This is a genomic window from Paenibacillus andongensis (assembly GCF_025369935.1).
Classification (GTDB): domain Bacteria; phylum Bacillota; class Bacilli; order Paenibacillales; family NBRC-103111; genus Paenibacillus_E; species Paenibacillus_E andongensis.
The window spans coordinates 1,956,373-2,071,715 of record NZ_CP104467.1 but is presented as its reverse complement, the minus strand read 5'-3'; the positions used below and the strand labels follow the sequence as shown (position 1 = coordinate 2,071,715).

The 115,343-nt window shown below is 44.7% G+C and carries 99 protein-coding genes and 1 riboswitch (2 of these 100 only partly in view); of the genes, 23 read left to right on the top strand and 76 right to left on the bottom strand.

The window, feature by feature from the left end; all coding sequences use genetic code 11:
- Together NYR53_RS09535 and NYR53_RS09530 are read right to left on the bottom strand one after the other, a co-directional pair.
- Nucleotides 1-1,289, bottom strand: the 5' portion of a protein-coding gene (locus NYR53_RS09535) for an amidohydrolase (protein WP_261304945.1). The gene continues 544 nt to the left of window position 1, outside the view; only the first 1,289 of its 1,833 coding nucleotides appear in the window; its start codon is at nucleotides 1,287-1,289; its stop codon lies off the left edge, out of view.
- A 100-nt stretch (nucleotides 1,290-1,389) separates the two neighbouring features.
- Nucleotides 1,390-1,563 (bottom strand): XapX domain-containing protein, encoded by a 174-nt coding sequence (locus NYR53_RS09530; RefSeq protein ID WP_261304944.1) that lies wholly within the window; start codon nucleotides 1,561-1,563, stop codon nucleotides 1,390-1,392.
- 330 nt (nucleotides 1,564-1,893) lie between these two features.
- On the opposite strand from NYR53_RS09530, the gene NYR53_RS09525 reads away from it, so the two are divergent.
- Together NYR53_RS09525 and NYR53_RS09520 are read left to right on the top strand one after the other, a co-directional pair.
- On the top strand, nucleotides 1,894-2,532 hold the full coding sequence (locus NYR53_RS09525) for a hydrolase (protein ID WP_261304943.1): 639 nt from the start codon (nucleotides 1,894-1,896) through the stop codon (nucleotides 2,530-2,532).
- 81 nt (nucleotides 2,533-2,613) lie between these two features.
- A complete protein-coding gene (locus NYR53_RS09520) occupies nucleotides 2,614-3,450 on the top strand; it encodes an alpha/beta fold hydrolase (protein WP_261304942.1) in 837 nt (278 codons plus the stop codon).
- A 103-nt stretch (nucleotides 3,451-3,553) separates the two neighbouring features.
- Here NYR53_RS09520 and NYR53_RS09515 read toward each other — a convergent pair whose 3' ends face one another.
- From NYR53_RS09515 to NYR53_RS09460, 12 genes are all read right to left on the bottom strand, one after another.
- Entirely contained in the window at nucleotides 3,554-3,760 is a 207-nt protein-coding gene (locus NYR53_RS09515; protein ID WP_261304941.1) for a type 2 periplasmic-binding domain-containing protein, read from the bottom strand.
- On the bottom strand, nucleotides 3,747-4,979 hold the full coding sequence (locus NYR53_RS09510; protein ID WP_261304940.1) for an extracellular solute-binding protein: 1,233 nt from the start codon (nucleotides 4,977-4,979) through the stop codon (nucleotides 3,747-3,749). The genes NYR53_RS09515 and NYR53_RS09510 overlap by 14 nt, the downstream gene beginning before the upstream one ends.
- A gap of 170 nt (nucleotides 4,980-5,149) precedes the next feature.
- Nucleotides 5,150-6,337: a GntR family transcriptional regulator gene (locus tag NYR53_RS09505; RefSeq protein WP_261304939.1), complete on the bottom strand. Its 1,188-nt coding sequence runs from the start codon at nucleotides 6,335-6,337 to the stop codon at nucleotides 5,150-5,152.
- Nucleotides 6,338-6,425: 88 nt separating this feature from the next.
- Complete coding sequence (locus NYR53_RS09500) at nucleotides 6,426-8,024, bottom strand: response regulator (protein WP_261304938.1); 1,599 nt, start codon at nucleotides 8,022-8,024, stop codon at nucleotides 6,426-6,428.
- Nucleotides 8,017-9,858 carry a cache domain-containing sensor histidine kinase gene (locus tag NYR53_RS09495; protein WP_261304937.1) on the bottom strand — a complete coding sequence of 614 codons (1,842 nt, stop codon included), beginning with the start codon at nucleotides 9,856-9,858 and terminating at the stop codon, nucleotides 8,017-8,019. Before NYR53_RS09495 ends, NYR53_RS09500 begins: the two co-directional genes overlap by 8 nt.
- On the bottom strand, nucleotides 9,800-11,071 hold the full coding sequence (locus NYR53_RS09490; RefSeq protein ID WP_261304936.1) for an ABC transporter substrate-binding protein: 1,272 nt from the start codon (nucleotides 11,069-11,071) through the stop codon (nucleotides 9,800-9,802). The genes NYR53_RS09495 and NYR53_RS09490 overlap by 59 nt, the downstream gene beginning before the upstream one ends.
- A gap of 191 nt (nucleotides 11,072-11,262) precedes the next feature.
- Entirely contained in the window at nucleotides 11,263-12,309 is a 1,047-nt protein-coding gene (locus NYR53_RS09485; RefSeq protein ID WP_261304935.1) for a glycoside hydrolase family 43 protein, read from the bottom strand.
- Nucleotides 12,310-12,337: 28 nt separating this feature from the next.
- Complete coding sequence (locus NYR53_RS09480) at nucleotides 12,338-13,168, bottom strand: carbohydrate ABC transporter permease (protein WP_261304934.1); 831 nt, start codon at nucleotides 13,166-13,168, stop codon at nucleotides 12,338-12,340.
- Nucleotides 13,169-13,174: 6 nt separating this feature from the next.
- Nucleotides 13,175-14,071 (bottom strand): carbohydrate ABC transporter permease, encoded by an 897-nt coding sequence (locus tag NYR53_RS09475; protein WP_261304933.1) that lies wholly within the window; start codon nucleotides 14,069-14,071, stop codon nucleotides 13,175-13,177.
- A gap of 69 nt (nucleotides 14,072-14,140) precedes the next feature.
- Complete coding sequence (locus NYR53_RS09470) at nucleotides 14,141-15,463, bottom strand: ABC transporter substrate-binding protein (protein ID WP_261304932.1); 1,323 nt, start codon at nucleotides 15,461-15,463, stop codon at nucleotides 14,141-14,143.
- Nucleotides 15,464-15,684: 221 nt separating this feature from the next.
- Nucleotides 15,685-16,344 carry a FusB/FusC family EF-G-binding protein gene (locus tag NYR53_RS09465; protein WP_261304931.1) on the bottom strand — a complete coding sequence of 220 codons (660 nt, stop codon included), beginning with the start codon at nucleotides 16,342-16,344 and terminating at the stop codon, nucleotides 15,685-15,687.
- A 238-nt stretch (nucleotides 16,345-16,582) separates the two neighbouring features.
- Entirely contained in the window at nucleotides 16,583-17,317 is a 735-nt protein-coding gene (locus NYR53_RS09460; RefSeq protein ID WP_261304930.1) for an MBL fold metallo-hydrolase, read from the bottom strand.
- Nucleotides 17,318-17,400: 83 nt separating this feature from the next.
- Here NYR53_RS09460 and NYR53_RS09455 point away from each other — a divergent pair, with 83 nt between their 5' ends.
- From NYR53_RS09455 to NYR53_RS09445, 3 genes are all read left to right on the top strand, one after another.
- Nucleotides 17,401-19,143 carry a sensor histidine kinase gene (locus NYR53_RS09455; protein ID WP_261304929.1) on the top strand — a complete coding sequence of 581 codons (1,743 nt, stop codon included), beginning with the start codon at nucleotides 17,401-17,403 and terminating at the stop codon, nucleotides 19,141-19,143.
- Between the two features lie 73 nt (nucleotides 19,144-19,216).
- A riboswitch (purine riboswitch) is annotated at nucleotides 19,217-19,315 on the top strand.
- A gap of 58 nt (nucleotides 19,316-19,373) precedes the next feature.
- Nucleotides 19,374-20,798, top strand: a complete 1,425-nt coding sequence (locus NYR53_RS09450) for an NAD(P)/FAD-dependent oxidoreductase (RefSeq protein WP_261304928.1) — start codon at nucleotides 19,374-19,376, stop codon at nucleotides 20,796-20,798.
- A 182-nt stretch (nucleotides 20,799-20,980) separates the two neighbouring features.
- Nucleotides 20,981-21,349, top strand: coding sequence for a LytTR family transcriptional regulator DNA-binding domain-containing protein (locus NYR53_RS09445; protein WP_261304927.1), 369 nt, complete (start codon nucleotides 20,981-20,983; stop codon nucleotides 21,347-21,349).
- Between the two features lie 104 nt (nucleotides 21,350-21,453).
- Here the strand turns inward: NYR53_RS09445 and NYR53_RS09440 are convergent, their stop codons facing one another.
- From NYR53_RS09440 to NYR53_RS09400, 9 genes are all read right to left on the bottom strand, one after another.
- Nucleotides 21,454-21,852, bottom strand: a complete 399-nt coding sequence (locus NYR53_RS09440; protein ID WP_056836124.1) for a hypothetical protein — start codon at nucleotides 21,850-21,852, stop codon at nucleotides 21,454-21,456.
- A 114-nt stretch (nucleotides 21,853-21,966) separates the two neighbouring features.
- Entirely contained in the window at nucleotides 21,967-23,235 is a 1,269-nt protein-coding gene (locus NYR53_RS09435) for an MFS transporter (protein WP_261304926.1), read from the bottom strand.
- Nucleotides 23,232-23,681, bottom strand: coding sequence for a MarR family winged helix-turn-helix transcriptional regulator (locus NYR53_RS09430; RefSeq protein ID WP_261304925.1), 450 nt, complete (start codon nucleotides 23,679-23,681; stop codon nucleotides 23,232-23,234). Before NYR53_RS09430 ends, NYR53_RS09435 begins: the two co-directional genes overlap by 4 nt.
- 1,150 nt (nucleotides 23,682-24,831) lie before the next feature.
- Nucleotides 24,832-25,752 (bottom strand): IS3 family transposase, encoded by a 921-nt coding sequence (locus NYR53_RS09425; protein ID WP_261306233.1) that lies wholly within the window; start codon nucleotides 25,750-25,752, stop codon nucleotides 24,832-24,834.
- A gap of 11 nt (nucleotides 25,753-25,763) precedes the next feature.
- Nucleotides 25,764-26,084: a helix-turn-helix domain-containing protein gene (locus NYR53_RS09420; protein ID WP_261300830.1), complete on the bottom strand. Its 321-nt coding sequence runs from the start codon at nucleotides 26,082-26,084 to the stop codon at nucleotides 25,764-25,766.
- Nucleotides 26,085-26,436: 352 nt separating this feature from the next.
- Entirely contained in the window at nucleotides 26,437-27,522 is a 1,086-nt protein-coding gene (locus tag NYR53_RS09415; RefSeq protein WP_261304924.1) for a lactonase family protein, read from the bottom strand.
- 102 nt (nucleotides 27,523-27,624) lie between these two features.
- Complete coding sequence (locus tag NYR53_RS09410; RefSeq protein WP_261304923.1) at nucleotides 27,625-28,260, bottom strand: DUF2238 domain-containing protein; 636 nt, start codon at nucleotides 28,258-28,260, stop codon at nucleotides 27,625-27,627.
- 86 nt (nucleotides 28,261-28,346) lie between these two features.
- The gene (locus NYR53_RS09405; protein ID WP_261304922.1) at nucleotides 28,347-29,150 is read right to left on the bottom strand and encodes a VanW family protein; all 804 of its coding nucleotides are present in this window, start codon (nucleotides 29,148-29,150) and stop codon (nucleotides 28,347-28,349) included.
- 111 nt (nucleotides 29,151-29,261) lie between these two features.
- Complete coding sequence (locus NYR53_RS09400) at nucleotides 29,262-31,769, bottom strand: HAD family hydrolase (protein WP_261304921.1); 2,508 nt, start codon at nucleotides 31,767-31,769, stop codon at nucleotides 29,262-29,264.
- A 93-nt stretch (nucleotides 31,770-31,862) separates the two neighbouring features.
- Between NYR53_RS09400 and NYR53_RS09395 the strand changes: the two genes are divergently transcribed.
- A complete protein-coding gene (locus tag NYR53_RS09395) occupies nucleotides 31,863-32,678 on the top strand; it encodes a glycosyltransferase family 2 protein (RefSeq protein WP_261304920.1) in 816 nt (271 codons plus the stop codon).
- Here the strand turns inward: NYR53_RS09395 and NYR53_RS09390 are convergent.
- A complete protein-coding gene (locus NYR53_RS09390) occupies nucleotides 32,667-33,512 on the bottom strand; it encodes an AraC family transcriptional regulator (RefSeq protein ID WP_261304919.1) in 846 nt (281 codons plus the stop codon). The two genes, NYR53_RS09395 and NYR53_RS09390, sit on opposite strands and share 12 nt — an antisense overlap.
- Nucleotides 33,513-33,643: 131 nt before the next feature.
- On the opposite strand from NYR53_RS09390, the gene NYR53_RS09385 reads away from it, so the two are divergent.
- From NYR53_RS09385 to NYR53_RS09375, 3 genes are all read left to right on the top strand, one after another.
- Nucleotides 33,644-34,645 (top strand): Gfo/Idh/MocA family protein, encoded by a 1,002-nt coding sequence (locus NYR53_RS09385; RefSeq protein WP_261304918.1) that lies wholly within the window; start codon nucleotides 33,644-33,646, stop codon nucleotides 34,643-34,645.
- Nucleotides 34,646-34,677: 32 nt separating this feature from the next.
- Complete coding sequence (locus NYR53_RS09380; protein ID WP_261304917.1) at nucleotides 34,678-35,616, top strand: aldo/keto reductase; 939 nt, start codon at nucleotides 34,678-34,680, stop codon at nucleotides 35,614-35,616.
- Nucleotides 35,617-36,011: 395 nt separating this feature from the next.
- Nucleotides 36,012-36,767 (top strand): DeoR/GlpR family DNA-binding transcription regulator, encoded by a 756-nt coding sequence (locus NYR53_RS09375; RefSeq protein ID WP_261304916.1) that lies wholly within the window; start codon nucleotides 36,012-36,014, stop codon nucleotides 36,765-36,767.
- Between the two features lie 54 nt (nucleotides 36,768-36,821).
- Here the strand turns inward: NYR53_RS09375 and NYR53_RS09370 are convergent, their stop codons facing one another.
- From NYR53_RS09370 to NYR53_RS09305, 14 genes are all read right to left on the bottom strand, one after another.
- Nucleotides 36,822-37,016: a CstA-like transporter-associated (seleno)protein gene (locus NYR53_RS09370; protein ID WP_261304915.1), complete on the bottom strand. Its 195-nt coding sequence runs from the start codon at nucleotides 37,014-37,016 to the stop codon at nucleotides 36,822-36,824.
- Nucleotides 37,017-37,020: 4 nt separating this feature from the next.
- Nucleotides 37,021-39,081, bottom strand: coding sequence for a carbon starvation CstA family protein (locus tag NYR53_RS09365; RefSeq protein ID WP_261304914.1), 2,061 nt, complete (start codon nucleotides 39,079-39,081; stop codon nucleotides 37,021-37,023).
- Nucleotides 39,082-39,277: 196 nt separating this feature from the next.
- Entirely contained in the window at nucleotides 39,278-40,021 is a 744-nt protein-coding gene (locus tag NYR53_RS09360) for a LytR/AlgR family response regulator transcription factor (RefSeq protein ID WP_261304913.1), read from the bottom strand.
- Between the two features lie 6 nt (nucleotides 40,022-40,027).
- A complete protein-coding gene (locus NYR53_RS09355) occupies nucleotides 40,028-41,635 on the bottom strand; it encodes a LytS/YhcK type 5TM receptor domain-containing protein (RefSeq protein ID WP_261304912.1) in 1,608 nt (535 codons plus the stop codon).
- A 704-nt stretch (nucleotides 41,636-42,339) separates the two neighbouring features.
- Complete coding sequence (locus NYR53_RS09350; protein WP_261304911.1) at nucleotides 42,340-43,596, bottom strand: MFS transporter; 1,257 nt, start codon at nucleotides 43,594-43,596, stop codon at nucleotides 42,340-42,342.
- Nucleotides 43,597-43,759: 163 nt separating this feature from the next.
- Nucleotides 43,760-44,842 carry an ROK family protein gene (locus NYR53_RS09345; protein ID WP_261304910.1) on the bottom strand — a complete coding sequence of 361 codons (1,083 nt, stop codon included), beginning with the start codon at nucleotides 44,840-44,842 and terminating at the stop codon, nucleotides 43,760-43,762.
- A 21-nt stretch (nucleotides 44,843-44,863) separates the two neighbouring features.
- Entirely contained in the window at nucleotides 44,864-46,495 is a 1,632-nt protein-coding gene (nagZ, locus tag NYR53_RS09340) for a beta-N-acetylhexosaminidase (RefSeq protein ID WP_261304909.1), read from the bottom strand.
- A gap of 26 nt (nucleotides 46,496-46,521) precedes the next feature.
- Nucleotides 46,522-47,337, bottom strand: coding sequence for a carbohydrate ABC transporter permease (locus tag NYR53_RS09335; protein ID WP_261304908.1), 816 nt, complete (start codon nucleotides 47,335-47,337; stop codon nucleotides 46,522-46,524).
- Nucleotides 47,334-48,218, bottom strand: a complete 885-nt coding sequence (locus tag NYR53_RS09330) for a carbohydrate ABC transporter permease (RefSeq protein ID WP_261304907.1) — start codon at nucleotides 48,216-48,218, stop codon at nucleotides 47,334-47,336. Before NYR53_RS09330 ends, NYR53_RS09335 begins: the two co-directional genes overlap by 4 nt.
- An 11-nt stretch (nucleotides 48,219-48,229) precedes the next feature.
- Complete coding sequence (locus tag NYR53_RS09325) at nucleotides 48,230-49,585, bottom strand: extracellular solute-binding protein (RefSeq protein WP_261304906.1); 1,356 nt, start codon at nucleotides 49,583-49,585, stop codon at nucleotides 48,230-48,232.
- Nucleotides 49,586-49,679: 94 nt separating this feature from the next.
- Complete coding sequence (locus NYR53_RS09320; RefSeq protein ID WP_261304905.1) at nucleotides 49,680-51,278, bottom strand: response regulator transcription factor; 1,599 nt, start codon at nucleotides 51,276-51,278, stop codon at nucleotides 49,680-49,682.
- Entirely contained in the window at nucleotides 51,275-53,089 is a 1,815-nt protein-coding gene (locus NYR53_RS09315; RefSeq protein ID WP_261304904.1) for a sensor histidine kinase, read from the bottom strand. The genes NYR53_RS09320 and NYR53_RS09315 overlap by 4 nt, the downstream gene beginning before the upstream one ends.
- Before the next feature lie 137 nt (nucleotides 53,090-53,226).
- Nucleotides 53,227-53,670, bottom strand: coding sequence for an OsmC family protein (locus tag NYR53_RS09310; RefSeq protein ID WP_261304903.1), 444 nt, complete (start codon nucleotides 53,668-53,670; stop codon nucleotides 53,227-53,229).
- Nucleotides 53,671-53,690: 20 nt separating this feature from the next.
- Nucleotides 53,691-54,092 carry a DMT family transporter gene (locus NYR53_RS09305; RefSeq protein ID WP_261304902.1) on the bottom strand — a complete coding sequence of 134 codons (402 nt, stop codon included), beginning with the start codon at nucleotides 54,090-54,092 and terminating at the stop codon, nucleotides 53,691-53,693.
- A 791-nt stretch (nucleotides 54,093-54,883) separates the two neighbouring features.
- Between NYR53_RS09305 and NYR53_RS09300 the strand changes: the two genes are divergently transcribed.
- Nucleotides 54,884-55,582 carry a DUF559 domain-containing protein gene (locus tag NYR53_RS09300; RefSeq protein ID WP_261304901.1) on the top strand — a complete coding sequence of 233 codons (699 nt, stop codon included), beginning with the start codon at nucleotides 54,884-54,886 and terminating at the stop codon, nucleotides 55,580-55,582.
- Between the two features lie 854 nt (nucleotides 55,583-56,436).
- Here the strand turns inward: NYR53_RS09300 and NYR53_RS09295 are convergent.
- Nucleotides 56,437-58,158: a methyl-accepting chemotaxis protein gene (locus NYR53_RS09295; RefSeq protein ID WP_261304900.1), complete on the bottom strand. Its 1,722-nt coding sequence runs from the start codon at nucleotides 58,156-58,158 to the stop codon at nucleotides 56,437-56,439.
- A gap of 295 nt (nucleotides 58,159-58,453) precedes the next feature.
- On the opposite strand from NYR53_RS09295, the gene NYR53_RS09290 reads away from it, so the two are divergent.
- Nucleotides 58,454-59,389 carry a diacylglycerol/lipid kinase family protein gene (locus tag NYR53_RS09290; protein ID WP_261304899.1) on the top strand — a complete coding sequence of 312 codons (936 nt, stop codon included), beginning with the start codon at nucleotides 58,454-58,456 and terminating at the stop codon, nucleotides 59,387-59,389.
- A gap of 1 nt (nucleotide 59,390) precedes the next feature.
- On the opposite strand, the gene lplT is transcribed toward NYR53_RS09290, so the two are convergent.
- From lplT to NYR53_RS09270, 4 genes are all read right to left on the bottom strand, one after another.
- Entirely contained in the window at nucleotides 59,391-60,560 is a 1,170-nt protein-coding gene (lplT, locus tag NYR53_RS09285) for a lysophospholipid transporter LplT (RefSeq protein WP_261304898.1), read from the bottom strand.
- A gap of 15 nt (nucleotides 60,561-60,575) precedes the next feature.
- Entirely contained in the window at nucleotides 60,576-62,735 is a 2,160-nt protein-coding gene (locus NYR53_RS09280; protein WP_261304897.1) for an AMP-binding protein, read from the bottom strand.
- 706 nt (nucleotides 62,736-63,441) lie between these two features.
- Nucleotides 63,442-63,855 carry a VOC family protein gene (locus NYR53_RS09275; protein WP_261304896.1) on the bottom strand — a complete coding sequence of 138 codons (414 nt, stop codon included), beginning with the start codon at nucleotides 63,853-63,855 and terminating at the stop codon, nucleotides 63,442-63,444.
- A gap of 11 nt (nucleotides 63,856-63,866) precedes the next feature.
- Nucleotides 63,867-64,598 carry a glycerophosphodiester phosphodiesterase gene (locus tag NYR53_RS09270; RefSeq protein WP_261304895.1) on the bottom strand — a complete coding sequence of 244 codons (732 nt, stop codon included), beginning with the start codon at nucleotides 64,596-64,598 and terminating at the stop codon, nucleotides 63,867-63,869.
- Nucleotides 64,599-64,807: 209 nt separating this feature from the next.
- Here NYR53_RS09270 and NYR53_RS09265 point away from each other — a divergent pair, with 209 nt between their 5' ends.
- From NYR53_RS09265 to NYR53_RS09245, 5 genes are all read left to right on the top strand, one after another.
- Nucleotides 64,808-65,767 carry a carbohydrate ABC transporter permease gene (locus NYR53_RS09265; protein ID WP_261304894.1) on the top strand — a complete coding sequence of 320 codons (960 nt, stop codon included), beginning with the start codon at nucleotides 64,808-64,810 and terminating at the stop codon, nucleotides 65,765-65,767.
- Nucleotides 65,764-66,585, top strand: coding sequence for a carbohydrate ABC transporter permease (locus tag NYR53_RS09260; protein ID WP_261304893.1), 822 nt, complete (start codon nucleotides 65,764-65,766; stop codon nucleotides 66,583-66,585). Before NYR53_RS09265 ends, NYR53_RS09260 begins: the two co-directional genes overlap by 4 nt.
- A gap of 88 nt (nucleotides 66,586-66,673) precedes the next feature.
- Nucleotides 66,674-68,065 (top strand): ABC transporter substrate-binding protein, encoded by a 1,392-nt coding sequence (locus NYR53_RS09255; RefSeq protein WP_261304892.1) that lies wholly within the window; start codon nucleotides 66,674-66,676, stop codon nucleotides 68,063-68,065.
- A 962-nt stretch (nucleotides 68,066-69,027) separates the two neighbouring features.
- The gene (serC, locus tag NYR53_RS09250; RefSeq protein ID WP_261304891.1) at nucleotides 69,028-70,116 is read left to right on the top strand and encodes a 3-phosphoserine/phosphohydroxythreonine transaminase; all 1,089 of its coding nucleotides are present in this window, start codon (nucleotides 69,028-69,030) and stop codon (nucleotides 70,114-70,116) included.
- Between the two features lie 108 nt (nucleotides 70,117-70,224).
- Nucleotides 70,225-70,815 (top strand): YdeI/OmpD-associated family protein, encoded by a 591-nt coding sequence (locus NYR53_RS09245; RefSeq protein WP_261304890.1) that lies wholly within the window; start codon nucleotides 70,225-70,227, stop codon nucleotides 70,813-70,815.
- Between the two features lie 88 nt (nucleotides 70,816-70,903).
- On the opposite strand, the gene lpdA is transcribed toward NYR53_RS09245, so the two are convergent.
- The 4 genes from lpdA to pdhA form a co-directional block, all read right to left on the bottom strand.
- The gene (gene lpdA / locus NYR53_RS09240) at nucleotides 70,904-72,319 is read right to left on the bottom strand and encodes a dihydrolipoyl dehydrogenase (protein ID WP_261304889.1); all 1,416 of its coding nucleotides are present in this window, start codon (nucleotides 72,317-72,319) and stop codon (nucleotides 70,904-70,906) included.
- A gap of 4 nt (nucleotides 72,320-72,323) precedes the next feature.
- Nucleotides 72,324-73,637 carry a dihydrolipoamide acetyltransferase family protein gene (locus tag NYR53_RS09235; RefSeq protein ID WP_261304888.1) on the bottom strand — a complete coding sequence of 438 codons (1,314 nt, stop codon included), beginning with the start codon at nucleotides 73,635-73,637 and terminating at the stop codon, nucleotides 72,324-72,326.
- Between the two features lie 31 nt (nucleotides 73,638-73,668).
- Nucleotides 73,669-74,649: an alpha-ketoacid dehydrogenase subunit beta gene (locus tag NYR53_RS09230; RefSeq protein WP_261304887.1), complete on the bottom strand. Its 981-nt coding sequence runs from the start codon at nucleotides 74,647-74,649 to the stop codon at nucleotides 73,669-73,671.
- A 93-nt stretch (nucleotides 74,650-74,742) separates the two neighbouring features.
- Nucleotides 74,743-75,825 carry a pyruvate dehydrogenase (acetyl-transferring) E1 component subunit alpha gene (pdhA, locus tag NYR53_RS09225; protein WP_029197705.1) on the bottom strand — a complete coding sequence of 361 codons (1,083 nt, stop codon included), beginning with the start codon at nucleotides 75,823-75,825 and terminating at the stop codon, nucleotides 74,743-74,745.
- A 265-nt stretch (nucleotides 75,826-76,090) separates the two neighbouring features.
- Between pdhA and NYR53_RS09220 the strand changes: the two genes are divergently transcribed.
- The gene (locus tag NYR53_RS09220; RefSeq protein ID WP_261304886.1) at nucleotides 76,091-76,822 is read left to right on the top strand and encodes an alpha/beta hydrolase; all 732 of its coding nucleotides are present in this window, start codon (nucleotides 76,091-76,093) and stop codon (nucleotides 76,820-76,822) included.
- A 173-nt stretch (nucleotides 76,823-76,995) separates the two neighbouring features.
- Here NYR53_RS09220 and NYR53_RS09215 read toward each other — a convergent pair whose 3' ends face one another.
- Entirely contained in the window at nucleotides 76,996-77,820 is an 825-nt protein-coding gene (locus tag NYR53_RS09215) for a lipoate--protein ligase family protein (protein WP_261304885.1), read from the bottom strand.
- A gap of 241 nt (nucleotides 77,821-78,061) precedes the next feature.
- On the opposite strand from NYR53_RS09215, the gene NYR53_RS09210 reads away from it, so the two are divergent.
- Nucleotides 78,062-79,330 carry an ATP-binding protein gene (locus NYR53_RS09210; protein ID WP_261304884.1) on the top strand — a complete coding sequence of 423 codons (1,269 nt, stop codon included), beginning with the start codon at nucleotides 78,062-78,064 and terminating at the stop codon, nucleotides 79,328-79,330.
- Here the strand turns inward: NYR53_RS09210 and NYR53_RS09205 are convergent.
- From NYR53_RS09205 to cymR, 15 genes are all read right to left on the bottom strand, one after another.
- Nucleotides 79,316-81,130 (bottom strand): peptidoglycan D,D-transpeptidase FtsI family protein, encoded by a 1,815-nt coding sequence (locus NYR53_RS09205; RefSeq protein ID WP_261304883.1) that lies wholly within the window; start codon nucleotides 81,128-81,130, stop codon nucleotides 79,316-79,318. The genes NYR53_RS09210 and NYR53_RS09205 overlap by 15 nt on opposite strands.
- A gap of 138 nt (nucleotides 81,131-81,268) precedes the next feature.
- On the bottom strand, nucleotides 81,269-83,434 hold the full coding sequence (locus tag NYR53_RS09200) for a methyl-accepting chemotaxis protein (RefSeq protein ID WP_261304882.1): 2,166 nt from the start codon (nucleotides 83,432-83,434) through the stop codon (nucleotides 81,269-81,271).
- A 189-nt stretch (nucleotides 83,435-83,623) separates the two neighbouring features.
- A complete protein-coding gene (locus tag NYR53_RS09195; RefSeq protein WP_261304881.1) occupies nucleotides 83,624-84,907 on the bottom strand; it encodes a peptidase U32 family protein in 1,284 nt (427 codons plus the stop codon).
- 26 nt (nucleotides 84,908-84,933) lie between these two features.
- Nucleotides 84,934-85,869 carry a peptidase U32 family protein gene (locus tag NYR53_RS09190; RefSeq protein WP_261304880.1) on the bottom strand — a complete coding sequence of 312 codons (936 nt, stop codon included), beginning with the start codon at nucleotides 85,867-85,869 and terminating at the stop codon, nucleotides 84,934-84,936.
- A gap of 40 nt (nucleotides 85,870-85,909) precedes the next feature.
- Nucleotides 85,910-87,007 (bottom strand): endolytic transglycosylase MltG, encoded by a 1,098-nt coding sequence (gene mltG / locus NYR53_RS09185; protein WP_261306311.1) that lies wholly within the window; start codon nucleotides 87,005-87,007, stop codon nucleotides 85,910-85,912.
- 170 nt (nucleotides 87,008-87,177) lie between these two features.
- Nucleotides 87,178-87,474, bottom strand: coding sequence for a DUF1292 domain-containing protein (locus NYR53_RS09180; RefSeq protein WP_029196896.1), 297 nt, complete (start codon nucleotides 87,472-87,474; stop codon nucleotides 87,178-87,180).
- A complete protein-coding gene (locus NYR53_RS09175) occupies nucleotides 87,471-87,779 on the bottom strand; it encodes a DUF1292 domain-containing protein (RefSeq protein ID WP_047676265.1) in 309 nt (102 codons plus the stop codon). Before NYR53_RS09175 ends, NYR53_RS09180 begins: the two co-directional genes overlap by 4 nt.
- A 6-nt stretch (nucleotides 87,780-87,785) precedes the next feature.
- Nucleotides 87,786-88,202: a Holliday junction resolvase RuvX gene (gene ruvX, locus NYR53_RS09170; protein ID WP_029196898.1), complete on the bottom strand. Its 417-nt coding sequence runs from the start codon at nucleotides 88,200-88,202 to the stop codon at nucleotides 87,786-87,788.
- Between the two features lie 18 nt (nucleotides 88,203-88,220).
- Nucleotides 88,221-88,481, bottom strand: a complete 261-nt coding sequence (locus NYR53_RS09165) for an IreB family regulatory phosphoprotein (protein ID WP_028555746.1) — start codon at nucleotides 88,479-88,481, stop codon at nucleotides 88,221-88,223.
- A gap of 112 nt (nucleotides 88,482-88,593) precedes the next feature.
- The gene (gene alaS, locus NYR53_RS09160) at nucleotides 88,594-91,221 is read right to left on the bottom strand and encodes an alanine--tRNA ligase (RefSeq protein WP_290428991.1); all 2,628 of its coding nucleotides are present in this window, start codon (nucleotides 91,219-91,221) and stop codon (nucleotides 88,594-88,596) included.
- Between the two features lie 640 nt (nucleotides 91,222-91,861).
- The gene (locus NYR53_RS09155; RefSeq protein ID WP_261304878.1) at nucleotides 91,862-92,932 is read right to left on the bottom strand and encodes an AI-2E family transporter; all 1,071 of its coding nucleotides are present in this window, start codon (nucleotides 92,930-92,932) and stop codon (nucleotides 91,862-91,864) included.
- 163 nt (nucleotides 92,933-93,095) lie between these two features.
- Nucleotides 93,096-93,299 (bottom strand): YrzR-like zinc ribbon domain, encoded by a 204-nt coding sequence (locus NYR53_RS09150; protein WP_047676263.1) that lies wholly within the window; start codon nucleotides 93,297-93,299, stop codon nucleotides 93,096-93,098.
- A gap of 7 nt (nucleotides 93,300-93,306) precedes the next feature.
- Nucleotides 93,307-93,828 (bottom strand): PRC-barrel domain-containing protein, encoded by a 522-nt coding sequence (locus NYR53_RS09145; RefSeq protein WP_261304877.1) that lies wholly within the window; start codon nucleotides 93,826-93,828, stop codon nucleotides 93,307-93,309.
- Between the two features lie 28 nt (nucleotides 93,829-93,856).
- Nucleotides 93,857-95,005: a cysteine desulfurase family protein gene (locus NYR53_RS09140; protein WP_261304876.1), complete on the bottom strand. Its 1,149-nt coding sequence runs from the start codon at nucleotides 95,003-95,005 to the stop codon at nucleotides 93,857-93,859.
- 9 nt (nucleotides 95,006-95,014) lie between these two features.
- A complete protein-coding gene (gene cymR, locus NYR53_RS09135; protein WP_056836233.1) occupies nucleotides 95,015-95,434 on the bottom strand; it encodes a cysteine metabolism transcriptional regulator CymR in 420 nt (139 codons plus the stop codon).
- Nucleotides 95,435-95,744: 310 nt separating this feature from the next.
- On the opposite strand from cymR, the gene mnmA reads away from it, so the two are divergent.
- From mnmA to NYR53_RS09120, 3 genes are all read left to right on the top strand, one after another.
- Entirely contained in the window at nucleotides 95,745-96,833 is a 1,089-nt protein-coding gene (gene mnmA / locus NYR53_RS09130) for a tRNA 2-thiouridine(34) synthase MnmA (protein ID WP_261304875.1), read from the top strand.
- A gap of 30 nt (nucleotides 96,834-96,863) precedes the next feature.
- Nucleotides 96,864-97,565 (top strand): AlkZ-related protein, encoded by a 702-nt coding sequence (locus NYR53_RS09125; protein ID WP_261304874.1) that lies wholly within the window; start codon nucleotides 96,864-96,866, stop codon nucleotides 97,563-97,565.
- Between the two features lie 157 nt (nucleotides 97,566-97,722).
- Complete coding sequence (locus NYR53_RS09120; RefSeq protein ID WP_261304873.1) at nucleotides 97,723-98,133, top strand: DUF3889 domain-containing protein; 411 nt, start codon at nucleotides 97,723-97,725, stop codon at nucleotides 98,131-98,133.
- On the opposite strand, the gene NYR53_RS09115 is transcribed toward NYR53_RS09120, so the two are convergent.
- The 7 genes from NYR53_RS09115 to NYR53_RS09085 all read right to left on the bottom strand — a co-directional run bounded on the left by NYR53_RS09115 (nucleotide 98,128) and on the right by NYR53_RS09085 (nucleotide 106,704).
- Nucleotides 98,128-99,447: a replication-associated recombination protein A gene (locus NYR53_RS09115; protein WP_261304872.1), complete on the bottom strand. Its 1,320-nt coding sequence runs from the start codon at nucleotides 99,445-99,447 to the stop codon at nucleotides 98,128-98,130. The genes NYR53_RS09120 and NYR53_RS09115 overlap by 6 nt on opposite strands.
- Nucleotides 99,448-99,575: 128 nt before the next feature.
- Nucleotides 99,576-101,111, bottom strand: a complete 1,536-nt coding sequence (locus NYR53_RS09110) for an MFS transporter (protein ID WP_261304871.1) — start codon at nucleotides 101,109-101,111, stop codon at nucleotides 99,576-99,578.
- A gap of 7 nt (nucleotides 101,112-101,118) precedes the next feature.
- On the bottom strand, nucleotides 101,119-101,658 hold the full coding sequence (locus NYR53_RS09105; protein ID WP_261304870.1) for a PadR family transcriptional regulator: 540 nt from the start codon (nucleotides 101,656-101,658) through the stop codon (nucleotides 101,119-101,121).
- Nucleotides 101,659-102,017: 359 nt separating this feature from the next.
- Nucleotides 102,018-102,773: a tRNA threonylcarbamoyladenosine dehydratase gene (locus tag NYR53_RS09100; RefSeq protein WP_057306114.1), complete on the bottom strand. Its 756-nt coding sequence runs from the start codon at nucleotides 102,771-102,773 to the stop codon at nucleotides 102,018-102,020.
- A gap of 24 nt (nucleotides 102,774-102,797) precedes the next feature.
- A complete protein-coding gene (aspS, locus tag NYR53_RS09095; RefSeq protein ID WP_261304869.1) occupies nucleotides 102,798-104,579 on the bottom strand; it encodes an aspartate--tRNA ligase in 1,782 nt (593 codons plus the stop codon).
- Between the two features lie 107 nt (nucleotides 104,580-104,686).
- Nucleotides 104,687-105,952, bottom strand: a complete 1,266-nt coding sequence (gene hisS, locus NYR53_RS09090; protein ID WP_261304868.1) for a histidine--tRNA ligase — start codon at nucleotides 105,950-105,952, stop codon at nucleotides 104,687-104,689.
- Between the two features lie 446 nt (nucleotides 105,953-106,398).
- The gene (locus NYR53_RS09085; protein ID WP_029196913.1) at nucleotides 106,399-106,704 is read right to left on the bottom strand and encodes a winged helix-turn-helix transcriptional regulator; all 306 of its coding nucleotides are present in this window, start codon (nucleotides 106,702-106,704) and stop codon (nucleotides 106,399-106,401) included.
- 122 nt (nucleotides 106,705-106,826) lie between these two features.
- On the opposite strand from NYR53_RS09085, the gene NYR53_RS09080 reads away from it, so the two are divergent.
- Nucleotides 106,827-107,219 (top strand): DoxX family protein, encoded by a 393-nt coding sequence (locus NYR53_RS09080; protein ID WP_261304867.1) that lies wholly within the window; start codon nucleotides 106,827-106,829, stop codon nucleotides 107,217-107,219.
- Between the two features lie 292 nt (nucleotides 107,220-107,511).
- Complete coding sequence (locus tag NYR53_RS09075; protein WP_261304866.1) at nucleotides 107,512-107,802, top strand: hypothetical protein; 291 nt, start codon at nucleotides 107,512-107,514, stop codon at nucleotides 107,800-107,802.
- Between the two features lie 105 nt (nucleotides 107,803-107,907).
- On the opposite strand, the gene NYR53_RS09070 is transcribed toward NYR53_RS09075, so the two are convergent.
- From NYR53_RS09070 to recJ, 6 genes are all read right to left on the bottom strand, one after another.
- Nucleotides 107,908-109,863 carry an FAD-dependent oxidoreductase gene (locus tag NYR53_RS09070; RefSeq protein ID WP_261304865.1) on the bottom strand — a complete coding sequence of 652 codons (1,956 nt, stop codon included), beginning with the start codon at nucleotides 109,861-109,863 and terminating at the stop codon, nucleotides 107,908-107,910.
- Between the two features lie 205 nt (nucleotides 109,864-110,068).
- On the bottom strand, nucleotides 110,069-110,242 hold the full coding sequence (locus NYR53_RS09065) for a hypothetical protein (RefSeq protein WP_261304864.1): 174 nt from the start codon (nucleotides 110,240-110,242) through the stop codon (nucleotides 110,069-110,071).
- Nucleotides 110,243-110,316: 74 nt separating this feature from the next.
- Entirely contained in the window at nucleotides 110,317-110,757 is a 441-nt protein-coding gene (dtd, locus tag NYR53_RS09060; protein ID WP_261304863.1) for a D-aminoacyl-tRNA deacylase, read from the bottom strand.
- A 32-nt stretch (nucleotides 110,758-110,789) separates the two neighbouring features.
- Nucleotides 110,790-112,976 (bottom strand): RelA/SpoT family protein, encoded by a 2,187-nt coding sequence (locus NYR53_RS09055; RefSeq protein WP_261306310.1) that lies wholly within the window; start codon nucleotides 112,974-112,976, stop codon nucleotides 110,790-110,792.
- A 198-nt stretch (nucleotides 112,977-113,174) separates the two neighbouring features.
- The gene (locus tag NYR53_RS09050) at nucleotides 113,175-113,687 is read right to left on the bottom strand and encodes an adenine phosphoribosyltransferase (RefSeq protein WP_261304862.1); all 513 of its coding nucleotides are present in this window, start codon (nucleotides 113,685-113,687) and stop codon (nucleotides 113,175-113,177) included.
- Nucleotides 113,684-115,343: the 3' portion of a single-stranded-DNA-specific exonuclease RecJ gene (recJ, locus tag NYR53_RS09045; RefSeq protein ID WP_261304861.1), read on the bottom strand. The gene runs 788 nt beyond the window's last position; the window shows 1,660 of its 2,448 coding nt (coding positions 789-2,448); its start codon lies beyond the right edge, outside the window; its stop codon occupies nucleotides 113,684-113,686. Before recJ ends, NYR53_RS09050 begins: the two co-directional genes overlap by 4 nt.

The window sequence follows — 115,343 nt, the reverse complement described above, 5'->3', positions numbered from 1 at the left end:
ATCTTGGTGATCGGAGGCGCATTTTCCGCTGCTTCGGCCCCGTATCGATCGACGAAATATTCACCTTGAAAAGCCATTCGGCTTTGAACAGCGATCGAACCGCCTAATGCGACGACGCGTTCCAAATCCTTCTCCTGAATCGTTTCCGCATGGTCCAGAATCCAGCGCAAGTCTTTGAACGGAACCTCTTTATTCACGCGCTCAAATACATCGAGAAAACGCGATATCGATTCCCCATAAGTGGCATGAAGACGAAATGGCCAACGCTGCTCTACGAGGTGCTGGGTAACACCGAAGAGATCATCTTCCAGTACAGCGGGAAGTTCCGGACGGGGTTCAACAAAATCTTCGAAGTCTGCTGCGCTATAAACAAGCATTTCACCTGCACCATTATGACGATAGTAGGAACTACCTGTGTACGGCTGCGTCGTAGCAGTCCATGCTTTAAAATCACTCAATTCATTTTTGGGATGCTGAGTGAATAAATTATACGCCGTGCGAACCGTAATCTCTCCGCGTCTATCAAGTTCATCAAAAACCTGATAATCATCGGGATAGTTCTGAAAGCCTCCGCCAGCGTCAATCACGCTTGTGACTCCGAATCGATTCAATTCCCTCATGAACAATCGGGTTGAATTGATTTGATCCTCGTATGAAAGCTTCGGTCCTTTCGCTAAGGTCGCATACAAAATAGTAGCATTAGGTCTAGCGATGAGCATTCCTGTTGGATTCCCTTGGCTATCCCTTTGGATTTCTCCACCTGGCGGATTCGGCGTATCTTTCGTATATCCGATGACTCGCAAGGCCGCTTTATTCAAAAAAGCCTGACGGTAAAGATTGAGAATAAATACCGGTGTATGCGGAGCAATTCGATTGATTTCATCCAAAGTTGGCATTCGGCGTTCCACGAATTGGAATTCTGTCCAGCCGCCAACAACACGAACCCAGTGCGGTGCTGGCGTACGATCCACCTGCTTTTTCAGCATCCGCAAGGCATCCGCAACGGATGGCACGCCATCCCATCGAAGCTCGAGATTATAATTGAGACCGCCTCGAATAAGATGAATATGAGAATCGTTCAAGCCTGGAATTAACATTCGTTTGTTGGCGTTCACAACTTGCGTAGAAGGCCCAACATATTTCATGATTTCGGCATCATCCCCCACGGCCAGGAAATGGTCGTCGTTAACTGCAACTGCTGTGGCTGATGGATTAGCGTCGTCCATCGTCACGATATGGGCATTATGAATGACTAGGCTTGCTTCAACAATCGTTGGTTTCTCAGACATGATTTTGTTCTCCTTTGTCATTTATTAGGAACTAGGTTTGCTTCAACAATCGTCGTTTTCTCAGACATGCTTTTGTTTCTCCTTTGAAATTTATTAGGTGTTATTTGCGGCTTAACCAAAGTTGTATCCATGGTATCAACCGTTGTCCTAAAAACATGCCAAAGAGACCAAGCAATCCCAAAAAAGGCGGTGCCGGAGAGGGAATTTTAAGCGATTGAAAAACAACGCCAATGACAATACCAGCAGCTAAAGCGAGAAATATTGAACCCCACATACTAGTTTTCCTCCTTCAATTTGGTCAATGATGATGTTCCTACAAGTATTTACCCATATACTCCATTCGACTGATTGTTCAATCGTTTACCTTCTATATAAGTCTATAAGTCAGGATTCTTTCTATCAATAAGGCTTTCTCTATACCAGCCATAGGAATCACTTATATATTATTTTAATAATATTTTTAAAGTATATAGTTTTTGTCTATGGGTATTATAGAAAAATGAAGATTGTTCGTCTGTTTGCATTTCAATAGACTAATTACATGCAGCAGGTTTTCAAATTTGTGGATCTGTTGTAATCATATATAGAAAGTAGGGATTTTTGTATGTTTAACGGAAAGACCGATCTACTTACAGCTGACAACTCCGCTATTATTCTAGTAGACCATCAGCCCCAAATGCTTTTTGGCGTACAAAGCGCCGATCGCCAAACGATCATTAACAATACGGTTGGACTTGCTAAAGCAGCTAAAGTTTTCAATGCACCTATTATTCTTACAACGGTTGCTGCCGAATCGTTTTCTGGCCCTATTCATCCGCATATTCAAGCTGTATTTCCTGATCAAAAACCGATTGACCGAACAACAATGAACTCCTGGGAAGACGAAAACTTCGTGGAAGCAGTGAAGAAAACAGGTCGCAAGAAGCTGATTATGGCAGCTCTGTGGACAGAAGTTTGTCTTGCTTTCCCTGTAGTTTCAGCCATCAAAGATGGATATGAAGTATACATCGTAACGGATGCTTCAGGCGGGACGACGACAGAAGCGCATGACATGTCCGTTCAACGCATGATTCAAGCAGGAGCCATTCCCGTGACTTGGCTGTCTGTTCTTCTTGAGTATCAGCGCGATTGGGCGCGTCAAGAAACGTATGATGCCGTTCTGGAGATTGCTATGCAACACAGTGGCGCCTACGGTGCGGGTATTGTTTATGCGCAAACGATGTTTGGCGGCCACGGAGGATAAGCGATTTATCCCAAAAAAGACAGTCAATTAATTTTCACTCTCTCCGTTTGTGGAACACCAATTCGAAAGGAAGTATGAAACATGCCTAAATTAACAGTCGGAACAGAAAACGAACAACCCATTGAATTATATTTTGAGGATCTTGGCGTAGGCAAACCTGTCGTTTTGATCCATGGCTGGCCGCTGAGCGGGCGCTCGTGGGAGAGCCAAGTTCCAGCGCTCATCGATGCAGGTTACCGCGTAATTACATATGACCGCCGTGGATTCGGACAGTCCTCCCAACCGTGGAACGGTTACAACTATGATACGTTTGCGACGGATCTCCATAAGCTGATTGAATATCTGGACCTTAAGGACGTGACACTGGTCGGATTTTCGATGGGTGGCGGAGAGGTTGCCCGTTACGTTGGCACATACGGAACAAGCCGTGTCAAAAAAGCCGTGTTGGCTGCTGCAGTTCCGCCGTTCTTCTACAAATCCGATGAGCACCCGGAAGGTGGTCTGGATGAAGGCACCATTCAGGGCTTCCAAGACGGTTTGAAAAAAGACCGCATCGCCTTCCTTGACGGCTTCACTCACAATTTCTTTAAAGCAGGGGATAGAACCGACCTGGTCAGCGAGTCTTTCCGTGTTTACAACCTTGATATTGCTACTTACGCTTCGCCAAAGGGGACGCTGGATTGCGTTGATGCCTTTGGTCGGACGGATTTCCGTGGCGATTTGGCGAAATTTGATATTCCATTGCTTGTTATCCATGGCGATTCCGATGCGATTGTGTCGCTTGAAGTAAGCGGTCAACTTTCCAACGAAGCTGTTGCAGGCAGTCAACTCGTCGTAATTGAAGGTGGACCGCATGGCTTGAACGCGACTCACCCTGAACAATTCAATACCGCTTTGATTAACTTCCTTAAAAACTAAATTAATGTAAAGACACCGTGCATCACAAGCGTGTAGACTCTTGTGATGCACGGTGTCTTTTTTGGTGTTCCAGAGCAAGTTCTGTAACTGCCTTGCAGAAAGTTCACTCTCTAAACGTATTCGTAAATTCCAGAAAATAATCGATAAAGGTTTGAACCGAAGGATTGCTGAATTGCTGCTTTTGAAATATAAGCTTGAGCTCACGGGTTGGCGTTGGATCCATGAGATGAATAATTTTAAATCCCATGGAAGATAAGCATTCAAGCTTAGGAATAGGTAAAATTGCTACACCCTTTTTATGTAATACCATAAAGAGAAGAGTGGCTGCGGAGGTTTGTGATAGTACAAAACGATTTCCAGCAAAAAACCGGTAACTCTGTGATTGACTGAGTACCGGTTTTCTTTTTTTCATTCATATGTTGTTTGTTTACTTTCTTTGCATACTGCTCACTAAACTCTTCAATTACCTTATCGCCACCAGCCTTGCGCCACTGCTCTATGGCCTTCTGCCAACCGGCTTCATCCAGCTTCCCCACAACGAATTTTGTTCGCGCATCGACAATGATCTGCTTTAACTCGTCGCCTTTTGTCATTATCGTGTTGGATACCAAAGAATGGGTTGGGTTTTGCACAGCTATGGACTCGTTCTCCTTAAACATGTTGTTAAACTTGTCTATTAATGGCGTTTCTTTCCCTTTGGTTTTCGCTGAATAATTGGACACCTGCAATTGGAGATAACTGGAGCCAATTTCCGTGTTATACAGCTTTTGATCCAAGAATATTGGTTTTCCATCTTGTATTTGATAATGCCTGCCCTCCATACCCCAGCCTAGTAGATCGAGCATCGACGGATCGGACAGCTTGTCGAAAAAAGAAAGGATCTGTTTCAATTCAGCTTCTGTTTTTACACTTGCTTTCGGAAACATATACACACCGTTATAGCCTTGTCCAGCTGGTGTTCGCTCTCCCTTCGGCCCTTGGATACGGCTAACCACATCCACATCAGCTCCCGGGAACGTCTTCGCAAGTGTTGATTGATAGCCGGTAGAATCAAGCATGTTGGATATCACGACGCCAGCTTTGCCTTGGTTCATGTCATCCTTCTTCTGCTGGTTGTTAAGTACTGGGAAATCCTGCTTGATCAGCTTCTCTTCATACAGCTTCCTGTAAAACTTCATCGCTTCCAAGTATTCAGGCGACATGAAATCGGGGCTTAGCTTGCCCTCTTTGACTTCCCAGCCGTTCGGAGCCCCCATATAGGAAGCTACCGTAAGAAAGCCTTCCATGGTTTTCTCATCGGTTAAGCCTACTGTGTCCTGCTTGCCGTTCTTATCCGGATCGTTAAGAGTAAAGGCTTTCAACACTTCATAAAGCTCGTCCATCGTCTTGGGTGCGCTGAGACCTACATTCTTTAACCAGTCACTGCGGAAAATAATGCCGTATGTCGTTAGGTCACGCGCCCGATACAAACCGTAAACTTTACCATCTACCTTGATGTTATCGAATACCGACTTATTCATCTTGGACATGTTTGCTCTGGACTAGCGTCAGCATACCATATGTCCAGATTCCGTTCAATAATTCGCAAGGTATCCGTCTTTATTCATATATCATATATATCGTATAACTCAATTTAAAAAAAGCGCCTCTCTATGACCTTTCCGGTCTAAAAAGAGTTCGCTTTATGTCATTAATATGATTATCGTTTTAATAACGGTCCTGTCGATTGACCTACAACTAACTTCGGCTGCAGGATAATCTTGTGATATTTACCATCACTTTCACCATCACTATCCAACAAGCCAATCAATACTTCAGCCGCTTGTCTGCCTATCTCTGCCTCGGATTGAGCAACATGTGTAAAAGCTCTTGTTTCACCTTCCCCCGAGAATGGGTCATCAAAGGTGAGAATAGAAAGCTCATCAGGAACACTAAGCTCCAATCGCTTTGCAATGGCAGCAATATGAAGACCCAGCTTAGCATTTAATGTTATATATGCCGTGGCCAATTTATTACGGATATATCTATACAAAGGATGCTGATCATCGACGCCTTTTTTATAATCAATTCTGAATTCAGTTAAAATGAATGTTGGATTGATCAACGCATTTTTCTGCTTTAAAGCCTCCATATAACCTGCAATCCGCCCTTCAACTGTAGTTGTTGAAAGCGGAGAATCCGTAACGATGGCGATATCTCGATGACCCAAATCCCAAAGGTGAGAGACCGCTAATTGGGTACCCAGAAAATTATCTGAGCTTACCACATGCGTTTCTACGCCAGGTAAATTACGATCAATCAATACAAACGGGTAATTCCTTATCTTCAATGCGAGAATTTCTTCATTATATGTTTCGGCATCAATAGGAAAAATAATCAAGCCTTCTGCGCCTTTATGGATGAGCTCCTGAATCGCTTCTTTTTCTCTATCCTTGTTATCTTTCGTGAGTACAATAGCTAAATAATAACCGCTCTCGTCCAATATAGAATTAATGCCTTGAATCAGTCTTAGTGCAAAGTAATCCTCTAACGACGGAATCAAGAAGCCGATCATTCGGCGGCGGTTCGTTGAAAGCGATTGGTAGCTTTCCCCGGAAGCAACATTAGATTGAAGCTCACGCACCTCAGGATGATCTTGATATTGTGCAGCTGGTTGAGTTACAGACTTACCTTGGACGAAGCTTCCCCTTCCAGGTATTCTGTAAATCCAACCATCCTTGGCCAGCTGAGTGAGGGCATTAGCAACCGTGATTCGGCTAACCTGAAACTCTTCCATCAATTCTTTCTCTGTTGGAATTTTGTCATCAACTGCCAGCTGCCCAGTTGTAATCAATTTCTTAAAATGCTCCTGAATCACTATATATAATGGTTGTCTCTCATTATTCATTGTTCTATGCCCCATTTGCTAAATTCTCTTATAGCAATTATAGCAAATCGACCTACTTAGTCAATAGTGGGATTGGTCTGTAGAGTGCTCAGGTATTCTTACCCTCACGATATTCGGTAGGGGTTCGATTCGTAAGCGTTTTAAATACGCGATTGAAATGCCGAATATTCGCAAAGCCCGTAGAATCCGAGATCACTTGAATTTTCTCATCCGAGTAGCGCAGCATCGTTTTCGCTTTTTCAATTCGCTTTTCCGTAAGAAAATCGATGAAAGATTGACCTTGCTTGCTTTTAAACAAGCTGCTTAAATAGGACGGACTTAGATAAACGATTTCGGCCATCATGTTTAGGGTGATCGATTCTGCATAGTGTTCTTCAACATATCGCACAACCAATTCAACTGGACTGGTGACAAACTTTTTCTTACGATTCGCCATGCAAACACTTAAATCACCTAACAGCTTCTGGCAGCGTTCGATCAATTCTTTACTGGATGAAATGGAGTAAATATCCATCAACACCTGCTTCACATCGGTTGCCTGCAGCCACTGTTTAACTACAGCCAAGTTGACAGCCTGTTCGTAGAAATGCAGCAGCATTTTGCATATTTGCTGTTGAATGATTTCTGGGTCATGCCATTGCCCACAAAGCTTGGTTACGAATTGACTTGCTTGGTATTGGACATTAGCCAAATCGCCTTCTTGGACAAATTGATTAAGTAGGTTCCAATCGGAGGAATGCCATTCGAACTTCTCCATTTTCATTTCGGCTACGGTCTCGCTAGAAAACAAGCGGTCACCGCCAATTACCAATCGGTACAATAAAGCTAATCCCGCTTCCTTGTAGGATTTAGAAATCGATTCCAAGTCCTTGGCAGGACTGCCTAGTCCAAATGTGATTGTAAAATTGGATTGCCCGCGGATTTCCTTGCGGATTCGGTTCGTCAATTGCTCTATTTCTGAATACGAGGATTCCCCTTCCTCATGATTGATTAAAGCGACAACCTCGTTATCGTGTAAAATAAAGACATGCCCGACTAAGGATTTGTCGATGCTCTCCTGAATAAATTGCTGCAAGTAGACGGAAAACAAAGATGGATTCAATTGGTAATATCTTTCATCCGTTATGGAATCTCTGTCAAGCTTAGCAACCAAACAGCTAATATTAGGATGTGGAAATAGAATGCCTACATTCTCAAGCAGTTCTGTCTCCGCATGATGAATGCTCCCCGTTAGCAGACCAGCTAATACATGGGAACGCATTTGATTCTGCACTTGTCTATCTTTGGTAATATCTTTATTTTGTTGCTTTACTAGCGCCCATTCCTCCTGCAGCTTGCCAAGCAAATCATATAGCTCTTCTCTTTCGAACGGTTTCATTAAGTAGTCTTTTGCCCCTAATCTTAGGGATTCACGAGCGTATTGGAAATCGTTATATCCACTCATTACAACACAAGAAATTTGCGGATATCGTTCCTTTACAATATATTGCAGCTGGATACCGTCCATCCGTGGCATTTTGATGTCTGTAATAATCAAATCGGGCTGCATTTCCTCTATTTTTTCTATGGCTTCCACGCCATCCATGGCTTCCTCAATAACGATCCATTCAGACTTCATCTCTGCAATCATGAGCCGAATGCCTTTACGAAAAATCGTTTCGTCATCTACGATTAGGATACTAGGCATCCCTTTTACCCCCTTCAAGATGATCTTCTATGAGCGGTAAAGTAAGGAATATGGTTGTTCCTTGTTTAAGGCTGCTATCAATCTTAATGCCATACTGACTGCCATAGCGCAAAGCAATTCTTCGATGTACATTCATTAACCCATGACCGCCTGTGCCCTCCTCAGATGAGGCAAAATCGAACTTTTTATCAAGTAAATTTTGCAATTGAACCGCACTCATACCTGCTCCATCATCTTGAATGGTGATCAGCATATTATTTTCCTGTTTCTTTCCTGTAAGGATAATGTTGCCATACCCATTCCCCTTATCAATGCCGTGCACAATACTATTCTCAACGATCGGTTGTAAAATAAACCTAATTACGGAATAATAGAGCAGCTCCGGCTCAATATTTACATGGAACTGAATTTTATCCTCAAAACGGATTTGCTGTATAGCCATATAGCCTTTCACATGTTCTAGCTCTAAATTAAGCGGCACTTGGCTTTTGTGACTATTGATGCTGTAACGCAGCAGCTTGCTTAAATTATTGGTCATTTTAACCACTTCTCGGTTGCCTTGTATTTCTGCGTACATGCTAATCGAACCTAACGTATTATATAGAAAATGTGGGTTAATCTGGCTTTGCAAAGCAGATATTTGTGCATTCTTCTCTCTGATTTCCGATTCATAGAGACGATAACCTAGGTCACTGAGTTTTGACACCATGAGATTAAAAGATTGACTGAGCTGCCCAATCTCATCACGGCTGCTGATGGGAATCGATACATGCAAGTCTCCAACTACGACTTTTTTCATGAGATTGCGCAATTCACTAATCGGATTCGTAATACGCAGAGCCAAAATTGTGAAAATGATAACTGCAAGGAGCAAACAAACAGCTCCGATCAGGATGATATAGTTTCTAACATTAACTGTGTCCTGAAGCAGAGTGGAAAGCGGCACCATTTCGATCATCGTCCAGCCCGTAAAGGGTGAAGTGTAGTAGGATAAGAGCTCCGTATCGTTGGATTGCTTATAAACAACAGTCCCCGCACCTTTGTATGGCAGTATTTTATCGGAATCAATCCAATATTCCATACTTTTATAGATCATCGATCCCTCATTATCAACGATCATAATATTCTTCTTATCATTAGAAATAGCTTCAATTTTGTTTCGAATCACATTCTTAGCCACATCCAGCACCAAATAGCCTAAAACCTTCCCCGTGTCTACGCTGCGGATTTTTCTGGCAAAGGAATACACTTGGTTATTTGTATCTGAACCATTTTTGTTGAAAGTACCGATATAGACGACTTTTCCCGTCTTGGATACTTTTTCATACCAAGATTCATCTTCCACACGTTTTAGTGAATAATTAGCTTGCTCCTCCAACATGGCTGAGTAAGTACCGCCAGAAACTCGATAAAGGGTTACCCCTGAAATATCCACTCTTCCATTAGCAAATACACGCTTCGTGAAATCTTCGATCGTCACCCGTTCATTAAACGAAAGATTCGCAGCCGATTGCCCGCTCGCTTCCAGATATTTCAATATTTGCTGCGATTGGTAAGGCAACAAGGTTAACAAATTGAGTTCATTCATATACGTATCAATATTAGCTGTTAATTCCTTTACGACGTCCATTTGATATTTGCCGGTGTTTTTTTGAATGGATGCTGAATAGCTTGTATAAGTCAAATAACTGGCAATCCCCAGCGGAACGGCAATAAGTATAAAGCTAATAACAATAAGCTTAACGGCAATAGGCAGGTTTTTAATCCATTGCAGCCTATTTTGGAGCTGTATTCTGCTGAATCTGAAGATTGGTATTAATAATCTTTTGCGCATTATGCAGCACCTCTTGTGGTGTTGTCTGACCCACCATCATCTTTTCAAACTCACGCACAAGTTCATCATTAATCGTTCCCTGTCGCGGTTGATTCGGAAAATATTTCACATCATCCGCTGAGCTGGCATAGTCCGGACGATATTTAAGCTGCTGAAACTCTTTCGATTCTACAGCTTTCTTAACAGCCGGGATATGACCGGCTTTCGCCCAGCTTGCACCGTGAGCCGCTACCCAATTGGCAAATTTAATGGCTGCGATTTGCTTTTGCTTATCCGGCTTCTCATGATAGGGAAGAGAAAACGTGTGGGAGTCGCCCCAAACTGCTGGATGATCGTAGATCTGCGGTATTTTTGTAACACCAAAATTCAAGTCTGGCGCTTTTTCAAAAGTACCCGTTGCCCAAACGCCTGTAATTAATATGGCTGCGTTGCCTTTAGCAAAGTTTTGAACCGTATCGTTAATATTAGGATGTATGAGCTTACTGGTATAAAGGGAATCCACAAATCTCAAGGACTGCAGCGCAGAAGGATTATCAATAGCTGCCGCTTTTCCATCGTCGGTATAGAATCGTCCACCATCCATACTCATCTGATTGTAGAAGGAATACCATAACCAGAAGGAGTCAATTCGCACATTGGGCTCAGCTAGAGGAGATATATGTTCCGGTACACTCGCACGGATTTTTTGCAGAAATTGAATGAACCCTTCTTCGCCATTGGATAAGATAGGCTTTTCTTTCTCATCTAGAAGACCAGCCTGCTTCAGCCAAGTTTTGTTATAGTACATGACTTCAAGATGCGTATCTAGTGGAATTCCCAAATGCTTATCTTCGGCAACCGTACTTTTCAAAATCGTCGGATTAAAATCGTTCCAATTAACGCCAGCCTCGACGGCCAGTTCATTCAAATCTGTCAAGAAGCCCGCTGGCGCATATTGTGAATACTTGGCTGAGTGTACAATTGCGATATCAGGCGCTTCTTCTGTCACGATGGCCGTTGAGAGCTTCGGGTAATAATCACCTGAATTATTATTAATCTGTTCTATTTTAACGTGATCTTTATTCTCATTATTATATTGCTGAATTAATTCGGCCATAAATTGTCCATCACCCCCGCTAAACGGAGACCAAAAGGTGATTCTCAACTTATTCGAGCTGGCTTCTTCTGTATGGGTGTTCAGCTGTGGACTGCAGCCAATTGTAAAAGAACTCATTAGAATTAGGATTAATGTGGCGCTTAATCTTGATCGTTGCTTATCGCTCACTTGTATCCCCCGATCAATCATATAGTATCTCTTCATTATACAAAGTAGGGCAAATGAAACCAATGACTTAATTACTCCAGTAATGGACATATTTTTAGATTAGCAAAAAACACACCCCCATGAAGGAGATGTGCTTCGTATCATTCACCGCTAGGCACAGCAATGGGAACACCTTCTGCAATTGGAGTCCCAAAATTCGGCGTTCCATCTTCATTCCACTTAAATGGCTGCATACGGACGTTGCGATTCCAGCCAGCCCCTTGCGTTTTCGCGCCATGATACAGAATCCAATCCTCTTTCCCATCTGGTGATTTCGCAAAAGAGTTATGACCGGGTCCGAATACCTGATCTGTTTTTGAAAATACGGCTTTCTCATGCTTTTTCCATGAGGCAGGATTCAACAAGTCACTATTCATCTGGGTGCTCAGCATCCCTAGACAATAGTCATCCGTCCAGCTGCCGCTTGCCGAATAAATAACAAAAATTTGATCCTTATGCATCAATACCTGCGGACCTTCATTAATGGTAGGAGTCCCGACCAATTCCCAATCATAGGTGGGTCTTGAGATTTCTATTGGTTTTCCGCTAATCGTGTACGGATTACTCATCAGTGCAATGTACAAATGTTGACTTACATTGACCGTACCTTCCCAGCCCGACCAAATGAAATATAACGATCCATCCTCTCTTTGCAGCGTTGTTCCATCAATAGCCCACCTGCCAGAAGTGTCCATCATTCCCCTGTCTATATATTTCCCTAGCGGGTCCTCTGTCTCCGATTCCAGCACGAACATCCGATGGTTCTCATTCTGACCGTCATCTGCTGCATAGTAGATATACCATTTCCCTTTGAGAAAATGTAACTCAGGTGCCCAAATATTTGAAGTATTAGGTCCTGAAACAGGTGGAAACCAGACGTCCTTATATTCAGCATTTGAAAGCCCTGTTAACGTTTGCGATTTCCAAATTCGAATCGAATTTCCCGTTGTATGTGTATAATAATAGGTCCCATCCTTCGAAGTGACCCATGGATCAGCGCCATTGTCCAGTATGGGATTCGTAAATGTTTTCGCTTCCTTTGATGGCGTTACCGCGCTTTTGGTTTCTTTCACAGCTTCCTCTACAACTCCTTTCGAACATCCCGCCAGTATCAGCATACAACCTAATAAAGTAATCAACATGCGCATATGAAAAACCACCTTTGACACGTTCCTTTTACTGTTTAACCCCTGTGGCTGTAATGGATTGAATGAATTGTTTCTGTCCAATCAAAAATATAATTAGTGTGGGAACGGTTGATAAGGTGGCTAAAGCCATTAATTTACCATAGGACTGTACAAAGCTTCCTGTTGCCATGACCGCAATACCTGCTGTGAGCGTTCGCATCTCCAAGTCTGTCACTGTAAAAAACGGCCATACATAGTCATTGAAAACAGCCATAAACGTAAAAATAGCGAGCGTCGTAACAATCGAAACCGATGACGGAAGCATGACGGACCAGAACACATGCCATTTATTTGCCCCATCTATTCTAGCGGCTTCAATAATTTCATTCGGGAAGGATTGGAAAAATTGAATCAGCAAAAATACACCAAGTGCCCCGCCAGAGTAAGGCAAAATAAGTACATAGTACGTATTGATCAAATTAAAATTACTGAAATTCAAATATTGAGGAAGGAAAGAAATAATACCTGGAACCATTAATGAGCCTACAAACAAAGCAAATAATGTTTTTTTGAACGGAATGTCCAATTTTGTTAGCGCATAAGCAGCTAGAGTATCTAGCAGTATAACCAAGATTGTCGCAGCGAAGCCTACAAAAAAGGAGTTGAAAATCCACCGAAAAATGGGAACATCAACATCACCACCCACAAAAATCGTATGGAAGTTATCCCATGTAAACTCTAGAGGCAATAAATGAAACACAGGTGACATGACTTCGATATCTGTTTTAAAAGAATTTGAAAACATCCATAACATCGGTAATACAAAGATGACGGCAAGTAGAGAAGCCAATAACACATAAAAAATTTTCAACGGTTTCAACGTCCTCTACTCCTTTCTATTCGTGACTTTAAATTGAATAATGGAAACAAGCATGATCGTTAAGCCCATTAAGATGGCCATGGCAGAAGCAGAACCGATTTCTCTAGCCGTGTAGGCCGTTTGCAGAATACCCATCAATAAAACTTTCGTCTCATCCCCTGCATTGCTCATTAAATTGGGCTGAGCGAAGACATTATAAGAGGCAATGGTCGAAGTAATCAATACGAATATGATAACGGGTCTGATTGATGGAAGTGTGATGTTTTTCAGTCTGTCCCAGCTATTCGCTCCGTCTATTTTTGCTGCTTCATAAAGATCCTCCGGCACCCCATTTAGGGCATTTACAAAGATAATCATGTTGAACCCAATGGTCCACCAAAGCGTAGCTACAACCAAAGCGAACCATACGAAGGGTTTATCCAGCAGCCATGGAATCGGGTCAAACTCATGAATCCCAACCTTGGCTAAAAGTAAATTGATAAATCCCCCGGTAACATCGAACATTCGCTTCCAAATCACGGCCATAACAGTGGCTGATACGGCATAGGGAATAAAATAAATCGACCGAAACAGGGACCGAAGTTTTGCGGGAAGTGCATTTAGCAGCAAGGCAAAGCCTAAGCCCACGATTACTAAAAATGGAACCGAAAAGATGACGAACTTCAAAGTCGCTTTCATCCCGATGAAGAAGAGGTCATTTTCCTGCGTACCATTGGTAAATATGCTTTTATAATTGTCGAATCCAACAAACGGATGCACAGGATCAAGTAGATTATATTGCTTCAGACTAATGATAAAGCCATAAATGATCGGTATCAGCGTAAAGGCTAAAAAAGCTAGAAAATACGGTAATATGAATAAGCTTGAAGTCAGCTTTGATTTCCAATTTGATGTTGTAGGCAACTATTTCCCTCCTCATCTTTAAAATTGAAGACGGGTAAACGATACCCGCCTTCATTTGTTTCATATGAATTACTTCTTCATCGCTTGTGTAGATTTGGCTGCTGCATCATCAAGGGCAGCTTTAGGATCCTTTTTACCTTGCAAAGCATTAGCTAACTCACTCCAAATACTGTCGGAAATTGGACCCCAATTTAATACTTTAGGAGCAAATTGAACATAATCGAATTCCTTAGCAACTTCTGTTTGTTGCTGTGTCATAGCTTTGAACGCGGCGCTGTCACGTACGACTTTCGAAGCAACCGCTTGACCGGACTCTGCCCAATCAATCGAATTAGCTGATACGAATTTCAAGAAATCACCTACACCAGCAAGAACATTGGCATCTGTCGTTGCTTTTGGAATCACGAAGTTATGTGATCCGCCGAAAACGGCTTGTTTGACTGTTCCCAGTTGTGGAACGGGTGCTACACCATAGTTGATCTTGGCTTTATCGAAAGCATCCTTGGACCACGGACCATTGAAGTGCATGGCGCTCTTTCCTTGTTGGAACAAGTTAAAATCGCCATCTGCCGCTACAGTTGGAGGAGATACTTTCATTGTCGTCAAGCTTCTCATAAACGCAACAGCTTCTACACCTGCTGGTGAGTTGTAAGCAATATTCCCTTTATCATCTAAAAAGCTTCCGCCATTTTGGAATAGAATCGTTGGAAACAAGAAATTTTGAATCCAAAAAGTCGGCATTGCCGCTCCCCATATACCCTTGGAAGGATCGGTTAGCTTTTTAGCAGCATCCACGAATTCTTGACGATTGGTTGGAGGCGCTGTGATACCGGCTGCTGCGAACAAATCTTTATTGTAATACATAATTAATGGATGAATGTCCAAAGGAATGCTGTACCATTTGCCATCTTTTGTTGAGTAATCTACGGTTGCAGGAGGGAAGTTACTTTTCTCTACACCAACGGATTTTGCGATTTCATCCAATGGCTGCAGCAAATCTTTAGCAATATACGTAGGCGTTTGGTCAAGATGCATGATCGCTACATCCGGAACTCCTTTTTTCGTTGCGATCGCAGTATCAAGCAGCTTGTAGTAATCTCCATTGGGCTGAATCGTCATTTTCACGGTATATTTTTCTTGTGATTTATTATAATTGTCGACGATTTTCTTCATAAATGGACCATCATTACCTGAGAACGGCGTCCAGAAGTTCACGGTAACTTTTTCAAAGCTTTTTGCTGGCTCTGGTGCTTTGGTAGCTGCCGCTGAAGCTGCTGGTGTTGCCGCAGCCGGAGACGAAGTTGCTGTTTTCGTTGAAGAGCAACCTGATAGTACCATTGCCAAGGATAGCCCCGCAAAACCAATCATTTGAAACCTTTTCATCTTCCCCATCTTGTTAATCTCCCTTCAATTTGAAAACAGAATATAGCTCAATTGGTTACCACAACTTAACTATAATGACTTTGAGAAAGCGTTACCATGACGATATTCAAGGACCATTGGACATATTTTCAGGAAAGCAGCACATATAGAAAAGGAGCAGCCCCTTAGGTCTTGATGACCTTTGGGGCTGCTCCTTTATTGATTTCTTCCTCATATAGACATCGCGGCAATTACGGACCAATCAATACGCCCTGTATGAATTTCTCCAACACGGCAACATCGGTTATATTCTTGTTGCAAGCCTCGCTGTTCACACACAAGTAATTGCCGATTGCTCTGTAGTAATCAGGCGTAGCGCTTGCCGGCTTCCATTTGGTCACCGCCGTAAATAACGCAACCTCTTCATGCCGATTACACACAAAGCAAACGCCCTTCTTATTCGTCGGCGTATAATTCCCTTCTATTCCAACGAGTTTCCCGTTCAGATGATAGACGAGGAACAATTTATTCGTCGCGATATCGATCCAGCCGAGATACGTCACGTACCTATAGTCGATGGCCGTTAAATCGGGCACCTTCAATTTTTTGATTTTGGGAAAAAGCTTCTTCAGCTGATTTTCCGTCACGTGCGCAAATTCCGCCAAATAAGGCTCCAAGGAACGTAAATAGTGCTGAAACTCTCCTGCTGTCTGCAGCAGTGTTATATCCCCAAGAGCTTGCTTTTGGAGTTCATTCGCATTCGGGAATACCTCGTTTAGTTTAACTTGCGCGTTATATCGCACCGACTCCACCACTTTCCGATCGGAAACGGAGTTGCAGGTACTTTGCAGCAGACTGACCTGCTTCTTAATATCATTATATTGATGGTTTCTAATGAATGGTTGATTCATTGCTTTTCAGCCCCTTATTTTTGATAAAAACAAAATAAGTTGCAAAGCCCCATTACTAGAAACGATTTAAGCTTTTTTGGGCGATCACGACTTCCCAATCACCCCATGCAAAGATCGCCCTAATGAAAGGCTTTGCATGAGTCGTTACTTATTCCGGCAAATTGATTTGCCATATTTACCGCCTCCCTTGTAAGAACTATTATAAAGGAGGTCCTGTAATAGCTGCAAGATTTACAAGCTACGAATACTCTAGCAAAGGCTCAGCAAGTCGAAGTTTATACACCTGATGAAACTTTTCCCTAAGTTTCGGCTCCACATAATCATCTACATAATGCATAAGAATCATCTTCGCTTGAATGAATTCCGGCAGCGTCAGCAGTTCTTCAAGTGACGTATGCGACGGCAGCTGATCATCCTGCATATGACATTCGTGGTAAATCGTTTTCACCTCATTGGCGATACTCCGAATATAGTGTTCATCCAACCTGGTATCCCCGCTAAAGTAAAAGAAAGGCTTGCATAGAAGACCGTAACTCAGCATGTCTGGCACGTGCAAAGTAGGGACAAGTTCGAATTTCACACCCGATACCACAAACTCATTTTCCACACATTCGATGTCATAATAATCCTCAAACACGCGCTTTCCCCTCGTCGTCAGCTCCAATCCATGGCGCAAGATTTGCCACAAATCGTCTTTTAACCCGGTAGGCACATAAAGCTTCGGCTTCATTCTTCCCGGATACACCCGGTGAAACAAAGCGAGTTTCTGCAAGCCATTCACGTGATCCTCATGCAGATGCGTGATAAAAATATGCTCAATCTGATTGAGCTTCATTCCCAATTGATGCAGCCCAAGATGATTAGACTCAGGGAAATCTATGCATAGATTCGTATCCGCAAAGGTAAGTAGAGCACTATTATGCCCTTGCTCGACACTAAAACCATCCCCGCAGCCCAGAAATGTTACTTTCATAGATACCTCCATTTTCTGTGTGTGATTCTATGTATTTTTATACTATGATAGTTGATAGATATGGCCATTTTTAGGAGGATACCATGAATAGACCACATAAGCCAAAACCGAAAATCCACCTTCGCTCCTCGATCTTTATCCTGATGATTTCCTTAATTATTGTACTACTTACGGATAGCGTATTCTACTACTATACGAAGAGAATGCTAACATCTGAGCTTGAAACCAAGCTGCAGCTTATCGCCGATAACGTCGCCATCTCCATTAAACATTCCAAAACAGGTGAGAAATATGTTGAAAATCTAATCGGTCAAAATCTGCGTACAGCTTCCTTGGCGGCACAATACCGACTCGATCCCGACATTGAGAAAGTGAAGAATGAAGAGCTAACAATTCTCAGTAAAGAGTTAATGATCGATCATATTACGCTAATGAAACGAAGCGGTGATGATATTATTGGCTACAAATCCTCCGAGCCCAAGGAAATTAATATGAGCACCAAAACCTGGAGCAGAGATTGGTTTCAAGCGTTCAATCAGCTTCTTGACACCAAAGAAACGAGTGTAGAAAGCGGACAAACGCTGCCTCATTACTGGTCGGGACCTATGAATACATCGATGACTAACCCTCAGTTTGTTGACAAATGGGGCTATTATTACGATGGCCGTACGAATTATATTCTTGACCCTTATGTGCATGATACGTTCTTCCGCGACTATCAACGGGAAACGGGTGTGGATGCTGTTATTAATGAAATCATTCATGGCTATACTAACCATGGCGCCAAAGAAATTGCCGTGTTTAATACGCCAATTTTCCTCAAGCAGCAGGAACAGTATAAAAAGGAAGGCTATACTTGGTTCACAGACCGGGAGATTTTGTTCGGGTCCTATTCGATGAAAGATAGTCGGGATCAAGAAATGGTTCAAGCCGTTATGCAATCGAAGCAAACCAAGCAGCTTATCACCACGATCGACGGAAAAACCTATCTCAAAATGTTCTTTCCGCTTCAACTGGATTCCCCTGTTGTTATCGGTCTGACAGCCGATTATGAAACCGTACGAAAATCAATTCAACAACAGCAAGTGAACCTGCTCATTCTGATCGGATCAACCGCACTTATCGCATTCATTCTAGTCATCCTGAGCATCCGCTTTATCAATCGGAATCGTGAAGCAACCGCGGAAAGCATCCAAGAAGTTTATGTTGATCATATCGGATCATTGTTCCGTTCCATGAAAGAACAGCGCCATGATTTCAATAATCATGTGGCTACGATACATTCCCTCGTTCATTTGAAAGAATATACGGAATTAGATCGTTACACCACCGAGATTATTGGTGAAACGACCGCTTTGAATGACATTATTCAAATTAACGTGCCCGCTTTATGCGCGATTGTACAATCTAAGGTCATACAGGCCGTTGAACGCAAAATTACATTCTTCCATGAAGTCAGTAATTTAAATCAGATCAACCTTGGAGCTGTCAAAGCGACAGACTTGGTTCGAATTATCAGCAATTTAATCGATAACGCGTTTGATGCCGTTACAGTTTCCAAAAAGGCAGAGGAGAAAGAAGTCCGTTTAATCGGCATATTAGAAGGAAATTCACTTACATTCAAGGTCATCAACAACGGGGACCCTATCCCAAGTGATCGACTAGAAAGTATTTTCGAGCCTGGCTTCTCAACGAAACAAGCGTCCGGACTCCACGCCGGTTTAGGTTTAAGCATTGTCAAAAAGCTAGTGGACAAATATGACGGAACTGTTCATGTCAGCAGTTCAGATGCTGAAACCAGCTTTACGATTTCCATTGCGGTATAAATGAATTATACGAACATTATCTAATTGACATCGTTTAATGTTCGTATTATGATAGTCAAGGCAGTAAGTAATAGCCACATACGTATAAATCGTTCGTATATCCTTGAGGATTGGCTTAAGGGTCTCTAGAGGGAGCCATAACTTCCTAGCTACGACGGGTACTTGCTTTCGCATACCCGTGTGGCTGGGTTTTTTTGTGTCCAAAATTGAATGATCCAGAGGAGATTGCCATGAAAACATATGATTTTATCGTTGTTGGTGCAGGACCTGCCGGTATTTTTGCTTGTTATGAAATGACACAGCTTCACCCTACCGCTAAAGTATTGCTCGTAGACAAAGGCCATGATATTTATCATCGCAGTTGTCCGATCCTGGAAAGTAAAATCAAACTTTGTCCTCCTCCAGCAGGCAAAAAGGATTTCTCAGGTTGTCTTCCTGCCTGTTCCATTACAGCTGGCTTCGGAGGCGCCGGAGCCTATAGCGATGGCAAATTCAACATCACGACCGAATTCGGCGGCTGGATGACCGATTATTTGGCACCCGCCAAAGTAATCGATCTGATTCGTTATGTGGATGGCATTAATCTGCGACATGGGGCAACCGAGAATATTACAGACCCTACGACAGAAGCTGTAAAAGATATTGAACAGCGCTCCTATGCTGCAGGTCTAAAGCTGCTTCGCGCTCAGGTTAGACATCTGGGAACCGAACAAAACTTAATGATTTTGAAATCCATCTATGAACATTTGAAAACACGTATCGATATGCAGTTCAAAGCTGAAGTTGAAGATATCCTAACTTTCAAACGGGAAGATAAGCATGTCATCCAAGGCATTCGGATGAAGGACGGCACTGAAATTCATAGTAAACAAGTGATGTTAGCGCCAGGTAGAGACGGCTCTGCATGGTTAACTCAAGTGCTCAAAAAGCGCCGACTCAGAATGTACAACAATCAAGTCGATGTAGGCGTCCGCGTAGAAACCTCGGATGTCGTTATGCGCGAAATCAACGAGCATCTCTATGAAGGCAAGTTCATTTATAATACATCGGTAGGTACTCGAGTACGTACTTTCTGCAGCAATCCATCAGGTCATGTTGTCGTCGAGAACCACAGCGGCGTCATGGCAGCGAACGGCCACTCTTACAAGGATCCAGCCCTAGGTTCCAGTAATACGAACTTCGCTCTGCTCGTTTCTCATAAATTCACGGAGCCTTTCGATAAGCCGAATGAATATGCGCGAGAAATATGTAAACATGCGAATGACTTATCCAGCGGCGGTGTTATCGTGCAGAAATTTGGGGACATCATGCGCGGACGCAGATCAACAGCGGATCGGATTCGCGAAGGCTTTCTTGAACCGACTTTATCTGAAGCCGTTCCTGGTGATCTAGGACTTGTTCTTCCTTACAATACAATGAAAAGTTTAATTGAAATGATCCATGCGCTTGAAAAGGTAACGCCAGGTATCGCTTCTGAGCATACTCTTTTCTATGGTGTTGAAGCGAAATTCTATTCCGCTCGTCCTAAACTTAGTGAAAGTTTCGAAACCGAAATACAAGGCTTGTTCTGCGGCGGTGACGGGGCAGGAATTACAAGAGGCTTAGCCCAAGCTGGGGCTGCAGGCGTCTGGGTGGCTCGCAACGTGGTCGTCTAATTATTTCCGGGGAAATACGATTCCTTTCGTCAATATCTGCTATTAGCTATCGGACCTAACTTAATAGAGTTAGGTTCTTTGGTCATTTTTAAGATGAAAACTACTTTAAATCTCTTTTAAAATATGGTAAGATGAAAACGTTCTTAATGTAAGCGTTATCATTTTTAAAGGGGGATTACAAAATGAATGTAGCGCTCGAAATCGAAACAAGGAACACCTACGAAGACTTCGCACTTGAGAAGGATATCATGTACTTCCGTGTCGGAGAACATGGGCTCGTCTCTTTCCATGGGAAAAACTATCACATTAAAAAACGCATGACCACTGAGCAAATTCAAGAAATTACTACAAATAGTACCTTTTTCAAGGTCAACACGGATTGCTATGTGAACACAAGGAAAATTCTACAGATTCAGGATGGTAAAGTGTTTTTCGAAATCAAGGGTGCTGATTCCAAATTTGCATCGATAACGAAGCTTCGCCAATTCCGGCTGAAAGAAATCGTACAGCAGCACAAAGCGGAAGCAGCTACAGCTGATTCAACAAAATAATGAATCCTGCCCTTAAGGCGCAGTGTTACCAAACTACAGCGGCCACAAGGTTATACAGAAAAGGAGCTAACGAGAATCCTCGCTAGCTCCTTTTTGGTCGAATCCTATGAAATTTTTGCGAGTGTTTCTTGTTGGTGCTCACGGATAAGAAAGCGTATGTAGTCGACTGTTGTATCTTTCACCTTTTTGGCTTCTTCCAAAGTCGCGAAGCTGTACTCAGCATGATCTGTGCTTTCGTACTTCTTCAGCTCTTCATAGTTCATTCCAAGTGTGGAGAAGTTATAAACCAGTTCGTAGGGTGTCTTAATATCCACATTTTTCACGAAAATATCTTTGGAAAAGAATGAGCCTTGTTTCTCCACTTTAAAAATCACACGGAATGGCTTGTCTTTATCCGACACAAAGCACTTGATAACAACGTCGATCTCCATCGTTTTATAATCCACAGCGTTCGTAGGTTCCTGCTTTGGTGTATGCATCCATTTTTTCAAAAAGCCCAGCACAAGATTCCCTCCCCAATAACGACATGAATATAACTCATATTGTAGCGGATACACCAACAATTGACAATCCAAAAAATGGTTATTTTTGCTATAAAAAATAACATTTTCTTTCATTTATGAGGCATTTCCTGTCTCCTCTAGCGATTTATTAGCAGATTTCTTCCTATAATTCCAAATAATAATCAAACAAAGCACACCAGTTAATACGCCGCAACAGACGAAAGCCCCATTGGCACCATATCGATCAGCAACTAAACCAGCAAAAATGCTTCCTATCGGCGTAGAGCCCGCAAATACAAGTGAATATACACTCATTACGCGCGCACGATATTCCTCTTTGGCATGCATCTGAAGGGAAGAATTACTGTTTGTTGCAAATATGATGTTGAAAAATCCGGTAAGAGCCAGCAGTCCACCACAGACCCAAGCGGAAGAGCTTAGTCCATTTAAGACTAAACAAACGGCAACTACTAAACTAGCAACAATGCTTAATTTAAGCATTGGCCCTTGTTTACTGCGGAACGACATCGTAAGAGCCCCCGCGAAAGAACCCACACCTAGACAAGACATTAACGTGCCATACGTCGTCTCCCCCATGTGCAGCACATTTTTAGTAAAAACCGGAATGAGTACATTAAAGTTAAATGCAAGTGTGCCGATCACCGTGACGAGAAGCACAGTCTGTGCTAGCAAAGGATCTCTCGCAATGTAGACAATGCCGTCCTTAATTTCCTTCATTATGCCATCACGTGAGTTCTTCTTCCGAACATAAGGAGCTGCCTGAATATGAATCAATCCATACAGAACAGCCAGAAAGCTAACCCCATTGAGCAAGAAACACCAACCAGCACCCAGCCAAGCCATCATCACCGCACCAATCGCAGGACCAACAATTCTTGCCATATTAAATGTCGTTGAATTGAGAGCTATGGCATTCATAAGATCTTCTTTTCCCACGATTTCTATATTAAACGACTGTCGCGTTGGCATATCCAGCGTGTTATTAAGCCCTAGCAGCAGCGCTAGCACAATGATATAGCTGTACTTTATCGTATCCGTCAGGACAAGTATAGCCAATGTAAAGGCTAGAATCATCGCGACCGTTTGCGTAACAAGCAGGATGTTCTTCTTTGGAAACTTATCGACGATAATGCCTGCAAACAAAGAAAATATGAGAATTGGGAGGAACTGACATGCCGCAACAATGCCAAGTTTAAGAGGCGATCCGGTGATCGTCAGAACGAGCCAAGACTGCCCAATATTCTGCATCCATGTTCCAATGAGTGATACACACTGACCTAACCATAGATACCGATAATTACGATGCGTTAATGCATGAAAATGCTTATCGACAAATAGCGAACCTGCAAGCTTCATATTCATGGCTCCACCTGCTCCTCTGCGAAACGGGACGCATTATCCCCCATTTTCTCCAAAATAGTCAAAGCCAGTTGTTTCTCTTCATCCGTTAAACCGAACGTTAGACGTTCTCGCCAATTCGTCAGAACCTTCCGCACATCTCCCTTAATCAGCAGCGCCTTCTCCGTCAGATGAACCTCGTTGCACCTCTTATCTTTTTTACTAACCGTGCGAGTTATGTAGCCCTGCTCTTCTAACTTCTTAAGCGCTTTGGCAGTCGTCCCTTTATCAATCTTCAAATAATCCGCCAACTCTTCCTGCGTGAGACCATCTTCTTTATACAGCGCGTTGATGAAAATATGCTGCCCTCTGCCGATGTCATATTCCTTCAAATGCTCACCAATATACATCTGCCCGTAACGGTAAATGAGCGAGACCCACCTAGGTATCGAATTTCTGTTTTCGATCATAAACATGTCTCCTCTGTTGAGCAAAATTGTATAGAACTTCCGTATCGTTGCACATGCTTCTGTTTTATCATACGCCTGATTAGTTGCATATGCAACTAATTTTTGAGTCTATTTAAGTAGTGTATCGACTGAGGTTACGTGTGGGAGCAAGGGCAAGAGCAAGAGCGAGTGCAAGTGCAGGAGTAAGTGCAACACTCAACACTCAACACCCAAAACCCAACTTCCAAAACCCTACAACCAAAAACCTATACACAAAAACCTACACTCAAAACCCCACACCCAAAACCAAACTCCCAAAACCCTACAACCAAAAACCCTACATCCAAAAACCCTACATCCAAGACCCTACAACCAAAATCCTACAACCATGACCCTACACCTAAAACCTTACAACCAAAACCCTACAACCAAATCCCTACAACCAAAACCCTACAACCAAAACCCTACAACCAAAACCCTACAACCAAAACCCTACAACCAAAACCCTACAACCAAAACCCTACACCTAAAACCTTACACCCAAAACCCTACAACCAAAAACCTACAACCAAAAACCTAACTCCCAACACCCAAGCCCTAAACCTACAAAAATATAGCCTACTTTGTACGGCTTCTTACCAAATTTGCTGCTATATCAGTGAGTTTTAGTTTGAGTAGGAGCATTCGAGGCATTAAGCATGTTTTTCATCGCTAACGAGACGTGAATTTATTTTTCCATGCGTTTAACGATGAAAAACATCGTATCAGCATTCACTTGGGTCAAAATACGTTCAAACATCATCTTTAATGATGTTTGTCATCACTATAAGGGCAGACTGGGACTTCTACCTGACTTTAGCGATGAAAATCATCGTTAAAGTCAGGTAAATCAGTCCCAATCAGGGCCGCTCAACAATTTCCGAGGTTTGATTATGCATCTTTTGTCTGTTTGAATAACCTCATTCATGAAATGCCTGCGATTATGCATCTTTTGTCATGTTGGAATAACCTCAATCATGTAATGCCTGCAATTCTGCATGTATTTGAAGCCTCTGTCCTGATTACAGGATGGAAACTCTAAAATCCCTGCGCAATCGGCTAGGCCCCCTAAAACCGGAGTCTTGCCCACCAAAAATGATTCATGCGTAGAATATCGCGTTTTTTCAAGCTATTACATCGCTTTATGAAAGGCAGAAGTGTCATCCAGCGTCTTGACCCATGCTGAAAACATCTTCGGAGGTTTTCGGTTTAAACTACCATGCATCCTGCGGTTATTGTAGAAGTCCATGTAACGATCGAGTGCATCATAAGCCTCTTCAAAGGTCATGAAGTCTCTTATGCCGAACAAGTGACGTTCAAGTAGACTGTGAAACGACTCAATGTAAGCATTCATATTCGGCGTCCTTGGCGGAATGCGTTCATGGACGACGTCTAGGCACTCGCACATATCTCCAAACAGTTTGCTTACGAATTGCGGGCCGTTATCTGTACGGATTACAGGCATCTCTTCTCCAGGGTTTAGCCGGCTCTGTATCGCATAACAAAGCGTCTGGACCGCATGCTTGGCCTCACATACCGGACCTCTGTACTGTTTAACGACGACACGGTCAAACACATCAATGATGCTGAGCATATAAAAGAATCGCTCCTGTCCAATGACGTATCCGTACTTGATATCCATTTGCCATAATTGGTTGGAGCCTGTTACTACTCGGTTCTTCGGCAGCCTGCGCGGATGTGTCTGTATGCGCTGGCGTGGCTTTTGAAGAATGCCTAACTCTTTGCATAAGCGATACGATTTCTTTTTGTCCAGCCTCACGTTATATTGGTCACGAATACATTGTGCAAGAAGCTTGTAGCCATAGACATGTTCTTCGCCCTCTATGAGCTCAAGCAGCCACGCGTTGATTTGTTCGTCACACACTTGTTCACCCGTAAACGTATGTGAGTATCCAGGCACAGGGCGCCCTCTCCGGCTTTCTTTGGAACATTCAGATAGCGGGGTGGTAGCTCTCTTCTTACGATCGTAATAGGTGGACTCTGAAAGGCCAAGGATACGCAGAACCAACGCTACTGGTTCACCCCGCTTAATAAATGGTTCTGCTACTTCGAATTTCTCGGATAAGCGGGGTCTTTCTTTTTTAGCAATTCGCGCAGGATCTCAAGCTCTAGCTCTTTCTCGCCAAGTACTTTAACGGCTTTTTCATAGCGTTGTTCTACATCTTGTAGACGCTGCAATTCTTGCAGATGCTCGTCAGCCACTGGGATTTCTTCCGGAGGAATAGAGTCACGGTGATCTCTGATCCACAAACGGATGGTTTCAGGATGGATGTCATACATGCGGGCTAATACCCCCACCTTAATACCAGCCAATGCTTCCTTAACAATTTTAAGCCGTGCTTCTTCTTTCAGCCTTTTCCCCATACTGAATCATCTCCTTGTCCCTAGTTTAAATTATTGGGTGGGAGGACTCCAGTTTAATTAGGGGGCCTAGGAGCAATCGCAGGGATTTCTACTTTTCACACGATATCGTTGGAAATTCCTGCATTTTCGCAGGTATTCAGATCTGAAGGTTAAGTGAACCTCACGTCTTGCCATTTGGAATTCCAAGATTCCGATACATGTAAAGCGGAAAGCTTCAACACTAAAAATGGCTTATGGCTCCTAAGCCCCATTACGAGAACCCTAACAAGGCAGGAATTGCCCCCTGCCTAGAAAGAAAAAAAGAGCGAACACCCAAGCAGCTTACGCTGCGATGGTACTCGCTCTTTACGTCCTAAAGAAACTTGATGCAAACCGGCCGCGATACCGCAGCGGTTTGCCCCGTTTCACGCAGCATTCCAGTTTCCGCATTGATGCGGAATACTGTAATGCTGTTCGAGTCCTGGTTCGCCGCGAGGAGGAACTCCCCCTGCGGCGACAAGGCAAAGTTCCGCGGCGTCCGCCCGAGCGTCGCCTGCCAGCCCACGACCGACAGCGTGCCGCTTTGTCGGTCAACTTCATAAACCGCGATACTATCGTGTCCGCGGTTGGATGCATACACATAGCGGCCATCCCCAGAGAGATGGATGTCAGCGCATGTGCTCTCGCCGCTGAAGCCTTCCGGCAGCGTCGAAATGCTCTGCAGCGCGGTCAGAACTCCCGCGTCTGCCTCATAGCCCAGCACGGTAACCGTGCTGTCCAGCTCATTGATCGCGTACACGTACCGACTGTCCGCGCTATAAACCAAGTGCCGCGGGCCTGCGCCCGGCTTCATCGCCGCATCGCCATGCGGCTGAAGCAAGCCGCTCTCCGCGTCGATGCGGCTAACCACCAGCCGATCAAGGCCCAGATCGGCTGAAATCGCATATCGATTGTTCGATGCCGGAACAATCGAATGCGCATGCGGAGCCTCTTGGCGATCCGCACGCGGCCCCAATGGTCCTTCGTGCTTCACCAACTGCACATGATCACCAAGCTGCCCGTCCGCTTCTAACGGATATACGGTCACGCTGCCGCTTGAGTAATTCGCTACATACACCGTTCGGTTAGTCTGATCCAAGCTGATATAGCAAGGAGCAGATCCGTCCGTAGGCTGCTGATTCAATTTCTTCAGCCTACCGGTACCGGCTTCAATCGCATAAGCTGCCGCGGAGCCCCCAAAACGACCTTTATAAGTTTCGGTCTCGCTCACCGCATACAATATCGTCCGTGCAGCATTCAGCGCAAGGAAAGACGCATTTGGCAAATCGGAGTACGACTCCACCAGCCTCATTTCTCCGCTCAAAGGATTGAACGCATACAATGAAATCCCATTTGCATTGCGCTCATCTGTATAGGAACCCACATAGACATACAATTCTTTCTGTACTCCTACTGACATTGGCAACCAGCCTCCACGATAGCGATTTCTCCTATAAATTGTGTCACTTCTATTGGATTCATTCCCTGCTTATTCTCCTAATCATTTCCCTGCCTAAGCTCATTATCCTTTTTTCTTGACTTTTCTGCCCGCCCACACCTTACGCCAAATCGCAGTGACAACCATCGCAATCACCGCCCCATACAGAGCAAGCTCCATATCGTGGTGCGTGTCCCATGGATCACCTTGTGTTCCGAGGAACAACGTTCCAATCTCAGGAGCCACAAGCAGCGCCACCCACATTTCAATAAGCTCATAAAAAGCCCCCATCGCCAAAACGATGACACAAGTAATCACATAAAGCCATTTACTGCTTAGCCGCGTCCATGCACTCATCGCTTCCCGAATCGGATAGGCAAGGAGTAATCCAAAGCTAAAATGGACCAAACGGTCATAATTATCACGTTGTGAGTGAAAAATGAGCTTCATCCAAACATCCACCCAATTCTCATTGTACGAATAATGAGCCCCAATCGTATGCAGAACCAGGAACAAAGCAATCCATACATAAGACAGATTTGAAAATGAAAAAAACCTATACATACTTACAAGTCCTATTAGCGCTGCCCAAATGAGCAGATTTTCCAAAACCCAGTCATACCTGCTGTAAGGCGCCACTGCCAGCCAAATCCATATCCCAACATACATAACGATCATCATTTGCAAAAACCGGTTTTTAGAGAATGAAATGCTCTGCATGGTTAAGTCCCCCTTGTTATTACCTTTACACTCAGGTTACCTCGCCACTATCTTTTCCAAAAGTACTAACTTCAACTAGTACCTTCTTAAGACGTATTGAACAAGTCATATTTCACTTCGGAAAAGTTATGAATCATTTGCTCCTCCGCAGCTATGTTCCCAGTTCTTTTATCAATTACTTTGCGCCAGATCTCATTTTCACGATAGTTCCGGCCATCTTTTTCAAGAAAACGGTGGTTTTTCTCCTCGATATGATAGGCATGCGGTAAAAGCGCATCACAATGCACTGAGCCTTTCAAATGCTCATCAGTCAGCCACAACCGGAATTGGAACGTATGTTGGGTAGGATTATAAATGCGCAGGTCTATATAATTGTAAAATACACTCGCTCCGCTCCCAAAAGGCATAACCCGATGATCATCCGGAAATGGATCAAAGCTATGGTGATGCCGCTCGACGACTTGAAGTGGGGTATGCAAAGCCATCCAAAACAACAAATTGCCCAACTGGCATATCCCGCCTCCGACGCCTCGTTTCACACCGCCTTGCGATAACAGCAGGCCTTCAATGTAGCCTTTAGCCGACGTTGTTTTTCCAACTAATTTCCAGAAGGAAAAGGTTTCACCTGGTCGAATCATAATGCCATCCATACGTCCAACGCTGATCCGTAGATTTGTAATTTTGTTCTCTTGTAAAATAGGATCGGAAGAACCGAGCTTTCTTCGCAGTAAAGATTGGTGCTTTTTGCAAGTATAGGGAAGCGCATGAACAACTCTATGCTTGGCATAGATAATCGATGGATTCAAATTCAGGAAGTGCCGTTTCAGTCTCAACTGGGCAATTCGCAAGCGATAAAGTACGGGAAATAAGCTTAATAACTTTTGCTTCATCCCATTCACCTTCCTTTTTCAACCTAAAATAGGTTCATCCTCTAAGTTAATAAATCACTAATTAAGATGTTCCATCCATCGATTTGGTTCAATGAACTTAGGCGTATTTTCCTAAGGAAGCAGCTCGTAAAAGATCGGCGTTACCTCACTATCCTCATATACATGCAAAATGTGGTTCTTATATTCCTTCATCTCAGATAATGTCGCGATCAAGAAAGCGTGAGAGGCAGTTTCTTTCTCTTTCTCTTTCTCTTTCTCTTTCTCTTTCTCTTTCTCTGTCCCAGTCCTAGTCTCTTCCTCTGTTTCAGTCCCTCCATCCCTCACCTGCTCCAAAGTAACATAAGCAAACCGCCCCCACGGCGCAGTTTCCAATCCAACTTGCGGATCAATCCAGTAACGAATCTGAAGTCCATGAAACCAAGCCATTTTCAAGGCATGCTCGGCAAAAGGCCCCGTTCCATAAAGATGAATGGCACATAATCCATCCTCTTTCATCCTTTGGATCGTCTCAAACAGCATCACCTGGCTGCCGAACCCATCTTGAAGCCGCAAATAGTATGTATACAAATAATACGGAAATTGTCTTGTCACAAGGCCCTGCGGCCAATTCGCATTCAAAATCGACGGACCATAATTACAGGTATTCAAAAAGGCTTCCGGCCCTTGCTCGAACCATTCTTCGGCTACATCTTCACAAATCGGTGCTATGTACTCGGTACAGAAATTGTCCTGATGCGTCAGATTACCCAGCAATCGTGCTTCCACGGGACTAGGCATATCAAGAACACGGTGCAGCGGCTTGCTCCACTCCGCAGGCAGTATGGATGCTCGCTGCAATCGCCCCTCTTTTTGCTGCAGCAGATAGGCATAATAACCTTGGAACGCCAAGGCACCTTCTTGACATGCCCGTTTCATCGCATACTCTTCGTCCGTACGTTTCAGCTCTGCTGTAATCGGTCTGATTTGACCGAGCTCGCCTTTCGCATAACGCAGTGTCGAACCGAAATCGCCCATCATGAGCTCCTCCAAGAAAGCTGGCGTCCTTGCTATACGTTTCCCCTCTTCCGTTCCCCCGCTGCCCGAGCGCAGCATACTTCGGATATCCATACTGCGCATGCTCAGCTCATCCAGTCGATTAGCGCCAACCGCAAGAAAATGTGTCATTTGCGGCTTATATCCCGCTAGGCTTACGATCTTTTCCAGTGATTTCTGAATGGTTCCATGAAAACCAATATCGACCGTCACCAGACGTTCAGGCGAACCAAATTCTTGCTTCAAATAACTTACAAAGAGCTGCCGATGCTGCTGCACAGATCCCATAATTTTAGTTTGTATGGGGATACTTCGTAGAAAACTCCCAACTTGATCATAGATAGAGCTTCCATCTTCCCCTATGATATACTTGCAATTCTCAATTTTTTCCTGCAAAAATGTTTCAAAATGAAAGCCTTCCTCGCTGATATCTAGTACCTCGAACAGCTCTTCTAATTTCAAGCCGTGAATACCTAGCATTGATGCTAGCTCCTCGTCACCAAAGCTCTCCAGTCCTGCCAAAAGAGTAGCTTGTCTGGAAACATAGATCGGCTTAATCTGGAGATCAATACCTCGAATACGCGCTGCATTTTCAAGCATTGGAGCTAACAAATAAGCTTCTCTCATTAAAGGATGTACAGTCCGGATGCCCTCATCCACGCATTGATCAATGACCCACTCACACAGAGCTTGCAAGAAAGGTCCTATCACACTGGCACCCATCTTATAAAATACTCGGTTCAGCTCACCCATTCCAACCGTCATATCCGAGGCCTCAGCTAACTTCCGCAAGGACTTCCATTCCGGCAGTACATGTCCATGTCTAACATATTCCCAGTGATGCAAGCTCTCGAAATGTTCAGGAACGACATTGTAGTGTATGCTCTTTATCCCTTCTTTGGAGGCTCCTTCCACATCTGCGGCTATATTGTCGCCAATATGTACAATAGCTTGACTCGCGATCTGTGGGTAAAGCTCCTTCAACCGAGCGAATAAATGCCCCGACGACTTCCCTTCATGCTCTTCCGAAGAAACAAGCAGCGTATCCACACTTGATAAATCTAGACCTGCAGAGGCAAGAATCCAGCTCAGCTGCTCTGAGGATAAATACATATCCGATAGCAAGGCTACCTGAATCTGCCTGCTTTTACAAGCAGCTAACAATGACGTAACATGCGGATTCACATAGCAAACTTCCGCCTCGCTCTCGACTTCTATCTGAGACATCTTATCCCTGTTACAGGTCCCTTCCGGCATCTCAGCATAAATGAGTTCCAAAGTGACCTCGCCAAAGCCCGTTACGGCAGCTTGCCGATTACGCGCATTGTTCTCAGCACGAATCCGCATCTCTTTGAAAGCAGCTGGCGCTATGGATGCCTTCAGACAGCCCATCCGATGAGCTTTTTCCGCAACATGAACAAAAACGTCAGAGGGATTTGCACATGTACGAAATAATAGCGTATCGAAAATATCCAGACTAAGCAGCGCAACGGCATCGATATCATCAACCAAACCGCTTAGAAAGCGATCTTTTTTCCATAAATGAAGATCAGTAAAGCTTATATTTGTATGTGGTACCTCCAGCATTAGGAACCTCCTTAGAGTTTTCGAAGAATATTTGAGAAGTACACCGAAATTGAGGTAAGCTTACATTACCATAAACCGGAGGTGCGCTTTTTCATGTCCTATCAGCCATTAGTGTCCATCATTATCCCTACGTATAATCGCCAAATTGAACTCGCTGAGCTCGCAGAATCATTATATCGCCAAACGTACAAAAACCTGCAAATCATCATCGTCAACGATTGCGGCCCCTCCGTCGATTTCATCCAAGACTTATACCCCGAACTGGCTATTCAGATCGTGAATATGCCGCAAAACTTGAAGCACGTTCACGCACGCAACCGCGGATTGCAAGAAGTGAAAGGCGATTTCATCATGCTCTGTGATGACGACGATCTGCTGCTCCCAATCCATATTGAGCGCATGCTGCAAGAAATAGAAGGCTATGATCTCGTCTATCCAGACGTAGAAATTTTCGATTACGTATATGAAAATAGCGGCCGCTCCATCACAGACCGGTTCGTTTTTGCTTATGAATTCGATGTGCCTGCGATGCGCAGATTTTCGACCTTCTTTTCTTCCGGCTGCATATTTCGTCCCGAAGTTATCGAAGCTTTGGGCGCTTTTGACACGGACGTATTTCATTATTGGGACTGGGATTTCTTCTTACGGGCAGCCGAACAATTCCGCGTGAAACGTGCGCCAATTGCCAGTGTGCTCTATGCATTTTCGCAGCAAGGCAACAGCAACATGTCGGGTCAATTAGACAATATGCGGCCCTTTTTGGACATGCTCTCAGCAAAGCATCAACTAGGTGAATTGCCTACGAAAAACTTCTTCCTCCTGCTCGAAGAACCGGAAGTGAAAGCGCGCCAAGCTGTGACCGAACTCATCTGGGACGGACAACCGATTCGCTCTCGTCTATCCAAATAAGCTTTTGGCATAAAAGCTTCTAAACTCGCTTGGCGTCATTCCTTCATGTTCTTGAAACCGCTGGTTGAAATAACTCGCGCTGGCATAACCTGACTCTTTGGCTATGTCTTTGATCGGCAAGTTTTCCTTTTCAATTAAACGCTGTTTAGCAAATTGAATACGGCAAAGTGTAATGAAAGAGAGCGGGGTCATCGACATCGCTTTACGAAACAATTTGCAGAAATAGTAAGTGCTTACGCCTGTGAGCTCCGCCCATTCTTCCAAAATGAACGGTTCACAGGCTCTTTGCTGCATGGAGGGAAGTAAGGCGAGAATACGATCCACGGATTCCACACCGCGATTTCCCGTTAAAGGCGCCGCATAGCTCATGAATTCGCACAATATCTTATACGTCAGCGTAGAGAGATTCGTTGTCCGAAGAATGTTATTCGTCTCTGCCTCCATCAGCAGCTCATGAAACGCTTCTTCAAGCTCATTCCATCGTTTTAACGTCCACAAGGTACGAAGAAATCCACGTTCCAGCATATACTCCTTTATATGATTACCATCAAAATGAACCCACCGGACATCCCAAGGTTCTTCCTTCGAGCTGTAATATTTTTGTTCTTGGTACGGAAAGTACAGGAAAGCATCGCCTTTTTGAATGGGATACTGTTCCCCCTCTATCTCGACGTACCCTTTACCTGAAACGATGAAATGTAAGCTGAAGGTCTCACATAACCCTTCTGTCCGATAGACAGAATGATTCGGGAAATTACGGTACCAACCAACGGACTCTGGAAAAATGAAATAAGAAGATTGCTGCAGCCTCGGCAGCATGGCCTGTCTTTGCAACTTGAAGCCCTCCCACCTAATGACAATATTACGATATCTTATGCAATATATTATCATATTCATTTTAAATAACTCGTTTTATAATAACAATATACCGTTATCAACTATTTTACAAAAGGAGAAGTGCTGAAATGACAAAGCTTCGTTGGGGAATTTTAGGTTGCGCCAATATCGCCATTAGGGCTTGTATTCCTGGTATCAAGCAGTCTCAAACTGGCATTGTAAGCGCTATTGCCAGCCGCAATTTGCAGAAGTCACAGGAAACTGCGGCTAAGCTCGATATTCCTAAGGCTTATGGCAGTTATGAAGAATTGATCGAGGATCCAGATATTGATGCCCTATACATACCGCTTCCGAACCATCTGCACAAAGAGTGGACGATTCGTGCTGCCCAAGCTGGTAAGCATGTACTTTGCGAGAAGCCAGCTTCTCTTACGGCAGCTGATGTTCAAGAAATGGTCACGGCATGCGAACAAGCAGGGGTGCTGTTTGCCGAAGCATTCATGTATAGACACCATCCGCGTTACGAGCGGATCAAAGCCATTATGGACTCCGGTGAAATCGGTGATATTCGCGGAATTCATGGTGTTTTTACCTTCAGTAATCCGGGGGATAGCAAAAATGTTCGCTTCGTACGCGAATGGGGGGGCGGCGCGCTCTATGACGTGGGTTGTTACCCGCTCAGTGCAGCCAGAATGTTGTTAGATAGAGAGCCTGAGGCTGTAACTACCCATGCTTTCTTCTCACCTGAGCATGATGACGTTGATATGATGATGTCCGGCTTAGTTGAATTTAGCGGCAATGTCGCGCTAACATTCGATTGCGGAATGTGGGCCGCTTTCCGAAATAAGATTGAAGTGTTAGGCACGCTGGGACGCATTGAAGTCCCTTCGGCTTTTATAACGCCAACGGTAGAATCTGGTCACTTTAAAGTATTTGTTGGAAATGAACAACGTGATGAAGAGGTTCCGTTCCTGAACCAATATTCCCTGCAAGCGGACGATATGGCTTATGCTGCTTGGGGGGAGAAAGCACCTCGCTTCCCAGCGAGTGATGCAATTAGCAACATGAAAGTGATTGATGCGTGTCTGAAGTCAGCCAGAGAGCGCTCGCGAATTGTAATTAATCAATAATCATTCATAAAAAGAAAGCAGGGATGATTCATATGAAGCACATTCAGATTAAAGGATTAAATAAACCCGTTTCTAAACTGATTATGGGATCGGACTTTTTTAGACTGGACAATCGTCAAGAAGTCAGTGATATCCTGGGACATTATCTATCTATCGGCGGGAACACGATCGATACTGCCTTCATTTATTGTGGCGGCCAGAGCGAGCAAGCAATTGGGATTTGGCTGGATGAAATGGGCAATCGCGATGACATCAATATCTTTACCAAGGGTGCACATCATGATGCTAACGGACCCCGAGTGAATCCGGAAGCGATTCGCAGTGACCTGTTCACTAGTTTAGAGAGACTTCGTACTGACTATATAGATCTCTATGCACTTCATCGCGATGACCCGGCAACACCGGTCGGCGTTATCCTCGAAGCGCTGAATGAACATGTGGAAGCTGGAAGAATCCGCGCATTTGGCGGGTCCAACTGGACACATGAACGTTTGCAAGAAGCAGCAGATTATGCCGAGCAGCATGGTCTAATTGGCTTCAGCTTTAGCAGCCCTAACCTTAGCCTCGCCAAAGCGAACGAGCCATTCTGGGCCGGCTGCGTCTCAACCGATGAGGAAGCACTGCGTTGGCACGAAGCTAAGCAGTTTCCGCTGCTGTCCTGGTCTTCGCAAGCACGCGGATTTTTCACGGGACGGTTCACGCCGGAGAACCGCGAGAACGCCGACCTCGTCCGCGTCTTCTACAGCGACGAGAACTGGACGCGGCTGCGCCGCGCCGAACAGCTAGCGCAGGAAAAAGGCGTCAGCGCGATCCAAATCGCGCTCGCCTATGTGCTGAGCCAGCCGTTCCCGGCATGCGCGCTTATCGGCCCGCGCAGCGAAGCCGAAATGCACTCATGTCGTGACGGCGCGCAGCTTGTGCTGTCTCCGCAGGAGCTGGCATGGCTGGATCTGACCGCAGCGACTGTATAAGCGGCTGCTGCTTACCTTTGCGACACCTCTTGTGGTGCCGCTTGAAGCCCTCCCCCCGGCATATATTTAGCCGGGGGGCTTTGTGTGTTTTGTGTCTGTACCTACATAATGGATATCAGCGGCTCCCTCCTCCAGACTCTCAAACTACTAACTTTCCACTACCGCCTACCCACTGTCAGCTACTTTAACGCTATAAATCATCGCTACCGCTGCAAATTTCGCACTCCCACCCACTTTAGCGATGTAATAGGAGTCTCTAGCAACCCTTATTTATCGGATGCACTCCGCGTCTCCAACTTCCGACACCATCCGATGGACGGCTTATCCGTTGACATGATAAGATATAAGAAAGCGTTACCTACAGGAAGAATAAGGATCTGCTTTTAGGAGGTACCATGGGAAAGACAGACATTCGCCGCGATGCGATTATGCAAGCCATTAAAGATAAAGGCTCCATTGCCTTGACCGATATCGTTAAGCAGTTTGCCGTATCGGAAGCAACGGCAAGACGGGACCTTGAAATACTAGAACAAGAAAAGCGCTGCATCCGCACTTTTGGAGGCGCCGTGCTTGAAAGCTTGAAGGTCGAAGTTCCATTTTTCAACAAAATGGACCTTTACACGGACGAGAAGAAAGAAATCGCCGACAAAGCGCTGCGCTATATTGAAGATGGCGATATCATCGGTTTAACCGGCGGTACGACGACGACTTTTATCGCTAAAAAACTTAACCAATTTAAGAACCTTACGGTTATCACGAACGCGGTAAATATCGCTTATGAACTAATTGGTACGCCGGGGCTGCAGCTCATTCTAACGGGTGGAGTAATTCGTACCCAAACCTTCGAACTGTCGGGACCACTTGCCAATGCAACATTAGATAATCTCAGCATTCGCAAAACATTCATGGGTGTGGACGGCGTTTCCTTATCTCGCGGCATGATGATTTATAATGAGCTGGAAGCCGAAACCAATCGACGCATGATGAAACAGTCGATGGAAACTTACCTCGTTGCCGATCATTCCAAGTTCAGCCGGAGCTCCTTGTTTGTCATAGGAGAAGTCCAGGAAACCATCGGAATTATCAGCGATTCATCCATAACACCGGAAATGAAGCATGCTTTCAAGGAAGCTGGAGCCCCATTTCTATAAAAAAATAAAACGGAGCATCTCGGGTACATTCCTCCCGTGATGCTCCGTTTCTCTTTAGCAGCAGCGATTAATTTTGCCGCTTTCATAACGTTCGTGAAGGGACAGCATGTAAAACTCCTTTTCCGTCAAAGGTGTATCATTGGGATGGTGATCCTGTTGATGCTTCAAGTATCTTTCATAGTCTGGGATATTGAATATAACCTTGATTGTCGCGTTAACCTTCCTTGTAAAACTTGCAATTGTTTTCATGGCATCAGGCTCCAAATGTGGATTGTACAAAAGGTGCTTCATTTAATCTAGGTTTTTGTTTTTGAATGATGATCGTATACCAAACCCGTAGAGAGATGATGATCATCAGAATGACTACGATGCCGAAGAAGATCGTCAGGCCCGCATCGATATAGTTATTTGTCACAATCTGATGCATGACATCCATATTTTTTGCAGGCGCAATGACTTGACCTTTGTCAATTCCTGCTTGGTATTTCTTCGCTGCCGCCAAAAATCCTATCGCTGCATTATTCGAGAATGCCTTTTGAAAGCCTGCGGTCAATGTCGTCACTGAGAGGAACACAAACGGAAGGATACCTACCCAAGCATAGCGAGCTTTCCCCATTTTAATCATAATCGTTACCGCTACAGCTAAAGCGATGGCAGCTAGCATTTGATTCGCTATTCCGAATAGTGACCATAAGGAATTGATCCCCCCGAACGGATCAACCGCTCCTTGATACAAGAAGTATCCCCATGCCGAACAAACGAGCAGCGAAGCAATGAAATTGTATTTCAAATCTTTGGTTTTGCCAAATGGCTTGTAGAAGTTACCAATCAGATCCTGCAGCATAAAACGTCCAACGCGTGTACCTGCATCCACAGCTGTTAAGATAAAGACAGCTTCAAATAATATGGCAAAATGGTACCAGAATGCCTTAGCTCCATTTAGGAACGTTGAAAAAATCTCAGCCATACCTACGGCAAGCGTTGGTGCCCCGCCAGTTCTCGAAAGGATCGTCTTTTCACCGATTGCTTTGGCCGTGCTAGTAATCTGATCAGGTGTCAGCGTGAAGCCCCAGGATGAGATTTTCGCAGCGACAGCCACAGGATCGGTTCCAATCACTGCCGGTGAGGCGTTCATCGCGAAATAAATGCCGGGTTCTAAAGCACACGCTGCGATCAATGCCATTACAGCGACGAAGGATTCTGCGGCCATACCGGCATAACCGATAAAAGGCGCATGACTTTCTCGATCGATCATTTTCGGGGTCGTCCCCGACGAAATTAAGGAATGAAATCCGGAACACGCGCCGCAAGCAATCGTAATGAATAAGAATGGGAATAAATTTCCGGAAAATACTGGTCCGGTTCCATCAATAAACTTCGTCACCGCCGGCATTTTCAGATCCGGTAAAAGGACCATGATGCCGCCAGCAAGTAAGATGATAACGCCGATTTTCAAAAAAGAGCTCAAATAGTCACGCGGTGCAAGAAGTACCCAAACCGGCAAAATGGAGGCAATGAGGCCATAGACTACCATTAAAATGGCGATTTGCGGAGCGGTGAAGGTGAACATATGAGACAATATCGGACTTTCTGCTACGTACTGTCCTGACCATAAAGCAATCATCAATAAGACGAAACCAATGATAGAACCCTCGATCACTTTACCTGGGCGAATATAGCGCATATAAAAGCCCATGAATATGGCAATCGGCATGGTCATGGCGATCGTAAATAAGCCCCATGGAGATTCTGCTAACGCTTTTACAACGACGAGACCGAGAACAGCAACGATAATAATCAGAATCGCTAATGTTGCAATGGATGCTAACGTACCGCTGAATCGACCGACTTCATCCTTGGCCATTTGCCCGAGCGACTTACCGTCCCGTCGCATGGATCCGACAAGCGTCACAAAGTCTTGCACACAGCCGGCGAGAACGGCCCCGATAATAATCCAGAGAATGCTCGGTAAATACCCCATTTGTGCAGCTAGTATCGGACCAACAAGCGGTCCTGCTCCGGCGATGGCCGCGAAGTGATGACCAAAGAGAACATATTTATTGGTCGGAACATAATCCTTGGAATCATTATGAACATGAGCTGGGGTTGCCCGTTTGTCATTTAACTCATATATTTTCTTAGCAATAAAACGACTATAAAAACGGTAACCAAATGCATACGTACAAATCGCCGCAATGATTAACCAAACGGCCGAAATTTTCTCGCCATTCGAAAGAGCGAGCATTGCAAAACCAGCTGCACCTAACGCGGCAATCGCACCCCAGACCACATACGAAGTTAATTTGTTTTTCATATCTATCACTCCCAGTAAGTGTTTACATTCTCGTTTGAACACAAAAATGAGCCCATACATCCATAAGCGCCACTGGTCATCCCCTTGATTCCCCTCCATTTGACTCATGATTGTTAGCGCTTACAAGAAGTATAGCTTGTTTGGTTTCCGAGCGAAATATCTGGAGCGCATCATGCCAGATTTGGGCCTTATGATGTTAAATTTCGAGTTTCAAACGCAGCAGCTTCACATAATTTCGGCTAACGGGTATGCTGCTTCGACTGGCGTCATCCATGACCAGATTGTATGCTCCGTTGACCCAGGTCTTCATCTCGATAATGGATGCCAGATTGACTAGATAGCTTTTGTGACAGCGAAAAAATCCAAATGGCTCCAATTTTTGTTCCAGTTCTACTAATGTATAGGATACGTTATAAGCTTTATCATGAAGATGAACCTGTACATGTTTGATTTCTTTGCTGATATACATGATGTCCTTGGGTGACACGTAGGTAATGCCTTCCTCCAATTCTAGGGCTAATTTCACACTTGTTATTCCGGAGGAAGGATGGATTATAGCGACCGATCCGTTCTGCATTCGAATTTTACGCAGCTCTCGAAAGACGATTGCTAAATCTTCTTCGTCATAGGGCTTAAGCATATAATGAAAAGCACGCAGCTTAAAGGCATGGACGGCATATTGATCGTACGCAGTGGAGAATACAATCTTCACCTGCGGATTGATCTCAAGGACGATTTCCGCCACTTGAAGCCCGTTTAAATCCGGCATGTCCATATCGAGAAATAAGACATCCGGAGCTTGCTCTTTTACCTTCTTTATCGCATCCATACCGCCGGTCGCCGGGGTCACCTTGTCCACATCTTCAAACTGCTCCAAGAGATAAGCTAATTCCTCCCTTGCCGGAGCTTCATCATCAGCAATCACGATATTCCAGCCCACCGACCATCACCTCACCCAGAATCTAATTTTTGTACCTTCTCCTGGCTTGCTCTCAATTTCAAGAGGATGCTCTCTTCCGTAATGATAGTTTAGACGCTGCTCGATATTCCGTAAGGCCATGCCGGCGTGTTCCCCATGACTGTTAAGCTTTTCAGTTTCTAGACCAACTCCATTGTCCTCGACGGTAATCCGCGCATGCAGCTTTCCGTCGTCAAGCTCCTCCTTCACCGTAAGCCTGATCACACCGATGCCTTTTTTATTTTTGATCCCATGAACAATGGCGTTCTCGACAAGAGGCTGAATCGTAAATGGAGGGATCTGATGATCCAGCAAGCTTTCATCAATTTCAGCAAAAAAATCCATTTGATCCCCCAGACGTGATTTAATCAAACTGAGATAAGACATAACCAATTCATATTCATCACGTATGGTGATCATGCGTTGGTTATTATGGCTCATGTTTTTGCGTAAAAATTTAGACAGATGCATCACCATCTGACGGGCCTCTTCCGGTTTGGTGCGAATAAATGATTTGACAGTGTTCAGCACATTAAAGAGGAAATGGGGATTCATCTGCGCTTGGAGTGAACGAATCTCTGCATCGGCCAGCAGCTGTGCCTGCCTCTCGGATTCGACAAACGCATACTGCTGAGAAAGCAGGCCGGCTAGTGAAGTGAGCATTCGTCTACGAGACGGGTTATCATCCTGCTCTCGTTCAAAATACAAACGAAATTGCCCGATCGAAGGATGATTCGGAATATAAATGAACAAGTCGATCCAATGCTTCGTTTTTCTTCCTTCCGCTATCCATGCCGAGCCATTCTTGCTGAAAAAGGCCCCAACTGCCTTCATTTCCTTATTCAAAACCTTCGCGATTTCACGTACCGCCTTATCGAACTCCAGCCGCCAAAGCGGCATCGTCATATCCGCGATTTGCAGCGCTTTGTGAGCATGCTCCGCGCCGATGCGCTCCTCTTCGCGCTCCATCGTGTTGTAAAGCACGAAATAAAGCGCCACACCGATGCTGTTAGCAAGAGTTTGAGGCAAACCTATGAGTGAAACCAGGTCTACAGCATCTCCCCAAGGCTTAGCGAGGGCAAGAATAAGGACCATTTGCAGAGCTTCAGCCATGAAGCCAACAAGAAAGGCGAGTTGAATAGATGCCACCTTGCGGAAGCGTTTCTTTAACGCATTGCGGCAGAGTCCAGCCAAGATACCTTGTAGAATAGGCGCAATCATACAAGCCACGGCAACGAATCCACCCAAGCTGTAACGATGCAGTCCGGCCGCGATACCAACGATGAGCCCGCTTTTCACACCGCCAAGCAGGCCGGCAATGACGACTCCAACGGTTCGAGCATTGGCTATGGCCGCTGTTGGCGCAACTTCACCGATCCAGGGTGCCGGTCGATACGTGTACTCCGAAACCGTCACACCCGAGTAGGTAGCGAGAATCGCATAAGCCGTGAAAAAGAAAAGAAATCGCCATTGATAGGTCCTGGTACCTTGATAGCTCATAATACTGCGCATCCAACGACTTCGAGAAAAGGCAAATGCGAGCGCAATCAGGAATCCAACCCGCTCAATCATATCGACGAACAACTGAAGCATCATTCACACACCTTTTAAACATTCTTTTATAATAATCCTAGCAGAAATCGGGTGATCTTGCACAAAAGGGGCTGTCCCAACTAACATGGCCTGACGGACACCACCATTCATTTTCGTATAAAAATGGTTATATAAACCTTGGGGGGGGCAGCGTTGATCTTAACGGAACGACAAGCCGCTAAATTGGTTAAAATGAGCTAAAAATTGAATCGGCGGAACGAGAAGGCGTTATTTGATGAAATTTGAGCTATTTGAAGCTAAAAACAACGAAATAACGTCACTACGTTCCTCGTTTGCTTGAATTAGAGCTATTTTCGCGTAAATAACGTCACTACGTTCCCTTTAGTGAAGCTAACATTGGTAAACGGATGCATGTATCCATGAAGAAGACTCGACGCAGACGAACTTAGTGGTAGATGTAGACACTGATCTCCTTTGCTAACGCTCCGCTCGCGCGGGCGAATCCTTCGGGGTTCTCTCCCCAAGAAGCCAAAAGAAACCAATCCTCGGTAAAATGGAAGTGTCGTGCAACCATCAATGGAAGAAAGCAGTTGTATACAAAAAAATAAGGACAGTTGGCCGGTATAGCCTTACTGTCCGCTATTTTTTTGAGAATAAGTCTAATTTAAAGAGAACAGGACTGTCCTCAAGTAGATCTACTTTCGAGACAGCCCCTTTATTCACCGACATTCGAGAGGGTTTATGAATCACTCACTGCTCGGCTGCGAAACCACATGTTGCTTATATTTCAAAGAAGGCACCATAATGAAGACCCCAACTAGAAACAAAGCTGCACAAGTTATATAAATCGTTTCAAGCGAGAAGGCAGCCTTGATACTTCCAGCCAAACTCATTGTGATGACCATGGCTCCCATGAACAATGGATTCAGAATACCATTCACACGACCCACGAACGATTCCTCCGTGTTGCCAAGAATCATGGTATTGATACCAATTTGGATCGCAGGCATGACCAGACCGGACATAAATTGCATCAAAAGTGCGACCCATAGCAGATGTGTCATACCAATGACTGCAAACGCAACAACACTTACGGACATCCCAAGAATAAGGAGCGCTTGCGACGACATTTTTTTGGAAAACCCCATCGTCAAGCCTCCGCCGATAATCATCGCGACGCCATTCGTGGCCATAAACCATTGCAAGTTCTCTTTAGGCAAGCCTAGATTTTCCGTAACAAGGAAGATACCAAGCGGACTGATTAGACCAATAGCAAGACCGGCAACGGCAAAGCAGCCTCCCAAAGTGACAAGCATTTTATTTTTCAGCACATACCGGAAACCTTCGCCCATTTCAGCAAAAATATGTGTGGATGGTCCTGCTGATCCTTTTTCAGCTTTACGGTCAGATGGTAGAAACGTTAGTACAACAGCTGAAAGCACGAAGCAAATTCCCATGATTGCAATAGCGACTTCGATTCCAAAAGTATAGTACACGAAAGTCCCCATAATTGGACCCAAAATCATAAAGATGGCCATCATGGATTGAAACAGCGACATCCCCATTTGCATTTGGGATTCATGCACATGAACCTTGAACAGCTTCATCCCGGACGGTTGAGAGAATTGGGATAGGATGGACGACACTAATGTAGCAAAAAAGATCGCCTTCCATGAACCATAATACAGGGTAATCATAATGATAAACACCGAGGCTGCGCTGAGAATATCGCACCAAACCATCGTGAGCTTCGGTCTCCATCGATCCGCAAAAGCACCGCCAATGAAAGAGAAAATAAATATTGGCGCAAACTCGGCAACGGAAATCAAGGAAACCGAGTAAGGATCATTATTCGTCATGTCGGTTACATAGAGGAGAATTGCGAAGTTACGAATCCAAATCCCGATTTGGAGAAAAAGACCCGATAACATAATGGACTGCACGAAACGATTGGCAAAAAAAGAACGCATCGTTGGCGCAGCATTAGATACGGCTTGTGACATAGAAAAAAAACACCCCTTCGTTAATAGATTGGTCCATAAAACGTCAACTTCATTCCGACGTAATCGGAACCAAGAAAGTTTCATAAACCTCATCTAATGTAACGAAAAAGGTGTCTAACGTCTAGTGCAATTTGTCATATGACCAGTCATAAAATGAAATGACTCAGCGCCCATCCCTCGACATGAGCAGTGCTGCGCCTACAGCTCCTGCGGAGGAACCAAGAGCGGATGTGACGAATCGGACCGGACTTAGAATCGAAGGCAGACAGCGATCTTCGATGATCTCACGCATCGGACCTAGGAGCGGCTCGCCGATATGCGAAGCGCCGCCGCCAAGAATGACCACCTGTGGATTGAGCAGGTGGAGGATGCTCACGAGCCCGATGCCGAGGGCTCGTCCCGCTTCGCGCAGGATGCCGCTTGCATCGGCATCCCCTTCCGCGGCTGCGGCCGCGACCAACCGCGCATCGACGCGGTCTGGGTCGCCTCCCGCGAGCCTCGTCAGGGCGCCGGCTGCATCGCCGTCGCCTCCAACAACGCGGCGCACATGCTCGGCGCCGCGACGGCCAATTGCAGTGCCTGACGCGTAGAGCTCCAGGCACCCCACATTCCCGCAGAGGCAGCGCGGCCCATTTCCATCAATGGAAATGTGACCGAGCTCCCCTGCGTTATGGTTGACTCCGGCGATCAAGCGGCCGCCGGAGATGATGCCCCCGCCGATCCCCGTGGAGATCGTCACGAATATACAATCCGGCGCGCCCTCGCCCGCGCCGGCCAGCCATTCGCCGGCCGCAGCAGCGGTGGCGTCGTTCTCGAGCCGGACCTCGCAAGCGAAGCGGTCCGACAACACGGCGGCGACGGCGACGTCGCGCCAGCCGAGGTTCGTGGCGAAGGTGACGACACCGTTCGCCGTATCGAGCGTACCTGCGGTGGCGACGCCAATACCGCGGAGAGCGCTGCGGCTGCCGGGCACAGCCGCTAGAATCCCCTCGATCATGTTGCCCAGCCGATCGAGTACGGCTACCTCCCCCTGCTGCGCAAGGGTGGGAATCTCTTCCCGTGCGATGATGCTGCCATCGTACGCAACCAAGGCGGCCAACATCTTCGTGCCTCCCAGATCTACCCCAACAAAGTACTCCCGAACGAAAACATCTTGTTCTTCCCCGATGTTTTTCGCACCTTTTTCTTGCTCCATGCTGTTATCCTTTACGAAAACATCCTGCTTATTGTCTTGCTCCAGTGTCATCTCTTCTTTCCCCTCTCCCCATCAATCCAGCCTCCAACCAATCGGATACGCCTCCGACAATGTCACAGGCAGCCTTCCAACCGCTTTCTCATTCCCTAGCAGCACATTTGCGAGAGAAACCATCGCAAGCGGCCGGTTTTCATAACAAGCATAATAAGTCTTTACCTCTGGAAATTCAAGTAAATCATAAGGATTTCTCCCGGCAGCCACGACAACATACAGCTCTTCCCTTTGAACTAATTCTTTAACCAACCTGATTTGTCCTGCTGAGAATGTTGCATTGTATGTGACAATGACAATTTGTTTGTTACCCTCACAAGCTGCCAGAACTGAATCTACTTCCGAGTCCGATGGATATAATCCTAAGTAAATCTCCTGAATAGGCTTTCCGGATATCTCAGACAAGGCACTGCCTAGTGTCCCGCTCCGATCCACAACTTCATCAATCTCAGTTCCCGCTTGTACTTCCGTCCAAATGACCACTGTCGGCTCGTCCAGGTTCAGCACTTTACTTACTTCATCCTTAACCCGTGTAATACTTTTACGGCTCAGTTCTTTGGCAAGCTGTTGATGCTCTGGTGTTGAGATCGGCTCTGTCGGAATGGGTGCTAGCCTATCATATCGAATCTCTCTTTTATATTTATAGGTCATAATTCGCAGCACAGACTCATCAATTCGCGACTCTGGAATCCGTCCACTTTCCACCGCAGCAATAACCGCTTCAATGGCAGATACTTGGCGATCCAGTAAATGACTAACCAGAATAAGATCCGATCCAGCCTCAATGGCACGAACGGCTCCTTCCGCCACACCAATCCCTTCTGAAATCGCCTTCATCTCCAGGCAGTCGGTTACAATTAACCCTTTGAAACGTAGCTTCTCACGAAGTAATTCCGTTAAAATACGATACGACAACGTCGATGGAACATCATTCTCTTCCAGTGCCGCGAAGACGACATGTGCCGTCATAATCGCATCTACACCGCCTTCAATCGCTTTAATGAATGGGGCTAGCTCTAATTCCATCAATCGTTCCATGCTATGCGGCACAACGGGAAGGTCATGATGAGAATCCTCTGATGTATCACCGTGCCCCGGGAAATGCTTGACTGTGGCAATAACGCCCATATCCTGCAAGCCTTTCACCGCATGTGTGCCCATATCACTCACTAGCTCAGCAGTTTCACCATAAGAGCGCACGCCGATAACAGGGTTTAATCGATTATTATTGATATCCAAACAAGGGGCGAAGTTCATGTTCACGCCCATTTGGCGTAATTCTTTCCCCATCACTTTGGAACTGGCATAAACACCAGCGGGCGCAAAAGCAGCCCCTAAAGCCATGTTCCCTGGCAGCAGAGTTGCTCCCTTTTCAATACGCGAAACCATACCTCCTTCTTGATCTACTGCAATGAATAACGGCTGTCCGCCGCTGCGGAGACTCATCGCTTGCAATTCGGCCGACAAATGAGCTAATTGATGAGCATCCTTTACATTTCGACGAAAATAGATGACACCGCCAAGTCCGTACTCCTCAATTAATTGGGTAATGGACGCGTTGGGTTCTAAAGATTCAAAACCGCAAATAAACATTTGACCCACTTTTTGACGCAAAGTTAAAGGGTGTTGGTTATTAGGCGATGAAGATGACATGATGACACGCTCCTTGAATGAGTGAGTTAAGATTTAATGCTTTCAATGATACGTTTCTGCAAAATAAAATAGAGCAGTACGACCGGAATCACGCTGAACATGATGGCCGCACAGAGCGAACCGTAGTTCATATTCAATTGGTCGTAAAAGGCGACCATGCTCACAGGAAGCGTCCTAAACTTTTCCTTCGCCAGAAATAGATTGGCCATCATAAATTCATTCCAATTGCTAAGAAAATTGAGCATAAAAACGGTAACGAGTGAAGGTATCGTAATCGGCATAATGATTCGCCACAAAAGTCCATAGATCGATAATCCATCCATGATCCCCGCTTCTTCTAACTCGCTCGGTATGGATTTCAAAAAAGCACTAAAAATAAACACAGTCAAAGGTAAACCCATCGTTACATATGGCAGGATCAAGGCTAGCGGTGTGTTGTATAAGTTCAAGCTGCGAAGCAGTATATATAAAGGGACAAGCAAGGATCCCGCGGGAACTAACAACGCTAGCATTAATATACGTTTTAAGAGCTTGCTCAATCGTGGAAAGTCCATTCGCGATAAGGCGTACGCGGTTGCCGTACCAAGAAGCAGCGTTGCCAACGCGGATATCACAGAAATCACCAAACTGTTCGTAAAATAGTGACCCACATGGGCTCCCGTCCATGCATTCACATAATTCGATAAAGAAAGTCGCTCTGGAAGGGACCACGGCGAGGAGATGATTTCTTTATTTGTTTTAAAAGAGGAGTCCAATACCCAAAGAATTGGAAACAAAATAATGCCTATGTACATCATGAGTAGAGCATGCAGGGAGGCACGGCGATAAGGAATTCTTTTCAATATCGCACCTCCTCCTGCTTCCTTGTAAACCAGCCAAACAAGCATGTTAACATGCCGGTTACTAGGAGAATAAGTACGGCAATTCCGTTTGCATACCCATACTCGCCAATGCGATAAGCTTTCTTGTACATATACGTAGCCATCACTTCTGTAATCCCATACGGATTGCCGCCTGTCATCACAAAGACGATGTCTAAGGCTTTCATTGCTCCTGTAATCGATAACAAAATCATCACCATGATAACGGGACGCAGCAGCGGAAGCGTAATCGACCAAGCCTCTCGCAGGCTTGTCGCCCCATCCAACTCAGCCGCTTCTAATATATTTTGGGGGATCGCATAGATCGCCGATATCACCAGCACGACATAGAATCCCATCCACTGCCATGCGTTGGTAACAAGCACAGAGAGCATCGCTGTTGCTTCCTCTGCTAACCAGACATGCTGCCAAGTCATTAACCCTACCGCTTCTAAAGCTTGATTGAGCAGTCCAGCCTGAGGATGATAGATGAATCCCCACAATACGCCAACCACAGCTGTAGAAAGAATCGTCGGGAGGAAAATCATCGTTTTGTAAAAGCTAGTCCATCGCTTAACTTTGCTCACCAGAAGCGCTAAACCGAGTATGAAAGGGATTTGTAAGCCGACAGAAAAACCAATGAAATACAAGTTATTCCGAACAGCAATCCAGAAATATTTGTCTCGAAAAGCAGTAATGAAATTATTCAAACCATTAAATCTCGCCGGCGATACTCCGTTCCACTCCGTGAATCCATAGCGCAGTGACATGATCATGGGATATAAGAAAAAGATCACGAACAACAGCAGCGTCGGCAATGTAAAAAGCGCATAAGCATATGGGTTTCTTCCTATCTTATTCATATCTCATCCTACTATTGGGTATGGGTTTCTTCCTTATTCGATGCCTCTTGCTGCTTCTGTATGTCCGCCATTAAGGAGACAGGGTCGGTTCTTCCGCCTATTAATTCTTGCATACCGCGCTCCAATTTTTCTCGAACTTTCGTTTGAATACGTGAGTCAAATGCAGGGAAAGCACCTTTACTACTAGCAAACACATTTAAAATTTCCGTTATAAGAGGATTCACATTGCTCGTATCCTGCAGCTTCATGGCGGGCGGCATACCTTCCTCGACAAGCTGTCTTTTTTGCATGGATTCGTTATACATTTGCTTAATAAACTCCTTAATGGCCACCAACTGATCTGGTGTCACTCTATTCGAGAAGCCATAAGCATTAGACCATCCTCCATTGATATAACCATCTCCTGGACCTCCCATGGCTGGGAAATTCATGAAGCCTACATCCTTTACAATGGATGACTTCTCAGGGTCAAGCAGCGGCGTATTCGCCCAACTGCCATCGAACATGAAAGCTGCTTCACCGCTGCTAAATTTATTTTGCTGCTCGGCATAGGCCAGTGCTAAGCTGCCTTCCTGGAGATACCCCTTTTGAATCAACGTATGATATTTCTCAAATGCATTCACAACATCCGGATCCGTCCATCGTTTACTTCCATCCAATAAGCCCTGAACAGCATCTGGCCCGGCTGTGCGTACCCACATGGTATTGCTCATCATGTTAATGACCCATGAATCTTTGGCCGCCATTGCAAATGGTGTTATTTTCTGGGCCTTTAAACTCGCGGCAGCAGCGAGCAGTTCCTCCCACGTTTGAGGCGGTTTTATTTGATGATCCGCCAAAATCCTTTTGTTATAGTACAAGCCCTCGACGTACCCTGCCATCGGAATGCCATAAATTTTACCGTTAACCGTAAACTCCTCGAAGCTATAAAACTTATTGATTAATCCAAGCTCATTCAATATGGGCGTAAGATCAAGCAGCCTATTCGCTTTGACATAATCCTTCGTATCCGTTCCGCCAAACAAATCGAATATTTCCGGTGGATTCCCTGCGGCCATCTCTGCTCTCAGCTTCTCGAAGCGATTGACCTTATCCTCCACCCCATCTAACGTAATGGACAAACCAGGCACCTTCGACTCCGTAGCTTTCACGACATCCTGCAGCATCGCGAAGCGCTTCTTCTGCGTATCTTTCACTTGCGTATGACGAATTGTAAGCAGAATTGGCTCTCTTTTTACCCCTGTGGGGCCTTGAGTCTCGCCAGCATGAAGGTTTTGATCCTTGTTTGAAGTAAAGCTGTTGCAAGCAGACACGATGAACGTCATAGCCACTACCGCTGCTACCGAAATCAACGTTCCTTTTCTCATCTCTATTGATCTCCTTTTTGCTTGCCATCTAAGTATAAAATATCAATTGTATGTCCTAAAGACCTACAAATTCCTTATAAAGGGGCAAAATTCTCTACTTCGCTTCTTTGCGCTTTTCTCGAAACTCCGATGGAATCTCGCCAGTAAACTTTTGAAATACTTTGGTAAAATATCGCCGTTCGATGTATCCCACTGATTTTCCGATGTCCGTAATACTTTTATCACTGTGGAGCAGCATCGACTTCGCCAATTCCATCCGATGTTTCGTAACATATTCAACAAAGGTTTCTCCAAAATGCTGCTTAAACAATAAACTAAAATAGCTGGAGCTAATGCCTAAGGAGCTCGCTATATCCTCAATCCCAAAATCATTCGAATAATGCGTTCTTATGTATTCCTTCGCCGCTGTCATGAGCAGCTCGCTGTTTTTCTTCTTATTCGTCCCTTCCAGTCCAAGTGCTACAAGCTGTACCATAACCTGAAGCAATTGTTGAATGCTTTCGCTCTTATCCAGTTGACACCAGATCTGTTCTTCCTCCTGAAAATCAAGGGAGTTCATTTCTCGCAGTTCGCGGAGCAGATGAAGAATGAGGAAATGCAGCATTTGATAGGCCCTGGCAAAAGAGCTGTCAGACAGACCTTCAAGCAGTAATTTCAAGCGCTTTAAGGCATCCTCCGTTTTGAGACGGTTCAGCTGTTTAAGTCCGGTTACAATTTCCTCCACCAAATACCATAAGGAGCTGTTCGCATCAGCCTGCTCTTTGGATTCTTTATACAACAGCACGGATTCCTGCTTTCCCAGATTAAGCTGCATGAATCGCTGAAGCTTACGATAAGCGTCAGAGAGTTGACGCAGTCTCACTGCTGACGGGAAGATGCCGACACTGATGCCTAATTTAACCGATTGTGATACGTTATGCTGCAGTTGAGCAGCAATTTCATTTAACTTCACCAATGCCTTACTTTCTTCGGTTTCATCCCACTGTATGATGACACACCATTCGCCTTCGCGGATCTGGAGTACTATGAACTTCAATTTCTCGTCTGTTAACGAGTCTTGCAATACATTTCGTACCGCGAAATTCCAAAGCTTCCGCTCCTGCTCTGTCCAAGGCAATGATTTCTGTGAGTAATCATCCACATCGATGATCGTAAATAAATAGGTCAACGTTTCCGAGTCCATATCATCAATCGGAAGCAGCGTATTCGGCGTAATTTCCGTATAATTCATCAAAACGTCCTGCAAAATCTTCTCATAGGCCAAATTTTTCATTTTGCCCCACTTTTGCTGCTCCTCTTGCTCACTAAGCTTCTTAACTCTGATTTCATTCGCCAATTTGCGTATAGAATTCTCTAACTCTTCATAGTTAATAGGCTTCAAAATGTAGTCGCTCACGCCTACTCGCATCAACGAACGTACATATTCGAAATCCTGATACCCCGTCACCATAAGCACCGTACAATTCTCATTGATATCACGCAGCTTCTGAACGAACGTAATCCCATCCATTAGCGGCATACGAATATCACTCATAACTAGATCCGGCACATGCTGACTGCTAAGTTCCAGTGCTTCCACACCATTTTTGGCCGTTCCTACGATATCAATCCCCAGTTCATCCCAAGGAATAACCGCCTGCAAATTACGCAAAATGTTAGGCTCATCATCTGCCAATATCGCTTTTAGCCTCATAAGCCTTCCCCCTTATTTTTTGGGATCACGATCTTCATCGTCGTACCGTGACCTTCTTGACTGCAGATGAACATTCCATAATGTTCGCCATATTGGATCCGTATACGGTCAGCTACGTTGCTGACACCAAGACCTCTTCGCTCTTCATTCACGCCCAATATTTCGTGAAATGGCGTCTCTAGCTCTGTTTTATAATGGAATTTAGCTAATTTCTCCGCACTTATACCGATGCCGTTATCCGTCACATAAAGAGCAATCCGTTCTCCTTCATCCACAACCTTTATGGAGATCATGCCCATATAATCAATGGGTTCAAAACCGTGCTGCAAACTATTCTCTACCAGTGGTTGAAGCGTTAACTTGAGTATGCAATAATCCAACAGCTCAGGCGGCGCTTGAATGTCATATTGAAACTGATCTTCAAAGCGGAATTCCTGAATTTCGAGGTAGCTTTTTAGATGCTCGAGCTCTTGCTTTAGTGAAATCTCTTCCCTGTTTTCCATGCCAATGCGCAGCAGATTCCCAAGTCGATATACCATTTGGCTGACTTTTTTTCCTTGATTTTGGATCGCTAACACATTGATGGATTCGAGTGTATTAAAAAGAAAATGCGGCTTGATCTGGGCTTGCAACAGCATGAGCTCGGCTTTATTTTTACGGTCTTGCTGACGTTTGACTTCTTCTAGAAGGTCTTCCACACGCACAACCAAGCTGTTGAATCCTCTAGCGAGAGCGGATGTTTCATCCTTACCGCTTTCCACCATGCGGGTCGTCAAATCGCCGCGCTCAACCTTTTTCATGGATGACAGCATTCGCAGAATCAACTGAATAATTTTCCTTACGAAAACTAGATTGTACACGAGTGCAAAAAATAAACAGACGAACGTAATCCCAGCGACTAGCTTCATAATCGTCTCAATTTCCCCGGCCACATATTTCCATGAGGTGATCGACACGACGCTCCAATCCTGAACACCCATCTGATTAATATTTAAATGGTAGAGTGAAACTAAGCTTTTTTCATTCTGAAAATTCGCCTGGAAACTGTTATTATTTAGCTGCAGATCCAATTTTCCAGGCAGCAGCTGCAGCACATTGGCACCTTCTAAATTTTGCTTATTATCATAAAAAATAAGTCCGCTTTTATTGACGAGCAAATAACGCTTCGAGCTTTCCTCATTCGTATTGAATGATTTGAATATTTGATCAAGCTCATTGAATTTGAACTTCAGCAGCATGAACCCCCGGTTGTCCATCGTCCAGAAATCTTTGACCATTCTCGCTTGATAAAATTCTCCGCGGCCTGTCCCGAATTCCTTATATTCGGAAGGTCCAATCCAGAGTGGACTTCCGTTCAACTCCTGAATGTGCTGGAATGCGGCACTTTGCATCAGCGCTGTCCACGGCAAAGCGCTTCCACCCCCGCGCCCCGCACTAAACGATTTGCCGGCATTATTATAAATCGCTACAGATTGAACAGGTGAATAGGTCAAGATGGAGCCGCGCAGCAGCGTATCAAAGGTATTCAAGTCATAGGACGAGAGCGTTTCTTCATTCGGCTTCACTTCATCGATCGTTCGGTAGATCCCCTGAATGCTCTCTTTAACCATCCAAAAGTCCGAAAAGTAATTAGCTTCCTTGAACATGTAATAAATATTACGGGAAATCGCCTGCAGCGTGACCTCGGTCAAATCGCCGTACTTCTTCTCAATTAGCTGCTGAGATACCGTATAAACAGCGGAGCCCAATACGAACAATGGGATAATAATGAACATTAAAAAACCGATAAACACTTTTTTGTTCAAATTCATCGACGATGGCAGACTCCTTCCAAACAAAATCAGGCACCATCCTAGAGTTGGCGCCTTTCACTGCTTACTATTGATTATAAATGACCCGCAATTTATGATCCTAGGGATAGGATTGGATGCTGTAGGGATAAAATCCTCTACTCCATCAATTGATGAATCTCAGGTTCCACGATGACCTCAACATTCCCTTTTAAAGCCTTACTGATCATACAAGCCTGCTCAGCTCGATAGGCCGCTTTGCTTATTTTATCCGTAAACTCTTGGGAAGTATGAATTGGGATACCGATTCGGGGTCGGTGAATGATTTTATCTACCTTCATCGCCGGACTGCTATGGACGTATATCTCTGAGTTCAGCTCGATCGATTCAATATCTAGACGCTTCAGCAGCATACTAAGTGTGATTAAATAGCACGTCGCTGCCGCTCCAAGCAGCAACTCCTCCGGATTCGTACCGACTCCAGGACCATCTAATTGGCTTGGAACAGAGATTGCGGTAACTAGGTTACCTGTTCGAATGTGACCTGTGCCGTCCAAGCCTCCAGACCACTCCGCTTTTAGTTCAAAACGATGTTCGCTCATTTATGGCTCCTCACTTCCATCTATTTTTTCGTTTCCGAGTTTATTGCCGTTGAAGAATTTTGCGCCTGCGCGGCATTCGATTGGCCTTCGTCCCCGCTGCTGCTTATATGTAGACCAATAACCCCTAAGATGATAAGAACAATGGAAATTACTTTCAGTGTGGAAACCGATTCATTGAACCACCAGATACCGATGATCGTGATAAGTGCTGTCCCTACACCCGACCATATCGCGTAAGCCAAACTGACATCGAGCTGCTTTAGAGCCAGCGTCAGTAAAGTGAAACACAAAATATAGCAGATGCCCATAACAATAGCCGGACCTAATCTTGTAAAGCCTGAAGACATCTTCATGGCCGTCGTTCCCACTGTTTCAAATAATATAGCCAGCAGGAGGAATGTCCAATTCATATTCCAAATCATAGCAACCATCCTTTACATATCGCTGTTAATTTTTATTGTAAAGGAATGCGCCTGGTTTCACCAGTAAGCAAAAAATCGTTCTCACTCCTGGTGTCAGGGCGGGAACGATTTTTGTTTTGTTGCCATAGAAAAAGGCCATCCTTATCCCAAAAATAGATAAAAACAGCCTTATACTTGCTATTATTGATATCTATGAAATTGCAAAATTGATGTGTTGGAATCAAAACAATGAAAGCCCTACCTCTCTTCCATCCTTGCGGCTCCAATGACCGCGCCAGTACGAATTGCTTAACAAACACCTGCTGCCGAAACACTTGACGTTGCCTCGGGTTTACCATAAATGAGCTGAATTGTGCTGCGCATTGGGAGAAAAACAAACAAGGAGAGGGGGTTACTTTCTTCTCGCTAATCGTTCGTGTGGGGTAAATGAGGTTTGGTTTTAAGTGTTTATATGGTTCATTTCAATCAATTTATTTATTATATACGAGATTGTGCGGAATGTCAATGTATAAATATAGTTTACACTATGTATTTTAGTATTTTTTCTTAGCTATCCCCCTACGCCTTTGTTACCTACCATCGGTCAACGTAAATTCTAAAGGTAGGGCTGCTACTATCACTTTTAAGGTTGTTATGGTAATATCTGTTTAGACAGTAGACATCGAGTACATAAGGTACATAGGCTCAAACAAACATATTAAAATACGGCAGTGAAGCACACGCCGCTTTTCTAGTTCAGCACTTTGCTGAGCTCGAGAAGCGGCTTATTTATTCTTAGGGAGGTTAAGCAAATGAACGATCTTATGTACACTGCACACGAAAATTACCTATCTCAGCATCTAGCTATCAGAAAAGGGGAACGAGCGCGAAGGCTCAAAGAAGGCCATGGCCATGCTGAGAAAGCATTTCTTCATCAGGTTTGGTGGCCAGCATTCGGTAACTTCAACGACCTGCACCCCGAATATGAGGTGAAAGACTTCCGCGATGGCACCCGATTCCTCGATTTCGCTTTTCTACGTCATTCCCTCAAATTAGCCATCGAAATTGATGGTTACGGTGCGCACTCTTCCCAAATAAGCAGGAGTCAATTTGCCGACCAATGCAATCGCCAAAATCACCTCATTATCGATGGATGGAAGATTCTACGCTTCTCCTACGATGATGTCAAAGATCGCCCCCGCATGTGTGAACAAACTCTACAGCAGTTTATGGGGCGTTACCTTGGCGGAACATCTTTATCAGAATTTAAAATCGATTACGTAGAAAAGGAAATCATTCGAATGGCTTTAACAATTGGAAGAGCTCTTAAGCCAAGTGACGTAAGCAAGTTGCTGCATTTCAATTCAAGAAAAGCCTGCCGCATTCTTAAATCGATGTCTGAAAGATCACTCCTTAAGCCAGCTGGAGAGGGGACCAAATGCGTTAGAGCTTACAAAGTTCACGAGAATACACAGGCAATTTGGGAAGCAAATAACCAAGTTAAATATTAACTCTTAAACTTTATAATACCGTTCAAATCAAAAATCTTACTGCTCAAACTGCAAACCTGCTAACTTACCTTCTCTCAGCAGCTGAGAAGTCCTTTTCAGACGTCTCACGCCGCTTTCGTTAAACTCAGGCCTCCGAGACAACCTTTTCTGCCTTCTCAGGACGTAAAACATGCTAGATCGCCTGCTATCAGCAGCTGAGAAGTCCTTTTCAGACGTCTCGCGCCGCTTTCGCTCCATTCAGGCCTTCGAGACGGCCTTTTCTGCCTTCTCAGTAAGTAAAACATGCTAGATCGCCTGCTATCAATAGCCGAGAAGTCCTTTTCAGACCTCTCACGCGACTTTGGCTCCATTCTGGCCTCCGAGACGGCCATTTCTGCCTTCTCAGGCTGCAAACACGCTTACTCGCCTTCTATCAGCAGCTGAGAAGTCCTTTTTAGACGTCTCGCTCCTTTTTCGCTCCATTCGAGCCTCCGAGACGGCTTTTTCTGCCTTCTCAGGCTGCAAAACGCGCTTACTCGCCTGCTCTTAGCAGCTGAGAAGTCTTTTCTAGACGTCTCACGCCGCTTTCACTCCATCCAGGCCTCCGAAACGGCCTTCTCTGCCTTCTCAGGTTGCAACCCCCGCAAACTCGTCTGCTCTCAGCAGCTGAGAAGCCTTTTCCAAACCTCTCAGGACGTAACATGTTCCTTTTCTCGCCTCAGCAGACATTACGGAGGTTCCCGACGGATCATCCAATTTTAAGCGTGTTTATCTCACAATCAAGTCACTTTCATGCGCTCCCTTCGCGATAATACATTCGTATCCGCGGCAGCCTAAACAAAAAGACCGCAGGCAAACCGCCCGCGGTCATCATTCTACACCGTAAATTTCTGCAAGGAAATTTGTAATTCCTCGGCCAATCCTGCCAAGGATTTGGCCGAATTCTCGATTTCCTCGGTCGTCGACATCTGCTGCTGACTAGCAGCTGATGTCTCTTGACTGACGGAAATCCCTGTTTCCGAAACAGCACTCACGATACCCATTACTTGTTCTATGCGTAAATTAGCATCAACAAGATGTTGAATATTCAAATTCACATTTTCCACTTTCGCATTCACTTTCTCAACGGATGATTCGATGTGGACGAAGGATTCTTGCGCCTTCCCCGAAATCGATAATCCCACTTCCACTTTGCCTGCTCCAGCATGCATGGAGCTTACAGCATGATTGATCTGTCTTTGAATCGTGGAGACAAGATCCGTAATGTTGCGTGCAGACGAAGAAGATTGCTCAGCAAGCTTTCGCACTTCTCCTGCTACAACAGCGAATCCTCGACCCGCTTCTCCAGCACGAGCTGCTTCAATAGCAGCATTCAAGGAGAGAAGATTCGTTTGTGTGGAAATTTCGTTGATCACATTGACAATCTCACCAATTTTGTAAGCATTTTTACCTAATGCTTCAATCACATCGTTGACTTCGCGAACAGCATCGGAGATTTCCGTCATTTGACCGGCAATTGACACCACGGATTGTTTGCCGTTTTGTGCCGCTTGGGTTGCTTGTTCTGCGAGTTCGGCTACCTCTTGGGCTGACTCATCAATGAGCTTCGTACTTGTCAGCATTTGCTGAACAGCCTCGTTCGCTTGATTGACACCAGCAAACTGCTTATCGAAATCTTCGGATAACTTCTGGCTGGATGTCGCAACCTGCTTCGCTGCTAGGGAGCTTTGCTCCGAACTCGCTAGAAGTTCTTCGGAACTGGCCGAGAGTGTCAGCGCATTATCAGCGATCTGTTTCACTAAGCTGCGCAGACTTTCGGTCATGACATTAAAGGAGCCTGTCAATTTACCGACCTCATCCCCGTAAGGGTAGTCACCTTTTACAGAAAGATCACCTCTCGCCGCTTTCTCCATATGCTCCTGCAACCTGCGAATTGGCGTTGTAATAATCATATTTAAAGCTAGTGCATTTGCCGTCATTACGATGATTGCGATCACAATGGTAAGGATAATGACCCAATGTGACGTTGCAGAATCTGCTGTGCTTGTATGCTGAAATTGTTCAGCAGCAAACTCTTTGAGCAGAACCAATTTGTCCAACGCTTCAATCGTTTTATCACCTTGTGGTGATACCTCATTATTATACACTTGGTAGGCTACTTGATTATTTTGGGTCGCATGTTCTATCGCACTGACTATAACTTCACGGTACTTCAGATTCAGTTCCTCAAAGCTTTTAAAAGCGTCAGTTTCCTCTTTGCTTAAAGCAATTCCCGCTATTTTAGTGACCAGCTCTTTATTCTTGGCGCTGTTTTCATCTAATTTAACTTTTAATTTAACTTTGTATTTCACATCGGTCGAAAGCATCATCTCTAGCAGGTTAGCTTCGGTTTCATTAAAATTTGATTTCAATTGATTAATCCATTTGACAGATAGCAGACTTTCCTCGTACATTCTAGTAGAATTACTAGACATCTTATCCATGTAGAAATAGCCCGTAATACCTACAATAAGTAGGAACAAAATAGCGATAGCGTTCATAAGCAGCAGTTTAAATCGTAGTTTAAGATTTCGAAGGATGGACAGGTTTGCTCTCATATTTCTTACGTTCTTCAAATTACTCAAATGCAATTTCGTTTTGAATTTCAAAGTCTCCCGTTCTCCTCCCGAGTAATAAATCTTGTACCTGATCTTACTTGTCCAGTACGCAACTAAACCATTCATTTTGAATGATGTGACAAAACCTTACATTGAGGTCTTGTAATTAACCTACGGTTTATTCTACAAAACAGTGTTATCGATGTAAAGACAAAATTAGGTAATAAGTCACATAAATCACAGAAATCATGCATACAATTTATTCCATTTGCAGGTTAGATCGGAGCTAAATAAAATGAAGTTGATCGGAATTATCGTGAATCCTCTTTCGGGGGATGGTAGAGGAGCTAGTATTTGGAGAGAAATAGAGACTTATCTACAGTTAAACGATATCGCTTACATAGTAAAAGTAACGACAAAAGCAGGAGAAGCCACTGAGCACGCCATCGCACTAGTTAAAGAGTACCAAGTCGATAAACTGATCGTAATCGGTGGGGATGGAACGATTCATGAGGCTGCCGGAGGGTTATCGCACCTGCAAAATACTGGACTAAACTGCCCACTTGCGGTCATTCCAGCTGGAACAGGTAACGATTTTGCCAAGGCTTATGGCATTCCTACCCATTCTATACAAGCTCTAGAAGCTGCGTTATCGGAGACGAAGAATGTTCAAATTGATCTTCTGCGTACAAAGGGCGGAATGATTGCTGTGAATAGCATTGGGGCAGGTTTCGATGGTATGGTGGCCAAATTGACAAACGAGGCTGGCTACAAAAAATTTCTCAATCGCATTGGACTCGGTAAGTTATCTTACTTTATCTCGATCCTAAGAGTGTTCGCCACTTATCAACCCTGCACAGCATGGTTAGAAGTTGACGGCACAGTTCATGAACTACCTGACATGTGGCTGGCAGCTGTCGCCAATATTCCCTTTTACGGAGGCTCCATACAAATATGCCCTGCTGCCTCTCCTCACGACGGCGCAGCCGATGTTATCGTGATTCAAAGCAGAGGGCGATTCCGATTGCTGCCTATTCTTTTCACCGTTTATCAAGGCAAGCATATTCATCATCCCGCAGTTTCTTTCTATAAAGGGAAATCGATTTCACTTCGTACACAAATTCCTTTACTTATCCAAGCAGACGGGGAATTCGCCGGATCAACACCGCTCCAAATCGAGATTGTACCTTCTGCCTTAACCGTTATCGGGTCATCTCTGAAGGAAGGTTAACTTATACGACTATTTTCAAGCGTTGACGTTGTATAATCAGGTAACCTACGAAGCCAGCGAGTATAACAGCGATTCCCGTAATCGAGATGTCAGGCGATAAACCATCCTTGGATATTTGTGTATAGATGCCTACACCTGCGAGCATCATGGAATTTTCGAGGAAATTTTGAACAGCAATTGTTTTGCCAGCTCCCACCATTCCCTGTCCTTTATCTTGAAGCACGGTATTCATTGGTACGATAAAAACGCCGCCGCTGAAGCCTACGAGAAGCAGAAGACCTATGGTCACATATAAGTTAGTAATAAGCGGGAACAGCAATATGCTGATAATCATGACAATCCCAAATACATAGGAATTATAATATTTGCGTGCTGGAATCAATTTAGGCGTCATGAGTGCACCAACCATAATACCTACGCCCGTAACCGCAACGAGCATCGAAATCTGATCGACAGACTGTATGCCTAAATGTGCCGGCACCCATGCAATAATTGCAAGCCGGACAACGGAAGAAGTCATCCAGAATGAACCCGTACCTACAAGAGAAAAGCGAGTCGTGCGATCTTTTAACAAGAGCTTCATATCCGTTAGGAATGACCTAGCCTCTTTGACATAGCGAATGCTCGAATTGCCTGAAATTCTTGGAATTTGCAGCGTTAAAAGTAGTGAAATAAAGTATAGCGCGAAGCAGGCAACAATAGACCCAGTTAGCGAGATTTTGGCCAATACTCCGCCACACACAGAACCAATGAGAATAGCCATAATCGTATAGCCCTCAATACGTGCATTGGCACTCAGCAGCTCGCTTTCCGAATGCGTAAGAGAAGGCAGAATGCCATATTTGGCTGGTGAATACACCGCGGCACCTAACCCGACAATTCCGTAGCTGACAGCAGGATCAAGATGCAGGAACAGGGCTATAATTCCAATGGCTTTGATGGCGTTTCCGATGAGAAGGACCTGGGATTTCGCATTTTTATCTGCAAAGGCCCCAACGAACGGTGCGAAAATAACGAAAGCTACAAGAAAGCAAGCTTGCACAACGCCAATATAGTAATCAGGGAATGCATTTTGTTTAATGATGGCCAGGGTAATGAAGAGAATCATATTATCGGCAAAAGCGGAAAGAAATTGCGTCACATACAGTGTCTGAAGTGGATTCATTTTCATAACATTTCGCTCCCTTTAGGTTTCATGATCATCCTTCAGCGCCAATCGCTTGATCGTCACATAGTCTACTTTCCCGCTTCCTAGAAGAGGAAGTTTTTCCACATAACGAATCTCCGAAGGCATGTAGAAGGAGGGATGGCCCTGCTGTTTCATCGACTCTCTGATTTGTTGAAGCTGGACATCGGGGATATTGTGATAGACAACAATCCGTTCCCCTTTACGCATATCTGGCACACTAACCGCTGCGCATATCGCCTGAGGCGGCAAGCTTGCAGTCACAAGTTCCTCCACCATCGGCAGTGACACTTTCTCCCCTCCAATTTTGGCAAAAGACTGCAGCCTTGCTTGAATCGAGATATACCCATGATCATCTATTTGAACAACATCCCCGCAGCTATACCACTCTGGGCAAGGTACGAATCCTTGACCATGAATGAGATACCCTTTCATCACATTAGGTCCCTTCACCAACAAGTTACCGCCAAACTCAATTCCTTCCACCTTTTCCAAACGGTATTCCATACCTGGCAGCACTCTCCCCACTGTACCCTTCTTTGCGTACATAGGTGTGTTAAGCGAAATGACAGGCGCTGTCTCTGTTGTGCCATATCCCTCAAGAATCCGAATCCCAAATTTATCCGACCAGGTTTGACGGACCTCCTCCTTCAATTTCTCAGCACCTGCCACGACATATTTGAGTGAATGGGCAAAATCATACGCATGTGCGGTTCTCGCATAAGCCGATAGAAAAGTTGAAGTCCCAAACAGAATCGTAATATTACGATCGTAGACTAGCTCCGGAATGACTTTATAGTGTAAGGGATTAGGGTAAAGAACCACTTTCATACCGGAAAGAATGGGCAGCATCGTTCCTGCCGTCAAGCCAAAGGAATGAAACATCGGCATCGCGCCAAGCACAATATCTGATCCATTAAAGGCAATTACAGCCTTGGCCTGCTGAATATTTGCAAACACATTGCGGTGTGTAAGGACGACCCCCTTCGGTTTACTTTCACTGCCTGATGTAAAAAGAACAACCTCGTTCTTTCCTGAGCCCACTGGTCCGTGAACTTTCCTTATATATTGAAAAATACCGGCACATTTATGTTTAAAAGTGATACTTTGTTTAACATCTTCGAGATAAACAATCTTGAAAGCACCGCTAGCGGTATGGATAAAATCGGCGAGTCCCGCTTTGTCGATGAACGCTTTGGACGTAATAATCGTCTCCACAGCGGCTGTTTCGCAAGCATCCAACATCGTCTGCTTACCAGCCGAATAATTCAATACCGCCGGTGTTACTCCTAATCGGAATAATGTAAATAAGGTGACTACATGTGCAGCAGCATTAGGCAATAAAACGGCAGCTCGGTTCTGTTCTTTAAGAATCTGCTTTAGGAGCCCTGCCATCGTATACGTTGTGAGCAGTAATTTGCGGTATGTTAAAGCGGAGTCACTTATGATATCTTCACAAATTACCGTAGAATTGCCAAGAAGTTTAGCAGCTATTAGCATCTCGTTGAATAAATTAAGCTCAGGCTTCATTCGGCTTTCCAGCAAATGATTCAGCATGCGGCTGCGAATGATATCTGTTGCCCGCTCCTTCTGAATTCGCTTCGAGATCTGTTCACTCATGGGCACTTGAAAAGCTTCGCCAAACGTGATGCTCACTGCCGGAAACCAGAACTGCTTCAATTTGCCGCGAAGATAAGATAGCTTCGAATGCTCAAGGCCATTAATCGCAACCGGCACCATACGAGCCTGAGATCTCAGGGCAATGTAGCCAATCCCACCATAAACCTTCATCATGCCACCGGTAGTTGTGATTCGTCCTTCTGGAAAAACAACAAGCGGGGTTCCGCTTTGCACTGTTCTGAGCATAGTCCGTACCGAGTAGGGATTCAAAGGATCTACCGCGATATTCGTCCGAAAAAGGAGCAACCAAGCAAACCGCTTTGCAATCTTGGTGTTTACAACAAATGCCACTTCTTTTGGCAGTATCAGAGCTAAAAACACAGCATCCAGTAAAGATACGTGATTAGGAATAAGCACCGTTTTCTCTGTCAAATCGAGCTGCTCCATCCCTCTAACTTTGACCTTAAAGCTTGTCATCAAAACTGGACGCAATAGGGGAAGTAACATCTTTATCAGAGCAACAAACAACCATTTGATCATTGGGACTCCTCCTAAGAGCTTTGCTTTTAGCAAAGCTATCTTCGTAAGCATCGGCTGAGCTTTGCTTTAGCTAAACTGGGGTCGTACGCATAAGCTATTGGGCTTCTCTTAATACCTGATCATAATTCCATTGTATGCATTTGCCTGGAATCTGATAGTACTAACTTTGCGTAGTACCCGCTCTTGGAGGATTTATTTTCTATGACGCTAACGTCTTGAAGATGAGGCGTTATTTGCTTATTTCCAAGCAAACTTCCTTTCTTTGAAGGGATCGATGGTTTATTTTAGATCTATTTGCTTATTATGCGGAACGTCAGTTCGCTATTTGTGAATAATTAGCCGTTTTCCGGCTCGAAGAGGAACGACAATCCGCTATTTCCCCTTTTTCCACTTGATTGAAAAGGTTTTGAGTAAAATAGCGAACTGACGTTCCGCAACTTGGTTGTTTTCGTCAAAAACATCAAAATAGCGACCTCTCGTTCCTCTAATTGTTGCGAATATCGCTTCTCAGCTCACATCCTCCAACCTCACCGCCGCTCCCGTTTACTTTATCCTCAGATTCCGTGCTTAGCTTAACCACCTCTAGCCGAAAGCACGGTTTCCGAGTCTATCGCTAAAATTCGAACGTACGTTCCAAAAAAAATGAACTATTTCAACAAAAAGAGACCCATGCATCCAACTGCATAAGTCTCTCTCTAAAAACATTTTAATTTCCAGTAGGGACTTCACTGGTAATCGCCAAAGTATTTCCCTCTGTATCCCGGAAAAAAGCCATCCAAATATCGAAGCTGCCCATATTAGCTACCACATGCGGTTCACTAATAAAGGACACACCTCGTTCGAGAAAAGCCTCATAGACCTGCTTAATGTCCTCAACCTTATAATAAATAACAGAGCCAGGATGATTAAATTCAGGTTTTTCAGGTAGGCCAATCATCAATCGAATGCCATTGCATTCAAAAAAAGCCATTTGAGAAGCTTGAAACAAAAACTTCATGCCTAATGTGTCGCGGTAAAAAGCAACGGCTCTAGGAATGTCAACTGCATTTACTGAGATTTGCCCAATTTGAGTTAAGCTGATCTCGCTCATACGATTCCCCTTCCAAACTATGATACCCATATTCTACCATACTATAGGTTCAATAGCTCCCTAAGCCTAGCTGGGTAATCAGTAATTATTCCGGAAACACCGGAGGCGATCATTCTACGATAATCGGCCAAGTCATTCACCGTATAAGGATAAACAGCAAGCCCAGAGGCTACTGCCGCTGCAACATCATCTTGTTCTATGCAATGGTGATGAGGATGCAGCGAAAACACGTCCACAGCCATTTGCGCAGCATATGCTGAATGATCAATAAGGTTTGCAGCGTACAACAACCCTACCTTCACCTCAGGTTCAGCCTGCTTAATACGACGAATCACCTTATGATCGAAGGATGAGATGACCACGTCTTCTAATCTGCCACTTTCACGCAAAAATGCTAGCAACGCCTTCTCCATTCGCCCTTCATAAGCATGCTTCACTTCCACATTGATGAAGAACCCCCGCGGCAATAAATCGAATACTTCACGCAGAAGTGGTAACCGTTCCCCCCTGAACGCCTCTGAAAACCAAGCCCCAGCATCCAACGACCTCAATTCACTCCAATTGTGTTCGCAAATAAGTCCGGAACCATTCGTCGTTCGGTCCAGCGTAGCATCATGACAGACGACAATCTCTCCATCTTTCGTAATATGTACATCTAATTCGATACCTTCTGCCCCTTGCTCTACAGCTAATGCAAAAGAAGCTAGCGTATTTTCCGGCGCTTCCCCAGCCGCTCCGCGATGTCCAATTACGATCGGTTTATTTTTGTTCATTATTTAACACTCCCAACTTAGTAAGCTTCTACTATTCTCAAATTATAGATGAAATGACTCGTTCTTGCCCACTATTCAATCGTAAAGGTTAAGTAAACGAGTGGAAAAAATCCACAAATTATTATTCTCTATTTAACACGGGTCAAATAAAGCATCGTTAAGCTAGAAAACAAAGCACTAGTCTAATAACGTTCGTGAAGGAGCACCGAATGAATACGATAGAAAGAGATTTGCCGCTTTCAACAACAACCAAACCAACAGCAAAAGTGGGGCAACCTCCCCGTGCGCTTATCAACCAGAAATGGGCCGAAACGCTGCTTGGTTATGTTTTCTTATTGCCTTCGCTCTTGCTGTTTGCGATTTTTCTATTTTACCCCCTGATTCAAACCTTTTATCTGAGCTTTCATGAGACTGATCCGAGAGGCAGAGTTGCTTCATACGTTGGTTTAGATAACTTCATTGCTATCTTCACTTCCGAGCGATTCTATAAAAGTTTGGAAGTCACAGGTCTTTTCACACTTCTTACCGTGCCAACCGGCATCGTTCTTGCACTTTTACTCGCCGCACTTACACATAATCACTTGAAGGGCATGAGAATCTTCCAATTCATCTTTTCGCTGCCTGTTGTTCTTTCCGTAGGAACCTCTGCGGTGATTTGGATGATGCTATTTCACCCGAGTGTCGGGATGTTGAATTACTTACTTAGCGTTGTTGGTTTAGAGCCAGTGGCTTGGTTAACAGATCCAAGATGGGCACTGCTTTCCGTTTCTATGATGACGGTTTGGATGAATCTCGGCTTTAACTACATTGTACTTTTAAGTGGTTTACAAGGAATTCCAGAAGAGATCTATGATAGTGCCAAAATCGACGGATCAGGTCCCTTACGTACCTTTATCCAAATCATATTCCCCTTGCTATCACCGACGGTGTTCTTCGTCACCATTGTGTCGATCATAGGTGCATTTCAGTCCTTCGGACAGATTCACATTTTGACCAAAGGCGGTCCTGTTAATTCCACAGATGTCCTTGTATACAGCCTTTATCAGGATGCCTTTATCAACTTCCGATTCGGGACGGGTAGTGCTCAAGCCCTTGTCTTGTTTACGATCATCCTTATTTTCACCGCCCTGCAATTTAAAGTTTTTGAAAGGAATGTGCACTATCAATGACCCATCGATTACAAAATAGCTTTGTTTATGTACTGCTGATCATTTTAGCTGCACTTGTGCTGTACCCTATTTTTTATACGTTTACCGCAGCATTCATGACACCTGAGGAAGCATCGGCCTATCCGCCCCGCTTCTGGCCGAGCAGCTTTTATATCGGCAGTATCGTTGCTGTTTTCAAATTAGTTCCTATCGGTAAATTTATTGCCAACAGTTTAATCGTCTCGATCATCATTACGGCTGGACAGCTCATTACATCCAGTATGGCCGCTTATGCTTTTGCTAATATTCGATTCAAGGGAAAAGCTGCTATCTTCGCGATATTTATGGCCACCATGATGATTCCATGGGAAGTCACCATCATTCCAAACTATTTGACGGTCAAAAAATGGGACTGGCTCGATAGCATTCAGGGCTTAACCGTTCCATTCCTAGCGACTGCTTTTGGCACCTTCCTCCTGCGCCAATTTTTCTTACAGCTGCCTAAAGAGCTGTTCGAAGCAGCGCGGATTGATGGCTGCGGACATTTCCGCTGCTTTTTTCGAATTGTGCTTCCCCTAGGTCGCCCAGCACTTGCTACACTTGCCGTTTATGCATTCCTTAGCTCGTGGAACAGTTACTTATGGCCGCTACTCATCACGAACAGCGAGGCCATGCGAACAGTTCAAATTGGCATCGCCATGCTCCAATTCGAAGAATTAACCGTTTGGAACTTAGTCTTAGCAGGAGTAACTATAATCTTGCTGCCTTCCCTATTGCTTTTAGTACTCGGATTAAAGCAGCTCGTTCGAGGTCTTACAGCTGGTGCTGTGAAAGGCTAATCCCATGCAAGATGGCTGCTCTGTTCAGCAATAAGCTGACCCAGATTTCCATAAATTATAGAAATGATAAGGGAGAGAAACGAAAACAATGAAGACATTGAAAATGAGAAGTTCTGCGATCGCACTAACAGCACTCATGGTGCTATTGACTAGTGCATGCGGCAAAGCTGAAACAACGACATCAGGCAGTACTACAGATACTAAATCATCCGCTTCTCCTACAGCCGCAGACACAAAAAAATCGGCTGAACCGGTTAAAGTTATATGGTGGCACTCCATGAGCGGTGAGCTTGGCAAAGCCGTTGATAAGCTTGTTGCTGACTTCAACTCTTCCCAAAAAGATGTTCAAGTTGAAGCTGTTTTTCAAGGTACTTACGATGAAAGCTTAAATAAAATGAAAGCTTCTATGGATACCAAAAGCGGTCCTTCCCTTATTCAAGTATACGAAATCGGCTCCCGTTTCATGATCGACTCCAAGGCTATTACACCCGTACAAAAGTATGTCGACGCTGATAAATTTGACCTCTCCCAGCTGGAAGATAACATTCTGAATTACTATAAATTCGATGGCAAACTGTATTCCATGCCTTTCAACACATCGAATCCGATCCTCTATTACAACAAAGACATGTTTAAAGCTGCCGGACTTGATCCTGAAAAGCCGCCAACGACCTTTGAAGACGTCGCCAAGGTTTCTCAAGCATTAAGCAAAGACGGTAAAGCAGGCGCTTCCTTCGCCATCTATGGTTGGTTCATGGAGCAATTCTTTGCTGGACAAGGTGCTGAATACCTTAACAATGGTAACGGTCGTACGGCTGCTGCTACGGAGTCCTTGGTGGGCAGTGAAGCAGGCGTGAAGACATTGACATGGTGGAAGCAAATGGTCGACAACAAAACAGCTACTAACCTTGGACGCAAGACGGATGATACGAAGAAAGCGTTCTTGGCTGGCCAAGTCGCTATGACATTGGATTCCACAGCTTCACTACGCGGGATCGTGAGCGGCGCTGACGGTAAATTCCAAGTCGGAACCAGCACTCTGCCTAAACCAGCTGATGCGAAGGATGGCGGTGTTGTTGTCGGTGGCGCAAGTCTCTACATCTTAAACAACAAATCCGAAGCTGAGCAAAAAGGCGCATGGGAGTTCATTAAATTCCTGACAACTCCACAAACACAAGCTTGGTGGCACGTCAACACGGGCTACTTCCCAATTACAAAGAAAGCCTACGACGAGCAGCTGGTTAAGGATAACCTTGCCAAATATCCGCAATTCCAAACCGCAATTGATCAACTGCACAATACAAAAGCTAATAAAGCCACACAAGGTGCTGTCATGGGTGTATTCCCAGAAGCGCGCCAGCTAGTAGAAACAGCGGTTGAAGAAGCTTTGACAGGTAAGAAGGCGCCGAAGGAAGCGCTTGATGCTGCTGCGAAGAGCATTACGGAGAAAATTGGCACTTATAATAAGACAGTGAAGTAATTGGAAACAATCAGCTGAAAAGCACTTAGGGAGCTAACTGGCGTCGGTACTACACCGACGCCGGTTTTTCACTTTCTATGTGGACGATCTGTTATTCGTACAAGAAAAAACCTCAGCTCTGCCTCAGGTCCTTGGTGTAACCCATTCTTTCGTGTATAGGAAGGGATGTGGGTTCCAAGCGCTGTTGAAGTTGTTTATTTCAATTTATTAGGCTTTAACTACACGATTAGTATTTGCAGGTTCCTTTGTAAGGGACTACTTGCTGTTCGTTGGTGTACATGGGGCTTTAGTGTTAAGCAGTTGATCCCCTTAGGGCTTCACCAACGTACGAGGAGAACGATTATTCAGCGGCTCACAATAACTGCGAAAGTGCAGATATTTTTGCTAAAATCGTTTGAAAAGAGGAAAAGTCTGCTATTATGCTGGAATTTTAGCTTTTCCATCCTGAAATTAAAAAAAGACAGCAAAAGCCTGCGCAATTGCAGGAATGTGCGAATAGGAGCTATTCAAAGAAAAAAAGCATGTACAATTGCAGGTTTACCACAACCACAGTCGCTTCTTCTGGTTAAAGCTAGCTCAAACTCCAAACATACAAATATAAGAAAAACGGCTTACGGCTTACATCCGTCACATTCACCAAAACTCTCCAAAAACGATTGACCTTTTCTACAAATAGGCTTATACTTCTAGTCAATATCCATACCTGATCGTGCCTATGAAGAGATTCCAACTCGGAGGCGTTTTCGCCAAGAACAACCCTTTGCGCCCAGCAAAGTCAGTCATTCTAAGTTAACCGGCACCGCCCGTTACCGCGGAACCAAGTGGAGAAGCATTCACCAGAATGTTTCTTAAATTGGGTGGCACCGCGAGCAAACGCTCCTCGTCCCAATCGGATGAGGGCGTTTTTTGTTATTTTCAGGGCCACAGCCGTTTTACCACATTCATACGGGAGGTAATTAGAAATGACGAAACGACGGTACAATTTTAACCCAGGACCCGCTGCACTGCCTTTGGAAGTACTTGAAGAGGCACAAGAGCAATTTGTGGACTATCAAGGGACGGGTATTTCACTTCTTGAAATGTCTCATCGAAGCCGCACGGTTGAAGATCTGAATCAGGAAACCCAACAGCTTCTTCTGAATCTGCTCGGCCTGCCTAGCAGTTATGAAGTGCTTTTTATGGGTGGTGGGGCGAGCACACAGTTCGCTCTACTTCCGTTAAACTTTTTAAACATGAATCAAACGGCCAATTATGTATTGACGGGGAGCTTTTCGGAAAAAGCTTACAATGAAGCTTCTTATGTCGGGCTCACACATATCGCGGCAAGCTCCAAAGACCAGCAATGGCGCAGTATCCCTGAGTTATCAGCAGACCAACTAGCACCTGATTCGGCATACATTCACATCACCATGAACAACACGATTGAAGGTTCCCGTTACAACAAAATTCCGGAAGTAGGGAGCACGCCTCTTGTAGCCGATATGACGAGTGAGATACTAAGTAGAAAGCTTGATCTGCAAAAGTTTTCCATGATTTATGCTGGCGCTCAGAAAAATCTCGGTCCCGCCGGGGTTACAGTTGCCATCATCCGCGAAGACTGGCTGGAGAAAGCGTCCAAGACGATCCCTGAGATCATGCGCTATGAAACGTTCGCCAAAAACAAGTCGCTGTTCAACACGCCGCCTGTTCACGCCATTTACATGATGAATTTGGTGCTAAAATGGGTAGTGAATAAAGGCGGCGTAGAGCAATTAGAAGAGCTTAATCGCATAAAGTCCGCCCTAATTTATGATGTTATTGATCATAGCGAAGGATTCTACAAGGGAATCATTGAAGTTAACAATCGTTCGCATATGAATATCACTTGGCGGTTGGCCAATGAAGGAATCGAGCGTCAGTTTATCGAAGAATCAGAGGCAAACGGCTTTGAAGGTTTGGCCGGTCATCGAAGCGTCGGAGGTCTGCGTGCTTCGGCATACAATGCCGTTCCATTCGAAGCCTGTCAGGCTTTGGCTGATTTTATGATAGATTTTGCAAGAAGAATTGGTTAAATCATAAAGAAATGAGGAAGTTCCGTGGAAAACGCGCTCGCTAAGAAGCTACGTTTAGGAAGTTGTAAACGAGCACTCATTATGAACGCGCCAGAGGGGTATCTCGACATGCTGAAACCCTATCCTGAAGGCGTTCTGGTGACGGATCAAATAGAATCTACTATGGCTTATGATTTTGTCCAGGTATTCGTCCACACGCTTACTGAGGTCCAGCAGTTGGCTCCCAAAGCCATTAAGGCCGTAACACCTGAGGGCATGCTGTGGATCAACTATCCCAAAGGAACCTCAAAATTAAAAACGGACATCAATCGCGACTCTGGCTGGCAAACGGTCACCGATTTGCAGTTTGAAGGCGTGAGTCTTGTGTCCATCGACGAGACGTGGTCAGCTATGCGGTTTCGCCCTATCGGCCTCGTGAAGACGCCGCGCAGCGAGCGATTAGCTAACCGGGCTACTACTAGTACTAATGCGGAATCAGCAACTGGTGAGAAAGTTGTTATTGTCCCGGATGATCTCGCAGAAGCTTTTCGCGTGAATCCCATAGCAGCTGATTTCTTTGCAACGCTTTCCTACAGCAACCGCAAGGAATACGTGCAGTGGATTACAGAAGCCAAACGTGAGGAAACACGCAGTGCACGAATCGTCAAGACGGTGGAGAAGCTGCTGCAAGGTATCAAAAATCCCAGATTCAAAGAATAAAAACAAAAAGAGTCCCGTAGAGCGGCTAATGCCAAACTCTCGGGACTTTTTATCTAAAGGTAAGAGAAACTATAGGAATAAAAGCTAATTATTTACCGAGTTGGTGAATCGGGTGACCAAGCGCACCTTCCGCGGCATCCATGATCATTTCTGTCAAAGTTGGATGTGCATGAATCGTAAGTGCGATGTCCTCCAAGTTAGCGCCCATCTCAACCGCAAGAGCAAGCTCACCGATCAAGTTAGATGCTTCTGGACCAACGATTTGACCACCAAGCAGTTGGCCTGTTTCTTTGTCTCCGACAAGCTTCACGAAGCCTTGACCCGCGTTCAAAGAGTTAGCTCGACCGTTTGCTGCATAAGGGAATTTACCAATTGTTACATTGATGCCTTGTGCTTTCGCTTCAGTTTCACTCAAACCTACACCAGCAATTTCCGGATCTGAGAATACAACAGCAGGCATTGCTTTGTAATCTACGATACTGGAGTGACCCGCGATTGCTTCCGCAGCCACTTTAGCTTCATAGGAAGCTTTGTGCGCCAATGAAAGACCAGGTACAACATCACCAATTGCGAAAATATGCGGAATGCTCGTTCTGCCTTGGTTATCGACTTCGATTAAACCGCGATCTGTCATTTTCAAGTTAATAAGGTCAAGACCAAGCTCGCCATCTGTGTTTGGACGACGACCGACAGTTACTAATACGTAATCCGCTGTCACTTGCTTTTCTTCGCCTTTTACTGTGAACGTGACGGTAACGTCGTTCTCCGTTTTCGTGCAGGATTGTGCCAGAGCTTCGGTATGAACCTCTACGCCGACTTTATCCAGACTGCGTGCAACAAGTTTCGTAAATTCTTTTTCAAAGCCTGGAAGCACATGATCGGAGCCTTCAAGCACAGTCACTTTTGTACCGAACTTCGCGTAGGTTTGACCTAGCTCGATTCCGATATAGCCACCGCCGATAACGACCATGCTTTTCGGAATTTCAGGCAAGTTCAGCGCTTCTGTGGAAGAAATGATTCTTCCGCCATATGGGAATGCTTTCAGCTCGATCGGACGGGAACCCGTCGCGATAATGCAGTGCTTGAAGCGGTAGCGAGGGGCTTCTGCATCGTTGAACACACGTGCTTCATGTTCATTGATGAACATCACTTCGCCTTGGAACGTTTGGATCTTGTTGCCTTTGAGCAGCGCGCCAACGCCGCCCGTTTGTTTCGCAACAATGCTGTTTTTCCATGCTTGTACTTTTGCAAAGTCTACTTTCACGTTCTCCACAGAGATACCCATGCTATCAGCGTGCTGTGCATGCTCATAGGTGTGAGCTGCAGAGATCAAAGCTTTGGATGGGATACAGCCGCGGTTTAAGCACACGCCGCCCCATTCCGCTTTATCAACAATCAGAACACTTTGCCCAAGCTGAGCAGCACGGATCGCAGCTACGTAACCGCCGGGACCTGCACCAATGACCAACAAATCAATATCTAAAGAAGCATCTCCTACTACCATGCTGTTACACCTCCAAGACGAGAAGCTCTGGATCAGCCAGAAGCTGTTTGATGTAGTTCAGGAAGCTTTGTGCTGTCGCTCCATCCACGATACGGTGGTCGAAGCTCAAGGAAAGCGCCATAACCGATGCTGCAACGATTTGTCCGTTTTTCACAACTGGTTTCTCCGTGATACGGCCTGCACCCAGGATCGCAACTTCAGGGAAGTTGATAACTGGCGTGAAGAACATACCGCCTACGGAGCCAATGTTTGTAATGGAGATCGTGCCGCCTTTCATTTCGTTCGGAGCCAATTTGCCTTCGCGACCGCGAACGGCAAGGTCTTTAATCGAAGAAGCGATCGACCATATATTTTTGCGGTCTGCATCATGAATAACAGGAACAAGCAATCCGTTATCTGTATCTGTTGCAATCCCGATGTTGTAGTACTTTTTGTAGACGATCTCTTGTTTCTCTTCGTCGATCATTGCGTTAAGCGCTGGGAATTGACGGCAAGCCGCGACCAATGCTTTCACGATGAAAGGCAGGTAAGTCAACTTCACGCCTTTTTTCTCGGCGAGCGGCTTCGTGCGCTCACGCAGTGCGACTAGTGCTGATACGTCGATTTCGTCCATCAATGTCACGTGCGGAGCCGTGTACACGGATTTAACCATAGCGTTCGCGATAACTTTCCGGATTCCTTTGAACGGAACCCGCTCCTCAACGCGATCGCCTGTGACAACCTGCTGCGCAGCCGCAGGTGTCGTGCCGCCAGCTGCTACTGATGACGCAGCTGGCTCAACTGCGGCCGGAGCTGCCGCCGCAGCTCCGTTAAAGCCAAGCACGTCCTCGCGTGTTACGCGGCCGTGCTTACCTGTAGGCGTCACCTCTGCGAGTGTGATGCCTTGCTCTCTTGCCAGCTTGCGCACGCTAGGCGTCGCAAGCACTTCGCGGCCTGCGCCAGCGCTTGGCACTGATGACGGTGCTGGAGCAGCCGCCGCAGGCGCTGCTGCAGGTGCTGGTGCTACCGCAACAGCTGTAGCAGCTGGCGCAGCGTGGCTGTCGCTCTTGTGATGCATCGACTCAGCAGGCAGCTCGCCTGTCACTTCAATCGTCATAACGAGCTCGCCAATATTACAAATTTGTCCTTCTTTAACGGCTACAGAAACAACTTTACCTTCAACCGGACATGGAACTTCAACGACCGCTTTATCGTTCTGTACTTCCATAAGAATCGTTTCGTCTGTTACGGTGTCACCCGCTTTAACCAACAGCTTTACGATCTCGCCTTCATGAATGCCCTCACCAAGCTCTGGGAACTTGTATTCAAACAAAGCCACGTGCACAACCTCCTATTACCTTCGACTGTGATTAGAATTCGAGTACTTGATTAATGCCTGCAATGACACTTGCTGGACTAGGCAACCAAGCGTCTTCGATTTGTGCGAACGGATAAACTGTATCTGGAGGAGCAATACGCAAAACAGGAGCTTCCAGATGCAGAATCGCTTTTTCATTAATCTGTGCAATTACTTCTGCGGCTACACCGGATGTTTTTTGCGCTTCTTGTACGATAATCGCACGGTTTGTTTTCTTAATTGAATTTACAATCGTTTCAATATCCAGCGGAATTAACGTACGAAGATCGATGACTTCAACTTTTACGCCTTGTGTTTTCTCGATCTCTTCAGCGGCTTTCACAGAAGTGTGAACCATAGCCCCGTAAGTAATTACCGTCACATCGGAGCCTTCACGAACAACGTTCGCTTTACCAAGCTCAATGGTATATTCGCCTTCCGGTACTTCTGCACGGAATGCGCGGTATAAGTTCAGATGCTCCATGAAGAAGACAGGGTCATTATCGCGAATCGCGGAAATGAGCAGTCCCTTCGCATCATAAGGGTTGGAAGGAACGACAACTTTAATACCTGGCGTTTGAACAAGTAGGCCTTCGAGTGCATCCGTATGCAGCTCAGCCGCTTTTACCCCGCCGCCAAAAGGCGTACGGAATACGATTGGTGAATTGTAACGGCCGCCGGAACGGTAACGCATACGGGCTGCTTGCACGCAAATTTGGTCAAGCGCTTCATAAATAAAGCCTACGAATTGAATTTCAGCGATCGGACGGAAGCCTTGAACACCAAGACCAACAGCAAGTCCGCCGATAGCAGATTCAGCCAGAGGCGTATCGAATACGCGATCTTCGCCGAATTCTTTTTGTAATCCTTCCGTAGCACGGAATACGCCACCAACATGGCCAACGTCTTCGCCGAACAAAATTACATTAGGATCTCTTTCCAGTTCAACGCGCATTGCGTCTTTTATCGCTTGAATCATCGTCATTTGTGCCATGACTTCTTCGTGCCTCCTAATTGTTTTCGTGAGAAAACTTGCTTCGTAAGCTTAAGCTGAGTTTTTCGCCAGAAAAACTGGCATCGTAATCATCTATTTATACGCTTGCTTCTGTTCTTCAAGATGAGCCGGTGTTACTTCGAACATAGAGTCAATTAGGCCTGGAACCGTCATTTTCTCTGTTTCTTCGGCTTTTTTGATATGCTCAGCAACGGTTGCTTTCGCTTCTTCTTTCACTTGAGCTTCTTCTTCTTCACTCCAGAGACCTTTTTTAGTCAAGAACAGACGCATACGCGTTAGCGGATCTTTAGGCTCCCAGTCGCTCTCTTCATCTTTGGTCCGGTATTTCGTCGTATCATCCGCCAAGGAATGCGGACGGTAACGGTAAGTTAATGCTTCAATCAACGTAGCGCCTTCGCCTCTGCGTCCTCTTTCAGCAGCTTCAGTAACAGCTTGAACTACAGCCAATACATCCATTCCGTCAACTTGAACGCCTTTGATACCGGCAGCAAGTGCTTTATGCGCAACAGAAAGTGCTCCTGTTTGCTTTGAATAAGGAGTCGTAATTGCGTAACCGTTGTTTTGTACAAAATAAATGACAGGCAGCTTGAATGCTCCTGCAAAGTTCATGCCTTCATAGAAATCGCCCTCGGAGCTTCCTCCATCGCCTGTGTACGTAATCGCTACACGCGGTTGGTTACGTTTCTTGAATGCCATAGCCACACCGGTAGCATGTAAAATTTGAGCACCGATGATGATCTGCGGCATTAATACGTGTACATCCTGCGGAATTTGTCCGCCATGCTGATGACCACGGGAATACAAAAATGCTTGATAAAGCGGGAGTCCGTGCCAAACAAGCTGCGGCATATCACGGTAACCCGGACAAATGAAATCGTCTTTATTTAATGCAAATTCACTACCGATCATCGAAGCTTCTTGTCCGGAAACCGGAGCATAGAAACCAAGACGTCCTTGGCGACCAAGATTTACTGCTCTTTCGTCCCAAACGCGGGTGAATACCATTCTTCTCATTAATTCTTTTAATTGGTCGTCACTAAGTTTAGGCATTTTGTCGGAATTAACAATGGTGCCATCTGGAGCTAGAACCTGTAATGGCTCAACCTTCTCTGTGGTCACTTCATAATTCGCTTGGCTGACAAGTGGCTTACTCATACCATTTCACCTCTTATATGATTTTGATGCCTGCTAGCTACACTTCTGTTATAGTATTATTATAAACCTGTTTTTGTGAATTGTACACCAGCATCCCTATGCAATATGACCTTTTTTCATAGGAGTGAATAGTACAGTTCCCGAAAATGTATAATACAGTTAACATAAAATTTACAACTGCTATAATACACATTACCCTCTAAACGACAAGCTTACACTACTACACCAAATTAGGTCTAAAGAAGAAAGTTAAAGGAGCACAACCATGTCGGATGACTCTCGCTTTTATAAAAGAACGATTGTGAAAGATGAACTCACCTCTGTCCTTCTCGGAGAAAATCGCTCCTTGCGCATTTATCTCCCTCCAGGTTACAACGAACTACTCTCCTATCCGGTCATTTATTGCCAAGATGGTGAACAATTCTTTAATTTCGGCCGAATTGCGACTACAATCACACGCTGTATTCTAGATGAAGGCTTGGAGCCTGCCATTGTCGTCGGTGTCGATGTCAATAATAGTAACCGCACTTCGGAATATGCACCTGAGGGTGAACGTCATGATGCGTACTGCCGCTTCTTTGCAGAGGAACTCCTCCCTTATGTAGAAAGCCGTTATCCGATTCGATCTGAACGGAACGAACGCATTGTGGCGGGGGATTCCCTTGGGGGGACCGTGTCCTTGCATCTCGCCTTAGATTATCCTAGCCTTTTTTGCCGTGTTATATCCTTATCGGGCGCATTTTTCGACATTACCAGAGAACGTATCAAAGCGGAGGACGACTTGTCCTGGCTTGAGCTGTATATGTTGATTGGCTTGGATGAAACAGATGTAAAAACAGAACGAGGGACTTTTGATTTCGTCAGAGAAAACCGACTGGCTAAAGCCGAGATGGAAAATAAAAATGTTGCGCTGCATTATATCGAGAAGCCCGGGAAACATTTATGGGGATTTTGGCAAGGAGAGTTGGACGCGGCTCTTCATTATTTTCTAGCATGATGAGTAAATAGTAGCGGCAAATAAAACTCCAAAATTCGTTTTAGAGTTGTTAAGCTGCTTCGTGAAGGTAACTAGGCTCCAGCGTTTATCAATGTTGTAATTACTGCAACAATTCACACGCAAAAAAGCGGTCCACTTTCCGTCACCTGACGCGAAGTTGGGCCGCTTTTTATTTATTGTTTAATCGCATAACGCTGCTTCAAAAGCTCCATCATGCTCTGTATCTCTTCATCACTCGGATAGCCCGGAATATCCCTAGGGCTCTGCACTTTCACACCTTTGGCGGCCATCACCTGTACCAAATTGTCTGTAAAACGCTTCGCGCTTAACTCTATTTGTAAGCATTCCGATAAACTTGCCATACTCCCTGGCGCCACCAGCGGATAGTCGTTTGGCGATGCTGAACCCGCCGCGCGCTCGTAAAAACCTCTGGCCAAAGATGCTTTTGCTTCACCCAGACCTTCCACAATAATGAACGCTTGAACCGATAGGGCATGTTGTTGTCTGCGCTGTGCAATGCCGCAAAATTTACGTCCGCCGACACTTAAATCGAATTCCCCCGGACAAAATGAACCCATCACCTCGCCCTGATCGATACGGTTGGTAATTGTGCTCATGACGTCTCTAATCAAGGCTACCATTAGATCGAAATCCTTGCGATGCTCCATGTCACCAGCGCTTTTGGGTAACAACAGAGATACATTCACGACGCCCAAATCGAGAGGCACCGCTGCCCCACCAGAGTTTCTCACCGCTGTATCATAGCCTTGACTTAGCAACCATTCATTACCCTCAGCCGCATCTGGAAGTCGACTGTCTCTAAGTCCCATCACAAAGGCTCGAGGATGCCTCCATATGTGTAGAATCGGTGGTGCTGTTTTACCTATTGCTCGGCATAAAAGTTCTTCCAGGGCAAAGGCATATAAGATAGGTTGCGTTGCGGTTTCACCGGACCGATCATGAATGACCATTGAAGAAGGTAGTTCTAAAGTCGCCATTTGCTTAATCTCCTGAGCCTACAATTTATATCCATGTATAGAATTGTAAGCGATACAAGCCTATGCTGCAATAAAGAGCATGTATAGGAAAAGGAACATTTTGCATGAAAAATGGATAAACAGCAAGTTTCCGTCAGAAGTTGTCAAAAAACATCAAAATTTTGGAAAGAAATCAAAGGAATTTCAGGTTTTCTGTCGAAATAAAAATAAACACAAATTTTTAATTAAGTAGGCGAGATCCTTGAATGTAATTGACGATTTACTACTCAATATATTAGCTTTAACACTCCCCATTCTGCTATGTCATATTTTAGTGCTGGATCGACCCGGTCCCATCAGCTTCAATCCTTCAAATCGATCATTTGTCGCGATCATTTGTTCATTGGCAGCCATTTTTTGTATGTCTCATCCCTTTTTCACGATAACTGGCAACAACTTTGATTTGCGCACGATACCTGTACTAATTGCTTTCCTGTACAGTGGCATACTTTCTGGGCTTACTGTCTCCGCAGCTATACTAGCCTATACCTACTACATGGATGGTTCCAATTTTTTATGGATTGTTTCCTTGTCGGCTCTGCTCGTACCCTTCATCCTGGCTTTCATTGCCCTAAGCAATTGGAAGTACCGAACCCCCAAAGTGATGTTTCCCAGTCTTCTGGCCTTTATTAGCGCTCTAGCTACTTTCTGCATGACGATGCTGTATCGCATCGATTCGAATGTATCTGTTGATAGAAGCTTTCTGCTATATGGTTTACTGTTCTGTATTGTTCACATGCTGACGATGTGGCTGTTAACTTATTTAATTGTTCGTATCCGAGAAAATATAGCGATGCGCCAAGAAGTCCAGCGTTCCGAGAAACTGAATGTTTTAAGCGAATTAGCTGCTTCTGTCGCCCATGAAATTCGCAACCCGATGACGGTTGCCCGCGGCTTTATGCAAATACTCAGCCAGTCCGAAGTGACTGAAGAGAAAAAACGTATTTATACGACTATGGTTATTGAAGAAATTGACCGGGCACAAAGCATTATTACGGATTACTTATCCTTCGCTAAGCCGCAAGCCGAGAAGCTCGAAGAAGTGGATGTGTCCACGTTATCTCTCAAATTAATCAATCTCATTAATCCCTACGCTTCAATGCGTGGTGTAGAAATTCAAATCGATATGGAGTCTTCTCTTCTTGTAAAAGCCAACAGCGAAAAAATGATTCAATGCTTAGTTAATTTAACGAAAAACGGCATCGAGGCTATGCCCAGTGGTGGCACTCTACAAATAACCGGCTTCAAGAAAAGCTCCAAGGTTATTTTACAAATTAAAGATAACGGTATAGGTATGACTGCTGAGCAAGTGGATCGTCTCGGAACACCCTTTTACTCAACGAAAAATAAAGGCACCGGTCTTGGCATGATGGTCTCCTATCGAATCATCAAAACTTTTGGCGGACACATCGAAGTAACTAGCCAGCCAGACCAAGGAACTTGCTTTACGATTTCATTACCTACCGTTTAAATCACTTGCTAGGATATCCATAATCCCTTTGAATAAAGGGATAGCCTTATTGCTCCCGGTTGGATCCATGTTCTTAATGACAACTGAAACGGCATATTTCGGTGAATCGACGGGTCCATAACCAATAAACCACTGATTCACCTTTTCTTGCTTTCCTGTCTCTAATTGTGCCGTACCAGATTTCCCAGCCAGCTTCCATTTGGCATCCTTTAAGCCTTGCCCCGTTCCATCGGTTACCACTTCTCTCATCCAGTTTACTAATGTGCGACTGGTCGCTGCAGAAACCCGCCCCGCCTCAGAATTTATTATTTGAACAGGAAATTTCTCCATCACACGATCCGTCTTATAGCGAATTTCTTGTACAACTCTTGGTGAATAACCCTTTCCGCCATGCAGCAAGGTAACAATCATATTAGACGCCTGCAAAGGGGTCATCCTGACATCTCTTTGACCAATGGCTGTTTGCATAAGCACTCCCTCATCATTATGCGGGGTATGGGCCCCAAATAGCTGTCCTTGCTCCTCCGTATCCAATTGATGAAGGATTTGCTCACTATCCGTCTTCCCCGTCCAGCCCACTTCATCCAATACACCAAGCTTATGCGCATAGCTCTCCAACTCAGCAGGTGTCAACCGCTGCATAACTTTGGCAAACACAATATTACAGGACTGCGCATAGCCCTGCTCTAACGTTAAAGGACCATGTCCGTCTCTTCTCCAACACGTAAAGCCATATTTCCCAAGGGCACCTTCACAATTGAAAGTTTCTTTGGGATCAACGACCCCCTTATCCAAGGCTGCTGCAGCTACAATTGTTTTGAAAATCGAGCCAGGCGCCGTCGCCTTGAGCGCATAATTGCTCCAGTTATTGCTAGCCAGATCAACTTCTGTCTGATCAAAGTTGGGTCTGCTCGCCATCGCGACGATATCGCCTTGTGCCACTTCCTGAACAACAGCAGCACCTTCGCGAATATTTAGCTTATCCATGAGAATTTCAATTCGCTGCTGCACACTTAAATCCAGAGTCGTCACTAATTTGACTGGATAGAAGGTATTGTCAGGTGCAATCATTCGGGCATCTAGGCCAGCTAACGGTCTTTTTCCTGCGTCTGTAAAATAAGAAATCGACGTCTCCCCAATGCCTCGAAGCCAAAGATCAAACGTTTTCTCCAGTCCAGCACCTCCGATTTTCGAGGTTAGCGCAACTTTTCCTTTCTCCAGATCAGCACCGTAGATACTCATCACTCTATCCGGATTTTGTCCAATAAACCCGATCAATTGACGCGCCGTCATGCCTGACGGATAACGATCCTCCATCTTCACTACTTTCAAAAAGGGCAAACCGAGGGCATTGATCTGCTCCTCCTGTTGATCGCTTAACATGACCGGTTTCCCCCCCTCAGCAGTACGCCATACTTGCGGCTCTTTCAAATCACGTGAGAAAGCAAGCCACCCAGCTGTATTCGTCCGCAAAATACTAGCCAACTGGTTTATTTGCTGAGGATTACCTTGGTAGTAGCTATTAATAGGAAACGCCACGAGGGCTTTAATGATTTTTCCTGTCATCGGCTTGAGATCTCGATCTAAGATCTCCCCACGCCCACTTTCCAGCACAAGGGCACGCTGCCTCTGTACGACCGAGTTTTTGACCAAATTAACTCCTCGAGAAGAGTAACTTTCCGTCGTCGCAATTTGTATCCAAAAAAGCTTGCCAACGATCCCTATAAACAAGAGTAAGATCGTGAGGAGAACAAGAAAAATTCGACGTTTTTCAAAAGAAGATAATTGTTTAATCCTCATGGTATTGACTCCTTTTAACTACCATAACTACTGATGCTTTCAGTATCGACATTCCAGTTGCTGTACAAACAATAAGGATCAACACAATAAAAAAATCCACCCTCCTAAACGGAGAGTGGATTACGAATTTTATGATAATTATACTTCGAATTTGGATAAAGTGTCGTTAAGCGATTTGGACAGCTGATCCAGCTTGTCCGACAATTTAACTAAGCCATCGCTGATGCTAAGCTGTTCAGAACTCAACGAAGCAACTTCCTCCGATGTAGCTAGTGATTCTTCTGCTACCGCGCTGACATTCGTCATTGCATCGGAAAGAACAACTTGTGATTGCTCGAGTGTAGAGATCGAATCACTTACCGTACTTAGCTGTGTAATGAATCCACCCATGTGGTTCGTTACTTGTTTGAAGATGGTGTCCGCTTCTTTTACAGCTAATATTTGTTCTTGGAAAATGGGTGTTGCCGTCGAAAGCACTTTCACCGTTTCATCGATTTCTTTCGTGATAGTTTCTGTAATTTGACCTACGACATCAATAGATTGTCTGGATTGATCCGCTAGTTTACGAATCTCATCTGCTACCACCATGAAGCCTTTACCAGCTGCACCGGCACGTGCCGCCTCAATTGTCGCATTCAAAGACAAAATATTCGTTTGTTTCGTCATATTATTAAGAACATCAAGGATCTTACGAATGGAACGGGTACTGTCTTTCAAGTTATCAACTTTATCAACCATCGAGCGGATCATTTCTTCCGTCAGGTTCGTTTTTGAAATAAGTTCAGTCATATACTTCGTTCCTTGCTCACTCGAGCTTTGAACATCCGCAGCAGCCGTTCCCATCTCGAGGTTGGCTCCGATTACCTGCTTCATTTGTTCGCCTATATGATAAGTCAACTCATTGCCTCTCTCAGACTCCGTCGCCAATCCTCCGGCACCATTGGAAATCTCATCCGTCGCCACAGCGATTTCTCTTGCAGCTGTAGCTGTTACCTTCGAGGAATTCGTTAACTCTTGTGCAGTTTCGAAAACAGCTTGTGCAGAAGTGCTTGTTTGTTGAACCAAGGTTGTAATCTGCTGCATCATCACATCGAAGCTGGCGCCCAGTTGTCCAATTTCATCTTGTGATTTGTAGTTCGCACGCACGGTAAGCTTTCCTTTAGCACCTTGCTGCATCAGGTTACGTAGATTAATCAGAGGACGTCCGATCATTCTAGCTACGAATAATCCGATAAGTACGGCAGCAATAGCCGCGAACAAGGCGATTAGAAGCGTATAATTAAAGATTTTCTTTGCATCCTTCACAAGCGAGCTCACAGGAATATCGCCTACGAGATTCCAACCGGATACAGCCGATTTATAATAGGCAACCAAGTGATCATCTTTCGTTATAAAGGAACCGTGTTCCTCATCTAACTGTTCTTTCGTCAGTTTGATGTCAGAATCTTTTTCTAATTCCGAAATTTCTTTATTAGCTATGTATTTGTTTCCTGCATTCGTAATAACAACCTTACTATCATCACCTAAAGACATCCCAGTGAGCTCTTTCGTCAGTAGATCTGTATTAAGCTCGATCAGAAGAATGGCTGATGTGGAATTCGTAAGTGTATTTCTCATCACACGACCAATGGCAAATGTATTGGACGAACTGCTGGAATACCCTTTGACTTTACTATCTAACCAAGCCACTTTCCCACCGTTCTCAACAATCCTCTTAAACCATTCATTCGAACTTGAATTCTCGCTAAATGCAGTTCCCCCAGAACCTGTAATGACAATTAGTTTACCATCAGGTCTGTAAAGATGAAGCGTTTTAATTGCTTTGTTCGAGAATGTCACCACATTCAATTTCTCCGTCAATTGACGAGTAACGTCAAGAGCTTCGTATGAAGATGGGTCTAAGGTAGGAATTGACGCAAGCAAATCCTGCAAGTCCTTGTTAAGCATAATTTGTAGAGATACTTCATCAAACGTTTGATAAAGGAAATCTAGCTTTTGCCCCGCTTGTGTTACAGTTTGAAGACTGGATGCAGACACTTTGTTCTTAATCACGCTTTTCGATACCGAGTAAGAAATCATACCCACAGTGAGGACGAAAAAAAGAATACTTACAAAAAACATTAAAAACAGCTTCATACCTACGGATTTCACAGGGTTTTCTACCTTGACTTGCCTCATTTCTTTAAAAGCAATCGAACCCATTTGCTTAGATTTCTTGCTTGCCACGCCAACAATACGACCCCATGGAACATTACGAATTGCTTGAACTGCTTTGTCTAAAATACTTTGAAGTTTCTCTTTCATTTTGTCACCGCCATTAGTTTCTACTTCCTGTCTATACCTTACTTTTGGACTAGATTGTAAAGGGTTCACTTTACGTTTTTTAATAATTTCGACAACCTTTACCATTATCCTTCAAAATCCGATCTAAAATTAAAATAAAAAAAGAAACTTTATCCAATATACTCGAATTTGGATAAAGTTTCCATAGTTTTATTTTCCTGTTTTTTTGCGCATCATATCCCATTTCTTTACAGGTTTGTCGGTTTGCAATCTGACCAATTGAAGTGGATGTCTAGCTGCATCTAATTCTTGACCATCTTCATTCAGTATGCGTCCAACCTTTTGCTTAAAATGCGTACCATCCGGCCCGAAAAATTCAATTTCTTGGCCAGGCTTGAAATGATTCCTTTGCTGTATGAGCGCTGTGCCCGTTTCAGCATCATACCCCATAACCAGACCAACAAAATCAAATCCAACAACTTTATCCTCTGGCTCAAAAATATGATCTTCATGTCCAGGTGCGTCATAGAAGAAACCAGTGTTCAAAGGTCGGTTTGCCGCTTTATATATTTCATCCTGCCATACAGGGTTGACCTCGAAATGCTCTGGATCGGCAAAGTAGGCATCAATGGCTTGGCGGTATGCATTAACAACCGTAGCCACATAATGAATGCTCTTCATTCTGCCTTCAATCTTGAAGCTATCCACGCCAGATTCGATCATCTCCGCAATATGTTCAATCATGCTCAGATCCTTCGAACCCATCGTGAACGCATCATCTTCTTCGCCAAACATAGGTAAATCCGTGGCCAAAGGAGCAGAAAGAGGTTGATCCTTGGCAAATAAATCGTACTTCCAACGGCATGATTGCGAGCAGCCGCCACGATTGGAATCGCGATCTGTGAAATGATTAGAAAGCACGCATCGGCCCGAGTACGAGCTGCACATTGCCCCATGTATGAAGGCTTCAATCTCAACATCGACATGAGCTTTAATCTCATCAATTTCTTCCATGCTGACTTCGCGGGCTAGAACAACTCGCTCAATACCCTGGTCTTTCCAAAACTTCACGGTTTGCCAGTTCATAACGGATTGCTGGGTGCTCACATGGACTTCCAACTTAGGAGCTACTCTTCTGCACGTTTCCATAATAATGGGATCAGCTGCAATAATCGCAGAAATCCCAACCTCTTGAAGTCCTCTCAAATAATCATCAAGGCCTTCTATATCCTCATTATGAGCATAAATATTCGTTGCTACGAATACTTTTGCCCCATATTGATTGGCAAACTCTACGGCTTCGCGCATTTCCTCCAACGAAAAGTTATCCGCATTTGATCGGAGACCATACTTCTGGCCGCCGATGTAAACCGCATCGGCTCCGTAATGGATCGCAAATTTCAGCTTCTCTAAACTGCCTGCCGGAGCCAGTAATTCCGGCTTGTTAAGCCTAACACGCTTTCCTCTTGCTCGGGCTTCTATGGCTGTCGTCATCACGATAACGCACCTTCTTTCATCTATCAATATACCTGTTCTTTGTAGAAAAACCCATATGACAACTCACGTTCAGGATCTTGCAACTTCACGATCTCATCCAACCATTCCTGTTGAAAGCTGTATCCCTCAGGATCAGCTTCATAAGCATCGATTACAGCACGATAACTTCTCACAACCGTTTCGTTGTACAGAGAAGATTTCAAAAGACCTTCGATTTTCAAACTATCTATTTGACCGTCCATTAGCTCAGGTAAATTTTCCAACATACAAATATCTTCGGAACTCATAATGTGCGTTCCATTACTATCTTCGTATACAGGATAACGCTGATCACGGCGTTCATGTTCAATGAGGAATAGCCCTCTCTCCATAGAACGATCCTGGTTAGCTGCATCTTTCCCTTGGTGCTCGATATAATTCTTCACTAACTCACGCTTAGAGTGATAAATATTGGTGATGCCATGCACTTGTACTTCAACAGCCAACTCCGCTTTTTCTTTAAAAGCCAAAACCTGCTCCATATTCAATTCTCTAGCCAGGACCACACGGGTAGCTCCTTGCTTAGCCCAATAGTTCGCAGTCGCATAATTGGTTGATGTCATCTCTGCATTCCAGTGCAGCGCTAATGGCTTAGGTAAACTACGGGCAGTCATTAGTACCGCGGGATCACCGAAAATGACGGCATCCACACCGTATTCCTGTAACTTAGCTAAATAATCATACAGCCCTTCGAGGGCATTATTGTCGAAAATATTGTTTACAGACACATAGACTTTAGCCTTCTTTTCATGTGCCCAGGACACAGCTTCCTGCATCTCATCCAGTTTCACATCTCCCGGCAGACGCATGCCGTAGCGCGCTTCGCCAATTATAACCGCATCTGCACCTGCTTCGATCAATCTTTTCAGTTCTGCCACAGTGCTGCAGCTTACTACTAACTCTGGTTTTTTCACCTGCATACCCTACCTTCTGTCAGCTTCCTATCTTACATTCGTACTACTAATTCGCAGCCTTCTTGCTTTCTGCAATATTCTTCTTATGCTCTTCAAAAGTTTCTGCGAACAAATGTCCTTTCGTCCCATCCTTCTTTGTTACATAGAACAAATACTTCGTCTCTTCCGGATAAATAGCTGCTTTCATCGAGGCGAGGCTCGGACTTGCGATTGGTCCCGGTGGTAAACCTGTGTTTAGATACGTATTATAAGGACTTTGTATTTGGAGATCCTTCTCCAGCAATCTCTCTTTGGACTTATCGAATAAATATTGCACGGTTGCATCAATTTGCAAGGGCATATTCTTCTTCAACCGGTTCTGAATAACGCCGGATACAAGTGCACGCTCTTCGTTTACAACTACTTCACGTTCAATTAAAGAGGCAATAGTCAACATCTGGTGTACGTTAAGTCCGCGCTCCTTGAGCTTGTCCTTCCAGTCTGGTGGAAGTGTTGCCAACTTCTTATCCAGCTGCTGCAGTGTTCGCTCAATGAAATCTTGTTCCGTGGAGTCCTTCTTAAACTCATACGTTTCTGGGAACAGATAGCCTTCGAGACGGTGTCTGATACTTTTATTATCAGGAATCGTTGCGATTGCTTCTCCCTTAAGCCCAGCAGGAGCATCCGCCATCTGTAGAAAAACTTCCTTTTTCCAAGGAGTCTGCTCACTTAATTTGGCTGCAATCTGATCAACGGTATAGCCCTCAGGGATCGTAATACGGATGACTTCTTCCTTCACGGTCTCCCCTTTATTCAGCTTATTGATCATTTCTTCGAATGTCATGCCCGGTTTCATACTGTACTCGCCTGCTTGAAGTCTTGAGCCCAGTTTCTTCATCTTTAAATAATACGTAAAAATCGAAGAATTTTTAATAAGTCCCTTTGTTTCAAGCTCCTTGGCGATTTGCAAAGATCCGGCGCCTTGCGGGATTGAAACCCTTACTTCTTGCTCAGAAGCAGCTACAGGCTGGAGAGCACTCGCGATATACAATCCGATACCGCCTGCAGTTCCAATGATAACGAGCAGCAATAGTCCTAAGATAAGAAGGATGAGCTTAAGCTTACTTCGTCTAGGCTTATTCTGTTCATTCTCTTGTTCAAGCATGTTGTTCACAATAATCCTCCTAAAAGTTTTGCTTTAGCAAAACTGACTTCGTAAGCGTTGGCTTTAGAGTTTTCGTAAGAAAACTAACATCGTAAGCATAAACTGAGTTTTGCTTTATACCCCAAAGCAAACAAAAACGAGCGGATGCGCTCCGCTCGGTTGTATGCTTCTTACAATTCATCCTCTTTTGGAAATACCATCTCGTCGTAGAGCTCTGAAACGGTTTCCCATTCATCGTCATCCTCGATGGTTTCCAATTCATACTGTCCGTCACTATCTGTCGTCACTCGGAAAACAGCAACCTCGTCTTCCTTCTTGAGTTCATCAGATTGCAGAACAGCATACGTATAATTTCCATAAACGAATTCTTTAAGAAGATGATACACCGTTGATTCATTTTGCTCATCAAACAAAATAATATCATCCCCGTAAGTTTTGCGCAATACGTCAGAAGGCGTCGTACTCATGCTTCTTCTTCCTCATCGAATTCAGCCATTAAGGTATTAAATGTTTCTTCAACGATATTCCATTCCTCTTCATCCTCGATGGTGAACAGCTTCAAATCCTCACCGTCATCATCCTCTTCATAACGAAATGCGTACACTTCATCGGATTCTTCATCTCCGCCGTCAGTAGGCACTACCATCATGTACTTCTTATCTGAACCGTCCACTTCGAATTTCATGATAACCTCGAACTCTTCTTCGTTGCCTTCATCGTCCGGGATGTAAATGATTTCTGGTTGTTCTTCATTCAATTCTTCTTTGGACACGTTCGTTCACCTCTTCATATTGGCATCCATATACCCTTGCAGAATGAGCTGTGCGGCCATTTTATCAATAACCTGCTTGCGTTTCTTCCGACTCACATCAGCTTCTAGAAGTGTGCGTGTCGCAGCTACGGTCGTTAAACGCTCATCCCACAAGTGTACAGGTACACTTAGTTTTTGCTCTAATTCTTGCGAAAATGCAATAGCAAGCTCGCCGCGAGGCCCTATCGTATTGTTCATATTTTTGGGCAAGCCTACCACGATTTGAGTAACACCGTACTGTTTGACAATGGCCTCCAGCCGAGCGATGTCTTCCCCAGGCTTACGACGATGTATGACTTCAAGCCCTTGAGCCGTCCAACCAAGCTCGTCGCTCATCGCTACACCAATCGTCTTGTCCCCATAATCCAAGCCTATCCATCTCATGCCGGTTCTCTTTTCCTTCTATTTGTGTTGACCCAGATAAGCACGAACCAATTCTTCAATGAGTTCGTCCCGTTCCCGTTTACGAATGAGGCTCCGAGCATTGTTATGCCGTGGAATATAGGCAGGATCTCCGGAAAGCAAGTACCCGACAATCTGGTTGATCGGATTATACCCTTTTTCCTGAAGAGCATCGTACACCGCTAGTAGCACATCTTTGGGCGATGTCTCAATTTCTTCTGCCTTTACGTTAAACTTCATCGTTTTATCCATGGAACTCATCAGGAGCACCTCACTTTCCTTGTGATACCATTGTAAATTTTTTGAAAATTAATCCATGTATACTGGTTATATTCTCTATGGGTTTAAAAATTCCTGTCCCACAGAAAAATAATTATGCAAATTGGGACAGAAGTCCTTCAACTCCGGACAATGCAGCTTGCAATTTGGATGCATCCTTACCGCCTGCTTGCGCCATGTCCGGGCGACCGCCTCCGCTACCGCCAACTGCCTGAGCCACTTCTTTAATGATTTTGCCAGCGTGGAAGCCTTTAGTCACAAGATCTGGCGTGACAGCAGCTACCAAATTGACTTTGTCATCTGCGGCAGCGCCGAGTACGATAACAGCGGAACCAAGCTTCGTCTTCATCTCATCCACAATATTCCGAAGTGAGTCCATATCCGCTGCATTAACTTGTGCAGCCAGCACCGAAATCCCCGCTATTTGCTTCACTTGGTCTGTAAGGGAACCCGCTTCGATCCGCCCAAGCTTGCTGCGCAGCGACTCGTTTTCACGTGCCAATTCCTTCACTTGCTGAAGCGCAGCTTCCACACGTTTAGGTACATCTTGAATATTTGATTTGAGCAAGCCTGCGGACTCTTTCAGTAATTGTAATTGCTGATCAAGATATTCATACGCGCTCCGGCCAGACACCGCTTCGATCCGACGAACACCTGAACCGATTCCGGACTCGCTGACGATTTTGAATAAGCCAATTTGACCCGTATTCTGAACGTGGCAACCGCCGCACAGCTCTAAGCTGTAATCGCCAACTTGCACAACGCGCACGATATCACCGTACTTCTCGCCGAACAACGCCATTGCTCCCATTGCTTTCGCTTCAGCGATTGCTTTGAGTGAAATATCCACATTCGTGTTGTTCCAAATCTGACGGTTCACACGCTGTTCTACATCCTGCAGTTCTTCGCTGCTAATGCTTCCGAAATGCGAGAAGTCAAACCGCAATCGGTCAGGTTCAACCAAAGAACCTGCTTGATTTACATGTGTTCCAAGCACTTCCTTAAGCGCTTTGTGCAGCAAATGTGTAGCTGTATGGTTCTTAATGATGTCTCCACGTTCAGCGGCAGAAACAATAGCTTCTACGGAATCACCATTACGCAGAACACCCGATACCACAAGAACTTTGTGAACGTGTTGTCCATGAGGCGCTTTGATAACATCCTCAACCTTCAATGACACTTGTTCATTTCGAATTATACCATAATCACTTACCTGACCGCCGCTTTCAGCGTAAAAAGGAGTCCGATCCAATACGACCTGGCAGGTCTCACCAACTCCGACAATGTCAACGAGTTCATTCTCATGAACGATCGCCACGATACTAGCAGTAACTACCAATTCATTATAACCAACAAATTCGCTTTTAATCGTCAAATCAGACAGCGGTCCACCTTGTACCTTCATGCCGCCTTCTTTATGACTGGCTGCTCTAGCACGGTCGCGCTGTTCCTGCATGGAAGCATCAAATCCAGCACGGTCAACCGTCAAGCCCTTCTCAGAAGCAAAGTCCTCGGTCAAATCGAAAGGGAAACCATACGTATCATACAACTTGAATGCATCAGGTCCGCTGATTTGATTCGTACCAGCTTGACGCGTCTTTTCTACCATCTCAGCCAGAATGATCAAGCCATCGCTTAACGTTTCATGGAAACGCTCCTCTTCGGTTCGGATGACCTTCTCGATAAATTCTCGTTTATCTACAACTTCCGTGTAGTAAACGCCCATGATTTCTCCAACAGTTGGTACGAGCTTATGAAGGAATGGCTTATCAAGTCCAAGTACTTTGCCGTATCGTACAGCGCGGCGCAGCAATCGGCGGATCACATAACCGCGTCCCTCATTGGAAGGCAGAACGCCATCACCAACGGAGAAAGCAACGGTGCGAATATGGTCAGCGATGACTTTGAGTGCAACATCGTGCTCTTCATTCACATGATATTTCACACCCGTAAGCTCACATGTTTTATCAATAATCGGTTTAAATAAATCCGTGTCGAAGTTCGAGTCCACATCTTGCAGAATTGATGCAAAACGTTCTAGTCCTGCCCCGGTATCGATATTTTTATTAGGGAGCGGTGTATAGCTGCCGTCCTTATTATGGTTGAATTGCGTAAACACGAGGTTCCAAACTTCTAGGAAACGCTCATTCTCCCCACCTGGCCAGCATTCTGGATCAGACAAATCACCGTATTTATCACCGCGATCATAGAAAATCTCTGTACAAGGACCACACGGCCCCTCACCGATATCCCAGAAATTATCTTCTTTGAGCTTATAAATACGCTCTTCGGGAATTCCAATTTGTTTGTTCCAAATTTCAAAAGCTTCCTCATCGTCCTCATGCACGGTGACAGAAATACGATTCGGATCAAAGCCGATCCACTGCGGATCCGTCAGAAACTCCCAAGCCCAAGGAATAACTTCTTTTTTAAAATAGTCTCCGATAGAGAAATTCCCCAGCATCTCAAAGAACGTATGATGTCGGCGTGTTTTACCTACATTTTCAATATCATTCGTACGAATACATTTCTGGGCATTTGTAATCCGCGGATTTTCAGGAATTTCGCGTCCATCCAAATACGGTTTTAAAGGTGCAATCCCAGCGTTAATCCACAGCAGTGAGGGGTCATTATGTGGGACGAGCGATGAGCTTGGCTCAACCTTATGACCTTTACTTGCAAAGAACTGCAACCACTTGGAACGTATTTCACTTGCTTTCATCTTGTTCAAGCCTCCATATTTATCAATTGTTCGAAAAACAAACAAAAAACGCCCCTGTAACATACAGGGACGAATAATCGCGGTACCACCCTGGTTATTGTATTCGGCTCACCCTTGCTTACTGCAAGAGGAAACAAACGCAATCTCCTTGTGCGGATCTGTAACGGGTCCAACCGGTGAAGTTCATCCACACTCCGAAACGAGCTTTGGGCCATCCTTGCACCGAAAGGTTCTTCCAGCCGCTACTCGCAGCAACACTGCTCAAGCGGAACCTTCTCTCTGACGATGGGCTATGGCTTACTAAAGTTTCATCAACGCTTTCAATTCAGATATAGATAAGGCAAATTATAACTATATGCTAGTACCCTGTCAATATTCATGAGCAGCTTTGGGCTTGAAATCCCAAAAAATATAGTTGACAATCATTCTCAATGGAAGTATACTACGTTTAAGTGATAATGATTTTCATTATCGAAATAAGACATATGTCAAGAATTCGTATACTTATTCCGTAGCCCATTCGTTGGTTTACGCATGGCCACACCTTTCATATCCTCAACCCTCGTGCAGAACCCCTCTGGACCATGATCCCGCAAGTCATGGCTCAGAGGGGTTCTGTGCGTCTATTCCTAATGAAACCTCATGTCGTAGGCTTATGTACATAGTGAAGGAAAACATGTTGAATGATCACCTTCATAACGGCAAAGAATGGTACAGCCAATATTAACCCCACAATACCCGCGATTTCCCCGCCTACAAGTAAGGCGAAAATGATAACTAACGGATGCATATGAAGCGTTCTTCCTACCACCTGAGGGGAGATAACGTTGCCTTCGAGAATTTGCACAGCTAAATTAACGAGAGCGACGAACAACAGCATTTTCAAAGAGATCGTTGAAGCCATAATGAGTGCGGGAGCCGCTCCAAAAAATGGCCCCAAATAAGGAATAATATTAAACACCGCCACAACGCTAGCACACAGCAAGGCATATGGCATACCAATAAGCCAATACCCCAAATAGGCAAGAACTCCTATAATCACGCAAACTAACAGTTGACCCCGGATATAATTACCGAGAGCCGTGTCAATATCAATCAGTAATTTGATTGTTTTCTTACGATGTTCACGTGGCACGATAGCCAGGGCTGTTTTCTCAATAATTTGAAAATCCTTTAAGATATAAAAGGCAACGAACGGTACGATAAAAGCGATGAACAGCATATTGATGGTATTTCCAATCTGATTCATGTAGTTCGAGATAGCCATGGAAATGCTATTTTCCAGCTTCGTAAGTGAATGATTAAATCCATTGCGCACACTGTCGGGCAGCAGTTGATTTTGATTAAAGCCGTCTACAATCGCCTGCGCGCGCATAGCCATTTGCGGCATATGCTCATTCAGTTCCGCTATTTGGGACACAAACATCGGTGTCATATTCATGATAATAACAGTCAGAGATGTGAGAAAGACACTATAGATAAGCAGTACAGCAATGGTTCTTGGCACTTTCCGCTGGTTAAGAATATTCACGATCGGGTTTAAAATGTAGGAAATAATCACAGCTATAAAAAATGGCGTCAAGATAGCTTTTATAAAGGCAAATACACTAAACATGATAGGCTTGATTTGCAGCAGCATATACAAACTGGCCAGGACTAGCAGGAGGTAGACCAGCCCGACAAACCATTTATTTTTCCAAAAACGTTCCATTCTCTTCACCTCAGTTCATCCAAATAAACATATGCTCATACAGTATATGTACAACCCGTCCAAATTAACCCGCTGCCTCATGAGAGAAACAATAAAAAAAACGCTATTTCTTAAGCGCCGCTGCGCTCAAAAAATAACGTTTCGTAATGTGTAGTATTATCGATTAATTCGCATGTTCATGGACATGAGGAATTTCTTCCTCAAAGAATAAATCATCCAAAGAACTCAACGTACCGTCTTCCTCTACTTGATACACAGACATTTTGTCTCCGTTCACACTGAGTTCAATAAAGCAACCCCAGCAGTAGAATTGATGGGAACCGATTTTTCCAATATCTTTGGAATTACAGTTTGGACAACGCATAATGCTCACCCTATTCTTCTTTGGATACGAAGAGTTCTTCTACTTCCTGAGCGCAATGTACAGGCACAATGACGGCATCTTCCCCTTTGGTTGCCGACTCTGGCATGGGAAGCCATCTTCGCCCTTCCTTTAAATCAGAAATAAACCCTTCGGACAATTCATAACCTATTATTTGTTTACCCCAATTCTGGTTTAAATAAACATCTTCTACCACGCCTAATTTGTGCCCTCCCACTGTAATGACGGGAAGGCCTTTAATTTTGCGGCTTCCTTCAAGAAAAGCATGGCACTCTTCTACATGCTCAAACTCGCGAATGACACTTTCGTTCGGTATGGTAATGGCATCCTCTCCAGCAGCGACGACTCCCTCCCACGGTATATAACGTAAGGAGGAGAACCAATTCTTCACTTCGAGCATGATACCTCGTATGTTCCAATCAGGGCCTACCAACAAATCTTTCACTTGACCTATTTGTTTACCGGAATCTACCGTTAGAACGGGAAGTCCGATCAAATCATGCGCTTTGCGCAAGTTTTATTCCTCCTAGAACCACCCGGTACTATGTAGTACGCAACCGCTTGACAATGGTTGCAATTTTCTGGGCAGCTGTTTCGATTTGTTCTTTAGAATTCCCCATTCCAAAGCTAAATCGAACCGCGGAGGCTGTAACATTTTCTGGGAGCTTCATGGCTTGTAATACGTGCGATACTTCAAGTGAACCTGAAGTGCATGCAGAACCGCTTGCGGCAGCCACGTCTTCTATATCAAGATTCATAAGAAGTGTTTCTGTTGAGATACCTGGGAAGCTGATGTTCAGAATATGCGGGATACACTGTTCCTTGTGGCCATTAATCGTAAAGCTATCAAAGCCTAACTGCTGTTCAAGTATGCTTATCATAAGCCCGCGAAACTCTGTGACATTGGATTGTATGCTGTCCATCATGGGGAGAGTAACCTCCACTGCTTTGGCAAAGCCTGCAATTGCTGCTACATTCTCCGTACCTGCGCGGCGCTTTCTCTCTTGAGCACCGCCATAGACGTGAGGTGTCAACCTCGTGTTCTTCGATACATATAAGGCGCCTGCACCTTTGGGTCCGTATATCTTATGAGCCGATAAACTCATTAAATCAACAGGAAGTTCACGAACATTAAGCGGCAGTTTCCCTAATGCTTGCACCGCATCTACATGAAAAGGAATTTGCCGACTCCGCGCTAGAAGACCTACTTGCTCGATCGGTTGAATGGTCCCTACTTCATTATTCACATACATCATGGAGATGAGTGCTGTATCAGGTCGAATAGCCGCTTCCACATCTTCTATTTGAATAAGACCGGTCGGACCTACTGGAAGGTAAGTCACCTCGTGTCCGAGGCTCTCCAATTGCTCACAGGGATGCAAAACAGCATGATGCTCGATCTCCGTCGTAATGATATGCTTCTTGCCATCCTTGTTCGCATTTATGATCCCGAAGATCGCCATATTATTGCTTTCGGTCCCTCCGCTTGTAAAAATTAGCTCAGCAGGTAAACAGCCTAACGATTTCGCCATAGAATCACGAAACCGGTTGAGTGCTGTTCTAGTAGCTCTGCCGAAGCTGTGAGTACTCGAAGGATTACCAAAAAAGGCTGTATAGAAGGGAAGCATCGCTTCCAATACTTCAGGATGCACGGGTGTAGTTGCTGCATGATCAAGATAAATGGGATTCATAGGACACCCTTAAATGTAAAACATGTAGTTGTCGTTCTTGCCTTGGTCTTCGAAAGAAATCAAGTTCGCAAGTGTAGTAGAGTCTAGCACGTCCGCAATGCTATCGCGAATTCGAATCCACAGATCACGCTTAGCCGGATCATCTTCCTCCGTGAAATCGACAGGACTAATAGGTCCTTCTAATACACGAATAACCTCGCCTGCTGTTACTTGCTCAGCAGATTTTGAGAGAATATATCCACCGTAAGCACCACGAATACTTTTGACCAATCCTGCATTGCGAAGCGGAGCTACAAGTTGCTCCAGATAATGCTCGGAAAGCTGATGCTTTTCGGCAATACTTTTGAGTGAAGTCGGTCCTTCACCAAATCGATTGGCCAGCTCCATCATGATCGTTAAACCATAGCGGCCTTTTGTAGAAATTTTCAAAGTTACACCTCATTCAACATTATATGCCATCAAGGAGTCTGATCGAGATTGCTAAAACTTCTATTGCCTACCATCTATTTTATCCACGTTCAGACACTATGGTCTTCCCTATCTTGGTACACAGCGTTTCCATTTTTCGCAAAAACATTCCTAAACATCCGTATATCGTATATATGGTATCATAAATTCCTTGTTCTGTGGGGGAAAAACAATGACATTCTCATGAAATATTTTAATTTTGAACAATAGAGAGGTATAATAGGAAGAGTTTTAAAAAAAGTCTTACAAGATAGAAAAGAGGTTCACAGCTATGAGTAAAAAAACACGTGTCATATTGGGAATGTCCGGAGGTGTCGATTCTTCGGTTGCTGCGCTGTTACTTAAGGAACAGGGCTACGAGGTTATTGGCATTTTCATGAAAAATTGGGACGATACCGATGAGTTTGGCCATTGTACCGCAGAAGAAGATGCAGAGGATGTTAGAAGAGTGTGTGATCAGCTCGACATCCCTTTCTATACAGTTAATTTCGAGAAGCAGTATTACGACAAAGTTTTCGCCTATTTCTTGGACGAGTACACCAAGGGCCGCACGCCGAATCCGGATGTGATGTGTAATCGCGAAATTAAATTCGGGGAATTGCTTCAGAAGGTCATAGATTTAGGCGGGGATTACATTGCAACAGGTCACTATGCACAAGTGAAAGAACAAGATGGTGAATACGTGCTTTTGCGCGGTAATGATGCTAACAAAGATCAAACGTATTTCCTTAATGTGCTCAATCAGCAGCAGCTGTCCAAAGCCATGTTCCCGATTGGCCACCTACCGAAACCAAAAGTTCGAGAAATTGCTGAAGCAGCAGGTCTAGCCACGGCAAAGAAGAAAGACAGCACTGGAATTTGCTTCATCGGCGAACGGGACTTTAAAGAGTTCCTCAGCCAGTACTTGCCTGCTAAACCAGGTAATATGGTCGATATTCGTAACGGTGAAATCAAAGGCCGTCACGATGGTTTGATGTACTACACCCTTGGCCAAAGACAAGGACTTGGTATTGGCGGTTCAGGCTCAGGCGAGCCTTGGTTTGTTGTAGATAAAGATTTGGAAAGCAACCAACTGCTTGTGGTTCAAGGTGAGCAGTATCCAGGACTATATTCCAAGGGCTTAACAGCCACAGATGTGAACTGGATATCATCGAGCAGACCTGTGGGCGCATATGCCTGCACTGCCAAATTCCGTTACCGTCAGCCAGACCAAGGTGTAGTCCTTACATTTATGGAGGATGGAACATGTGAAGTTGTCTTCGATAAACCGCAAAAAGCCGTAACGCCAGGGCAATCCGTTGTTTTCTATGATGGAGACGTGTGTTTAGGCGGCGGAGTTATTGATAAAGTTCATAAGTAAGTTTGATCGGCGGATATAGGAACAGGAAGGATGATCGTTTTGGTCAAAGTGAATGATGTTGGTTGGAAAGCTGCTGCTTATGAGGATGTTACGAAGATCGTGAAAGAGGTCGGTATTCTCCCTCTCTCTTCGTTCATACCGAATCATCCTTCGCTTGAATCCATAACTGTGCCTGAACAATGGCATACCGGGCTAGAGACAGATCCTTGGTTATGGCGAGATCGTCTCCCTGGTGACGGTATTGCCGCTTATGGACGGTTTTTTGCAAAGAAGCCTCTATTGATTTCTGCTGAGCTCTTCCCTTTGATTAAAAATTTGCTAGACGAGCCTTATTCTGTAGAGGAGCGTTATGCAGATGGAGAGCTTCCCAAATCAGCTGTCGAGCTTTTTCAAGCTGTTCAAGAGAATGAAGGCATCGATGTTAAGGAGCTTCGCTCCAAAATCGGGATGAAAGCCAAGGAGTCGAAAAATGAATTCGACCGCGCACTGATAGAACTGCAAAGCAAAACAGATATCGTCATAGCTGGGATAAGTGAACGCCTGAATGCCAATGGCACCAAGAACGGCTGGAACAGCACGTGTTATATGACTGCCGAGCATTGGATGGAGCTTCATGGGATTAAGGCGAATACACTTCCAACTCCGGAAGCGAAAAGTGGGCTCAGAGCGTTGCTTCAGGAACGGTTTAGTCCTGCCGCGGGTGTTTATTTGAGTAAGGTTTTTAAATTATAAAAGGTTTAGAAATAGGAGCCCAGAGGGCTCCTATTTCTGTTTACAGCACTGCCGCCAGCAAATCATATCATGCGCTAACTTGTAGAAATTTACCGCTTAACGTTCAAGTATGCAGGCCCCATTCTAAGCACAGGATAATCGCGAAAGGTGTGAGTGAATGGGTAGAATCTTAGCCGTACTTCTCATTATTTGGGTTGGTTGGTCAGGAAGTTTGCAAGCGAGAACAGTAGGTACAGAGATAAGTTCAGAGATAAGTACTGAGATAAGTACTGAGACAAGTACAGAACAAATTATTGTAAAACATAAACCTGTGAAAGACCCTGAATATGCCAAATGGAGCCGTCTTGCCTTTCAGGAGGCTGGAAGATTATACACTTTATTAGATTATAAATATTTAGGCCGTTCAACTATCGCGCCAGGTGTTGTACAGCAGCAGTTTCGCTTCTGGGTAAGGCATCATGGTGTCGAATTTCCGCTAATTGTTTCGATTCGGTACGATCCTATTACAGAGAAGGTTTTCACAATCGATATGGAGCAAGAACAAAGAGGGAACCTACCGATTTTATAATCCTGTAGGTGTCCCTCTTCTTTTTTGTTGATTGAGCTTCATCTTTTCTTCGGTTCCCTGTTCACTAGCTGCAAAAATAATCTCATTTCGAATTTCGTCAGGTAAATACTGCTGTTTCACAAAGTGACCCGGGTAGTTATGCGGATACATATATCCTTTATGACCGAGCTGTTCAGCACCTTTATAATGTGTATCCCGCAAATGAAGCGGCACATTCGCAGATTTAACATGCTCCATCAATTGTTCCGCACGAGAGATGGCCATCGGTATTGAATTTGACTTTGGACTCTCCACAGCGAATAAAATTGCCTGGGAAATGATGTACTTGGATTCCGGCCAACCTATCTTATGATAAGCGTCCATGGCCGTCACGGACTGCACCATCGCCTGCGGATTAGCAAGGCCGATATCTTCACTGCATGCGACGATAAGACGCCGCAGGAACGTCATGGGATCCATGCCGAGCTTCTCGACGGCATATAGGAACCAGAACAGCGCGGCGTCACTGGAGCCGCGCACGCTCTTGTGAAATGCGGACAAGACGTCGTATTGCGTCGACTCGTCCGCTTTCACGATAGGGCGGCGGATCGATTCTTCCGCCACCTCTAACGTAATCTGAACCGTTCCATCCGGTTCAGGCGAAGTCGTCAGCGCTGCAAGCTCCAGCGCGTTAAGTGAACGGCGGATGTCTCCACTCGCCATCCGCGCAATATGCTCCAGCGCCTCCTCGTCGACGTGGAGGCGCATGAAGCCGAGCCCCTTCACGGGGTCGGCGATGGCTCTTCGCATGGCGATGAGCGCATGCTCCGCCGTGAGGGGCTCGAGCTGAAACAGCGTCGAGCGCGACAGCAGAGCCCCGTTCACATGGTGAAACGGGTTCTCTGTCGTCGCACCGATGAAGATGAGGATGCCCTGCTCTACAGCAGGGAGCAGCGCATCCTGCCGCGAGGTGTTAAAGCGATGCACCTCGTCGAGGAAAAGGATCGTCTTACGACCGTACATCGCTATATTGGTCTTCGCCAGCTCGATAATCTCTCGCACATCTTTGACCGAAGCATCAACGGCGTTCAGCTTCATGAACTCACCTTGTGTTCGGTTCGCTATGATGTTAGCCAGTGTTGTTTTGCCTGTGCCCGGAGGACCATAAAGCAAGATAGAGGTCACTTGATCGGCCTCAATCGCACGTCTTAGCAGTTTACCTTTTCCGACGATTTGCTCCTGTCCAATGTACTCATCGAGTGTTGTTGGCCGCATACGATCAGCTAACAGCTTTCCTGTTGGTTCTTGTGAAGAAGCATATGTAAACAAGTCCATAAGTAGTTTATCCTTTACTTTGCTTTGAAAGATATAAACTCTATTATAACCCTTATACGAAATCATGTCATGTTTTGTCCGTAAAAGATCCCCCTGTTACAAACCAGGAGGATCTTTCATGATGCCATTTAAATAGACTGAGGAGTTGCATTGTCATTCTGTGGTTCCGGACGCTGGACAGGTACCGTGAAGCGAAGTTGCCCTGCTATGAATGCAGCCGCAAGTCCGACAATACCGAACATAATGCTTAAGATAAAACCATGGTTAATCGCTGTTCCCAGTGAATCCCGGAGGAAGTTCATCGTTTCCTTGGGCAGTGCCGCCCCCGTACGGATCAATTGATTAGGATTTGCTAAGGTTGCTAGCTGATTGAGAGGCATATTGTGCTCGGCTGCGCCTGCTTGAATAAGCCTGTTATAGTTATTATTGACGATAGTCGCCATAATGGATGCCCCGAGAACACCTCCAATATTACGCCAAAAGCCAATGATGGAAGAACTGACTCCAATATATTTGCGATCTACGCTGAGAGCAACTGCATTTTGAGCCACACTCATTAACGGACCAATTGCCCCTACACCCAATATGACCATCAAGATCACCATATACCATTTGCTTGCATCATGACTGACTATACTTAGCAAATAACTAACGACTATTCCAGAAATCATACTAATAGCGATAACCGCTCGGAAGCTAAAGAAACGTTGCAGGAAACCAAACAAAACAGCACCAACGATTAAAGAAAACATCATGGGGGTCAATAGACCATTTGAATTCACTTGTCCTAGTACCGCTGTTGAAAAAACAGGCAAGTAAGCAATTGCTGAGAACATAATCGCCCCTTGGCAAAGGCAAGCTAACATCATGCCTAGAACCATACGATTTTTAAATAAGGGCAAAGGTAGTATGGGTTCTTGAGCTCTACGTTCAACCATTATGAACAGAAAGCCTACAACAATGGCAACAGCCAGCAGACTCATAATTTGCCAGGAGGCCCAAGGATAATCCTTACCACCGAATTCAAGTGCTAACATGAGTGAAATCGTAGAGATAATGAGGAAACATGTTCCTACATAATCAATTTTCGGACGATGAGCCGAACGAGTTTCCTTTAGAGCAAAAAGGAGAACAAAGAAGGAGATTAAGCCAAGTGGTATATTAACATAGAAACACCATCGCCAGCCCCAAGTTTCTGCGAGTAATGTACCGATTTGCGGACCCGCTACCGATGATAAGCCGAATATCCCTGCGAATACTCCAGATAGCTTAGCCGCTTGTTTGGGATCCGAAAAAATCGTATAGATAATGGTGAAACTAATGGGGAAGATAGCACCTGAACCTATTCCCTGAACCGCTCTATATATGATCAGCTGCGTTATATCCTGGGCCGTACCACAGAGTGCCGAACCGATCAAAAATAACGAAATTCCAATCAAATAAAAGAGCTTTCTGCCAAACATATCCGACAGCTTTCCGAAAACAAGCATCGTGCTGGTGGAGGCAAGCATATACGCTGTGAATACCCAACTGATCTTATCGAAACCATTAATGTCACCTATTATATGACTTATAGCAGCCGCCGTAATTGTATTATCCAGCGCAGACATCAATAGTCCTAGCGCCATAGCCAGTATGATAAAGCCTGCTTTTTTATTACCCACTTTCGTTTTACCCCTTTTCCATTTTCAAATGACTCAACCGTTCTATACCGGCCATTAAGATTCGCAGAGTGCTTTCCATATTTTCGATACCAATCTGAATACAAATTTCCTGTGTCTGAGACATTAATGAATTTGACTTACCGTTCTCATACATTTTCCTCAAACGCTCAAGATCATCTTCGGTACTCGAAACGCCATATTCCAAATATTCAATCATGACCTCGACCTCAATAAATTCACCAAAAAACAAGCGAGTCATCGCATCAGATTTGAATTCATTGGCTTGCAAAGGACTGTACATATAGGCTTTGAAATGCTTTTGGCCTTCCTCTGTTATGGAGTAGACATTCTTATTCGGTCTCCCCTCTTGGATCACACTTTCTTTCGTAATGAGACCTTCCTTCTCCATCTTGCTAAGAGTCGGATAAATCGTGCCAAAACTTGCGTTGTAAAAATAAGAAAACACAGTCTCAAACATATTTTTGATGTCGTATCCTGAAAGGCTGCGTTTCATTAAAATACCTAAAATAACATCCTGACTAGTCATGCTGTTAGTCCTCCTTGTTTCATGATGTGTTTCTTTAGTAACAATTTACCAGATTATATATATCAAGTCAACATATAAATAACTGATATATACTTTTTCGATATAATATTCATCATTTCAATCCTTACGATACCTCCTGGCGCCTTGTGAAAAGGAACGTAGAAGCGTTATTTCCTCTATGGAAGCGCGTATTTCAGTCAAAATAGCAAAATAACGTCTCCTGGTTCCCTTAAGGATCAAAAAGGCGTATATTTCGATAAATAACGCATCGTAGTTCCTTTTACTTCGTCCGAGCCACCTAGTCTTTGCCTTATAAAATAAAAAAACGGATGCCCTCGTTTTCTTGGGCATCCGTTCTTCTATTTCTTCTTCAAACCAATTTCCAATAGTTCTTTCACAGCCACACTCACCATGATCAGTCCAGCCACAGGCGGGACGAAGGCATTGCTCGCTGGTGGTTGTTTCGCCTTGCGAATTTCAGGTGCATTCGCAGGAACGATTTGCTGCGTTACGTCCTCGCGGGGTTTCATCGGCTCTTCGGTCGAAAATACAACCTTCACGCCTTTTTTGATCCCTTCTTTGCGCAGTTTTTGACGCACCACACGTGCAATTGGATCCATGCTCGTTTTGGAGATATCCGCTACTTTGAACTGTGACGGATCCATTTTGTTGGCTGCGCCCATACTGGATACGATAGGAATCTTCCGCTCTAGACACTGTTTAATGAGATGGATTTTGTAGGAAATGGTATCGCTCGCGTCCAACATGTAATCGATTGGATAAGCGAATACTTCTTCATACGTTTCCTCTGTGTAGAACATCCGGAGCGCGATAACATCGCATTCCGGATTAATTAATTTGATTCGATCACGCATCAGGTCGGCCTTAGGCTGACCTACTGTTGTCGTAAGCGCATGAATCTGACGATTAATATTCGTGATGTCGACCACATCTTTGTCGATCAGAATAAGACGTCCAACTCCTGTACGCGCTAGTGCTTCAGCTGCGATTGAACCTACACCGCCGATGCCTAGTACGGCAACTGTGCTATTCTTCATGATTTCAAGGCCCTCAGGGCCAATCGCTAGTTCGGTTCGTGAAAATTGGTGAAGCATAGAAACACTTCCTCTTCTATGTTCTTAGGCCTTAGCAGCAGGCTGCTTGAGCGCTAAGCGAATCGACAGTTGTTCAAGCTGTTTGTCGTCTACTGTACCCGGTGCATCGGTCAATAAGTCTGTTGCGCTTGCTGTTTTCGGGAATGCAATCGTTTCTCTAAGATTCGTGCGACCTGTGATCAGCATCACCAAACGGTCGAAACCAAAAGCAAATCCGCCGTGAGGAGGTGTTCCATATTCAAAGGCTTCGAGTAGGAAGCCGAATTTCTCAACAGCTTCTTCTTTGGAGAAGCCCAGCGCACCGAACATTTTCTCCTGCACTTCACGTTGGTAAATACGCATCGAACCGCCGCCTACTTCGTATCCGTTCAAGACAAGATCGTAAGCTTGCGCACGAATTTGACCTGGATCTGTATCAAAGAAATGAATATCATCTTCATTTGGACGCGTGAACGGATGATGCTCAGCCACATAACGTTTGGCTTCTTCGTCGTACCCAAGAAGTGGGAAGTCCACAACCCAAGCATATTTGAACTTCGAATCATCGATAAGACCAAGCTCACGACCGATTTTCAGACGAAGATTACCTAATACATCAGCAACAACCTTTTTCTTATCAGCGGAGAATAGAAGCAAATCTCCTTCTTCTGCGCCCAAACGTTCTGTTAACGCAGCGATTTCAGCTTCATTGAAGAATTTCACAATCGGCCCTTTGAATTCGCCATCTTTCACTTGAATCCATGCTAAGCCTTTGGCGCCGTAACGTGCTGCGAATGGTAAAAGGTCATCGATCTCCTTACGACTCCATGTGCCGCAACCTTTCGCGTTCAATGCTTTTACTTGACCGCCGCCTTTAACGACGTTTGCAAACACTTGAACACCTGAAGTTTCAACGATATCTGAAACATCTTCGAGTTCTAAACCAAAACGCAGATCTGGTTTATCCGAACCATATTTCGCCATGGCATCCGCATACGTAATACGTTGGAATGGACGCGGGATTTCAACTTGAGCTGTTTCTTGCATTAATTTGACTACGAGTTCTTCCAAAATCTCAAGCAATTGATCCTGAGAAATGAAGGAAGTCTCTATGTCGACTTGTGTAAATTCAGGTTGACGGTCTGCACGAAGATCCTCATCGCGGAAACAGCGTGCGATTTGGTAATAACGCTCCAAGCCACTAACCATCAACAATTGTTTAAAGATTTGCGGGGACTGCGGAAGCGCGAAAAATTCGCCCGGATGCACGCGGCTTGGCACCAAGTAGTCACGAGCACCTTCCGGTGTGCTTTTCGTCAAAATCGGTGTTTCTACTTCAACAAATCCTTGATCATCTAAGAAATTACGGAATACTTTGGACGCTTTGGAGCGTAACATTAAGGTTCTTTGCATTTCCGGACGACGCAGGTCTAGATAACGATATTTCAAACGAACGGCTTCGTCCACATCTACGCCATCTTCGATGAAGAAAGGAGGTGTTTTAGCTGCATTCATAATTTCGATTTCAGTCACCTGAATCTCAATTTCACCCGTTGTGATATTTTTGTTAACCGTTTCGGCATCACGTTCTACAACTTTCCCTTTAACAGCAAGCACGTATTCATTACGAGCGCGGTCAGCAATGGCAAGTGCATCCCCTGAGAAGTCTGGATTAAATACGGTCTGTACAAGCCCGCTCCGATCACGTAGATCGATGAATAAAACGCCGCCTAAGTCGCGTCTTCTTTGCACCCAACCGTTTAGTGTAACTGTCTGTCCAACCTGAGCTTTCGTAAGCTCACCGCAATGATGTGTTTTTAGCATCATGATATGTTTTCCTCCTAATATAGGGATCTTTGAGCGGAGCTCAAAGTCTCTCCTTTGTTGGGATCTTTGAGCCCAGCTCAAAGTCTCTCCTCTTTGTTAAAGTCTACCTACTCGAAAAGCGTCTTTGCAGCGTTCGAAGCAAGATCGGCTAAACTCACAGTCAATTGACTGCCTGTATCCATCTTTTTCAACGTAATTTCGCCGCGCACCAATTCGTCATCTCCAAGAATCGCCACATAGGTGGCTTGAAAGCGGTCAGCTGATTTCATTTGTGCCTTCATTTTACGGCCCTGGTAATCCTTCTCCGCTTTCAGTCCTTGCACTCTAAGCTGGTGCAGCAGCTTCGTTACTTCCTTTTCCGCCGTGTCTCCAAGACCGATCAAATAGACATCCAACGGCTCTGGCTTCGGAATTTCAACACCTTGTGCATGCAATACGAGTAGAATACGCTCAAGACCGAGACCCAAGCCAACTCCCGGCTGATCGGTGCCACGGCCGCCAATCTGCTCAACCAGACCATTGTATCGTCCGCCTCCGCCAATCGTATCAATCGCGCCGATCCCGGCTGCTTTGTACTCAAAAGCTGTATGCGTGTAGTAATCCAGACCGCGAACAAGGCGCGGATTAATCCGATACGGGATTTCCATCGCTGTTAGATGCTCTTGAACCAACGCGAAATGCGACGTGCACTCTTCATCCAAATACTCCAAAATTTCTGGAGCACCTTCGCCATACTTTTGATCTGTTTTACAATCAAGAATACGCATCGGATTCCGATCAAATCGGGACTGACAATCTTTACAAAGCAAATGTTTCACAGGTGCGAAGAACTCCTGCAGTTTCTCACGGTAAACCGTTCTAACAGCTGGTGTGCCGACGGAGTTAATTTCAACGGTTACTTCCTTAAGACCAATTTCTTTATAAAATGTGTAACCAAGAGCAATCACTTCCGCATCAATGCTTGGATCAACGGACCCGAAAGCTTCAATGCCGAACTGATGGAACTGGCGATATCTCCCAGCTTGCGGCTGCTCATAGCGGAACATGGGTCCAATGTAATAAAGCTTCGTTAAATCCGGAATCCCATAAAGCTTATTCTCGACATAAGCCCTAACAACACCGGCTGTTCCTTCAGGACGAAGCGTCATGCTGCGGTCCCCTTTATCGAGAAAGGTGTACATTTCTTTGCCCACGATATCTGTCGTTTCGCCGACACCTCTAATGAACAAATCGGTTTCCTCAAATATCGGCGTACGGATCTCTTTGTAATTAAATCTTTGGCACAAATCTCTCGCTTTGCTCTCTAGGTACTGCCACTTCTCCACCTCACCGGGAAGAAGATCTTGTGTGCCTTTTGGCTTTTGGATGCTCATGTGCTTGACCTCCTCTTATCAATCATTCCTGTCAAATAACAACAAAAAAATCTCTCACCCCCGACTAACGTCAGGGACGAGAGATTTGATTAACAAATTCACCCGTGGTACCACCCACATTCAGAAACGCTGCAATCGTTTGCCAGAGGCAACGAGACAGAACTCTGCTCTTTACGGATAACGCCCGCTACACGCACAGCTGCTACTAGGCAAGTTGACATCAGCCAATATGCATTTCCCAACTGGTCCTCGGGGAGGTCTTTTCGTTCGCTCATCATAGGAAGCTTGCAGCCTAGACTTCCTTCTCTGCTTATGTGGGGGCGACTTACTTTGTCCCTTCAACGGATCACAAAAGTATCGAATTACATTATTGTTTATTGTAAACATTGGCAGATACAAAGTCAAGAGATAGAAGTACTAATCCTCCTATACCTCCACTACATTAATTAATGTAAGTCCGCCCATTTTTGCAACTCGTCCATAACGGGTTTTAGCCCTTTTCCTTTGGGGGTTAATTCATACTCAATCCGAACCGGCGTTTCTGGGTATACATGACGGATGATGATCTCCGCAGCCTCGAGCTCCTTGAATCTCTCCGAAAGCATGCGATCACTCATACTTGGGATGAGAACTGATATATCTTTAAAGCGCTTCGGTCCAGAAAGCAAGACATGTACAATTAATCCTGTCCAACGCTTTCCTAGAAGTTCAAAAGCATTCTCGAATTTGGGACACAGTTGATAGTCTTCCATTTAAATCATCTCCTTATAAACAATTTTAGCATAGTCGCTTGACAAAAGTAAGTGCTTCGTAATAATATACTAACATAAAGTAAGTTATTAAACAAAATATATTAAAAGAGGAGTTGTTAGTAATGGCGTTAGGTCTTCTTATTATTCGTTTAGTGATCGGTTTATCATTCGCGGCGCACGGTTCACAAAAAGTATTTGGATGGTTCGGTGGCTATGGTCCTAAAGGTACGGGAGGTTTCTTCGATTCTATTGGAATCAAGCCAGGTGTGCTCATGGCTGTTCTTGCAGGTTTGGCGGAAATTGCAGGTGGGCTGCTCTTCGCTGCAGGTCTTTGGACATCATTAGGTGCTGCCCTTATCGTTCTAATTATGCTTGGGGCTATTATTAAAGTTCATGCCAAAAACGGTTATTGGATAACTTCCAATGGTATTGAATACAATTTAACATTAATCGCTATCGCCGTTGGTGTTGCACTTATCGGAGCCGGTGAATATTCTTTAGATGCTTTGATGTAAAAATAGTGCTAAGCCGTCCAGCTCAAGCTGAGACGGTTTTTTTGTGTAAAGAAAATAGCCTGCAGCACAAGGGCTGCAGGCCTCAAATAAATATATATTTTAAAGGGGGTCGACTATTATTATATCCGCACTTGATTAAAGGGACATGAAAATTAAGTTACAATTTCATTACAGCATTTTCTCCGTATTTTCAATCATTTTCATTTATTTTCACCGTATATTCAGACCATTTTCACATATACATGTACAACAAGGCAGATGGCCTTGAATTTATCATCAGGAGGCTGTAACAATGACAATACAAAACGAGTTTCAAGAGGAACGGCAAGATCTAGTGGTGCTTTTCTCTGAAGATTCCGAAATCGAAGCCGAAGTTGAAGACGAAGTAGCTGAAGAAACAGCCGAAGAAGAGGCCATTGAAGAGTCGGACGAAGCTGAGGAAGCGGAAGATGAAGCCTCTGATGAGGAAGAAGTAGAAGCTGAGGATGTGTCCGAGGAGGATGCCGAAGCGGAAAGTGATGAATCAGCCGAAGACGATTCGGAAGATTCAGCGCAAGCTGAAGAGGATGCTGACGCAGACTGAACCCGTTAAGCATGTAAGCGTAATCACAAAAACTTCCTTAGCTTCGAAACGTTAAGAGCCTTAATGCCACATCTTCAAGCGGCATTAAGGCTCTTAATTGTTGTTCTATGGCTTACCTGTAACACCAACTTTTAAATCTTTTATAAGCATATACGTGTCGGCATTCGTTAGCTTTTGCTTGTCGGTAATAAGTTTAACGGTCGTTTCTGTGAGGAGCTTATTCTCCATTAACTTGGATTGTGCTTCAGCGGAGGCAGCTTTCAGTCCTAACGCTTGTGTGATTGTATAACAGGCCTGCTCTAGGGTAAGTGGTATTTTATCTGCGTTTTGCAGATTCGCTATAGCCTGATTGACATCCCCAACCCAGGCATCAGGTTTCATTTTCCTCGCACCGCTGACGAGATTAACCATCCGCTTTGGATTGGCCGCGTCATCCAAGTGAAAGTTATTGTCATAAGCGCCTGAAGCTAAGCCCAGCATCAGAGCGGATTTCAAACCTTCATAGGATTTATGCTCCATAAAAGGTTGAGGCTTGAGCGCAATAGGCTGAAGCTCCATGCCTTGTTTAATCAAATGATCCTGCAATTTAGCAATAACTTCTTTGGAGCCGGATAATTGACGGAATGTCATTTTTTCTTGCTTAGCGAACATAGCAGCAGCGCCTGCCGCTTCACCTTCAGCCATCCCAGTTGGCATTACTCGAGCACTCCCGTGCGGAAGCGTATCGTAGCTAGCTGCTCTGCCAACAACAAGCAGTCCATCTACTTTCAGTGGTACAATGCTGCGGAAAGGTATGGCGTACTGTGTCGGAGAACATACGACGTTACCGGAATCGCTTGGTGTCACACGTTGGATATCTACGGGATAAGAACCGAAGCCAATACGGTCCCATTGGTCCCCATTCGTACATACGTCAACTATGTTCATTCGGTATTCGCCCTGTATATGCCGCGTTTCACGCACATATAACTCAGAAGCAGTCCCCGCTAGCTCTACACCGGCAAACTCGGGAAAAGTTTTCTGCATGTAGGCAACCACATTCGGTAATTCTTGATTGGCAATATCAAAAGCATCTTGAACAGATTTCGGATTAAATGTATCTACCCCAAATATTTGCAATGAGTTCACAAGTACCGTATTATCGTTCTCTCTTCCCATGTTCAAGCCGCGCATTTTGGCACGTTCTTTATTAAGAGCTGGATAATTACTCATTTCTTTATAGCCCCAGACACTAACTTCATTAACGCCAGAATTCACGTCATCGTCTCCATTTAGACGCTTTGCCATCAGACTCCATACTTCGGGAGTAATGTTTTTAAGACGAAAAACTAGTGTAACGGCCATTCTTGACTGAGGATCACCCAAATCTTCTCTTCCAAATGTAAAAGGAACACCCGCCGCAGCTGCAAAATCAGCATCTTGTGTGGCATCGATGACAGAGGCTGACTTCACCGTTTGTTTGGTTCCATCTGACAAAGTAAGTATAACGCCTTGTAACTTTGCATTTCCTGAACCTGATGACTCAAGAATAGGTTCTATTTTTTGCATGCGTAATAAAACATCTATATTTTTCTCTGCACGAACCAAGTCGTAGAAAGCATTTGCAGCTGTGTTAACATCGAAGGAATCACCCTCGATTTTACTGTACCACTCTGAGAAAAAGCCCTTGTTAAACACCTCATGTTTGCTGAGCGGATTCGCTTTGGGCGCGTAGTTCATATCAATCGTATTAAGACCACCATGCGTCATCAAACCACCCAACATAGTCCGATTCCGGCCATCAACGAGCAGTGTACTTAATCCATTGCGAGCAGCCGAAACGGCAGCAGCAACCCCCTCCGGGTCCGTACCTACAACAATGACATCGTACGCATCTTTAGCTTTCTTTACTGATTTCACTTCTTGAATAGCTTGCTTAACTGAGCTATGTGCACCATGTGAAAGGTGTTTATATTGATAGTAGAGAGATGCAGCTGCTGCCAACACCGCAAGTACAATCAATGTCCCCATCAACCAAAGCCATCCTTTGGATGTGGAGTTGTTACGATTCGAATTTGCCATTAGGACGAAAGCACCCACCTTGTCTTCTGCTTTTCATACTGCTTACCGAGTAAAGTTTTCAATAAGTTTCATGGAGCAGTTGATTAATTTCTAGCCATAAAACACCAAATGTTAGTTTACCACATTTCGAACATGTATAGAAATTTTGCGCCAGTAACAAATAAAGCCGCGCATGGCTGAACGAACAGCACGCGTGGCTTTATGGTTACCGATAGGATTTTTTGGGAATGCTTTTCATCTTTTCTTGTTCGGATGTGAATTCTGCACTAATTTCTACATCCGCGAGCGCAGGTGCTTGACTCATCCGCTCAGCAAGAGTGGTATGGAGCAGTTGCTGCTCTGGTGCCGTCATGGCTCTGTGTTTGATCGATCGACGCATCTGGGTGCTCCTAACCGCTAGTATATACACATTCAGTATAACCAGTCGGCTAGTTTATTATCCTTCAGAGCAACCTATTTGCTGTCGATAACCAACGTTACAGGTCCCCAATTCGTCAAAGATACATCCATCATTTCCCCAAAAGCGCCCGTTTCCACATGTAAACCTAGAGACCTTAGCAGCTCATTAAACTTGTCATATAGCGGCTCAGCAAGCTCTGGTCTTGCCGCTGACATGAAATTGGGCCTCTTCCCTTTACGGCAATCGCCATACAAAGTAAACTGTGAAACGGATAAAATTTGTCCTCCCGTATCTAGTACGGAAAGATTCATTTTGCCGGATTCATCTTCAAAAATACGCAGCCCAGCCACTTTATCCGCCAAATACTTCGCATCCTGCTCGGTATCGTCATGGGTAATCCCGACTAGCAGCAGCAAACCCTGTTCAATACGACCAATGGTTGTATCATTTACAGTTACTTCGGCACGTTTACAACGTTGAACAACTACTCTCATTGCCTTTGAATCTCCTTAACTTATTACATAGCCTAACTTTGCATAATACGCTGAACGGAATAGACATCCTTGACACGTTTAATTTTCTCAACAACGGACTGCAGATGGTCTATATTTTTGATTAAAATGGTCATATGAATCGTAGCCATCTTGTTCTTATCGGATCGCCCGGATACAGCGGAAATCATCGTTTTGCTTTCTGAAACAGCTTGGAGTACTTCGTTTAAGAATCCACGGCGGTCATGACCAGTGATTTCGATCTCGACATTGAAATTGGATTCTACAGCTTCGGCCCAATCGACCTCAATGACCCGCTCCTCTTCCCCCATAGTTGAAGGGATGTTCGTGCAATCAGAACGATGCACGGACACGCCGCGTCCTCTCGTGATGTACCCAATGATCAGATCGCCAGGTACTGGATTACAGCAGCGTGCGAAGCGGACAAGCAGATTGTCGACGCCTTTGACACGGACACCGTTAGTTGGACGGCTTTTGCGCTCGGATGAAGTCGGAGCTTTGACCTCCTTGACCTCACTAGTAAGCTTCAGCACCTGTGCTTCTTCGGCTTCCTTACGCAGCTTCTCGGTTAACTTCGTACATATTTGTGCAGCTGTAATACCGCCAAAGCCTACGGCTGACAGCATATCTTCAATATCGCTAAAATTAAACTTCTTCGCGGCTTCAAGCATTTTATCGTCGCTCATCAATGTCGGAGGATCGATCGCCAATCGTTTGAGCTCGCGCTCAATCATGTCTTTCCCTTTTTCAACGTTCTCTTCACGCTTCTCTTTCTTAAACCACTGCTTGATCTTACTTCGAGCGTGAGAGGATTGCGCGATTTTAATCCAATCCTGACTAGGTCCGTACGAGTGCTTAGAGGTCAGAATTTCAATAATATCCCCTGTTTTCAACTTGTGGTCCAAGGGAACGATCCGGGAATTTACTTTGGCGCCAATTGTCCGATTACCAACTTCTGTGTGAATACGATAAGCAAAATCCAGAGGTACAGAACCGGCAGGAAGCTCGATAACTTCCCCTTTTGGCGTAAAGACGAAAACTAGGTCTGAGAAGAAATCCATCTTCATGGATTCCATAAATTCGGATGCGTCATTGGTCTCGTGCTGAAGTTCCAGAATTTCACGGAACCAGCTCATTTTGTCCTCGAAAGTGCCCGAAGGTACTACAGAACCGCCTTCTTTGTAGGCCCAATGCGCAGCGATACCAAACTCTGACGTTCTATGCATCTCCCATGTGCGAATCTGAACTTCTAACGGCTCTCCCTTAGGCCCAATCACCGTTGTGTGTAAAGACTGATACATATTCGGCTTCGGCATCGCAATATAATCTTTGAAGCGTCCAGGCATTGGTTTCCACAAGGTATGAATGATACCTAAAGAAGCGTAGCAGTCCTTGATGCCATCAACAATAACACGAAGTGCCATGAGATCGTAAATCTCATTGAACTGCTTACCGCGGGAGCTCATTTTTTTATAAATACTGTATAGATGCTTAGGTCTTCCCGAAATATCTCCCTGAATGCCCATTTCATCCAGCTTTTCTTTAATGCTGTGAATAACGTCCTCAATATATTGCTCACGCTCTGTGCGCTTCTTCTGCATAAGGTTAACGATCCGATAATACTGCTGCGGATTCAAATAACGGAGGGCGATATCCTCCATTTCCCACTTAATTGTAGAAATACCGAGTCGATGCGCAATCGGACAGAAAATCTCCAGCGTTTCCTCCGCAATGCGGCGCTGGCTCTCTTCAGATTGGTACTTCAATGTCCGCATATTGTGCAAACGGTCCGCCAATTTAATGAGAATAACGCGAATATCCTGCGCCATAGCAACAAACATTTTGCGGTAGTTCTCGTTCTGCTGCTCCTCTTTGGACTTGAACTTGATCCGTTCCAGCTTCGTCAAGCCATCCACTAGCATCGCGCAAGTTTTCCCGAATTTATCTAGAACAGTTTCCAGTGAAACTGTTGTATCTTCAACGACATCATGCAGAAGCGCAGCAATAACGGATGTGACATCCATCTGCATGTTCACCAATATATCTGCAACAGCGAGTGGATGCAGAATATAGGGCTCACCCGATTTGCGTACTTGGCCATGATGGGCTTCATCCGCAAATTCATAGGCCTCCCTAATCCTCTGCAAATCATTCTCTTTCAGATAGGTGGCGGCCTTCTCCAGCAGCTGCTCTATACCCATGCATCTACCCATTCCCTTTAATCGATTTTTATTCATTATGCCTGCAAGGCAGGCTCCACGTCAACTGTTCGCTCCATACATTCGACAAAAAACAGCATTTTCTCGCAATTCACTGAACGTATTCCTGAAATGTTAGCTTTCATTGTATAAAAAAGAATCGAACACGAACATTCGATTCTTAACTTGAACGATTTCATTTTAATATTGAACTAAGGAAACCACGTCAATCCCATTAAACTTACTTCTACCGTCTAAGTAGGATAACTCAATCAAGAATGCAGCACCTACAACTTCTCCACCAAGCTGATTAATCAAGTCGATCGATGTTTGAATCGTACCACCTGTTGCAAGTAAATCATCCGCAATCAATACTTTTTGACCGGGTTTAATCGCATCTTTATGCATAGCTAATTTATCTTTGCCATACTCAAGCGCATAGTCAGCCTCAATCGTCTCTCCAGGCAATTTACCACTTTTACGAATTGGAATAAAGCCTACTCCAAGTGAATATGCGAGCGGAGCGCCAATTACGAAGCCACGAGCTTCAGGACCCGCAATAACATCGATTTGTTTCTCTTTAATTAATGCTTTCATCTGATCGATAGCTTCTCTATATACCGGTCCATTTTGCAATAACGTTGTGATGTCCTTGAAACGAATGCCTGGTTGTGGAAAGTCCGGGATAACGCGAATGTGCTCTTTGAAATTCATATAATTTCCTCCAAAATGTGATTTTCTTTTTTTATTTGAAAGGCAATCCATTCCTCTAGCTCTTTGGCTGAGGAGTACATAACAATGGATTCAACTTCCTGGCGATGCAATCTATGTTGATACAAGCGGGAAGCAGTTAGATCTCTCTTTGCAGGTGATGCATGCAGTTTAACGAAGCCGCCTTGTCTTTCAACAAACCCAAGCTCCTCAAAAACGGATAAAATAAATTGAATCATTGCAGGAGAAAGACCCGATCGTTTACTAAATGAGGTCATTAATCGTACATCTTGAACATTCAGCGATCCCTCTTTTTGCAAAGTGCCATATAACATTTTAAACATGTCTCGAGATGGCAGGGTACTGCCGCTGTCAGGCCCTAGCTCGGCAAATACGGGATAACAGCGCATCATTCCGCTGGCTTGTTGAAGCACACTCTGCAGGCTAGCAACACTGCGTGGGATCGTGTACAGGATAATATCCTGCATGTTGGCAAATTCCAATTGTCCAGCTGACTCATTACCCGGTCGTAATTGTTCATTATCTTGAACAATCCAGTAGGGCACTGCTCCACCTAACTGAAACGCAGTTGATGTGAATAAGGCTGCATCGGCTTCGTCGAACAGAACGATTGCCGGCGTTATTGTACGGTTATTATTTCCCGCAGCAGTCGTGCTCTGAAGTACGCTTAACTTAGTGCTCAATTGTCCTGCTCCACGCCAATCAAACAGCTGCATATGCGTTATACGAAGATCCTGCATCATGATTTGCGGCTTCCGCACACCGTTCCACTCGTTGATGGAAAGCTCTCCTAACACATCTACCTTAGCGGCAGGCGCGATCAGACCAGCCAAGCTCCCTTTGCCGAATCCGACAGCTTCCACGGAACAGCTTACTTCTTCCTTCATTTGGGAGAGAGCTAGCTTGAGATGCTGTTTCTCCTTGCCCATCGTCCGGATATCGCCGAGCGATAAATCGGTGAACATGAACCTCGGCGCAGGATTGCCCATACCGAACGGCGCGAGCTTCTCTAACTGCTCAATACTTGCAATCGGAACATCTGACAAGCTGCACACCGCATCTGCTTTCAGAAGTGGAATGAAATCCTGTTCTGTGAGTGCAGCAGCTGCTAGTTCGTTCAGCTTTTGAGTGAATGCCTCCAGAAGGCTGCTGTTCAAACTCATACCCGCAGCTGCTTGATGGCCACCATAGTGGTCGAGCATCTCTTCACAAGCTGTCAAAGCTTTGTGCAAATCGAAGCCGGTAATCGAGCGAGCAGAACCTTTGGCCATTCCCGTCTGTGGATCTATGCTTAGCACTAAGGTCGGACGGTAAAACTTCTCAACGATCTTCGATGCAACAATACCGACAACACCGACGTTCCACTGTTCCTTAGCGACAACTATTACTTTATCTAATCCTTTGGCTTGCTGCTGCTCAGCTAGAACAAAAGCTTCTTTCACCATGTCCTCAACGATAAGTTGACGTTCCTTATTCAGCATATCCAGTTCAAAGGCAATTTGCTCTGCTTCTTGGTCATCCGATGTTGTGAGCAGCTTCACGGCAATATCTGCGGCTTCCAATCGGCCGCTTGCATTAATTCTGGGCGCCAGCGAGAAACCAATATGAGATGCGGTAACTTCTTTATTTTCAATACCA

Coding starts and splice junctions, on each gene's coding strand:
- NYR53_RS09140 (WP_261304876.1), bottom strand. CDS start 95,005: ATGAATCCCATTTATCTTGATCATGCAGCAACTACACCCGTGCATCCT.
- lplT (WP_261304898.1), bottom strand. CDS start 60,560: ATGAAAATGAATCCACTTCAGACACTGTATGTGACGCAATTTCTTTCC.
- NYR53_RS09065 (WP_261304864.1), bottom strand. CDS start 110,242: ATGCGTCGATCGATCAAACACAGAGCCATGACGGCACCAGAGCAGCAA.
- NYR53_RS09085 (WP_029196913.1), bottom strand. CDS start 106,704: ATGGAAGACTATCAACTGTGTCCCAAATTCGAGAATGCTTTTGAACTT.
- NYR53_RS09395 (WP_261304920.1), top strand. CDS start 31,863: ATGTCCTATCAGCCATTAGTGTCCATCATTATCCCTACGTATAATCGC.
- alaS (WP_290428991.1), bottom strand. CDS start 91,221: ATGAAAGCAAGTGAAATACGTTCCAAGTGGTTGCAGTTCTTTGCAAGT.
- NYR53_RS09450 (WP_261304928.1), top strand. CDS start 19,374: ATGAAAACATATGATTTTATCGTTGTTGGTGCAGGACCTGCCGGTATT.
- NYR53_RS09420 (WP_261300830.1), bottom strand. CDS start 26,084: ATGGGGAAAAGGCTGAAAGAAGAAGCACGGCTTAAAATTGTTAAGGAA.
- nagZ (WP_261304909.1), bottom strand. CDS start 46,495: ATGTCATCTTCATCGCCTAATAACCAACACCCTTTAACTTTGCGTCAA.
- NYR53_RS09410 (WP_261304923.1), bottom strand. CDS start 28,260: ATGCAGAGCATTTCATTCTCTAAAAACCGGTTTTTGCAAATGATGATC.
- NYR53_RS09520 (WP_261304942.1), top strand. CDS start 2,614: ATGCCTAAATTAACAGTCGGAACAGAAAACGAACAACCCATTGAATTA.
- NYR53_RS09245 (WP_261304890.1), top strand. CDS start 70,225: ATGCTGAAACCCTATCCTGAAGGCGTTCTGGTGACGGATCAAATAGAA.
- NYR53_RS09255 (WP_261304892.1), top strand. CDS start 66,674: ATGAAGACATTGAAAATGAGAAGTTCTGCGATCGCACTAACAGCACTC.
- NYR53_RS09205 (WP_261304883.1), bottom strand. CDS start 81,130: ATGAGGATTAAACAATTATCTTCTTTTGAAAAACGTCGAATTTTTCTT.
- NYR53_RS09165 (WP_028555746.1), bottom strand. CDS start 88,481: ATGAGTTCCATGGATAAAACGATGAAGTTTAACGTAAAGGCAGAAGAA.
- NYR53_RS09265 (WP_261304894.1), top strand. CDS start 64,808: ATGAATACGATAGAAAGAGATTTGCCGCTTTCAACAACAACCAAACCA.
- NYR53_RS09290 (WP_261304899.1), top strand. CDS start 58,454: ATGAAGTTGATCGGAATTATCGTGAATCCTCTTTCGGGGGATGGTAGA.
- NYR53_RS09280 (WP_261304897.1), bottom strand. CDS start 62,735: ATGATCAAATGGTTGTTTGTTGCTCTGATAAAGATGTTACTTCCCCTA.
- NYR53_RS09260 (WP_261304893.1), top strand. CDS start 65,764: ATGACCCATCGATTACAAAATAGCTTTGTTTATGTACTGCTGATCATT.
- NYR53_RS09515 (WP_261304941.1), bottom strand. CDS start 3,760: ATGGTATTACATAAAAAGGGTGTAGCAATTTTACCTATTCCTAAGCTT.
- NYR53_RS09455 (WP_261304929.1), top strand. CDS start 17,401: ATGAATAGACCACATAAGCCAAAACCGAAAATCCACCTTCGCTCCTCG.
- NYR53_RS09495 (WP_261304937.1), bottom strand. CDS start 9,858: ATGCGCAAAAGATTATTAATACCAATCTTCAGATTCAGCAGAATACAG.
- NYR53_RS09230 (WP_261304887.1), bottom strand. CDS start 74,649: ATGGCACAAATGACGATGATTCAAGCGATAAAAGACGCAATGCGCGTT.
- NYR53_RS09195 (WP_261304881.1), bottom strand. CDS start 84,907: ATGACGACAGCCATAGAAGCCCGAGCAAGAGGAAAGCGTGTTAGGCTT.
- dtd (WP_261304863.1), bottom strand. CDS start 110,757: ATGAGAGTAGTTGTTCAACGTTGTAAACGTGCCGAAGTAACTGTAAAT.
- serC (WP_261304891.1), top strand. CDS start 69,028: ATGACGAAACGACGGTACAATTTTAACCCAGGACCCGCTGCACTGCCT.
- NYR53_RS09270 (WP_261304895.1), bottom strand. CDS start 64,598: ATGAACAAAAATAAACCGATCGTAATTGGACATCGCGGAGCGGCTGGG.
- NYR53_RS09370 (WP_261304915.1), bottom strand. CDS start 37,016: ATGAAAACAATTGCAAGTTTTACAAGGAAGGTTAACGCGACAATCAAG.
- NYR53_RS09430 (WP_261304925.1), bottom strand. CDS start 23,681: ATGATCGAAAACAGAAATTCGATACCTAGGTGGGTCTCGCTCATTTAC.
- mltG (WP_261306311.1), bottom strand. CDS start 87,007: ATGCTTGAACAAGAGAATGAACAGAATAAGCCTAGACGAAGTAAGCTT.
- lpdA (WP_261304889.1), bottom strand. CDS start 72,319: ATGGTAGTAGGAGATGCTTCTTTAGATATTGATTTGTTGGTCATTGGT.
- NYR53_RS09300 (WP_261304901.1), top strand. CDS start 54,884: ATGAACGATCTTATGTACACTGCACACGAAAATTACCTATCTCAGCAT.
- NYR53_RS09405 (WP_261304922.1), bottom strand. CDS start 29,150: ATGAAGCAAAAGTTATTAAGCTTATTTCCCGTACTTTATCGCTTGCGA.
- NYR53_RS09365 (WP_261304914.1), bottom strand. CDS start 39,081: ATGAAAAACAAATTAACTTCGTATGTGGTCTGGGGTGCGATTGCCGCG.
- NYR53_RS09215 (WP_261304885.1), bottom strand. CDS start 77,820: ATGGCGACTTTAGAACTACCTTCTTCAATGGTCATTCATGATCGGTCC.
- NYR53_RS09155 (WP_261304878.1), bottom strand. CDS start 92,932: ATGGAACGTTTTTGGAAAAATAAATGGTTTGTCGGGCTGGTCTACCTC.
- NYR53_RS09050 (WP_261304862.1), bottom strand. CDS start 113,687: ATGAATTTCAAAGAGCACATTCGCGTTATCCCGGACTTTCCACAACCA.
- aspS (WP_261304869.1), bottom strand. CDS start 104,579: ATGATGCTAAAAACACATCATTGCGGTGAGCTTACGAAAGCTCAGGTT.
- ruvX (WP_029196898.1), bottom strand. CDS start 88,202: ATGAGATGGATAGGCTTGGATTATGGGGACAAGACGATTGGTGTAGCG.
- NYR53_RS09100 (WP_057306114.1), bottom strand. CDS start 102,773: ATGCTTCACCAATTTTCACGAACCGAACTAGCGATTGGCCCTGAGGGC.
- NYR53_RS09125 (WP_261304874.1), top strand. CDS start 96,864: ATGATCGTTTTGGTCAAAGTGAATGATGTTGGTTGGAAAGCTGCTGCT.
- NYR53_RS09470 (WP_261304932.1), bottom strand. CDS start 15,463: ATGGGGAAGATGAAAAGGTTTCAAATGATTGGTTTTGCGGGGCTATCC.
- NYR53_RS09325 (WP_261304906.1), bottom strand. CDS start 49,585: ATGAGAAAAGGAACGTTGATTTCGGTAGCAGCGGTAGTGGCTATGACG.
- NYR53_RS09190 (WP_261304880.1), bottom strand. CDS start 85,869: ATGCAGGTGAAAAAACCAGAGTTAGTAGTAAGCTGCAGCACTGTGGCA.
- NYR53_RS09375 (WP_261304916.1), top strand. CDS start 36,012: ATGGGAAAGACAGACATTCGCCGCGATGCGATTATGCAAGCCATTAAA.
- NYR53_RS09505 (WP_261304939.1), bottom strand. CDS start 6,337: ATGAATAATGAGAGACAACCATTATATATAGTGATTCAGGAGCATTTT.
- NYR53_RS09400 (WP_261304921.1), bottom strand. CDS start 31,769: ATGCTGGAGGTACCACATACAAATATAAGCTTTACTGATCTTCATTTA.
- NYR53_RS09500 (WP_261304938.1), bottom strand. CDS start 8,024: ATGCCTAGTATCCTAATCGTAGATGACGAAACGATTTTTCGTAAAGGC.
- NYR53_RS09510 (WP_261304940.1), bottom strand. CDS start 4,979: ATGTCCAAGATGAATAAGTCGGTATTCGATAACATCAAGGTAGATGGT.
- NYR53_RS09315 (WP_261304904.1), bottom strand. CDS start 53,089: ATGAATTTGAACAAAAAAGTGTTTATCGGTTTTTTAATGTTCATTATT.
- NYR53_RS09075 (WP_261304866.1), top strand. CDS start 107,512: ATGACAATACAAAACGAGTTTCAAGAGGAACGGCAAGATCTAGTGGTG.
- NYR53_RS09485 (WP_261304935.1), bottom strand. CDS start 12,309: ATGCGCATGTTGATTACTTTATTAGGTTGTATGCTGATACTGGCGGGA.
- NYR53_RS09525 (WP_261304943.1), top strand. CDS start 1,894: ATGTTTAACGGAAAGACCGATCTACTTACAGCTGACAACTCCGCTATT.
- NYR53_RS09330 (WP_261304907.1), bottom strand. CDS start 48,218: ATGAATAAGATAGGAAGAAACCCATATGCTTATGCGCTTTTTACATTG.
- NYR53_RS09220 (WP_261304886.1), top strand. CDS start 76,091: ATGTCGGATGACTCTCGCTTTTATAAAAGAACGATTGTGAAAGATGAA.
- NYR53_RS09080 (WP_261304867.1), top strand. CDS start 106,827: ATGGCGTTAGGTCTTCTTATTATTCGTTTAGTGATCGGTTTATCATTC.
- NYR53_RS09070 (WP_261304865.1), bottom strand. CDS start 109,863: ATGGCAAATTCGAATCGTAACAACTCCACATCCAAAGGATGGCTTTGG.
- NYR53_RS09115 (WP_261304872.1), bottom strand. CDS start 99,447: ATGGACTTGTTTACATATGCTTCTTCACAAGAACCAACAGGAAAGCTG.
- NYR53_RS09460 (WP_261304930.1), bottom strand. CDS start 17,317: ATGAAAGTAACATTTCTGGGCTGCGGGGATGGTTTTAGTGTCGAGCAA.
- NYR53_RS09305 (WP_261304902.1), bottom strand. CDS start 54,092: ATGATTTGGAATATGAATTGGACATTCCTCCTGCTGGCTATATTATTT.
- NYR53_RS09295 (WP_261304900.1), bottom strand. CDS start 58,158: ATGAGAGCAAACCTGTCCATCCTTCGAAATCTTAAACTACGATTTAAA.
- hisS (WP_261304868.1), bottom strand. CDS start 105,952: ATGAGCATCCAAAAGCCAAAAGGCACACAAGATCTTCTTCCCGGTGAG.
- pdhA (WP_029197705.1), bottom strand. CDS start 75,825: ATGAGTAAGCCACTTGTCAGCCAAGCGAATTATGAAGTGACCACAGAG.
- NYR53_RS09530 (WP_261304944.1), bottom strand. CDS start 1,563: ATGTGGGGTTCAATATTTCTCGCTTTAGCTGCTGGTATTGTCATTGGC.
- NYR53_RS09350 (WP_261304911.1), bottom strand. CDS start 43,596: ATGTCACAAGCCGTATCTAATGCTGCGCCAACGATGCGTTCTTTTTTT.
- NYR53_RS09415 (WP_261304924.1), bottom strand. CDS start 27,522: ATGTCAGTAGGAGTACAGAAAGAATTGTATGTCTATGTGGGTTCCTAT.
- NYR53_RS09385 (WP_261304918.1), top strand. CDS start 33,644: ATGACAAAGCTTCGTTGGGGAATTTTAGGTTGCGCCAATATCGCCATT.
- NYR53_RS09435 (WP_261304926.1), bottom strand. CDS start 23,235: ATGAATATGAAGCTTGCAGGTTCGCTATTTGTCGATAAGCATTTTCAT.
- NYR53_RS09465 (WP_261304931.1), bottom strand. CDS start 16,344: ATGAATCAACCATTCATTAGAAACCATCAATATAATGATATTAAGAAG.
- NYR53_RS09310 (WP_261304903.1), bottom strand. CDS start 53,670: ATGAGCGAACATCGTTTTGAACTAAAAGCGGAGTGGTCTGGAGGCTTG.
- NYR53_RS09355 (WP_261304912.1), bottom strand. CDS start 41,635: ATGATGCTTCAGTTGTTCGTCGATATGATTGAGCGGGTTGGATTCCTG.
- NYR53_RS09180 (WP_029196896.1), bottom strand. CDS start 87,474: ATGAGTACGACGCCTTCTGACGTATTGCGCAAAACTTACGGGGATGAT.
- NYR53_RS09055 (WP_261306310.1), bottom strand. CDS start 112,976: ATGGGTATAGAGCAGCTGCTGGAGAAGGCCGCCACCTATCTGAAAGAG.
- mnmA (WP_261304875.1), top strand. CDS start 95,745: ATGAGTAAAAAAACACGTGTCATATTGGGAATGTCCGGAGGTGTCGAT.
- NYR53_RS09120 (WP_261304873.1), top strand. CDS start 97,723: ATGGGTAGAATCTTAGCCGTACTTCTCATTATTTGGGTTGGTTGGTCA.
- NYR53_RS09490 (WP_261304936.1), bottom strand. CDS start 11,071: ATGAGTTCTTTTACAATTGGCTGCAGTCCACAGCTGAACACCCATACA.
- NYR53_RS09320 (WP_261304905.1), bottom strand. CDS start 51,278: ATGAGGCTAAAAGCGATATTGGCAGATGATGAGCCTAACATTTTGCGT.
- NYR53_RS09200 (WP_261304882.1), bottom strand. CDS start 83,434: ATGAAAGAGAAACTTCAAAGTATTTTAGACAAAGCAGTTCAAGCAATT.
- NYR53_RS09275 (WP_261304896.1), bottom strand. CDS start 63,855: ATGGGTATCATAGTTTGGAAGGGGAATCGTATGAGCGAGATCAGCTTA.
- NYR53_RS09105 (WP_261304870.1), bottom strand. CDS start 101,658: ATGACTAGTCAGGATGTTATTTTAGGTATTTTAATGAAACGCAGCCTT.
- NYR53_RS09345 (WP_261304910.1), bottom strand. CDS start 44,842: ATGACACTGGAGCAAGACAATAAGCAGGATGTTTTCGTAAAGGATAAC.
- NYR53_RS09445 (WP_261304927.1), top strand. CDS start 20,981: ATGAATGTAGCGCTCGAAATCGAAACAAGGAACACCTACGAAGACTTC.
- NYR53_RS09380 (WP_261304917.1), top strand. CDS start 34,678: ATGAAGCACATTCAGATTAAAGGATTAAATAAACCCGTTTCTAAACTG.